The 113088-nt window shown below is 64.2% G+C and carries 105 protein-coding genes, 1 tRNA gene and 2 pseudogenes; 44 read left to right on the top strand and 64 right to left on the bottom strand.

Going from position 1 to position 113088, the window contains the following annotated elements; genetic code table 11:
- Positions 1–360: 360 nt before the first annotated feature.
- Positions 361–846: a DUF6163 family protein gene (locus tag XH84_RS29605; protein ID WP_128920635.1), complete on the bottom strand. Its 486-nt coding sequence runs from the start codon at positions 844–846 to the stop codon at positions 361–363.
- Between the two features lie 124 nt (positions 847–970).
- Between XH84_RS29605 and hemB the strand changes: the two genes are divergently transcribed.
- The 3 genes from hemB (at position 971) to XH84_RS29590 (ending at position 3703) form a co-directional block, all read left to right on the top strand.
- Positions 971–2032 carry a porphobilinogen synthase gene (hemB, locus tag XH84_RS29600; RefSeq protein ID WP_128920634.1) on the top strand — a complete coding sequence of 354 codons (1062 nt, stop codon included), beginning with the start codon at positions 971–973 and terminating at the stop codon, positions 2030–2032.
- Positions 2033–2265: 233 nt separating this feature from the next.
- Complete coding sequence (locus tag XH84_RS29595; protein ID WP_164936403.1) at positions 2266–2808, top strand: RDD family protein; 543 nt, start codon at positions 2266–2268, stop codon at positions 2806–2808.
- A gap of 118 nt (positions 2809–2926) precedes the next feature.
- On the top strand, positions 2927–3703 hold the full coding sequence (locus XH84_RS29590; protein ID WP_128920632.1) for an arginyltransferase: 777 nt from the start codon (positions 2927–2929) through the stop codon (positions 3701–3703).
- A gap of 20 nt (positions 3704–3723) precedes the next feature.
- Here the strand turns inward: XH84_RS29590 and XH84_RS29585 are convergent, their stop codons facing one another.
- The 5 genes from XH84_RS29585 to XH84_RS29565 form a co-directional block, all read right to left on the bottom strand.
- Positions 3724–5160: a Dyp-type peroxidase gene (locus tag XH84_RS29585; protein ID WP_128920631.1), complete on the bottom strand. Its 1437-nt coding sequence runs from the start codon at positions 5158–5160 to the stop codon at positions 3724–3726.
- Positions 5157–6968: a hypothetical protein gene (locus XH84_RS29580; RefSeq protein WP_128920630.1), complete on the bottom strand. Its 1812-nt coding sequence runs from the start codon at positions 6966–6968 to the stop codon at positions 5157–5159. Before XH84_RS29580 ends, XH84_RS29585 begins: the two co-directional genes overlap by 4 nt.
- 19 nt (positions 6969–6987) lie before the next feature.
- Complete coding sequence (locus tag XH84_RS29575; protein ID WP_128920629.1) at positions 6988–8274, bottom strand: cytochrome P450 family protein; 1287 nt, start codon at positions 8272–8274, stop codon at positions 6988–6990.
- Positions 8271–11291, bottom strand: a complete 3021-nt coding sequence (locus tag XH84_RS29570; RefSeq protein WP_245471889.1) for an ATP-binding protein — start codon at positions 11289–11291, stop codon at positions 8271–8273. Before XH84_RS29570 ends, XH84_RS29575 begins: the two co-directional genes overlap by 4 nt.
- A gap of 657 nt (positions 11292–11948) precedes the next feature.
- Entirely contained in the window at positions 11949–13301 is a 1353-nt protein-coding gene (locus XH84_RS29565; RefSeq protein ID WP_128920627.1) for an Nramp family divalent metal transporter, read from the bottom strand.
- Positions 13302–13468: 167 nt separating this feature from the next.
- Between XH84_RS29565 and XH84_RS29560 the strand changes: the two genes are divergently transcribed.
- Positions 13469–14713, top strand: coding sequence for an MFS transporter (locus XH84_RS29560; protein WP_128920626.1), 1245 nt, complete (start codon positions 13469–13471; stop codon positions 14711–14713).
- Between the two features lie 111 nt (positions 14714–14824).
- Here the strand turns inward: XH84_RS29560 and XH84_RS29555 are convergent, their stop codons facing one another.
- Entirely contained in the window at positions 14825–16084 is a 1260-nt protein-coding gene (locus tag XH84_RS29555; protein WP_128920625.1) for an adenylate/guanylate cyclase domain-containing protein, read from the bottom strand.
- A 162-nt stretch (positions 16085–16246) separates the two neighbouring features.
- Between XH84_RS29555 and XH84_RS29550 the strand changes: the two genes are divergently transcribed.
- Entirely contained in the window at positions 16247–17404 is a 1158-nt protein-coding gene (locus XH84_RS29550; protein WP_128920731.1) for an MFS transporter, read from the top strand.
- Positions 17405–17435: 31 nt separating this feature from the next.
- Positions 17436–17627: a hypothetical protein gene (locus XH84_RS29545; RefSeq protein ID WP_128920624.1), complete on the top strand. Its 192-nt coding sequence runs from the start codon at positions 17436–17438 to the stop codon at positions 17625–17627.
- A 7-nt stretch (positions 17628–17634) separates the two neighbouring features.
- Here XH84_RS29545 and XH84_RS29540 read toward each other — a convergent pair whose 3' ends face one another.
- Both XH84_RS29540 and dmeF read right to left on the bottom strand, forming a co-directional pair.
- The gene (locus XH84_RS29540; protein WP_128920623.1) at positions 17635–18465 is read right to left on the bottom strand and encodes an N-acyl homoserine lactonase family protein; all 831 of its coding nucleotides are present in this window, start codon (positions 18463–18465) and stop codon (positions 17635–17637) included.
- Between the two features lie 79 nt (positions 18466–18544).
- Entirely contained in the window at positions 18545–19516 is a 972-nt protein-coding gene (gene dmeF, locus XH84_RS29535) for a CDF family Co(II)/Ni(II) efflux transporter DmeF (protein WP_128920622.1), read from the bottom strand.
- Positions 19517–19714: 198 nt separating this feature from the next.
- Between dmeF and XH84_RS29530 the strand changes: the two genes are divergently transcribed.
- From XH84_RS29530 to XH84_RS29520, 3 genes are all read left to right on the top strand, one after another.
- On the top strand, positions 19715–20533 hold the full coding sequence (locus tag XH84_RS29530) for a chromate resistance protein ChrB domain-containing protein (protein ID WP_141933377.1): 819 nt from the start codon (positions 19715–19717) through the stop codon (positions 20531–20533).
- Positions 20533–21918, top strand: coding sequence for a chromate efflux transporter (gene chrA / locus XH84_RS29525; protein ID WP_128920620.1), 1386 nt, complete (start codon positions 20533–20535; stop codon positions 21916–21918). Before XH84_RS29530 ends, chrA begins: the two co-directional genes overlap by 1 nt.
- Positions 21919–22178: 260 nt before the next feature.
- Positions 22179–22640 carry a cupin domain-containing protein gene (locus XH84_RS29520; protein ID WP_128920619.1) on the top strand — a complete coding sequence of 154 codons (462 nt, stop codon included), beginning with the start codon at positions 22179–22181 and terminating at the stop codon, positions 22638–22640.
- 122 nt (positions 22641–22762) lie between these two features.
- Here the strand turns inward: XH84_RS29520 and XH84_RS29515 are convergent, their stop codons facing one another.
- The 12 genes from XH84_RS29515 to rpoZ all read right to left on the bottom strand — a co-directional run bounded on the left by XH84_RS29515 (position 22763) and on the right by rpoZ (position 37215).
- Complete coding sequence (locus XH84_RS29515) at positions 22763–25168, bottom strand: GAF domain-containing protein (protein ID WP_245471888.1); 2406 nt, start codon at positions 25166–25168, stop codon at positions 22763–22765.
- Between the two features lie 1215 nt (positions 25169–26383).
- Entirely contained in the window at positions 26384–28642 is a 2259-nt protein-coding gene (parC, locus tag XH84_RS29505; RefSeq protein ID WP_128920616.1) for a DNA topoisomerase IV subunit A, read from the bottom strand.
- A 60-nt stretch (positions 28643–28702) separates the two neighbouring features.
- Positions 28703–28978, bottom strand: coding sequence for a hypothetical protein (locus XH84_RS29500; RefSeq protein WP_128920615.1), 276 nt, complete (start codon positions 28976–28978; stop codon positions 28703–28705).
- 102 nt (positions 28979–29080) lie between these two features.
- Positions 29081–29833, bottom strand: coding sequence for a DNA repair protein RecO (gene recO / locus XH84_RS29495; RefSeq protein ID WP_128920614.1), 753 nt, complete (start codon positions 29831–29833; stop codon positions 29081–29083).
- A 134-nt stretch (positions 29834–29967) separates the two neighbouring features.
- On the bottom strand, positions 29968–30348 hold the full coding sequence (locus XH84_RS29490) for a hypothetical protein (RefSeq protein WP_128920613.1): 381 nt from the start codon (positions 30346–30348) through the stop codon (positions 29968–29970).
- A gap of 21 nt (positions 30349–30369) precedes the next feature.
- On the bottom strand, positions 30370–31296 hold the full coding sequence (gene era, locus XH84_RS29485; protein ID WP_128920612.1) for a GTPase Era: 927 nt from the start codon (positions 31294–31296) through the stop codon (positions 30370–30372).
- Positions 31286–32107 (bottom strand): ribonuclease III, encoded by an 822-nt coding sequence (rnc, locus tag XH84_RS29480; protein ID WP_128920611.1) that lies wholly within the window; start codon positions 32105–32107, stop codon positions 31286–31288. The genes era and rnc overlap by 11 nt, the downstream gene beginning before the upstream one ends.
- Entirely contained in the window at positions 32104–32868 is a 765-nt protein-coding gene (gene lepB, locus XH84_RS29475; protein ID WP_128920610.1) for a signal peptidase I, read from the bottom strand. The genes rnc and lepB overlap by 4 nt, the downstream gene beginning before the upstream one ends.
- Before the next feature lie 250 nt (positions 32869–33118).
- Positions 33119–33538: a holo-ACP synthase gene (gene acpS / locus XH84_RS29470; RefSeq protein ID WP_128920609.1), complete on the bottom strand. Its 420-nt coding sequence runs from the start codon at positions 33536–33538 to the stop codon at positions 33119–33121.
- On the bottom strand, positions 33535–34287 hold the full coding sequence (locus XH84_RS29465; RefSeq protein WP_128920608.1) for a pyridoxine 5'-phosphate synthase: 753 nt from the start codon (positions 34285–34287) through the stop codon (positions 33535–33537). Before XH84_RS29465 ends, acpS begins: the two co-directional genes overlap by 4 nt.
- 45 nt (positions 34288–34332) lie before the next feature.
- Positions 34333–36618 carry a RelA/SpoT family protein gene (locus tag XH84_RS29460; protein ID WP_128920607.1) on the bottom strand — a complete coding sequence of 762 codons (2286 nt, stop codon included), beginning with the start codon at positions 36616–36618 and terminating at the stop codon, positions 34333–34335.
- A 204-nt stretch (positions 36619–36822) separates the two neighbouring features.
- A complete protein-coding gene (gene rpoZ / locus XH84_RS29455; RefSeq protein WP_008133017.1) occupies positions 36823–37215 on the bottom strand; it encodes a DNA-directed RNA polymerase subunit omega in 393 nt (130 codons plus the stop codon).
- Between the two features lie 332 nt (positions 37216–37547).
- On the opposite strand from rpoZ, the gene XH84_RS29450 reads away from it, so the two are divergent.
- The gene (locus XH84_RS29450) at positions 37548–38192 is read left to right on the top strand and encodes a LabA-like NYN domain-containing protein (RefSeq protein ID WP_028135957.1); all 645 of its coding nucleotides are present in this window, start codon (positions 37548–37550) and stop codon (positions 38190–38192) included.
- Positions 38173–38847, top strand: a complete 675-nt coding sequence (locus tag XH84_RS29445) for a uracil-DNA glycosylase (protein WP_128920606.1) — start codon at positions 38173–38175, stop codon at positions 38845–38847. The genes XH84_RS29450 and XH84_RS29445 overlap by 20 nt, the downstream gene beginning before the upstream one ends.
- Before the next feature lie 9 nt (positions 38848–38856).
- Here the strand turns inward: XH84_RS29445 and XH84_RS29440 are convergent, their stop codons facing one another.
- The 4 genes from XH84_RS29440 to dapA are packed head-to-tail and all read right to left on the bottom strand — an operon-like array spanning position 38857 to position 41333.
- A complete protein-coding gene (locus XH84_RS29440) occupies positions 38857–39438 on the bottom strand; it encodes a peroxiredoxin (protein WP_128920605.1) in 582 nt (193 codons plus the stop codon).
- Between the two features lie 4 nt (positions 39439–39442).
- The gene (smpB, locus tag XH84_RS29435) at positions 39443–39916 is read right to left on the bottom strand and encodes an SsrA-binding protein SmpB (RefSeq protein WP_027530006.1); all 474 of its coding nucleotides are present in this window, start codon (positions 39914–39916) and stop codon (positions 39443–39445) included.
- A 59-nt stretch (positions 39917–39975) separates the two neighbouring features.
- A complete protein-coding gene (gene mscL, locus XH84_RS29430; RefSeq protein WP_128920730.1) occupies positions 39976–40389 on the bottom strand; it encodes a large conductance mechanosensitive channel protein MscL in 414 nt (137 codons plus the stop codon).
- 53 nt (positions 40390–40442) lie between these two features.
- Complete coding sequence (gene dapA / locus XH84_RS29425) at positions 40443–41333, bottom strand: 4-hydroxy-tetrahydrodipicolinate synthase (RefSeq protein WP_128920604.1); 891 nt, start codon at positions 41331–41333, stop codon at positions 40443–40445.
- A gap of 279 nt (positions 41334–41612) precedes the next feature.
- Between dapA and XH84_RS29420 the strand changes: the two genes are divergently transcribed.
- A complete protein-coding gene (locus XH84_RS29420; RefSeq protein ID WP_164936416.1) occupies positions 41613–44057 on the top strand; it encodes a lytic transglycosylase domain-containing protein in 2445 nt (814 codons plus the stop codon).
- Positions 44058–44391: 334 nt separating this feature from the next.
- Here the strand turns inward: XH84_RS29420 and XH84_RS29415 are convergent, their stop codons facing one another.
- The 3 genes from XH84_RS29415 to XH84_RS29405 form a co-directional block, all read right to left on the bottom strand.
- Positions 44392–44727 carry a hypothetical protein gene (locus tag XH84_RS29415; RefSeq protein ID WP_128920602.1) on the bottom strand — a complete coding sequence of 112 codons (336 nt, stop codon included), beginning with the start codon at positions 44725–44727 and terminating at the stop codon, positions 44392–44394.
- Between the two features lie 21 nt (positions 44728–44748).
- On the bottom strand, positions 44749–45249 hold the full coding sequence (locus XH84_RS29410) for a MarR family winged helix-turn-helix transcriptional regulator (RefSeq protein ID WP_128920601.1): 501 nt from the start codon (positions 45247–45249) through the stop codon (positions 44749–44751).
- Between the two features lie 91 nt (positions 45250–45340).
- Positions 45341–46879 carry a porin gene (locus XH84_RS29405; protein ID WP_128920600.1) on the bottom strand — a complete coding sequence of 513 codons (1539 nt, stop codon included), beginning with the start codon at positions 46877–46879 and terminating at the stop codon, positions 45341–45343.
- Between the two features lie 653 nt (positions 46880–47532).
- Between XH84_RS29405 and XH84_RS29400 the strand changes: the two genes are divergently transcribed.
- A tRNA-Ser gene (locus tag XH84_RS29400) sits at positions 47533–47625 on the top strand.
- A 137-nt stretch (positions 47626–47762) separates the two neighbouring features.
- Here the strand turns inward: XH84_RS29400 and XH84_RS29395 are convergent.
- The 9 genes from XH84_RS29395 to XH84_RS29350 all read right to left on the bottom strand — a co-directional run bounded on the left by XH84_RS29395 (position 47763) and on the right by XH84_RS29350 (position 55852).
- Positions 47763–47972, bottom strand: coding sequence for a hypothetical protein (locus tag XH84_RS29395; RefSeq protein ID WP_128920599.1), 210 nt, complete (start codon positions 47970–47972; stop codon positions 47763–47765).
- Positions 47973–48067: 95 nt separating this feature from the next.
- Positions 48068–48334, bottom strand: a complete 267-nt coding sequence (locus XH84_RS29390) for a hypothetical protein (protein WP_128920598.1) — start codon at positions 48332–48334, stop codon at positions 48068–48070.
- Positions 48335–49906: 1572 nt separating this feature from the next.
- Positions 49907–51385 carry an Asp-tRNA(Asn)/Glu-tRNA(Gln) amidotransferase subunit GatB gene (gene gatB, locus XH84_RS29380; protein WP_128920597.1) on the bottom strand — a complete coding sequence of 493 codons (1479 nt, stop codon included), beginning with the start codon at positions 51383–51385 and terminating at the stop codon, positions 49907–49909.
- The gene (locus XH84_RS29375; RefSeq protein ID WP_128920596.1) at positions 51382–51684 is read right to left on the bottom strand and encodes a hypothetical protein; all 303 of its coding nucleotides are present in this window, start codon (positions 51682–51684) and stop codon (positions 51382–51384) included. The genes gatB and XH84_RS29375 overlap by 4 nt, the downstream gene beginning before the upstream one ends.
- A complete protein-coding gene (gene gatA / locus XH84_RS29370) occupies positions 51675–53150 on the bottom strand; it encodes an Asp-tRNA(Asn)/Glu-tRNA(Gln) amidotransferase subunit GatA (RefSeq protein ID WP_128920595.1) in 1476 nt (491 codons plus the stop codon). The genes XH84_RS29375 and gatA overlap by 10 nt, the downstream gene beginning before the upstream one ends.
- Positions 53147–53371: a hypothetical protein gene (locus XH84_RS29365; protein WP_128920594.1), complete on the bottom strand. Its 225-nt coding sequence runs from the start codon at positions 53369–53371 to the stop codon at positions 53147–53149. The genes gatA and XH84_RS29365 overlap by 4 nt, the downstream gene beginning before the upstream one ends.
- A gap of 15 nt (positions 53372–53386) precedes the next feature.
- The gene (gene gatC / locus XH84_RS29360) at positions 53387–53674 is read right to left on the bottom strand and encodes an Asp-tRNA(Asn)/Glu-tRNA(Gln) amidotransferase subunit GatC (RefSeq protein ID WP_028143922.1); all 288 of its coding nucleotides are present in this window, start codon (positions 53672–53674) and stop codon (positions 53387–53389) included.
- Positions 53675–53750: 76 nt separating this feature from the next.
- Positions 53751–54827: an NAD(P)H-dependent flavin oxidoreductase gene (locus XH84_RS29355; RefSeq protein ID WP_128920593.1), complete on the bottom strand. Its 1077-nt coding sequence runs from the start codon at positions 54825–54827 to the stop codon at positions 53751–53753.
- Between the two features lie 17 nt (positions 54828–54844).
- A complete protein-coding gene (locus XH84_RS29350; RefSeq protein ID WP_128920592.1) occupies positions 54845–55852 on the bottom strand; it encodes an NAD(P)H-dependent flavin oxidoreductase in 1008 nt (335 codons plus the stop codon).
- A 95-nt stretch (positions 55853–55947) separates the two neighbouring features.
- Here XH84_RS29350 and XH84_RS29345 point away from each other — a divergent pair, with 95 nt between their 5' ends.
- Positions 55948–56838, top strand: coding sequence for a LysR family transcriptional regulator (locus XH84_RS29345; RefSeq protein WP_128920591.1), 891 nt, complete (start codon positions 55948–55950; stop codon positions 56836–56838).
- Here XH84_RS29345 and XH84_RS29340 read toward each other — a convergent pair.
- Positions 56825–57040: a hypothetical protein gene (locus tag XH84_RS29340; RefSeq protein WP_128920590.1), complete on the bottom strand. Its 216-nt coding sequence runs from the start codon at positions 57038–57040 to the stop codon at positions 56825–56827. The two genes, XH84_RS29345 and XH84_RS29340, sit on opposite strands and share 14 nt — an antisense overlap.
- Positions 57041–57086: 46 nt before the next feature.
- Between XH84_RS29340 and ruvX the strand changes: the two genes are divergently transcribed.
- Complete coding sequence (gene ruvX / locus XH84_RS29335; RefSeq protein WP_128920589.1) at positions 57087–57578, top strand: Holliday junction resolvase RuvX; 492 nt, start codon at positions 57087–57089, stop codon at positions 57576–57578.
- Between the two features lie 3 nt (positions 57579–57581).
- Positions 57582–58505 (top strand): AEC family transporter, encoded by a 924-nt coding sequence (locus tag XH84_RS29330; protein ID WP_128920588.1) that lies wholly within the window; start codon positions 57582–57584, stop codon positions 58503–58505.
- Here the strand turns inward: XH84_RS29330 and XH84_RS29325 are convergent.
- The 3 genes from XH84_RS29325 to XH84_RS29315 are packed head-to-tail and all read right to left on the bottom strand — an operon-like array spanning position 58502 to position 61703.
- On the bottom strand, positions 58502–59266 hold the full coding sequence (locus tag XH84_RS29325; protein WP_128920587.1) for a CPBP family intramembrane glutamic endopeptidase: 765 nt from the start codon (positions 59264–59266) through the stop codon (positions 58502–58504). The two genes, XH84_RS29330 and XH84_RS29325, sit on opposite strands and share 4 nt — an antisense overlap.
- 23 nt (positions 59267–59289) lie before the next feature.
- Positions 59290–60933: an isovaleryl-CoA dehydrogenase gene (locus tag XH84_RS29320; RefSeq protein WP_128920586.1), complete on the bottom strand. Its 1644-nt coding sequence runs from the start codon at positions 60931–60933 to the stop codon at positions 59290–59292.
- 20 nt (positions 60934–60953) lie between these two features.
- Positions 60954–61703 carry a M15 family metallopeptidase gene (locus XH84_RS29315; protein ID WP_245471887.1) on the bottom strand — a complete coding sequence of 250 codons (750 nt, stop codon included), beginning with the start codon at positions 61701–61703 and terminating at the stop codon, positions 60954–60956.
- Positions 61704–61914: 211 nt separating this feature from the next.
- Between XH84_RS29315 and XH84_RS29310 the strand changes: the two genes are divergently transcribed.
- From XH84_RS29310 to XH84_RS29295, 4 genes are all read left to right on the top strand, one after another.
- Positions 61915–62862, top strand: coding sequence for an aspartate carbamoyltransferase catalytic subunit (locus XH84_RS29310; RefSeq protein ID WP_028135931.1), 948 nt, complete (start codon positions 61915–61917; stop codon positions 62860–62862).
- A gap of 5 nt (positions 62863–62867) precedes the next feature.
- A complete protein-coding gene (locus tag XH84_RS29305) occupies positions 62868–64169 on the top strand; it encodes a dihydroorotase (protein ID WP_128920727.1) in 1302 nt (433 codons plus the stop codon).
- 62 nt (positions 64170–64231) lie between these two features.
- Positions 64232–64828 carry a glycerol-3-phosphate 1-O-acyltransferase PlsY gene (gene plsY, locus XH84_RS29300; RefSeq protein WP_128920585.1) on the top strand — a complete coding sequence of 199 codons (597 nt, stop codon included), beginning with the start codon at positions 64232–64234 and terminating at the stop codon, positions 64826–64828.
- A gap of 171 nt (positions 64829–64999) precedes the next feature.
- On the top strand, positions 65000–66199 hold the full coding sequence (locus tag XH84_RS29295) for a patatin-like phospholipase family protein (RefSeq protein WP_164936401.1): 1200 nt from the start codon (positions 65000–65002) through the stop codon (positions 66197–66199).
- On the opposite strand, the gene XH84_RS29290 is transcribed toward XH84_RS29295, so the two are convergent.
- The gene (locus XH84_RS29290) at positions 66191–67435 is read right to left on the bottom strand and encodes an amidase (protein WP_128920583.1); all 1245 of its coding nucleotides are present in this window, start codon (positions 67433–67435) and stop codon (positions 66191–66193) included. The genes XH84_RS29295 and XH84_RS29290 overlap by 9 nt on opposite strands.
- A 91-nt stretch (positions 67436–67526) precedes the next feature.
- On the opposite strand from XH84_RS29290, the gene dprA reads away from it, so the two are divergent.
- Complete coding sequence (gene dprA / locus XH84_RS29285; RefSeq protein WP_128920582.1) at positions 67527–68669, top strand: DNA-processing protein DprA; 1143 nt, start codon at positions 67527–67529, stop codon at positions 68667–68669.
- A 198-nt stretch (positions 68670–68867) separates the two neighbouring features.
- Here dprA and XH84_RS29280 read toward each other — a convergent pair whose 3' ends face one another.
- Complete coding sequence (locus XH84_RS29280; RefSeq protein WP_128920581.1) at positions 68868–69314, bottom strand: winged helix-turn-helix transcriptional regulator; 447 nt, start codon at positions 69312–69314, stop codon at positions 68868–68870.
- A gap of 83 nt (positions 69315–69397) precedes the next feature.
- Here XH84_RS29280 and XH84_RS29275 point away from each other — a divergent pair, with 83 nt between their 5' ends.
- On the top strand, positions 69398–70003 hold the full coding sequence (locus tag XH84_RS29275) for an FMN-dependent NADH-azoreductase (RefSeq protein ID WP_128920580.1): 606 nt from the start codon (positions 69398–69400) through the stop codon (positions 70001–70003).
- Positions 70004–70070: 67 nt separating this feature from the next.
- Here the strand turns inward: XH84_RS29275 and XH84_RS29270 are convergent, their stop codons facing one another.
- Together XH84_RS29270 and XH84_RS29265 are read right to left on the bottom strand one after the other, a co-directional pair.
- Positions 70071–70253: a hypothetical protein gene (locus XH84_RS29270; RefSeq protein ID WP_128920579.1), complete on the bottom strand. Its 183-nt coding sequence runs from the start codon at positions 70251–70253 to the stop codon at positions 70071–70073.
- A gap of 176 nt (positions 70254–70429) precedes the next feature.
- Positions 70430–71203 carry an SDR family oxidoreductase gene (locus tag XH84_RS29265; protein WP_164936400.1) on the bottom strand — a complete coding sequence of 258 codons (774 nt, stop codon included), beginning with the start codon at positions 71201–71203 and terminating at the stop codon, positions 70430–70432.
- A 121-nt stretch (positions 71204–71324) separates the two neighbouring features.
- On the opposite strand from XH84_RS29265, the gene XH84_RS29260 reads away from it, so the two are divergent.
- Positions 71325–71792 (top strand): winged helix-turn-helix transcriptional regulator, encoded by a 468-nt coding sequence (locus tag XH84_RS29260; protein ID WP_128920577.1) that lies wholly within the window; start codon positions 71325–71327, stop codon positions 71790–71792.
- Positions 71793–71872: 80 nt separating this feature from the next.
- A complete protein-coding gene (locus XH84_RS29255) occupies positions 71873–72427 on the top strand; it encodes a flavodoxin family protein (RefSeq protein ID WP_128920576.1) in 555 nt (184 codons plus the stop codon).
- 275 nt (positions 72428–72702) lie between these two features.
- On the opposite strand, the gene XH84_RS29250 is transcribed toward XH84_RS29255, so the two are convergent.
- On the bottom strand, positions 72703–72942 hold the full coding sequence (locus XH84_RS29250) for a hypothetical protein (RefSeq protein WP_141937581.1): 240 nt from the start codon (positions 72940–72942) through the stop codon (positions 72703–72705).
- A 225-nt stretch (positions 72943–73167) separates the two neighbouring features.
- Between XH84_RS29250 and topA the strand changes: the two genes are divergently transcribed.
- Genes topA through XH84_RS29230 form a run of 4 tightly spaced genes read left to right on the top strand, consistent with a single transcriptional unit; the run spans position 73168 to position 79502 of the window.
- Positions 73168–75912, top strand: coding sequence for a type I DNA topoisomerase (topA, locus tag XH84_RS29245; RefSeq protein WP_128920574.1), 2745 nt, complete (start codon positions 73168–73170; stop codon positions 75910–75912).
- Positions 75913–75932: 20 nt separating this feature from the next.
- Positions 75933–78284 carry a ribonuclease R gene (rnr, locus tag XH84_RS29240; protein WP_128920573.1) on the top strand — a complete coding sequence of 784 codons (2352 nt, stop codon included), beginning with the start codon at positions 75933–75935 and terminating at the stop codon, positions 78282–78284.
- On the top strand, positions 78278–78718 hold the full coding sequence (locus XH84_RS29235) for a DUF983 domain-containing protein (RefSeq protein WP_128920572.1): 441 nt from the start codon (positions 78278–78280) through the stop codon (positions 78716–78718). Before rnr ends, XH84_RS29235 begins: the two co-directional genes overlap by 7 nt.
- Positions 78719–78749: 31 nt before the next feature.
- A complete protein-coding gene (locus XH84_RS29230; protein WP_128920571.1) occupies positions 78750–79502 on the top strand; it encodes an NUDIX hydrolase in 753 nt (250 codons plus the stop codon).
- A gap of 9 nt (positions 79503–79511) precedes the next feature.
- Here the strand turns inward: XH84_RS29230 and XH84_RS29225 are convergent, their stop codons facing one another.
- Positions 79512–80051 (bottom strand): hypothetical protein, encoded by a 540-nt coding sequence (locus XH84_RS29225; protein ID WP_128920570.1) that lies wholly within the window; start codon positions 80049–80051, stop codon positions 79512–79514.
- A gap of 243 nt (positions 80052–80294) precedes the next feature.
- Here XH84_RS29225 and XH84_RS29220 point away from each other — a divergent pair, with 243 nt between their 5' ends.
- The 3 genes from XH84_RS29220 (at position 80295) to XH84_RS40090 (ending at position 83581) form a co-directional block, all read left to right on the top strand.
- Complete coding sequence (locus XH84_RS29220) at positions 80295–81620, top strand: LLM class flavin-dependent oxidoreductase (RefSeq protein WP_128920569.1); 1326 nt, start codon at positions 80295–80297, stop codon at positions 81618–81620.
- Between the two features lie 125 nt (positions 81621–81745).
- Positions 81746–81913, top strand: coding sequence for a 50S ribosomal protein L33 (rpmG, locus tag XH84_RS29215; protein ID WP_007603295.1), 168 nt, complete (start codon positions 81746–81748; stop codon positions 81911–81913).
- Between the two features lie 1326 nt (positions 81914–83239).
- Positions 83240–83581 (top strand): hypothetical protein, encoded by a 342-nt coding sequence (locus XH84_RS40090; protein WP_164936399.1) that lies wholly within the window; start codon positions 83240–83242, stop codon positions 83579–83581.
- Positions 83582–83668: 87 nt separating this feature from the next.
- Here XH84_RS40090 and XH84_RS29200 read toward each other — a convergent pair whose 3' ends face one another.
- The 6 genes and pseudogenes from XH84_RS29200 to XH84_RS29175 form a co-directional block, all read right to left on the bottom strand.
- Positions 83669–84949 (bottom strand): amidohydrolase family protein, encoded by a 1281-nt coding sequence (locus tag XH84_RS29200; protein ID WP_128920567.1) that lies wholly within the window; start codon positions 84947–84949, stop codon positions 83669–83671.
- A gap of 294 nt (positions 84950–85243) precedes the next feature.
- Positions 85244–85753, bottom strand: a complete 510-nt coding sequence (locus XH84_RS29195) for a DUF2867 domain-containing protein (RefSeq protein WP_128920566.1) — start codon at positions 85751–85753, stop codon at positions 85244–85246.
- 372 nt (positions 85754–86125) lie between these two features.
- Positions 86126–87217, bottom strand: coding sequence for a TRAP transporter substrate-binding protein (locus XH84_RS29190; RefSeq protein ID WP_128920565.1), 1092 nt, complete (start codon positions 87215–87217; stop codon positions 86126–86128).
- Between the two features lie 232 nt (positions 87218–87449).
- Positions 87450–87670: pseudogene (locus XH84_RS29185) on the bottom strand (response regulator transcription factor); the annotation flags it as partial.
- The gene (locus XH84_RS29180; RefSeq protein WP_245471886.1) at positions 87667–90807 is read right to left on the bottom strand and encodes a GAF domain-containing protein; all 3141 of its coding nucleotides are present in this window, start codon (positions 90805–90807) and stop codon (positions 87667–87669) included. The gene XH84_RS29180 and the pseudogene XH84_RS29185, both read right to left, overlap by 4 nt.
- Positions 90808–90942: 135 nt before the next feature.
- Positions 90943–92445, bottom strand: a complete 1503-nt coding sequence (locus tag XH84_RS29175; RefSeq protein ID WP_164936398.1) for an MmgE/PrpD family protein — start codon at positions 92443–92445, stop codon at positions 90943–90945.
- Between the two features lie 235 nt (positions 92446–92680).
- Between XH84_RS29175 and XH84_RS29170 the strand changes: the two genes are divergently transcribed.
- Positions 92681–93343 carry a nucleoside/nucleotide kinase family protein gene (locus XH84_RS29170; RefSeq protein WP_245471885.1) on the top strand — a complete coding sequence of 221 codons (663 nt, stop codon included), beginning with the start codon at positions 92681–92683 and terminating at the stop codon, positions 93341–93343.
- A 108-nt stretch (positions 93344–93451) separates the two neighbouring features.
- On the opposite strand, the gene XH84_RS29165 is transcribed toward XH84_RS29170, so the two are convergent.
- Positions 93452–94690 (bottom strand): MFS transporter, encoded by a 1239-nt coding sequence (locus XH84_RS29165; RefSeq protein ID WP_128920561.1) that lies wholly within the window; start codon positions 94688–94690, stop codon positions 93452–93454.
- A 130-nt stretch (positions 94691–94820) separates the two neighbouring features.
- Here XH84_RS29165 and XH84_RS29160 point away from each other — a divergent pair, with 130 nt between their 5' ends.
- A complete protein-coding gene (locus tag XH84_RS29160) occupies positions 94821–95426 on the top strand; it encodes a TetR/AcrR family transcriptional regulator (RefSeq protein WP_128920560.1) in 606 nt (201 codons plus the stop codon).
- 297 nt (positions 95427–95723) lie between these two features.
- Here the strand turns inward: XH84_RS29160 and XH84_RS29155 are convergent, their stop codons facing one another.
- Complete coding sequence (locus XH84_RS29155) at positions 95724–97097, bottom strand: PleD family two-component system response regulator (RefSeq protein WP_128920559.1); 1374 nt, start codon at positions 97095–97097, stop codon at positions 95724–95726.
- Between the two features lie 14 nt (positions 97098–97111).
- Positions 97112–97477, bottom strand: coding sequence for a response regulator (locus XH84_RS29150; RefSeq protein ID WP_008130064.1), 366 nt, complete (start codon positions 97475–97477; stop codon positions 97112–97114).
- 238 nt (positions 97478–97715) lie between these two features.
- On the opposite strand from XH84_RS29150, the gene XH84_RS29145 reads away from it, so the two are divergent.
- The 3 genes from XH84_RS29145 to XH84_RS29135 are packed head-to-tail and all read left to right on the top strand — an operon-like array spanning position 97716 to position 99711.
- Positions 97716–98027: a DUF3572 domain-containing protein gene (locus tag XH84_RS29145; protein ID WP_128920558.1), complete on the top strand. Its 312-nt coding sequence runs from the start codon at positions 97716–97718 to the stop codon at positions 98025–98027.
- A complete protein-coding gene (locus XH84_RS29140; RefSeq protein ID WP_128920557.1) occupies positions 98024–99313 on the top strand; it encodes a DNA polymerase IV in 1290 nt (429 codons plus the stop codon). The genes XH84_RS29145 and XH84_RS29140 overlap by 4 nt, the downstream gene beginning before the upstream one ends.
- Positions 99313–99711 (top strand): ACT domain-containing protein, encoded by a 399-nt coding sequence (locus XH84_RS29135; protein WP_128920556.1) that lies wholly within the window; start codon positions 99313–99315, stop codon positions 99709–99711. The genes XH84_RS29140 and XH84_RS29135 overlap by 1 nt, the downstream gene beginning before the upstream one ends.
- A 39-nt stretch (positions 99712–99750) precedes the next feature.
- Here the strand turns inward: XH84_RS29135 and XH84_RS29130 are convergent, their stop codons facing one another.
- The gene (locus XH84_RS29130) at positions 99751–100152 is read right to left on the bottom strand and encodes a RidA family protein (RefSeq protein ID WP_128920555.1); all 402 of its coding nucleotides are present in this window, start codon (positions 100150–100152) and stop codon (positions 99751–99753) included.
- A 264-nt stretch (positions 100153–100416) separates the two neighbouring features.
- The gene (locus XH84_RS29120) at positions 100417–101262 is read right to left on the bottom strand and encodes a cell envelope integrity EipB family protein (RefSeq protein ID WP_128920554.1); all 846 of its coding nucleotides are present in this window, start codon (positions 101260–101262) and stop codon (positions 100417–100419) included.
- 245 nt (positions 101263–101507) lie between these two features.
- Between XH84_RS29120 and XH84_RS29115 the strand changes: the two genes are divergently transcribed.
- From XH84_RS29115 to XH84_RS29100, 4 genes are all read left to right on the top strand, one after another.
- A complete protein-coding gene (locus XH84_RS29115) occupies positions 101508–101975 on the top strand; it encodes a RidA family protein (protein ID WP_018321130.1) in 468 nt (155 codons plus the stop codon).
- A 6-nt stretch (positions 101976–101981) separates the two neighbouring features.
- A complete protein-coding gene (locus tag XH84_RS29110; protein ID WP_128920553.1) occupies positions 101982–102728 on the top strand; it encodes a glycerophosphodiester phosphodiesterase in 747 nt (248 codons plus the stop codon).
- A 218-nt stretch (positions 102729–102946) separates the two neighbouring features.
- The gene (locus XH84_RS29105) at positions 102947–104203 is read left to right on the top strand and encodes a GNAT family N-acetyltransferase (RefSeq protein WP_128920552.1); all 1257 of its coding nucleotides are present in this window, start codon (positions 102947–102949) and stop codon (positions 104201–104203) included.
- Positions 104204–104256: 53 nt separating this feature from the next.
- The gene (locus XH84_RS29100; RefSeq protein WP_128920551.1) at positions 104257–104685 is read left to right on the top strand and encodes an HIT family protein; all 429 of its coding nucleotides are present in this window, start codon (positions 104257–104259) and stop codon (positions 104683–104685) included.
- 123 nt (positions 104686–104808) lie between these two features.
- On the opposite strand, the gene tsaA is transcribed toward XH84_RS29100, so the two are convergent.
- From tsaA to XH84_RS29080, 4 genes are all read right to left on the bottom strand, one after another.
- Positions 104809–105300, bottom strand: coding sequence for a tRNA (N6-threonylcarbamoyladenosine(37)-N6)-methyltransferase TrmO (gene tsaA, locus XH84_RS29095; protein WP_128920550.1), 492 nt, complete (start codon positions 105298–105300; stop codon positions 104809–104811).
- Between the two features lie 32 nt (positions 105301–105332).
- Complete coding sequence (locus XH84_RS29090) at positions 105333–105683, bottom strand: AzlD domain-containing protein (protein ID WP_128920549.1); 351 nt, start codon at positions 105681–105683, stop codon at positions 105333–105335.
- Positions 105680–106420 (bottom strand): AzlC family ABC transporter permease, encoded by a 741-nt coding sequence (locus XH84_RS29085; protein WP_128920548.1) that lies wholly within the window; start codon positions 106418–106420, stop codon positions 105680–105682. Before XH84_RS29085 ends, XH84_RS29090 begins: the two co-directional genes overlap by 4 nt.
- A 112-nt stretch (positions 106421–106532) precedes the next feature.
- On the bottom strand, positions 106533–107462 hold the full coding sequence (locus XH84_RS29080) for a lytic transglycosylase domain-containing protein (RefSeq protein ID WP_164936414.1): 930 nt from the start codon (positions 107460–107462) through the stop codon (positions 106533–106535).
- A gap of 129 nt (positions 107463–107591) precedes the next feature.
- Between XH84_RS29080 and XH84_RS29075 the strand changes: the two genes are divergently transcribed.
- Both XH84_RS29075 and XH84_RS29070 read left to right on the top strand, forming a co-directional pair.
- The gene (locus tag XH84_RS29075; protein WP_164936397.1) at positions 107592–108629 is read left to right on the top strand and encodes a TRAP transporter substrate-binding protein; all 1038 of its coding nucleotides are present in this window, start codon (positions 107592–107594) and stop codon (positions 108627–108629) included.
- A 69-nt stretch (positions 108630–108698) separates the two neighbouring features.
- The gene (locus tag XH84_RS29070) at positions 108699–109337 is read left to right on the top strand and encodes an HAD family hydrolase (protein ID WP_128920546.1); all 639 of its coding nucleotides are present in this window, start codon (positions 108699–108701) and stop codon (positions 109335–109337) included.
- A gap of 97 nt (positions 109338–109434) precedes the next feature.
- Here the strand turns inward: XH84_RS29070 and XH84_RS29065 are convergent.
- Positions 109435–110475: pseudogene (locus XH84_RS29065) on the bottom strand (phenylacetaldoxime dehydratase family protein).
- A gap of 24 nt (positions 110476–110499) precedes the next feature.
- Complete coding sequence (locus XH84_RS29060; protein WP_128920545.1) at positions 110500–111516, bottom strand: carbon-nitrogen hydrolase family protein; 1017 nt, start codon at positions 111514–111516, stop codon at positions 110500–110502.
- 188 nt (positions 111517–111704) lie between these two features.
- On the opposite strand from XH84_RS29060, the gene XH84_RS29055 reads away from it, so the two are divergent.
- Together XH84_RS29055 and XH84_RS29050 are read left to right on the top strand one after the other, a co-directional pair.
- The gene (locus tag XH84_RS29055; RefSeq protein WP_128948518.1) at positions 111705–112661 is read left to right on the top strand and encodes an AraC-like ligand-binding domain-containing protein; all 957 of its coding nucleotides are present in this window, start codon (positions 111705–111707) and stop codon (positions 112659–112661) included.
- A 99-nt stretch (positions 112662–112760) separates the two neighbouring features.
- Complete coding sequence (locus XH84_RS29050) at positions 112761–112997, top strand: hypothetical protein (protein ID WP_128920543.1); 237 nt, start codon at positions 112761–112763, stop codon at positions 112995–112997.
- Positions 112998–113088: the final 91 nt, after the last annotated feature.

Genomic DNA, 113088 nt, shown 5'->3' with positions numbered 1-113088 from the left:
TTTCGAAAGCCTCTGTTGACCTTCGCAAGGTCTTGTTCACCCTCCGTCCGCCCCTGTTGTCGCATTCCAGAACAGGCCCGCTTCGTTTCGAAACGGGCGCGTAAGAGCTGTGGCGAAACCGGCTGGTCAACGAAAACTTACCGCAAATTTTAGGCAACCAGCGGTCAACCAAGACCAAACACTCTCGTGTCCCGGACCAGCGCCGCGAAGCGGAGCGCCGGGACCCAGATGTTTCAAAGCCAGATTTCGGAGACATGGGCCCCGGCTCGGCAGCGCACCGCAGCGGACAATGCTTCGCATCGCCGGCAGCGCTGCGCTGCGTCCGGGGGCCCGAGAATATCGTAGACCGCGACGTTGTCGCTACGGCGGCCGTTCGCGCGCGGCCATCCAGGCAAGCGCGAGATAGGCGGCGAGCATGAAGGCCTCGACGCCGACGACGATCAGGCTGCCGCCGTAGATGCCCGGGAACATCAGCTCGATCACCGCCATCGACACCACGGTCGTCAGCCACACCACTGCGCCCCACGGCGTTGCCAGCCACAGGCCAACCGCGGCGACGAGCTCGATCACGGCAAAGTAGACGGTCGCCGCCTGCCAGGCCATGGACTGGTTCTCGAACGCCTCGTCCTCGCCGCCGACAAAGCCCGTCACCTGCGCCCAGTGATAGAGACCTTTCAGTATCGAGAGCAGCGCCATCACCCGCAGGAACAGCACCAGGCGGCGCGTCCAGACATTGTCGTCGGACGCTTCCCGCTCCGACGAGATCGCGGCGACGGATATCGCACCGTCTCTGGCAGTGTCCCTGGCGCTGTCGCGGGCCGCATCGCGGGTGGAGATCTCGGACATGGGCCCCTTGTGGCTGCTTCGCCCTGCAAAATCAATCGGCTGCCCGTCCCTTGCGGCAGGTCAAGCCGCGGTGACGGGAACCGTGCGAGCTGGTATAAGAATAATTCCAGCCGGAGGAAGAGTGATGGCGATCAAATACGGACGTCCGATCGAATTGCGCGAGGTCTCGCGCCGCGAGGGCACCGCGGTGCCTCATACCCTCGATCTGACCGTCCGCCCGCGCCGCAACCGCAAGGCCGAATGGGCCCGGCGCATGGTGCGGGAGAACGTGCTCACCACCGACGATTTGATCTGGCCGCTGTTTCTGATCGACGGCAACAACAAGCGCGAGCAGGTCGCCTCGATGCCCGGCGTCGAGCGCCTCAGTGTCGACCAGGCCGTGCGCGAGGCCGAGCGCGCTATGAAGCTCACCATCCCCTGCATCGCGCTGTTTCCCTACACCGAGCCGTCCTTGCGCGACGAGGAAGGCTCTGAAGCGACCAACCCGAACAACCTGGTCTGCCAGGCCGTGCGCGCGATCAAGAAGGAGTTTCCGGAGATCGGCGTGCTCTGCGACGTCGCGCTCGATCCCTTCACCAGCCACGGCCATGACGGCCTGATCTCGGACGGCAAAATTCTGAACGACGAGACGGTGGCCGTGCTGGTGCGCCAGGCCCTGGTGCAGGCCGAAGCCGGCTGCGACATCATCGCGCCCTCCGACATGATGGACGGTCGCGTCGCCGCGATCCGCGAGGGGCTGGATCGCTCCGGCCTGCTCGACGTGCAAATCATGGCCTATGCGGCCAAATACGCCTCAGCCTTCTACGGCCCGTTCCGCGACGCCATCGGCTCGGCCAAGACACTCACCGGCGACAAGCGCACTTATCAGATGGACAGCGCCAACACCGACGAGGCGCTGCGCGAGGTCGAGCTCGACATCGCTGAGGGCGCCGACATGGTGATGGTGAAGCCCGGGATGCCCTATCTCGACGTGGTCCGCCGCGTGAAGGACACCTTCGCGATGCCGACCTTTGCCTACCAGGTCTCGGGCGAATACGCGATGATCGCGGCCGCCGCGAACAACGGCTGGCTCGACGGCGAGCGCGCGATGATGGAAAGCCTCCTGGCGTTCAAGCGCGCCGGCGCGGACGGCGTGTTGAGCTACTTTGCGCCGAAGGCGGCGGAGAAGCTGCGAAGCCAGGGGTAAGGTGCCGTAGGGTGGGCAAAGCGAAGCGTGCCCACCAATCCATCGTGCAGAACGGCGCGCAATGCTGGGCACGGCGCTACGCGCCTTTGCCCACCCTACGGCAGCTGCGTGAACGGCTGCCTCCGCCCCCGAATCGCCGGAATATTTCGGCTTGTTAATGCCGCGCGCCCTTGGCACGGGCCTGGCCTGTTCCCATGTCCTGCCACGGGGTTTTCCTCTTGGGAGGACGGACGATGTCGTACGATTCGGATAATTCAGGCGCCTGGCGCAATGACGGCGGGGTGCAGCCGCACGCCTACGACCCCTATCTGCATCCGGAGCTATTCCGGGGCGTTGCGACGCGGCGGGTGTTCGCCTTCCTGATCGACATGGTCGTGATCTCGGTGCCGGTCATCCTCGGCTACCTCTTCATCGCATTGTTCGGCGTGGTCACGCTCGGCCTCGGCTGGGCGCTATTCTGGCTGGCCTGGCCAGCCTCTGTCATCTGGGCCATCGTCTATTACGGCGCCTGCATCGGCGGCCCGTCTTCCGCGACCATCGGCATGCGGATCATGGATCTGGAGCTGCGCACCTGGTACGGCGCGCCTGGCTATTTCGTGCTTGGCGCCACCCATGCCGTGCTGTTCTGGGTGACGGTTTCGTTCCTGTCGCCCTTCGTGGTCCTGGTCGGCCTGTTCAACGGACGCCGGCGGCTGCTGCACGATTTCGTGCTGGGGACGGTCGTGATCAACAATTCCGTGCGCGCGCCGGTGCCGCAGGGCGCCAGAAGCTGGTGATCAAGGATTCTCAACCAGGACCGACTACGCTGGCTGATCTGACCCGCCCAGCAGACCGATTGACCAGGGGCCTCCGTAGCGCGATGCTGACATTCACTTCGGAGGCCCACGACGTCCCTTGACCCAGCACTCGCGCGACACCCCACAGTTTTACCTTACGGCGCCCTCCCCCTGCCCCTATCTGCCGGGCCGGCACGAGCGGAAGGTGTTCACGCATCTGGTCGGGGACCGGGCCGGCGACCTCAATGACCTCCTGACCCATGGCGGCTTCCGCCGCAGCCAGTCAATCGCCTACCGGCCGGCCTGCGACCAGTGCCGCGCCTGCGTCTCGGTCCGGGTCATCGCCAATGAGTTCCGCCCCTCCCGCAACTTCCGGAAGGTGATGGCGCGCAATGCCGACATCATCGGCGAGCAGCGCAGCGCGGTGCCGACCTCCGAGCAATATTCCGTATTCCGGGCCTATCTCGACGCCCGCCATCGCCACGGCGGCATGGCAGACATGACCGTGCTCGACTACGCCATGATGGTCGAGGACAGCCACGTCGAGACCCGCATCATCGAATACCGCAAGCGCGGCCCCGACAGCGGTCTCACCGGCCGCGGCGAGGAGCTGATCGCGGTGGCGCTGACCGATGTGCTCAGCGACGGCCTGTCGATGGTCTATTCGTTCTTCGAGCCGAGCCAGGTCAGCCGCTCGATGGGCACCTTCATGATCCTCGACCACATTGCCCGCGCCCGCCGGCAAGGGCTGCCTTACGTCTATCTCGGCTACTGGATCGAGGGCTCCAAGAAGATGGACTACAAGGCCCGCTTCCTGCCGCAGCAGCGCCTCGCGCCCTCGGGCTGGCTGCGCATCGACGCGCAGGGCGATGCAGCGTCCGAGCCGCAGGACTAAGACTTCCGGAATCGTGCCTTTCAGGAGGCGGCCGCCTCAAGGCGGTGCATTGGGCCGAGCTTCGCGCCGGCGCGACCTTCGGCGATGAATTTGAGCGCCGCGATCCCGGGCAGGAAGAAGTAGCCGCCTCCACGCGCGCCTGTAAACGAAGCCAGTGTGACCTCGCTGCCGCTCGGCGATCCCGGAACGGTGAAGGTCCTGCCGCTGGGCTGTGACCCCACGATCGGATCGTCCTGCTTGTCGAGAGCGCCGAAACGAGGGTTTTGCAGCCAGCGCTGGTGGATGAATTCGAACTGGCGCTCGAGATCGGCATTGCACGCGATGAAGAATATGCCTTCGCGATCTCCTGCCTCGGTCTTCTCGCGATAAGGCCGCCCGCGGCGGAGCAGCCTGTGCAGCTTCGATGATTTGATGCTCGATTGCACATCGATCCCCAAGGAGTCGCGCGGGTTGGATCGGCGGATATGCGCGCCCTTCGGACAGACGAAGCCATTTGCGTCCTCGACGCGATAACGGAAGGCGTCCGCCGCCGAATTCGACCCCAGAGGACCTTGCCATCCGAGCGGCATGCCGTCCTTCCGACGTCCCATCAGTCTTTCGCAGGTCTGTTGGTCATTTGCGGCTTCGAACTGCCTGAACGCATCGACATACTGCTCGATCTGCCGCACCGCCAAGTAGCTCCCGTTCAGCGTGAAGCGGTCTCCCGATTGCGGCCACTCATTCACGTTGGGGCAGTAGGTGAGTTCGTCATACTCGTTGCGATAGCCCAGAATGAATTCGCCGGGCTCGACGACACGATCCTCATAGAACTGACCGGCGTCTTTTCGCGCCTGACGCAGCGCGGCTCCCTCCTCTTCCCTGAGATCGCGGATCACGGGTTGCGCGAGGCCGTCGCGGAAGCCGAACGGCTCACGCAATCCGCCGTCCTTATCTGCAAACGAGCAGGGATTGTTCTCGACGGTCCTGACGACGAACACAGCCGGATCCGGCTCCTCCATTCGCGCGGTTGCGCCGAGCACCCACCATTGCGCAACGAGAATGTGAACAGTCTGGCGGCCGTCGGCGCCCTCGACATCCGACCAGCGCCATTCATCCCGCGGAGCGTCTCTCAACAGATCTTGGCGCAATGCGCTCCCCATGCCGCTGCTGAAAGCCGTCGGAAACGGATGCGTTTCGGCCTCGGTGCAGCCGAGTTTCTTGAGCCCTGCGAAGCTGAAAGCGACCGACACGGCTTCTTCGATCGACGCTTCCGGCTTGGTCTTGCCCTTCGCGATGCATTTGGCACTGACGACCAGCTTGCTGTCGACCAGACGCGAGAGCCAGGCTCGCGCCTGGTCCTCGCAGCCGTCGCGGATCGTCAGCAGCCAGAAACGGCTGGATTTGAGCCAGCCGAAGCCGCTCTTCAACATGCCCTGGACGTCGTGACTTTGCTCGGAGAGTCGCGGAGCGTGCTTCATGTCTCGATGGCCCTCATGATCAGATCGTCGTTCTTCTCGTTGCGCTCGCCGAACAAGGCGTCACGCAGCCCCGTGGCGAGGTTGATCTGGTCGACCGTCCGGTTGCAGGCGTCGAAACGGTAGAGATGCGGCAGCATGCTGTCGCGCGCATAGGATTTGAATCTCAGCTCGCACTTCACGCCGCGGAAGATGACAAAGCGCGTCGGCGGAAAACTACGGGCCTTTGCAATGCCGGGCTGTCCCTCCAGGGCCGGGGCGCGCGGATGAAGCTCGGTCCAGCGCCAGGCCAGCGTGGTGCCGACGGCCGCGCCGTTGATGAAGTCGTCGAGATAGCCGCCGAAATTGCCGTCATAGTTCGAGCAGAACAGAAAGCGGCGACCGTTGTCGATGATGTGCCAATGGCCGAAATGGATGCCCGGCGCATTGCCGAGCCAGCCTTGCGTGAAGAACACCCGTCCGGCAAAGGTCACGATGCGCAGCGCCTGTCGAATGCACCACGCGCTCCACCATTGCGGACCGCGCAGCTCGGTGAGGCTGAACATGTGCTGGGTGCCACCGACCAGGTCGGCCTCGCATCGTTCGACCGACGGATGAATCTGCTGGGCCCGCGGGACGTCCTCTTCGAGCGGATGAAAGAACTTTTTGCTCAGCCCCGTGAAATAGCGATTGAGCCAGTAGAACAGCGTGCCGATGCCAAGCACCGCGGCGATCGCGACGACCGCGATCCCCGTGATCTGCAATCCGGTCAGCTTTGGCAGCTTCGGTTCGATGACAGTGTGCATATAATCCGGAGCCAGCGCATAGGCCAATGGAGCGAAAGTGTAGGCGATCGCGCACGCGGCGATGGCCAGCAGCAGCGGCACGCCGATGATCCAGCCGCCCGCATAGGTGGCCAGCGACGAGAGCGTGTCCGTCGGCCGATCGAGCTCTTGCTGAACGCTGTTGAGCCAGCGCCTCCAGGACACGAATTGAGCGGGCAGCGGCACCAGGAACAGCCAGACAAGGAATGCAATGACCGCGAACGCCAGCAACCCGTGCCAGCTGATCGTCAGCAGGCATTCACTCGTCTTGGTGACGGCGTCTTCGATGGCCCGCCCCACGTGCCCCGGTTCGCCGAAGAACCAGTTATAGGCGCGCGGAAGTGTCCAGACGATCCCGAGTACGACGAACCACAGCACGATCGCCGCCACGGGATAAGCGAGCTTCGCACCGATGCTCGCCCCCTTCCCGCGCCAATAGGATCGCGGCGCAGGCGTGGCCGCCCATCCGAAGCGGGGATTGGTATAAGCCCAACGTGCCAGCGCCAGCGCGAAGGCGGTGCGGTCGTTGCCGTATTTCGGCTTCAGCTTCCGCGCTTCGATGCGCGTCTGCTCCAGCAGGTCGCTCTCCATCTTGATCTGCCGGACCGACCGGTCCCGGGCGCCGACGAAGCCGCCGTCGGCGATGCTGTGCCAGCTCATCAATTGGCTCAGCAATTGCTGCTTGTCCTTGGCCGTGGGCACGGCGACGCCCGGAGCGACCATGGAGCCGAACAGCGCCCACATCGCGCCGTCGTGATGGTAGACGAGGCGATACAACAGGTCGTAAGGGCGGAAGCCCTCCTCCACCGCGAGCTCGAGCACGAGCACCGGCTGCTGGTTCGGCGCACCAGCCAAGGCCGGGAGCAGCCCGATCGAGGCGAAGTGCACCATTGCGACGTCGTCCAGCAGGGCATCCAAGGCATCGTGAAGTTGCTTTGAAACCTCAGCGCCGCCGGTCCAGCCTGGCGCAACGATGCAGATCATCTGCTGCCGGACGATCTCGAGCATGGCCGTGTTCTCCGCTCGCTCAAGTGGTACGCATGCGCATGCACAGCATCAGCGGGCCGTCATACGCGATGGCCTTGCCTTCACCGCGCGCCAGTTGCAGCCGCGGCAAGGTAAGCAGGCCGATTAGGGCGCTTGTCAGGATCTCCACCGCGTAATCCCGCGCCGGACATTGGCGGTAGCCATATCCGAACATGAGATACCGCAAGGCATCTTCGTTGCCCCAATCGCGGTCCGGGCAATAGCGCCCGCTCTGTGGAACCACGCGGGAATCGAACAGAGCAGCGATCGACAGCAGCGAAACCTTGCCGCCGCCTGGACATCCGGCGTTTTGTCGCGCCCCGGTCGTCATTTCCGTGTCGCGCGGCACGTCGCGCGCCAGCAGCGGAAAGATCGGCCGGAAGCGCATCAGTTCGAGCACATGGTTGCGCACGATCTTGCGGAACTCGGGATCGGCCCAGACGGCGGGCTCGCCGAGTTTGTCGGCCAGCGACCACAATTCGTCATAGACCTTCTGTCGTCCCAACAGCTCCTGGACGACGAGGGCCCCCGACTGGACGGTGACCGGATGCGAGATCCAGGCAAGGCCGACAGCGTTCCGTTCAATGTCCGCCGAGGAGCTCTTGACACCCCACGCGGCGCCGATGGTGCCGGTTACACGATCGATCCGCGCCTGCAGCGCATCCCCGCAGGCCTCGGCTCGCCGGCGAAGATCGAGTGTCGCGAGGCTGCCGGCCAGGAGCTGCCCTGCGACATAGCGGATCTCGAGCATGTACTGTCGTTGCAAATCTTCGTCGACATCGCCCTTTGAAGCGTCGGTCACTGATCCCGCCACCACCGCCCCCGTTGCCGCGCCGAACAGCGGCCGCATGGCGCGGAATACGACCCACATCAGGTACTCGTCGATCAGATCGAATCCGGCCGCTCCGCGCCCGCGCAGAGCCTTGATGCGCCGCTGCGCCTCGACGTCGGAATCGGCGGGGACGTCCAGAGCCGCCAACCGCGCATGGACCAGATCCCGATCGGCTGAATAGGTCGGGCCCGGATCCATCCCGATGAGGTAGTCTCCCGAGACCATGTTGGCCGCATGCGCGGTATTGGAAAAGCTGCGCGTGCGCATCAGCACATCCTTCACCGCGCTGGCGCGTGCCACCAAGCCGAACCGACCGCCTATAGCGGGCCAGCGCCGAAGCAGCGCACCGAGCGCGCGCAACACCGTAACGTGACGGTTGAGCCAGCAGAACACACCGTAGGAGAGACTGCGCGCTCCCGGCGGCAACGCGTCGGGTTCATAGGTCGAGAGTTTCATGCTGCATACCCGTCCTTCCGCCAATCCGCGAGGGCCGCGGCGACCCGTCCTTGATAGTGAGGCATGCCCAGACGCTCCGCGGCCTCGGCCGCTCGCTTGAAATGCGCTTCGGCGCCTGCCAGATCGCCGGCACGCCGCAAGGTTTCCGCAAGCTCGTACAGGGCTTCGGTCTGGTGGCCGTATTCTTCGGCGGCGTCCTCGACGGCCTTGCGACCGACCGCGATAGCATCGTCGAGCCGATCGAGCTTGCGATAAGCGACGCCCAGGCTCACGCGCATGAACGTCCTGCCGTAGGGTCCGGCCGCCTCGTAGATGCGATCGGCGAATCCTTTCTCCAGCATCGCCGCCGCCTCGGCGGCCTTGCCGTTGTGCGTGAGCGCGCTGCCCAAAACGCCGGTGCAAACCGAAAGCATGGTCGGAACGTTGTGCGTCATGCATTGCTGCACGCCCGTGCGCATCAAGGTCTCGGCACGATCGAGCTCCCCGCTCTCGATCCAGATCTGCGACTGGACGGTGTCGATCAGCAGACGGGAATAAGGATGGTTGATGTTCGATAAGATCTGATAGGCCTTGGCACAGAACGCGTGTGCGGTTGCACCGTCGCCCAGCCGCCAGAGCGTGCTGGCATGAAACGCATAGAGATTGATGATGGGGATCGCGGCCCATCCGGGTTGCACGACATGCGCCGACAGCTCCGGTCCGTAGTCGGAGAGCAGAACCTGGCCTTCCACCGCGGCCTCTGCATATCGACCGAGCGCGTGGAGGTTCATCAGGCGGGTCTGATGCGCCGCCATCATCATGTGGCGGCGCTGCGCGAGGCAGGCCGCCTCGAGACCCCGTGAAGCATAACGCAGCCCTTGCTCGAAGCGTCCGCGCATCCACAGGAACACCGCCGTCTCGGTCGACACCGCCGCTCGTGCGCGCTGATCGTTCAGCTGCACCGCGATGGCTTCCGCACGCTCCATATTGCTGAAGATCTCGTCGATCTGCCCGAGAGCCAGCATCGCCCCGATGGCTTCCAGGCGAAGCGCAAGCTCCAAGGTCTGCGCGACCGAGGCGTCATCCACACGGCGGGCTGCCTGAAGACCCCTCTCGAACAGCTGCAGGGCTTCCTGGTTGGCCGAGCGCGAGATGGCCCGGGCCATCGACTTGACGGTGAATCTCGCCGCCTGCTCCCATTCCTCTCCCTTGAAAGCATGGTGCGCCAGCGCCGGCGCGACATCCGCCTCGACCGCCCCTGGCCGCGCATGCAGGGCCAGGAAGGCCTGTCGATGCAGCGCCTTGAGCCGTGCGCGCGTGAGCGCGCCGAGCACGACATCGCGCACCAATGCGTGGCGAAACGCGAACGTGTGCTGCTCGAGCGGACCGCGCGCCTGATCCGGCCCCGTCAACAATCCGGATGCAACGCACAGACCCAGCAATTCTTCCGCACGCCCAAGGTCCACGGCCTGCATCGCCGCGATCAGTTCGCGCGTGATGGGATCGCCGAGGATTGCCGCGGCCTCGAGCGCGGACTTGGCAGCTTCGGGCAGCCTGTCGACGCGCGCGCCGATCACCGCGGCGATCGAGCCCGGCACGCGCAGCTCTCCGAGCGGCCTCTGCAGGCGGTACGCACCCGGCGTTCCTTCGAGCGATCCCTCGTCGATCAGCGTAATGACCAGTTGCTCCAGGAAGAAGGGATTGCCGTCGGCGCGCGCGACCAATTCGCTCATGACGCCGAGCACGGACAGATCATCCCCCAGCAAGGCACGCGCGAGCCTGAGCATCTCGCCGTCGCGGAGAGGCTCGATCACACGCTCCGCAAACCAGGAGGCCTGGCGCCACTGATGGTCGAAATCGGGTCGATAGCTGACACAAACGAGGATCGGTAGTCCCTGAAGCTTTGGAAGCAGAGCCTCGAACAACCGCCGGCTCTCGCGGTCAGCCAGGAAAACGTCCTCTAGCACGAGCACGAACGGGCCCGCTTGGGCGCGCCTGCGCACGAGCCACAGCAATGCGTCGCCAATTCGGCGCCGCCGCTGGACCGGGTTGAGCTCCAGCCAAGCCTGGTCCGGCGCCGCCAGACCCAACAAGTCATTGATCGCCGCAAGATGCGCGGCGCCCTCGGCGGCCCATTCGGCGACCAGGGACTGCCTGACGGATTGCGCATCCGTCACGCTTGCTTGCGGCAACCCGGCCAGGCTTGCGATCAGGTCCGCGGCGGTGCTGTAGGCGCGCGCGCTCGCATAACCTCTCGCCTGCGAAAGGCAGACCTCCATGCCCTGACTTGCAAGCGCGGCGATCCAGTCGGCGATCAAGCGTGACTTCCCGATCCCGGCATCGCCGCACAGACCGATCGTCCGCATCGCACCGGTTCGAACGATGTCGAGATCCCCGGCCAGGATCCGCAAGGAATCTTCGCGGCCGACCAGGGGCGCCCAGCGTTGCTTGCGCGTCAGCGGCGCCGCAGCTGAACTTTCGGTGGCGACCATGACCTCATGGAGTTCGACCGGATCATCCAGCCCTCGTATCGATCGGGTCCCGACCGGCCGCGTGTCGATCTGCTGCGCGACGAGGCGCTGCGTCGCGGCACTGATCAGAATGCCGCCGGGCGGAGCCATCTTTTCGAGCCGCGATGCAAGGTGAATCGTCTTGCCGTCCGCACCGTAGTGCGACCAGCCGTATTGTCCGACGACGCCGACCAGGACTTCGCCCGAATTGATGCCGATGCGCAGCGTCGGGCTGGCCACGCCCTGAACCGCGTGGCCGGGAATGCTTGCTCGCTGCATCTTGAGAGCGGCAAGGCACGCCCGCAGGGCGTGATCCTCCTGCGCCACGGGCGCGCCGAACAAGGCGACGAGCCCGTCGCCGAGCAACTGGCTCACCGTGCCGCCATAGGTCCCGACCGCTTCGGCCAAGTGGTTCAGCGCCTTGCCGAGATAGTTGCGGGATTCCTCGGGGTCGGAGTGCTGGAGCAGTGATGTGGAGTCGCAGACGTCGACAAAGAGAACGCTGACCTGCTTGTTTTCGGTCAACATCTGTGACCGAACCGTCGCATGATCGTGCAGCGGAACAACCCGCGCCTCGCGGTCGATTGGGCTGGCAATCGATGAAGCGGAGAGCTGCTCCACGGCGTGATCGAGGCGCGCGCCGCACTGAGAGCAGAAGCGATGCTCGCGAGCAACACGGGCTGAACATGCGGGACACTTGGTCACGGCAGGACACGCTCATCAATGATTTCAACGCAGCAATCAACGCTTTCTGGCTTGATCATCGTCCCCTCCCGGACGTGAACCCGCGCAGTTCAAAATCAATCCATCAAGCCAACGGTCTCACCACTGGCTCCGCGCGCCGACGTCGCGCACAACTCATAGACGTATCCGGAGAAAATGCGATCGGCGCACTTAATCCGGCGCGGGACCGCCGATTATCCCGCCGGGAGAAAAACCAATCCTGAAAAACGCATTGTCATAACAGGGCCTATTTGCAATATGCGGCCTATCAGCAATTGAAGGTAGTATACCCTCTTCGCACCAATTGAAAAGCCGTAGTTCATGGGTTCCGACGAAAGCCGTCGCCCCGAATGGCGCGGATTTCCGAAAGGACCGAACAGGGTTCGCGCGAAACTTGTACGGCCGGGCTTGCGCAGGACCAATCGGTCGCAGGGTGCTCGGTACAGACAGAGCGGCAGCCGCTTATCCAAACAATGTATCGGACAACAGCTTCACGTTCAGGATCACGATCACGCCAGCGACGATCCACGCGATCGCGGCGACGTAGGCGGGAATCGCAAACTTTCCCATCTTGCGGCGGTCGGAGACGAAGCGGACCAGCGGGATGACGGCGAAGGGCAACTGCATCGACAGCACGACCTGGCTGAACACCAGCAAATCCGCCGTGCCGCGCTCGCCATAGATCGCGGTGACGACGATCACGGGGACGATGGCGATGCCGCGCGTGAGCAGGCGGCGCGCCCAGCTCGGCAGGCGCAGATCGAGAAAGCCCTCCATCACGATCTGGCCGGCGAGCGTCGCCGTCACCGTCGAGTTCAGGCCGGAGGCGAGCAGCGCCACCGCGAACAGCGTCGAGGCGATGCCGAGGCCCAGGAGCGGCGACAACAGCTCGAACGCTTGCCCGATCTCGGCGACATCCGAATGGCCGCTCTTGTGGAATGTCGCCGCGGCGACGACGAGGATCGCAGCGTTGATGAACAACGCCAGCATCAGCGCGATGGTCGAGTCAGTCGTCGCCCATTTGATTGCTTCGCGCCGGCCTTCATCGTTGCGCTCATAGGCGCGCGTCTGCACGATCGACGAGTGCAGATAGAGATTATGCGGCATCACGGTCGCGCCGATGATGCCGATCGCGATGTAGAGCATCTCGGGGTTGGTGAAGATCTCGGCCTTCGGCATGAAGCCGTGCACGACCTCCGCGACCGGCGGCGCGGCGGCCACGATCTGGACCGCAAAGCAGACCGCGATCACGGCCAGCAGCGCGATGACGAAGGCTTCGAGGAAACGGAAGCCGCGGTTCATCAGGAGCAGCAGCAGGAAGGCATCGAGCGCGGCGAGCAGCGCGCCTCCGATCAGGGGAATGCCGAACAGGAGTTTCAGTGCGATCGCGGTGCCAATGACTTCGGCGAGATCGCAGGCGATGATCGCCGCCTCGCAGGCGAGCCACAACAGGAAGTTCACCGCCGGCGAATAGGTGGCGCGGCAGGCCTGCGCGAGATCGCGGTCGGTGACGATGCCGAGCCGTGCCGCCAGCGATTGCAGCAGGATCGCCATCAAATTCGAGAGCAGGATGACCGAGAGCAGCGTGTAGCCGAACTTCGAACCGCCGGCGAGGTCGGTCGCCCAGTTGCCGGGGTCCATATAGCCGACGGAGACGAGATAGCCCGGGCCGACGAAAGCGAGCATCCGGCGCCACCAGCGGCCCGCGGCCGGAATGGCGACCGTGGCGTTGACCTCGGGGAGGCTCTTGGTGGCGGGCGCGTCAGTGCGCCAGCCAGCGGTGTCGGGGGTCAAATCAGGCGATCGGGCATCCATACGACGAGAATACCGATGTCGAGGCTTATTGCAACTCATTTGCAACTGCATCTAGTGGCATGGGTTCCCGCCCGGGCCGTTGTTCGCCGCCCTGTCGGGAAGCGGGTGGGTTTGGCGCCCCTCGGCGCCGAATATTGGCGCCAACCCGACTTTGCAGGAAATGCGCCATGTCAAACCCGCCTCGCCTTCCCGACACCTTTAGCCGCCTTGCCTGGTCCAACCTCGCAGCGCAGTCGGCCGAACAGATCGCATTGGCGGCGGCTCCCATCGTCGCGGTGCTCACCCTCGGGGTCGCGGAAGGCCAGACCGGCCTGTTGCAGACCGCACTGACCCTGCCCTTCGTGCTGTTCGCGATTCCGGCCGGCCTGCTCGCCGACCGCATCTCGCGCCGCTCGCTGATGGCAGGAGCCGAGGCGCTGCGGGCCGCGGCGCTCGCCGCCATCGTGCTACTGCTCGCGCTCGGCGCGCTCAACCTGCCGCTGCTGGCGCTGCTCGGCTTCGCTGCGGTGTGCGGCACCGTCGTCTACAGCGTGGCCGCGCCGGCCCTGGTGCCCTCGCTGGTGAGCGCGGAGCTGTTGCCGGCGGCGAATGCGCGGATCGAGCTTGCGCGCACCATCGCCTTTGCCAGCGGACCTGCGCTCGGCGGCGCGCTGGTGGGCTGGTGGGGCGCAAGCCCGGCCTTCGGCTTCGCCGCGGCGCTCTCGGCGATTGCGGTGGTGCTGCTGGCCGGCATCTTTGAACCCGCCCGCGCGCCAGCGCCCCGCCGCCATCCGTTGCAGGACATTCGCGAAGGCGCGGCTTTCGTGTTTCACCATCCGCTGCTGCGGCCGGTGTTCATCACCCAGTTCATCTTCAACACCGGCTGGTTCCTGCAGATCGCCGTGTTCGTGCCCTACGCCGTGCGCCATCTCGGCCTCACCGCCGCGGGCGTCGGCACGGTGCTGACGATGTACGGCGTCGGCATGGTGATCGGCGCGCTGCTCGCCACCCGCGTGATGCAGCGCATCAGCTTCGGCACGGTGGTCGGCCTCGGCCCGGTCACCGGCTTCATCGCCGCACTGGTCATGGCGCTGACGGTGCTGGTCCCCTCGCCGTGGCTCGCGGCCTTGAGTTTCTTCCTGCTCGGCGTCGGGCCGATCCTGTGGGTGATTTCGACCACGACGCTGCGCCAGTCGGTGACGCCGCCACGCCTGTTGGGACGCGTCTCCGCCATCAACATCATGAGCTACGGCGCGCGCCCGCTCGGCTCTGCGCTGGGCGCGGTGGTCGGCGGGCTCTGGAGCGCGGAAGCGTGCCTGTACCTGGCGACCGCCGTGTTCGGCGTGCAGGCCCTGGTGATCTGGCTGTCACCGGCCGTGGCGCTGGACCGGCAGCCGGACATGGTGGGGGACGAAGTGCCGGCGCGGTGCTAGCCACAACCATCCGTGTCCCGGCTCTGCAGTGCAGCGCTGAAGAGCGCTGCAGTGCGTCCGGGGCACGAGGAGAGAGTACGCACTGCTCCCACACCGTTGAAACAGCGGAAGCTAATTCGCCAGGTACCGCTCGTAGCTCCCCGTCACGGGCTCGCTCGCGTCGACATCAGGATCGAGCGTGTAGAGATCCTGCGCACGGCCGATGCCGCGCAGCGCGTAGCGGCCGGTGGAGACGAGATAACGGCGCCCGGTGGCATCGAGGCCCTTGTAGAACTCGGATGACGCCAGCAATTCGCGGTCGACCGAGCGGCTCATCGAGGCGATACGGCTGACCTCGTTCACGGTCGGACCGACCACGGTGAAGTCGAGCCGGTCCTCGCTGCCGATATTGCCGTAGAAAACCTGCCCGACATGCAGGCCGATATAGGCTGACGTCGTCGGCCGCCCCTCCGCCGCCCGGCGGGCATTCAGCGCCGCGATATTCTTGCGGAACAGGTGCTCGGCGCGTAGCGCCGCGCGCCGCGCATCCGCCATGTCCTCGCCCCAGAACATCGCAAGCACGCCGTCGCCGATCAGCTTGAGCACATCGCCGCCGGCCTCGTGAATCGCGTCGATCACGGCTTGCGCATAGTCATTGAGGAACGGGATGATCTCGTCGGGGCCGATGCTTTCGCTGATCCCGGTCGAGCCGCGCAGATCCGAGTACCAGAGCACGGCGTTGATGCGCTCGGTGACGCCGCGCGAGATCCGCCCGCGCAGCACCTGCTCGGAGGCGTCGCGGCCGAGATAGACGCGGCCGAGCGTGCGCACGATGTCGACCTGCTGGGCCGACTTGATCGCAAGACCCAGCACCGGCACGAGATCGCGCAGCGCGGCAAGTTCGGCTTCGGTAAAGCCATCGTCCCGCCGCGTCGTCCAATAGGAGTAGAGGCAGTCCATCTGCCCGAGCGCTCCGCTCTCGCCGAAGCGGTGCACGAAAGCCAGGAAATGCCGGTGGCCATGTTCGGCGAGGTCGCCGATCTGCGAGAAATCGAGCGACGGCGCATCGGCGAGATCGATCACCATCTCGTCGTGGCCATGCTCGAGCAAATGATAGAACACCGAGCGGCGCCAGTTCTTGGCCGCATCGCCCTCTGCCGTCGAGCCGTACTCGACGACGTCGCTCTCGTTGCTCGGCGTATCGCTCCAGCGGAACGCGCGGCCCTCATAGATCGGATGCAGCGTGTCGATGACGACGAGGCCGCGCGACAATGCGAGCCCCTCGGCGCGGCATCGCTCGCAGAAGCCGCGCAGCAGCTCGGGTTCGGGCAGGCCCGTAAGGCCCTGGCTGGCGAGCCAGTTCGTCAATGAAAGGCGCGAAGTTATTTGCATGCGCCATTATGGCGCGCATTCGTGACGAACGAAAGGCCGCGCGGACATGGCAACCAAGGCTCCCGCCCGCAGCAGATCGAATATGCCGCAGGCGCTGTTGACGCGCTCTCGCTGCAGGGGGCAAATGCAATCGATGATACAGACGACCAGAAATACGGTGATATGAGCCAGCGCCAGCTTCCGATCATCCTGGCACTCGGCACCACGCAGACGCTGGCCTGGGCTTCGAGCTATTATTTGCCGGCGCTGCTCGCCGATCCCATGGCGCGCGAGCTCGGCGTCTCCTCCAACTGGATTTTCGGCGCGTTCTCGGCCTCGCTGGTGATCTCGGCGATGCTCGGCCCGCGCATCGGGCGGCAGATCGACCTCGTCGGCGGCCGGCAGGTGCTGTCGGCCTCGAACCTGACCATTGCCGGCGGCCTTGCGCTGCTTGGCTTCGCACACTCCATCCCAGTGATGGTGCTCGCCTGGCTCGTGCTCGGCATCGGCATGGCGATGGGACTCTACGACGCCGCCTTCGCTGCGCTGGGGCGCATCTACGGCACCGAGGCGCGCAGACCCATCACCGGCATCACGCTGATGGCGGGCTTTGCCTCCACCGTCGGCTGGCCGCTCACCGCCTGGGGCCTCGCCCATATCGGCTGGCGCGAGACCTGCTTTGCCTGGGCGGCCGCCAATATCCTGATCGGCCTGCCTCTCAACTTCTTCATGCTGCCGGTGATCAAGGGCGCCAAGCAGGCGGCGGCCGCGGCCGAGAAGCCGCATCTCCCTCTTGACCGCACCATGCTGCTGCTCGCCTTCATCTTCGCGGCGGTCTGGACCGTCACCGGCGCAATGGCCGCCCATTTCCCGCGTATCCTGGAGACGACAGGCGCGACGCCTGCCGAAGCGATCGCGGCCGGCGCCCTGATCGGCCCGGCGCAAGTCGGCGCACGCATGCTCGAGGCCGGCTTCCTCAGCCGCTTCCATCCGCTGTGGTCGACGCGGCTTGCCTGCCTCACCCATCCGATCGGGGCGGTGATCGTGGCGATCTTCGGCGGCGCCGCGGCGAGCGCGTTCGCGCTGTTCCACGGCTCGGGCAACGGCATCCTGACGATCGCGCGCGGCACGCTGCCGCTGTCGATCTTCGGTCCGAAGGATTTCGGCTACCGTCTCGGCATCATCGGCGCCCCCGCACGCATGGCGCAGGCGGTGGCGCCGCTGGCCTTCGGGCTGCTGATCGACCTCATGGGCGCCAAGGTGCTGATCGTCTCCTCCGCGCTCAGCCTCTCGGCGCTGGCGGCGCTGTTCCTGATCCGCACCAAGCCGCGGCCGGATTGACCGCGCTGCCGCTTTCGCGCACAAGCGGGCCATGACCGACGACCACAGCCCGCCCCGCACCTTCAAAGGCCTGCTGCGCTGGGCGACCACGCCGCCACAGGCCTGGGGCGTCTATCTCCTCGCCGTCCTCTTGGTCTGGCTGCTCTCGTTCTATGCCGGCACGCTCAAGCCGAAGAAGACGCCGGAAGCGAGCCCGCCTGCCGCGAGCGCACCGAAAAGCTGATCCGCCTTCAGTCGTAAAACTCCGGCGCCAACTTCTGGCTGTCGCGCTGGGCCTTGTCGTGGTTGATCCAGAGCTGCGCCTTCTCCTTGGCGAGGATGTCGGCGATCTTCTGCATCGAGGCCGCGGTCTGGTCCTTGTCGACATTCATGCTGGGCACGCGGCGATGGTCCCAATTGTCTTTGAAGTGCACGGCATCGCCTGACAGCACCACCGCCCCGGTCTTCGGCAATTTCACCAGGAGCGACTGGTGCCCGGGCGTGTGGCCGGGTGTCGACAGGATGGTCATGCTGCCGTCGCCGAAAACATCCTTGTCGCCATTGAGCAGCTCGGCCGGATGCGAGGGCTTGAACCGCGGCGCGTTGTTGGCGCCGGGCCAGTCATATTCGGCCTTCTGCACATAGAGCACCGACTGCGGGAACAGTTCGACATTGCCGATATGGTCCGGATGCGTGTGCGAGACCGCCATCGCCTTGATGTCGTCGGGCTTGACGCCGAGCTGCTCGAGCTGGGCGGCCAGCGTCTTTGGCCGGCGCCAGGTGACCGCCTTGGGATCGGCGGGCGCGAGACCGTTCGGCATCGCCGCGACGGCATCGGGGATGCCGGTGTCCCACAGGAACCAGCCCTTGGCGTGCTTGATGAGATAGCAGGTGTCGACGAAATCCATCGTCTTGCCTTCGTTCACCCCGGGCGACCAGCGCGAGATGTCGCCCGCGGTGCCCTCCCCGCAATTGAGCACGTAGAGCTTTTCGACGCCGGTCTTGTCCGATTGCGCGTGCGCCGCAAAACCGGACAGAGCGAGTGCTGCGATGGCGAACGCGAGCGTGATCCTGGGCATCATGTTGTTCTCCCGTACAGCCATGCAGGCCGTGACCGAGGATCAACCCCGGCCCGTTCACAGAATTCCGCAAGGCCCCGCGTCAATGCGGGCAGGTCTCGACCTCCACCGTGACATGGCTGAGGCCCTTCAGTCCGGCGAGCCGCCGCTTGTAGACCGCCGGCTGCCTCGGCTTGTCCGACACCACCGAGAGCAGCACGGCACAATGGCCGGGGCCGACCTGCCACAGATGCAGATCAGTGACGCGGTCGTCGCCGACCTCCATGCGCGCCCGGATCACCCGCTCCAGCTTCTCGTCGGCACGCACGTCGAGCAGCACCGCGCCTGATGACTTGACCAGGCCGAACGCCCAGCTCGCGATCACCACGCTGCCGATCAGGCCGACCGCGGGATCGGCCCAGACCCATCCCGAATACATCGCCACCGCGAGCGCGGCGATCGCCAGCACCGAGGTCGCGGCATCGGTCATGACATGGACATAGGCCGCGCGCAGATTGTTGTCGTGATGATGGTGGTGATGGCCGGGGTGGTCGTGGTCATGATCGTCGTCATCATGCGCATGGCTGTGGCCGTGCTCATGGCCGTGATGGTGATCATGGCTGTCGCGCAGCAGCCACGCGCTGAGGAGGTTGACGCCGAGGCCGAGGACGGCGACCGCCATGGCTTCGCCATAGACGATCGACACCGGATTGATCAGCCGCAGCACGCTCTCATAGGCGATCTCGACCGCGATCAGGCCCAGGATGATCGCGCTGGCGAACGCCGCGAGATCGCCGAACTTGCCGGTGCCGAAGGTGAAATGCGCATTCCCCAGATGCCGGCGCGCGAAGCGGTAGGCGAAGGCGGCGATGCCGAGCGCGGCCGCATGGGTGCCCATGTGCCAGCCGTCGGCGAGCAGCGCCATCGAACCGAACAGCGAGCCGGCGACGATCTCACCGACCATCATGACCAGCGTCAGCACGACCACGAGCCAGGTGCGCCGCTCGTTCTCGTCGTGTTTCTCGCCCAGGAAGGCGTGGTCGTGGGTCCATTGTTCGATGGAATCGGAATGCATCGAATTCTCCAGGGGATTCAGGTCTGTCGGGGTTCAGTATAGCCCGGCCGGCTGCACTTTTCGAAGGCTCAATCGTCCCTTCGGATTGACAGTGCTTCTTAGTTTCGGTGTAATCTGAGCCATGGGGATTTGAGCGATCTCCCCACGAGGCGACAAGCCCAAGCATCGCGTCCCGTTCGGTTCTTGCGAGGACGCATCATGTCTACATTCACGACCATATCATCTGACAAATTGGCACGGCTGATCGGCACGGCGAACGGCCCAGTCCTGATCGACGTGCGCACCGAGGAGGATTTTGCTGCCGACCGGCGGCTGATCCCCGGCTCCATCAAGCTCAGCCACGAGAATGTGACGGAATGGGGCGGCGACTTCGCCGGCCGCCGGGCCGTCGTTTCGTGCTTCCGCGGTGAGAAGCTTGCCCAGGGCACCGCGGCCTGGCTCCGCCAGCTCGGCGTGGAGGCCGAAACGCTGGAGGGGGGCTTCGAGGGCTGGAAGGCGGCCAAGCTGCCGCTGGTCGACGCCCGCAAGCTGCCGCCGCGCGATGCCAAGGGCCGCACCGTCTGGGTCACGCGGGCGCGACCGAAGGTCGATCGCATCGCCTGCCCCTGGCTGATCCGCCGCTTCGTCGATCCCAAGGCGGTGTTCCTGTATGTAGCGCCGTCCGAGGTGGTCGCCGTCGGCGAGCGCTTTGGCGCCGCACCTTTCGACATCGAGAACGTGTTCTGGAGCCACCGCGGTGAGCTCTGCACCTTCGACGTCATGATCGAGGAGTTCGGCATTGCCACCCCGGCCCTGCTCCGGCTTGCGACGCTGGTGCGCGGTGCCGACACTGCGCGGCCGGATCTCGCGCCGGAGGCGCCAGGCCTGCTCGCGGCCTCGCTCGGGCTGTCGCGCATGTATGACGACGACCTCGAACAGCTCGAGGCCGGCATGTTGCTGTACGATGCCTTCTATCGTTGGTGTCGCGATGCCACGGCCGAGACCCACAACTGGCCGACCAACAAGGTGAAGGCGTAATGGATAGCCGTAACGTTCAAGCAGGAGCTGATGCCGGTCACGGCATCAGCTTCAACGAAGCCTTCCGCGTCTGGCTTCGCGTCGCCTGTCTGAGCTTCGGCGGGCCCGCGGGCCAGATCGCGGTGATGCACCGCATCCTGGTCGAGGAGAAGAAGTGGATCTCCGAAGGCCGCTTCCTGCATGCGCTGAACTATTGCATGCTGTTGCCGGGCCCGGAGGCGCAGCAGCTCGCCACCTATGTCGGCTGGCTGATGCACCGCACCGCCGGCGGGCTGATGGCGGGCGGCCTGTTCATCCTGCCCGGCATCATCGCCATCATGGCCCTCAGCTACGTCTACGCGGCTTTCGGCAATGTCAGCTTCGTCGAGGCGCTGTTCTTCGGCCTCAAGGCCGCGGTGCTCGCCATCGTGGTCGAGGCCGTGGTGCGCGTCGGCAAGCGCGCGCTGAAGAATCGCATCATGATCGCGCTCGCGGCCATCGCCTTCGTCGCGATCTTCTTCTTCGCGGTGCCCTTCCCGATCATCATCATCGCCGCCGGCCTCATTGGCTATGCCGGCGCACGCAGCGGCCGCGCCGAATTCGCCCCGACCGGTCACGGCCATGGCGGCAGCGGCGCCGCGATCGACAGCATGCTCGGCGAAGCCGTGCCCGAACACGTCAAACCCAACACCGCGCGCACGATCCGCGTCGGCGCGTTGTGGCTCGCGCTCTGGCTGGTGCCGGTGATCGTGTTGTTGCTCGCGCTTGGGCAAGACAACGTGTTCAGCCAGATCGCGCTGTTCTTCTCGAAAATGTCCCTCGTCACCTTCGGCGGCGCCTATGCGGTGCTGGCCTACGTTGCCCAACAGGCGGTCGAGCACTATCACTGGCTGAAGCCGCACGAAATGCTGGACGGTCTCGGCATGGCCGAGACAACGCCGGGCCCGCTGATCATGGTGCTGCAGTTCGTGGGCTTCATGGCGGCCTATCGCGACCCGAGTGGGCTGTCGCCGATGCTCGCAGCCACGCTCGGCGGATTGCTCGCGACCTGGGTCACCTTCACGCCCTGCTTCCTCTGGATCTTCGTCGGCGCCCCCTATATCGAGCGCCTGCGCGGCAACACCGGCCTTGCCGGCGCGCTCAGCGCGATCACCGCCGCCGTGGTCGGCGTGATCCTCAACCTCTCGATCTGGTTCGCCCTGCACACGCTGTTCCGAGAGACGGTGCCGGTGCATGCGTTTGCGCTGAACTTCGACATGCCGGTGCTGACCAGCGTAGACATCCCCGCGCTGGTGCTGTCGATCGCGGCGGCGACTGCGATCTTCCGGTTCAAGCTGGGGATGCTGACGGTGCTGGGGGCAAGCTGTGCCGCGGGCGTGGTGCTAAGGCTGGCGGGGGTGATTTAGGGCAGATCGTTCGCCACGTCCGGTTTGCCATTGAAGGCGGCGATGAAATTCAGGCGCTTCAGGGCAGCTTTGGGCCAAACAGCGACATCGTAATAAATGCCCACGGCCTCAGGCCATCACTATGAGCCGACGGTCAACAACGTTGACTGATAAAAATCAATGCGGATTAGACAATTCGTGTTTTTGCTCCGCGTCGTATGTCGATGGCCTATTGACGAAATGCAGCGTTACAGGAGCAGCCTATGAGGAAGCCTCTTCACATGTTTGTATCCTCGGTCTGCCTTCTGGCAATCGCGGGCATCAGCACACTTGCTGGAGCCCAAACTTCCGCTCCTGGAGTAATGGCGCTCGCGCCGTCCGAAATGAAATGGATGCCGCAAGGTGGCTTGGTACTTCCAGGAATGGAGCAAACAAACCTGGTGGGCGATCCAACCAAGCCCGGACCCTACACGGTCCGTTTAAAGTTTCCCGCCGGGTACAAGCTTGCCCCACATACGCACCCGGATTCCCGGGAAGTGACGATTCTGTCGGGGACTTGGTATACTGGTTACGGTGAAAAGTTCGATCCGGTATCGCTGAAAGAACTTCCCGCTGGAAGCTTTTACACCGAGCCCGCAAACGTCGCCCACTTCGTCGAAGTACGCGAGGCTGTGTTGATCCAAGTCAGTGGCACAGGACCGAGTGGACGCAAGTTCGTCAATCCGGCCGGCATTCCGAAATAGTCTTGGGCGGGCCGGCTTTGGTCGTAAGCGCCAGATCGATCCGCAGCCATGCGCTTCCGGTCTACCCAATGAGCCGACAGTCTGGGGCGCCCGCCCGGACTTCGTGTTCGGGCCATAAGCGATCATTCCGGCTTCTCGCCAATGACAGGGACGTTGCCGCGCGGCAGGGTAATGATGACCTCAGTAAATACCCCGGGTTCGGTCTCCACGTCGATCCTGCCGCCATGCTGCTTGACGATGATATCATGCGTCATCGAGAGGCCGAGGCCCGTCCCTTCCCCGCTCGGTTTGGTGGTAAAGAAGGGATTGAACATCTTTTCCTTCACTTCAGGCGGGATGCCGGTGCCGTTATCGCGAATCCGGATTTCGACAGCATCGCCGAGGTCCCTCGTGGCGGCACTGAGGAGAGGCTCAAAGCTGTCGTCGTTTAGTTCGATCTTTCGTCGCGCCGCCGCATAAAACCCATTCGAGATGAGGTTTAATAGCGCCCGGATGATTTCCTGCGGATACAGGTCGAGCGCGCCTGCGTTGAGATCGAGGTCGTGCCTGAGAGTTATTGTAAAGCCGGGCTTCTCGGCGCGTGCACCATGAAAGGCGAGGCTAAGACTCTCCTCGACCAGCCTGTTGATCTCGGCCGACCGACGTTCGCCAGAGCCCTCGCGCGAGTGAAGCAGCATATTCCTGACGATGGAGTCAGCGCGTTTGCCGTGCTGCACCACCTTGCCGAGATTGTCCTTCAACAGGCCGGTGATCTCGTCAACGTCGGCACGAAGCGTCTGGTCCAGCGCGGCAGGCTCGAGTGCACCCTTCAGTTCATCCGTCAGCTCGACCGAAAGGGCGGCAAAATTATTGACGAAGTTGAGCGGGTTCTTGATCTCGTGCGCGATGCCCGCGGTGAGCTGGCCGAGCGAGGCAAGCTTTTCGGTCTGCACCAGGCGGTCCTGTGCGGTGCGGAGGTCGTCGAGGGATTGCGAGAGATCGTCGGTTCGCTGCCGCAGCTCCTTGAGCAATCGTGTGTTTTCGATGGCGATCACCGCTTGTGCCGCAAAATTTTCCAGCAACTCGACCTGCTTGTCGCTGAACTCTTGCACTTCCTTGCGGTAGACAGCAAAGCCACCGACAAGCTCGCTCTCCTTGAGCATCGGCACAATCAGAATGGTGCGGGCTCCGGCGACCTTGTAGATCAGATCGTCGGGATGCTCTGTGGCGATATCGGCAATGTGAACCAGCGCCTTGGTCTCGACGAGGCGCCCCAGCGAAGGCGCCCCATCAAACGGCGCGATGAAGTGTGGCGGCGTTTCCTGGTCGGGCGCGTACAATTGCGGCACGTTTTGCGCGGCCATTCGCGCCACCCGCCGCAACCTGTCGCCCTCGTATAGGAGCAGCGTCCCAAAACTGGCACGGCAGATGCGCACTGCATTTTCCAGCATGGCCTCGAACACCGGCCCAAGTCCGCCAGGCGAACTGGATATGACTTGTAGCACTTCCGACGTCGCGGTTTGCCGCTCCAGCGCTTCCCTCGTTTCATTGAACAGCCGCGCGTTCTCGATGGCGATCACCGCCTGGTCTGCAAAAGTCTCGACTAACTCGATTTGTTTCGCGGTGAAGGAGCTTCGCCCAAGCAGACTTAATACTCCAAAAACCCGACCTTCTCGTATGAGAGGAACACCGAGCGCCGCCCGGAAGCCCATCAGCCTTTGCGCTGCCAACCGGGTAAATTCAGGATCAACAAGGACGTCAGGGATATGGACAGTACGCCCTTCGACAATCGTTCGCCCAAAAATCGTGCCTCGGTCCGGTTTGGGCGATTGGCGCGCTAAATGGTCGCGCCACTCAGGAGTACAGCCATAGTCCGCGGCAAGACGGTAGGTTGAGCCATCTTGATATCGGACAGTTCCGATATCGGCTTCGCATAAGCGACATGCCGACGAGAGCAACGTGTTAAGCACGGGTTGCAAGTCAAACGTCGAGCGGCTGATCACCTTCAGCACATCGGCGGTCGCGGTCTGCTGTTGCAAGGACGTCTCCAGGTCGCGGGTTCTGGCCTGCACCTCGTCGAAAAGCCGCGCATTCTCGATCGCGATCACGGCCTGGTCGGCGAATGTTTGCAAGAGTCGAATTTGCTGCTCTGAAAATGCCGTCGGCTCCGCTTTGCCGACCGTTATGGCCCCGACAGATTTTCCCTCGTGAAGCAGAGGAACCGCGAGCACCGCCCGCCATCCTCCGGCCAGCGCGAACTCCCGCGAATACTCGGGATCCGCAAGCACGTCGGGGATCTGGACGATCGCACGGTCGAGGATGGCGCGCCCGCCGACGAAGGAACGATTGATCTGCCTGAGGTCCTGACGCTCCTTAATTTGATTTAAGGCCGTGGCGGAAAAATTCTTCGTAGCGGCGAAGCGAAGACGATCGTTGTCGTGTAAATATACAACGCTGAATATGGCACCGCAGAGACGCGCAGCGCTCTCAACGATCGCCTCGAATACAGGTTGGGCATCCACCGGCGACTTGCGAATGATGCTCAGCACTTCGCTGGTGGCAGCCTGTTGCTGAAGTGCCTCGTTGAGTTCTCTGGTCCTTTGGCGAAGTCGATAATTTAGAGCGTCGTTAGATAGGACCGACGCAGGCAACTTGCCAGCCTTGCTTCTCTGCTGACGTCGCCCCTTCCCAGGTCGAACCTTGTCACCGCGTTGCCGCATGGTCGCACTCTACCGTTCCACCGATATTCAATTCTAGGCGAAAAGCTGGCTTTCACGCCATGGGGGCATCGTCCGCTTTGGGCTCACAAGCGGCCATCCCACCGCTGTCGGATCCTGGCTCGGTCACCGCCCGTAAGCCGACATTCAGGCGCTTGAGATAAAGGGCAATTCTGGGCCCGGATCAGCTAATTCAGAGAGGCCGTTGCCCGTCGGGCAAAATAGCCCGGTCAGTTTGACCACACCGCCTGTCAAGCCCAGTCCGACAAAATATTCCACTTTACCGAAATTCGGATTTATCGTACACACGAAACACCCTGGCCCGTCACAAGGGGCGGATCGCGATCGTCACGAACCGCGGGCTGGGCAGCGATGGACGCGACGGCGCCGGCGCGACAGGCATTGCAGGGCGGGACGCCGTGAGCAATGGCTTTCGCGTGAACGACACGGCGCTGACAGCGTCTTCGCATGGTTTCGGGGGCGAGCACACGCCACCCCCCGGATTCCCAGCGAGGACGCGCGCGGACGGAGAAGTCGTGTGGTCCCGACGCCCGGGGTTCTGGCGTCAAGCCTTTGCGGTGATGCGGCGGCCAACCGGTGCGCGCATCAACCCGCCGCAAGGCGACGGGGGCAATAGTGCAACGCTCCCCGAGGAGAGCACGAAGGACACCGTTAAAACCATTCGCGCAGGGAAGGCCGGGCGACCGGCATCACCTGTGGTCCACCCCGTGTGCATCTTTCACAGCGCACGGATCTCGGGTGCCGCCGGCGCCCGGCCTTCCCTGCGCCCTCGTCATTTTCGAGGGCGAACGAGAAGCAAAACTCGGGCGAGCCGCGCCGCGAGAAGGCGATGCTGTGTCTGCTGTTTGAGATGTGTATCGGAGCTACGACCCGTCCAGCCTCACTCTCGGTGTCATCGCCCGGCTTGACCGGGCGATCCAGTACTCCGAGACGGTCGTGATTGAAAAGAGAGGCCGCGGCGTACTGGATGCCCCGGTCAAGCCGGGGCATGACACCACCGTTATGGTAACAGCGCGTCCAGCTGCCCTACCCGATCACCCTGCCGAACTTGTTCGACTTCGGGAAACCCTTCGGCGGCAAGCGGCCGGCGTCGGCGCGGGTGCCTTGCCATTCGCTGAGCTCCTTAATGGTCGCGGAGAATTCGCGGCCCGCGGAGTCCTTCCAGGTCAGGCCGGCCTTGGCCTCGAACACGGCGACGTCCGAGAGGCCGCCGTCCTTGTACTTCTGCAAGCGCACGCCGCGGCCACGGGCCATCTCCGGCACCTGGTCGAGCGGGAAGACCAGCATTTTGCGGTTCTCGCCGATGACGGCGACGGTATCGCCCATCACCTCGGTGATCGCGCGCGCCTCGTTCGGCATGTCGACATTGAGGACCTGCTTGCCCTTCTTGGTGGTGCCGACGCAATCGTCCTCGTTGACGACGAAACCCTGGCCCTCATGGCTCGCGACCAGGAATTTGCGTCCGCCCTTGTTGACGAACAGCGCGACGGGCGCCGCCTCCTGCTCGAGGTCGATGAACAGGCGGATCGGCTCGCCATGTCCGCGCCCGCCCGGGAGCTTGGCGACATCCAGCGTGTAGAACTTGCCGTTGGTGGCGAACAGCAGGAGCTTCGAGGTCGTCTCGGCGAAGAAGGCGAAGCCGAGCTTGTCGTCCTGCTTGAAGGCGAGCCCCGAGAGGTCCTCGACATGGCCCTTCATGGTGCGAATCCAGCCCTTGTCGGACACGACGACCGTCACCGGCTCGCGCTCGACGAGGGCTTCCTCCATCGCGGCGAGATCGTGCTCGGGCGCGTCGGCGAAGGTGGTGCGGCGCTTGCCGAGCGGCGTCTTCGGCCCGAACATGTCGCGGACCTTGCCGACCTGCTCGCCGACCTTCTTCCACTGCTCGGCTTCGGAGGCGAGCACGCCCTCGATGCCCTTCAGCTCCTTGCGCAGATCCCTGTCTTCATTCCGGATCTCCATTTCCTCGAGCCTGCGCAGATTGCGCAAACGCATGTTGAGGATGGCTTCGGCCTGGACCTCGGTGAGCTTGAATGCCTTGATCAAGGCCGGCTTCGGCTCGTCCTCGGTGCGGATGATCTTGATCACCTTGTCGAGGTTCAGATAGGCGACCAGATGGCCGCCGAGCACTTCCAGCCGGTGCTCGATCTGCGCCTTGCGGTAATTGCTGCGGCGGATCAGGACGTCGCGCAGATGGTCGAGCCATTCGCGCAGGCACTCCGCGAGCCCCACCACCTTGGGGACACGGCCCTTGATCAGGACGTTGAGGTTCAGCGGAATCTTGTTCTCGAGCTCGGTGAGCCTGAACAGCGATTCCATCATCAGCGCGGGATCGACGTTCTTCGATTTCGGCTCGATCACGATGCGGACGTCTTCGGCCGACTCGTCCCTGATGTCGCCGACCAGCGGCAGCTTCTTCTGGTCCAGCAGCTCGGCGACCTTCTCGATCAGCCGCGACTTCTGCACCAGGAACGGGATCTCGGTGACGACGACGACCCAGGTGCCGCGCGCGCCCTCCTCCTGCGTCCACCGCGCACGGACGCGGAACGAGCCGCGGCCGGTGGTGTAGGCTTCAGCGATGGCCTGCTTGGAATCCACGCAGATGCCGCCGGTCGGGAAGTCCGGCCCCTTCACCCATTTCAGCAGGGCCTTGGATTTCGCGTCGGGCTTCTCGATCAGGTGCAGCGCCGCGTCGCAAAGCTCGGCGGCGTTGTGCGGCGGGATCGAGGTCGCCATGCCGACGGCGATGCCCTGTGCGCCGTTGGCGAGCAGGTTCGGGAAGCCGCCGGGCAGCACGACCGGCTCCTTCGACTGGCCGTCGTAATTGGCGCGAAATTCGACGCCATCCTCATCGATGCCGTCGAGCAGAAGCCGCGCGACGTCGGTCATGCGCGCTTCGGTGTAGCGGTAGGCGGCGGGGTTATCGCCGTCGATATTGCCAAAATTGCCCTGGCCGTCGACCAGCGGGTAGCGCGAGGAGAAATCCTGCGCCAGGCGCACCATGGCGTCGTAGATCGCCTGGTCGCCGTGCGGATGGAACGAGCCCATCACGTCGCCGACGATCTTGGCGGACTTTTTGAAAGCGGTGCCGGGGTCGAGCCTGAGCAGGCGCATGCCGTAGAGGATGCGGCGGTGGACCGGCTTCAGGCCGTCGCGCGCGTCGGGCAGCGCGCGGTGCATGATGGTGGAGAGCGCATAGGCGAGATAGCGCTCTTCCAGCGCTTCCTGCAGCCGGACCTCGTGAATTTCAGCCGGTTCTTCCGGCGGAACGATTCGTTTTCCCATGCCGCCCGGTTAAACCGTGGAAGGGAATCGGGCAAGGATGGATTGGTTCCCTGTGGGCGGCTACTGCCCTGCCCAGCCGGCGGTCACGGTCGGAGTGGTGGCCTGGGCCGGCGCCGGCACATTGGTCAGGCACCGCCGGGCAGCCTCGATTTCGGCCTCCGTCGCACCCTTCGACCGCGCCCATGTCTCTGCAGCCGCAGCGGAATATTTGGCTACGTAGTACCGGACGACGGTGCAGGAGGCGCGCCGAAACACGCCCGGCTGCGGCTCGCCGGCCATGGCATCGGGCGCGAACGCGAGCAGCGCCGCGGACAAGGCGAATCCCCTGATCAACATTTAGGCTGTCCCCCGTTGTGGAACCCAGCGAGGCCAATTCAACCGCCCCGATTTCGTTCCCGGGAACTCCATGTCGGAGGACAAGGCAGAGTCCCGTTTCGCTCATGGCGCGGGAATCGCGGCCCTCGCCTGTTGCCGGATCAGGGCGTTGATGAAGCCCGCGCGTGCGTCGGAATGGCCCTGCCCGCGCGGCTCCAGCACGTGACGCAGCAGGAACAGGCCGGTGAGCCGAAAGCCATCCTGAAGGTCCTGTTCGGAAAGTTCGCTGGCGGCTTCGCCGTGTCGCAGAAACGGCGGCAGCCGCAGCAGCCGGTCGCGCCACGGCTCGCCAGCATTGCGCGACACCGCCCCGCCGGACTTCGGCGAGACGTAGATCAGGTCGGTGGTCTCGCCGGTGACGGCGCAATTCTCCAGCGCCAGCCCGAAGCCGAGCTCGGCCAGCATCGCCAGCTCGAAATGGATGAGGTGCACGGCGGCGCTGCCGATGTCGTCGAAATCGTCGAGCGAATGCTCGAGCCGCGCAAAGATATCCTCGTGCGGATCACGCTCCGGCAGCAGCCGCGCAATCGAGGCGAGATGAGTGACCCCGTAAACGCCGTGGGACGATCCCAGCAAGGTGGCCGCGCGCAGCTTCAGCCCCTCGATCGCATAGGTGCCGAGATGCTCGTCGAGCCTTGCCCGCCACACCGCGCTGACGCTGTTGCCAGGCTGCAGCAGCGGCCGCATCCGCGAGCCGGCTCCACCGCGGACAAGGCCGAGATGCCGGCCGTGCGCGCGCGTCAGGAGCTCGACAATGGCGCTGGATTCGCCATGCCGCCGCACGCCCAAGACGATGCCTTCGTCGGTCCATTCCATGGGGTGAAGTGTAGCCCATTTCGCGCTGTCGTAGGGTGGGCAAAGCGAAGCGTGCCCACGGATTTGATCGACGTGGTGGGCACACGGCGCGCAAGGTGCGCGCCTTTGCCCACCCTACGGCACCGTGCAAGACGCTACGCGTTGAACCAACCCTGCGCGTCGCCGGTGAAGGAGAAGTACAGGCCCATTGTCGTCAGCACGCAGGAGACGATCTCGATGGCGCTGTCGAGCTCCAGGCCCTTCTCGCCGATGATCTGGCCGAGCGAGATCACTGACAGCACGAGCGCCGCCGCCAGCACCCAACGCGGCCAATTCTTGCGATGATGTGCGGCCAGCCTAACGAAATAAACGAGGAGCAGGATCATGCCGCCGGCGAGCAAGGTCCCCGCCATGATCATCTGTTCGGTCGTCTCGGCGCTCGGCGTGCGGTCCTGTACGGCAACGGACAAGGCGTCCAGCATCAACGATGCATAGAGCAGCGCTTCGAAGCGCCGGACGTTACTGGGCACGCTCATCGGATACCGATCGTTTCTTGGTTATTCCCTGGGGAAGTCCAGACCCATCTCGCGATAGCGATCGGGATCGTCGCCCCAGTTTTCGCGCACCTTGACGAACAGGAACAGATGCACCGGCACGTCCAGGATCTGCATCAGTTCTTTCCGCGAGTCCGCGCCGATCGACTTGATGGTGGCGCCGCCCTTGCCGAGCACGATCTTGCGCTGGCTTTCGCGCTCGACGAAGATCGTCTGCTCGATCCGCACCGACTTGTCCTTGCGCTCCTCCCACTTGTCGGTCTCGACAGTGGACTGGTAGGGCAGCTCCTGGTGCAGCTTCTGATAGATCTTCTCGCGCGTGATCTCGGCCGCCAGCTGCCGCATCGGCGCGTCCGACATCTGATCCTCAGGGTAGAGGTACGGGCCCGGCGGCACCATTTCCGCAAGCGTCCTGCGGATGTCGTCGACGCCGTCGCCGGAGATCGCCGAGATCATGAAGGTCCGCGCGAACTTCATGCGCTCGTTGGCAGCCTGCGCCAGGGCGAGCAGCTTCTCGCGCTGGACCAGGTCGACCTTGTTGATGACGAGGATCTTGTCGTGATTGACGCTGGCAGCCTTGGTGAGGATTGCCTCGGCTTCCTCGTCGATCCCGGTCTTGGCGTCGAGCAGCACGCAGACGAGATCGGCGTCATGCGCCCCGCTCCAGGCGGTCGAGACCATGGCACGGTCGAGCCGCCGCTTCGGCAGGAAGATGCCGGGCGTGTCGACCAGGATGATCTGCGCGTTATTCTCGATCACGATGCCGCGGATCAGCGCACGCGTGGTCTGCACCTTGCGCGAGACGATCGTGACCTTGGCCCCGACCAGCGCATTGACCAGCGTGGACTTGCCGACATTCGGCGCGCCGATCAGCGCAACGAAGCCGCAACGCGTCGCGGTAGGCATCTCGCCACTTGCTTCAGCCGTCATTGCCGCCGCCGACGCCTTCGCGTTCGATCATCACCGATGCTGCTACCTTCTCTGCCGCGCGCTTGCTGCCGCCGATGCCCTCGGCCGGCGCCAGCCCCGGCAGGTCGACGGCGACGCGGAACTGCGGATCGTGATGCGGGCCGGTGCGCTCGACCTCGCGGTAAACCGGCGTCGGCAGCCCCTTTCCTTGCGCCCATTCCTGCAGCACGGTCTTGGGATCGCGCAAGGGACGGCGCGGCTTGTGCATGCGCTCGGTCCAGTTACGTTTGACGAATTCGGACGCCGCTGCGTAGCCGCCGTCGAGGAAGACGGCGCCGATCACGGCCTCGCAGATGTCGCCGAGGATGGACTTGCGCAGGCGGGCATCGGCGCTGGAGCCGACCGAGCCGAGCTTGATGTCGTCGAGCAGGCCGAGCGACTTGGCGACGTCGGCGCAGCTTTCCTTGCGCACGAGCTCGGCAAGACGCTTGGAGAGCTCGCCCTCATCGGCGTTGGGGAAGGCGTGATAGAGCATATCGGAGACGACGAGCCCGAGCACGTGGTCGCCGAGGAATTCCAGCCGCTGATAGCTGTCGCCCCGCTTGCGCCCGGACTTCAGCGCCGAGACATGCGTGATCGCCTGCATCAGCATATTTGGGTCGGCGAAGCTGTGGCCGATGCGCGCCTCGAGCGCCGCGTTGGCATCGGTGCCCTTGGCCTTGCTGCTCCGCGCCCGCTTCTTCTTGGCAGGCGTCTTCGGTGCAGCTTCGCTCTCAGGAGCGGCTTGCGCCTCGTTCGGTTGGATCGCGATGTCCTTGGCTTCGTCTTTCATCGGACGATTTTGAAGAAGCGATTCCAGCGCACCGCCCACGGCCAGCGCCAGAACATCCAGGCATGCTCGCCTTCGGCGATGGAGAAGAAGATCATCTGGGCGCGGCCGATCAGATTCTCCTTCGGCACGTAGCCGACCTGGCCGAGAAAGCGGCTATCGGTGGAGTTGTCGCGGTTGTCGCCCATCATGAAGAAATGGCCTGATGGGACGGTGTAGACGTTGGTGTTGTCGACGTAGCCGTTGTCGGCGCAGTCGAGCGTCTCATAGGAGACGCCGTTCGGCAGTGTCTCCTTCCAGCGCTTCACCCGGGAGATGCCGCCGCCTTCCGAGCCGCAGGGCTCCTCGCCGACATATTCGCTCATCCGCTGCCGCTCGACCGGCGTGTCGTTGATGTAGAGCAGCCCATCCCGCATCTGGATGCGGTCGCCGGGAAGGCCGATCACGCGCTTGATGTAGTCGGTGGAATCGTCCTTCGGCAGGCGAAACACGACGATGTCGCCGCGGGCCGGGTCCGAGCCCCAGATCCGCCCGGAGAACAGCGGCGGCGAGAACGGGATCGAATAGTGGCTGTAGCCGTAAGAATATTTCGAGACAAACAGATAGTCGCCGACCAGCAGCGTCGCCTTCATCGAGCCGGACGGGATATTGAAGGGCTGGAACAGGAATGTGCGGATCACCAGCGCGATCAGGAGAGCGTGGATCACAACCCGGATCGTTTCGCCGACGCCGCTCTCAGTTTTCGTTCCCGAAGTCACGCTCATTGCTCTCTCAATTCCGGCCGGCGGTCACAGAGCGCCCTCCTCCCGCGAAGAGCCCACCGGTTCGCGGCGCAAGGAGATTGTCCTGATTCTGATAGTGAGGGCCAATTCCGGCGTAAAGCCGAATTCGCCCAGGCTGATTTGCGCCCGCGGACTTTTAGACGGTTGTCGGAGGCCACGCAATCAAGGATCGCACCCAAACTGAGTAAGACGTTGATTTTAAATAAGAATTATAAAGCGATCACGGTAAGGATCAGGACTTGGCCAGCGGGACGGCGGAAATGATGACGAAGGCCTGCGCCAGCGGCCAGTCATCGGTGATCGACACGTCGATCCGGGCCTCGAATCCTTCCGGCGTCAGGGCCTGAAGCCGGGCCAGGGCGCCGCCGGTCAGCTGCATGGTCGGCCGGCCGCCCGGAAGATTGACCACCCCCATATCGCGCCACCACACGCCGCGCCGGATCCCGGTGCCGAGCGCCTTGGAGCAGGCCTCCTTGGCGGCGAAGCGCTTGGCGTAGGTCGCCACCACCATCTTCTCGTTCTTGGCGCGGCGCTCCGCCTTGGCCCGCTCCGCCACGGTGAAGATGCGGTCGAGGAAGCGCTCGCCATGGCGCTCGATCACCTTGGCGACGCGGGTGATGTCGATGAGGTCGGAGCCAATGCCGATGATCACGCCCGGCTCCGGCCGCGGTCCATCGCCGCGCGCATGCTGCGCACCGTCTCGGCAAGACCGACGAACAGCGCTTCGCCGATCATGTAGTAGCCGATGTTGAGCTCCATGATGTCAGGCAGAGCCGCGATCGTCTCCGCCGTCGTATAGTCAAGCCCGTGCCCGGCATGGACCTCCAGCCCGGCGGCCGTGGCCAGCTTCACGCCCGCAACGATCCGCTGCCATTCGGTCTCGGCCTTGGCGGTGTGGCCGTCGACCACGGCGTCGCACCAGGCGCCGGTGTGGATCTCGATCACGGGCGCGTGCAGCCGCGCCGCCATCTCGATCTGGGCGGGATCGGCGGCGATGAACAGGGAGACCCGAATGCCGGCGTCGGTCAGCCGCGCGATATAGGGCGCGAGCGCGTTATGCTGGCCGACCACGTCCAGCCCGCCTTCGGTGGTCACCTCCTGCCGGCGCTCCGGCACCAGGCACACCGCGTGCGGCTTGGTGGCGAGCGAGATCCGCATCATGTCGTCGGTCGCCGCCATCTCGAAATTGAGCGGCTTGGAGATCTCGGCCTTCAGCCTCGCCATGTCCTCGTCGCGGATGTGGCGGCGATCCTCGCGCAAATGGGCGGTGATGCCGTCGGCGCCCGCCTCAATCGCCAGCAGCGCCGCCCGCACCGGATCCGGATGGCGGCCGCCGCGCGCGTTACGCACGGTTGCGACGTGATCGATATTGACGCCGAGGCGGAGCTTCGAAGCGGGCATTTCAGGACTCGCAGAATCAGAGGGACCGGCGCATGCGAGATGCACCTATCCATTAACACGTTCGACTTTGGCGACGACCGCCTTCGCGCGCAGCTGGGCCAGAATCGCGCTCAAATGCTTCAGATCGTAGACTTCGAGATCGATCGTCGTTTCCGTGAAGTCCGGTGAGCGGCGCTGCATGCTGATGTTGTCGATGTTGCCGTCATGCTCGGCGATCACGGTCGCGATCTGTGCCAGCGCGCCGGGCTCGTTGACGTTCTCGACCTTGATGCGGGCCGGGAAGCGCTGCGGTGCGGAGTCCTCGATGTCCCAGCGGACGTCGAGCCAGCGCTCGGGCTCCTCCTCGAAATCCTTCAGGGCCGGCGCCTGGATCGGGTAGATCGTAATGCCCTCGCCCGGCGTGACGATGCCGACGATGCGATCGCCCGGCACGGCGCCGCCGTTCGGCGCGAACTTGATCGGCAGGTCGGAATTGATGCCGCGGATCGGAATCGCGACCGGGCTGCGCGGCTGCTCCGACGACTTTTCCTTGAGCTTGGCAGCAAGCCCTTTCTTGACGCCGTAGCGCGCGATGCGCTCCTCTTTGTAGTCGGGGTACATCGCACGTGCGACGTGGGAGGCCTTGATCTCGCCGCGCCCCACGGCTGCCATCACGTCGTCGATCGAGGTCCGTGCGAGTCGCGGCAGCGCGCCCTTGAGCTTGTCGTCGGCATATTCGATCTTGGCGCGCTCGAACAGGCGCTCCACGATGCGCCGGCCGAGACCGGCATATTGATCGCGCACCGCGGTTCGCGTGGCGCGGCGGATCGCGGCGCGTGCCTTGCCGGTGACCGCAAGCGTTTCCCAGGCCGAGGGCGGCGCCGATTGCGCTTCCGAGGTCAGCACCTCGACCTCGTCGCCGTTCTGGAGCTCCGAGGACAGCGGCGCGAACTGGCCGTTGATCTTGCAGCCGACCGCGCTGTTACCGACGTCGGTGTGCACGGCATAGGCGAAGTCGATCACGTTGGCATGGCGCGGCAGCGCGATCAGCTTGCCCTTCGGGGTGAAGCAGAACACCTGGTCGTGGAACAGTTCGAGCTTGGTGTGCTCGAGGAATTCCTCCGGATTGGCGCTCTCCGAGAGGATGCCAATGGTGTGGCGCAGCCAGGCGAACGCAGTCGACTCGCGCTTGAGGAATTCGGTCGGCGAGCCGACGTCTTCCTTGTAGAAGACGTGCGCGGCGATACCCCGCTCGGCGATCTGGTCCATCGCCTCGGTGCGGATCTGCAGCTCGACGCGCTGGTTGCCTGGGCCGATCACCGTGGTGTGGATCGAGCGGTAGTCGTTCTGCTTCGGCGTCGAGATGTAGTCCTTGAAGCGCCCCGGCACGACCGGCCAGGTGGTGTGGACGATGCCGAGCGCGCGATAGCAGGCCTCGATGTCGTTGACGACGAGCCGGAAGCCGAAGATGTCGGACAATTGCTCGAAGCCGACCGACTTGCGCTCCATCTTGGTCCAGATCGAGAACGGCTTCTTGCGGCGGCCATAGACCCGCGCCCCCAAGCCCCTGTGACGCAAATTATTGGACAGTTGGTCCTCGATCTCGCCGATCAGATTGCGGTTGCGTTCGGCGAGCGCGTCCAGGCGCTGCATCACCACCGAATAGGCTTCGGGATCGAGGGTGCGGAAGGACAAATCCTCCAGCTCCTCGCGCATTTCCTGCATGCCCATGCGCCCCGCGAGCGGCGCATAGATGTCGAGCGTCTCCTCCGCGATGCGCCTGCGCGATTCCGTCGGCACGAAGTCCAGCGTACGCATGTTGTGCAGACGGTCGGCGAGCTTGACCAGAAGCACGCGGACATCGTCGGCAATGGCCAGCAACAATTTGCGCAGGTTCTCGGCCTGCTTGGCCTCCCGCGACACCAGTTCCAGCCGCTTCAGCTTGGTCAGGCCCTCGACCAGCGCGCCGATCTCCGGCCCGAAAATCTGATCGATCTCGGCCCGCGTCGCCTCGGTGTCCTCGATCGTGTCGTGGAGCAGCGCGGCCACGATGGTGGCGTCGTCGAGCTTCAGGTCGGTGAGAATCGCCGCCACTTCGAGCGGGTGCGAGAAATACGGATCGCCCGAGGCGCGGGTCTGCGAGCCATGCGCCTTCATGGCGTAGACATAGGCGCGGTTCAGCAGGTCTTCGTTGGTGTTGGGATTGTAGGACCTGACGCGCTCGACGAGGTCATATTGACGCATCATGCGCGCGCGCGGCTTGGCCGGGCGCGCGACCGGCGCAGTCGGGGCCACGGCAACCGATTCGGTTGCGGCCTGCATCTGCGTGGATCTGCGGCGCCGATATACCATCCGTCCTGCCTTCAAACGAGCCTGGGCCTGCCCGTTGTATACATCTTAGCTCCGATCGCGCTTGTGTCCGATCAATTCAGTGACAGGACGCATCGCCAACCACAACGCTATGGTAACCACGAAAACGTCAGCAAAAGCAAAGGCCCGAACAACGGTTCGGGCCTTTGATAAGATCACAAGAAGTCGACGATCGCGACGGACGATTTACTCGTCTTCCTCGGGCTGCTCCTCGGGCGGCGCGAGGCCTTCGAGACCCTTCAGGAGCTCCTCTTCGGTCATGCGCTCGACGGCGACCTCGGTATCGTCCGCATCGACGCTCGCGCCCGCGGAACCGATCAGCGGCACCGTATCCGGCTCGGGCTCGTCGACCTCGACGAACTTCTGGAGCGAGTGCACCAGCTCCTCGCGGAGGTCCTCCGGCGAAATCGTCGTGTCGGCAATTTCGCGCAACGACACAACAGGGTTCTTGTCGTTATCGCGGTCAACCGTTAGTTGTGAACCGGACGAAATCATGCGGGCTCGGTGGGCGGCCAGCAGGACCAAGTCAAACCGGTTGTCGACCTTGTCGATACAATCTTCTACGGTGACGCGAGCCATGGACTGTCGCTCCGTTGTGGGTGGGACGAAATATGTGGATGATTGGGGCTAGTTATAGGGACGGGGCCGGTTTCGCAAGGCCAATTTGTGATTTGGCCTCGCCAAACGGCTCTGCTACCCCCACATTGGGGCTGGGATGGGTGGTTTCCCGGGCTGCCATCGAGGGCAGCGCCGGATCTTTGCAAGTCGGCCATAACTATACCTTGATTGCCCCGACTTCTCCGGATTTGCGGTTTCGACGGGTCTCAGCGGCACTCTAGAGAAATGCGCGGCCAGCTGCCGCCGCGCCAACAATAAAACGATCAATCACGAACACTACGCGAGCAAACTGAATGTCACCTTCTCCTACCAACAAGATCGCGCTCTTCATCGATGGGGCCAATCTCTACGCGACGGCGAAAACTCTGGGCTTCGACATCGATTACAAGCGCCTGCTGAAGGAGTTTCAGGGCCGCGGGACGCTGCTCCGGGCGTTCTACTACACCGCCATCATCGAGGATCAGGAATACTCCTCGATCCGCCCGCTGATCGACTGGCTGGACTACAATGGCTACACCGTCGTCACCAAGGCGACCAAGGAGTTCATCGACGCCTCCGGCCGCCGCAAGGTCAAGGGCAACATGGACATCGAGCTCGCCGTGGACGCGATGGAGCTCGCCGAGCACATCGACCAGATGGTGCTGTTCTCCGGCGACGGCGACTTCCGCTCCCTGGTCGAGGCCGTGCAGCGCCGCGGCGTGCGGGTCACGGTGATCTCCACCATCGCCAGCCAGCCGCCCATGATCGCCGACGAGTTGCGCCGCCAGGCCGACGTCTTCACCGACCTCGTCGAGCTGCAGTCCAAGCTTGGCCGTGATCCGTCCGAACGCCCCGCCCCGCGCGACCGCGGCGAGCGCGAGGCCCGCCACCACGCCCCGCAATTCCTCCAGCGCGCAACCACGATGGCGCCGAGGGGCGATGACGACTTCGAGGAGTGAGGCGGTTCGGTCCAGCCGCCAGCTCCCCACCGTCGTTCCCGACCGCGATTGTCCGCTCTGTCCGCGCCTGGTGGCCTTTCGCGAGGCTAACCGCGCACGCGAGCCCCTGTGGCACAATGCCCCGGTCGCGCCCTTCGGCGACATCAAGGCGCGCCTTTTGATCGTCGGCCTCGCGCCGGGGATGCAGGGCGCCAACCGCACGGGACGGCCGTTCACCGGCGATTATGCCGGCGATCTGCTCTACGCCACGCTGCTCGAATACGGATTTGCCAAAGGCACCTATCAGGCGCGTCCCGATGATGGCCTGAAGCTGATCGACTGCCGGATCGCCAATGCCGTGCATTGCGTGCCGCCGCAGAACAAGCCGCTACCGGTCGAGATCAACACCTGCCGGCGGTTTCTGGTCGCGAATCTCGAGACGATGCCGAAGCTGCGCGCGATCATCGCGCTCGGGCGAATTGCGCACGACAGCGTGCTCAAGCCGCTGAAGCTGAAGGCCTCTCAGGCCCCCTTCGGCCATGGCGCCGTGCATCAGGCCGGCGCGTTCAAGCTCTACGACAGCTACCACTGCTCGCGCTACAACACGAACACCGGCGTGCTGACGCCGGACATGTTCCGGTCGGTGTTCGCGAAGGTGAAGGCGGACCTCGATTAGCGCTCTGGTTCAGGCCTTGGCCGGATTGGCCTTCAGCCAGTCCAGGACGTCGCCGGCGTTCCGGTCGGGCGGAAACACCGGATAGAACACATGCGTGATGCTGGCGTCGTCGATGATCAGCGCGAGGCGCTTGATCAGCGTCAGGCCCGCGACCGCCATGGTCGGCAGCTTCAACGCGTGCGTCAGCGCCAGCTTGTCGTCCGACAGCACCGGGAACGGCAGATGCAGCCGTGAGGCCATCTCGGTCTGGTAGTCGTTGCTCTGGGTCGAGAGGCCGAACACGTGGGCGGCGCCGGCGGCCTTCAGCTCGGCGAACAGATCGCGATACGCACATGTCTGCGGCGTGCAACCCCGCGCGCCCGGGATCATGTCCCAATCGTCCACCAGCGAGATCTTGCCGGGCTCGCCCGTGCGCGGATAGGCGAACACCACGGTCCGGCCGCGCAGCGCCGACAGCGTCACCGAGGTGTCGTTGGTCGCGAGCAGGCCGATCGGGGGCAGCTTCATGCCCGTCAGATGCGCCGCACCGCCATCATCGGCGGGCGCCGGAATCTGGCTCCAGTCGACCTCGAGCAGGTTCTTCTGAGACATCGCGCTATCCCCTCGCCCGCATCAGGCGGCCCTTCTCGCGACTCCAGTCGCGCTTCTTCTCGGTCTCGCGCTTGTCGTGCAGCTTCTTGCCCTTTGCAACCGCCAGCTGCAATTTGGCTCGACCGCGCTCGTTGAAATAGAGCTTGAGCGGGATCAGCGTCATCCCCTCGCGATCGACGGCGCCCATCAGCTTGTTGATCTGCCGGCGATGGAGCAGCAGTTTCCGCGGCCGCTTGGGCTCGTGATTGAAGCGATTGCCCTGGAGATATTCGGGAATGGTGGCGTTGATCAGCCAGATCTCGCCGTCCTTGGAATCGGCGTAGGATTCCGCGATCGTGCTCTTGCCGTTACGGATCGACTTGACCTCGGTGCCGGTCAGCGCGATGCCCGCCTCGATCGTGTCCTCGATCGCATAGTTGAAGCGGGCCTTGCGATTCTCTGCCATGACCTTGATTGGACGTTCGTTTTTATCGGCCATGAGAAGCAAACCCGATCGAGATGCGCAGCAAAGCTAACAGTTCGGATGAAGCGCGCGCGTCACTTCTTGAGGAGGTCGCGAATTTCGGTCAGCAGCTCGACCTCGGCCGATGGCTTCGGCGGCGCGACAGGTGCCGCCTCCTCCTTGCGCTTCAGCGCATTCATGGCGCGGATCACCAGGAACAGCACGAAGGCGACGATGACGAAGTTGATCGTCAGCGTCAGGAAGCTGCCGTAAGCAAGGACGGCGCCTTGCTTTTTCGCATCCGCTAAGTTGGTGGCGGTAACCGCCTTCGACAAGGGGATGAAGTGGTTCGAGAAGTCGAGACCACCGGTGACGGCGCCGATGATCGGCATGATGACGTCGCCGACCAGCGACGTGACGATGGCGCCGAAAGCCGCACCGATGATGACGCCGACCGCGAGATCGACGACATTGCCCTTCATGGCGAACTCACGGAACTCCCTGAGCATCAGTCTACCCTTGTCGTCGACGCTCATGAACGGACTCCCGATAAGCTGGCGCCTCAGTTGATCAGGCCAGCGTGGACCATGGCGCTGCGCACCGCAACGCGGGTCGGCTCGGAAACCGGCACCATCGGCAGCCGCAGCGTCTCGTCCAGCTTGCCGAGCAGCGACATCGCATACTTGATCGGCGCCGGATTGCTCTCGATGAAGAGGTTGTTGTGCAGCGGCATCAGCTTGTCGTGCAGCTTCAAGGCGGTGGCGTGGTCGCCCTTCTGCCAGGCGATGTGGAACTCCGAGCACAGACGCGGCGCGACGTTCGAGGTGACGGAGATGCAGCCGTGGCCGCCATGAGCCATGTAGCCGAGAATGGTGGCGTCCTCACCGGAGAGCTGATTGAACTCCTCGCCCATCGCTGCGCGCTGCTGCGACACGCGCACCATGCTGGCGGTGGCGTCCTTGACGCCGGCGATGTTCTTCAGCTCCCACAGCCGCTTCATGGTATCGACCGACATGTCGATCACCGAGCGCGGCGGGATGTTGTAGATGATGATCGGAATCCCGATCGCGTCGTTGATCGCCTTGAAGTGCTGGTACATGCCTTCCTGGGTCGGCTTGTTGTAATAGGGCGTCACCACCAGCACGGCATCAGCGCCCGCCTTCTCGGCGTGCTGGGAGAGCTCGATCGCCTCCTTGGTCGAGTTGGAGCCGGCCCCCGCGATAACAGGCACGCGGCCCTTGGCTTCAGCGATGCACCATTCGACCACCTTCTTGTGCTCGTCATGGCTCAGCGTCGGGCTCTCGCCGGTGGTGCCGACCGGGACAAGGCCGTTGGTGCCCTCGGAAATCTGCCAGTTGACCAGCGAGCGGAAGGCGGCCTCGTCCAGCGAGCCGTTCTTGAACGGCGTGACCAAGGCGGTGAACGACCCCCGGAATTTCGTCTTGGCTGCCATGGACTTCCTCCGTGCGCGGCTATCTCTTGAGCAAGCGCCATTCATATCGGGTCTATCCCGCCGGTAAAAGACCCGCAGCCCGGTGACACACCGTTTAGGCCGCGATTTTGCCGTGGTGATGGTGCAAATGGGCCCGAAGTAAGCGGCTGTTGGTATTTTGTCCGCATATTCAATCAAATACAGCTAGATCTTGAGCCACTTGACTGATTCGGGGCGACGAAACCCGTGACCTCAATCCCTCGCACCGTTTGGCGATCCTCCGGCCTGGTCCTGTGCCTGATGGCAGGGCTGTCGGTCGGCAGCGCCACCCTGGCCAAGTCCAATGAGACGCCTGCGGAAACCGCCAAGGACACGGCGAAGGACACCGCAAAGCCGGCGGCCAGGGATGCAGCGAAGGCCTCATCCAAGGGAACCGGCAAAGGACCTGGCAAGGACACCGCGAAGGATACAGCCAAGGAGACAGCCAAGGGCGCGAGCAAGGGCGCAGCTGCCGCCCCGGCCAAGGACGCTGCGAAGAAGCCGGCCAAGGATATTGGCAAGGACACTGGCAGGAACGCTGGCAAGAGCATCGACAAGAGCGCCGGCAAAGACGCCGCGAAGGACAAGCCCAAGCCTGCCGCAGCGGCGCCAGCGCCGAAATCACATCCGGCGGCCAGCGGTTCGCCTCCGAAAGCGGCCCCCGCGCCGGCCGTGACGGCCACCGTCAAACCTTCCGCCCCTCCCCCGCGCGCTGCCGCAGCTCCCGTGCTGGCGCCGGCGACCCGCCAGCATGCCGCGCCGCGCAAGCCGGTCGTGCCGGCCGCGGTCGCAGCGACGTCGTCGACCTCGCAGGGCGACAAGGAGACCCTGGAGAGCGTCATCGAGCTGGTGCGGAAGCGCAAGGCGGGTGACGCCACCAATGCCGCGGCCGGCATCTCGGATCCGGTCGCGCGAAAACTCGCGGAATGGATCATCCTGCGCAGCGAGGACAACGGCGCGAGCGTGGAGCGCTACCGCGCCTTCCTTTCCGCCAATCCGAGCTGGCCGTCGCAGACTTTCCTGCGCCGGCGTCTCGAAGCTGCAATGTGGGACGACAGGCGCGACGATTCCGTGGCGTGGTCGTGGTTCGAGAACGAATCTCCGATCTCCGCCAAGGGCCGCTTCACGCTCGCCAAGGCGATGCTGGCGCGCGGCGACCGCGCCAACGCCGAGCGGCTGGTGCGCGAAGCCTGGCGCAGCGATCCGATGTCCGAGGAGACCGAGAACAACGCGCTCGACCAGTTCGGCGCCCTGCTGACGCCGGGCGATCAGAAGGCGCGGATGGACACCCTGCTCTACGGCAGCGAGAACGAGGCCGCGCTGCGCGCCGCAAGGCGCCTCGGCGCCGGCTATGTCGCACTCGCCAGGGCCCGCATCGCCGCCGTCAAGAAAGCGCCGAACGCGCGCGCGCTGCTCGATGCGGTGCCGCACGAGCTGCACAGTGATCCCGGCTTCATCTTCAGCAAGATCCAGCTGTTGCGCCGCGAGGAGAAATTTGCCGAGGCGGCCCAGCTCATGCTGTCGGCGCCGAAGGACCCGGGCCGGCTCCACAATCTCGATGAATGGTGGATCGAGCGGCGTCTGCTGGCGCGCAAGATGATCGACACCGAGGAGTTCCGCAGCGCCTATCTGATCGCGCGCGACGCCGCGCTGCCCTCGCGTGACATCTACAAGACCGAGCAGGAATTCACCGCCGGGTGGATCGCGCTCCGCTTCCTCAACGATCCCGCCACGGCCGCGCAGCATTTTGCCCGCATCGGGGTCGGCAGCGTCAATCCGACCACGCTGGCGCGTGCCGGCTATTGGCAGGGCCGCGCTGCGGAGGCGATGGGCCGCCAGCAGGAGGCGCGCAATGCCTATGCGCGCGCGGCCGAGCAATCGACCAGCTATTATGGCCAGCTCGCCCGCGCCAAGCTCGGCCTGCCGCAGATCGAGCTCAATAGCCAGCCGCGCGGGCGTGGCGCCGAACGGCTGGAGATCGTGCGCGCTGCGCACCTGCTCTACGAGCTCGACGAGCACGAGATGGCCGTGCCTGTTCTCGCCGACATGGGCGAGAACGGCGATCCCGAGGCGCTTGCCGGCCTCGGCGAGCTCGCCCAGCGCTACAACGATGCCCGCGGCATGCTGCTGGTCGGCAAGGCCGCGCTCAATCGCGGCTTGCCGTTCGACTTCTACGCCTACCCCGTCAACGGCATTCCGCAATTCGCGCCGATCGGTCCCGAGGTCGAGCGCAGCATCGTCTACGCCATCGCGCGGCAGGAAAGCGCGTTCAACCCCCGTGTGGTTTCCCCGGCGCAGGCCTACGGGCTGATGCAGGTGACGCCGGACGCCGCGCGCTATGTCTGCAAGCGGCACGGCGCGACTTACGATCTGGGCCGGCTGAAGAACGATTCGGTCTACAACGCCACGCTGGGCTCAGCCGAGCTCGGCGGACTGCTCGAGGATTACCGCGGCTCCTACATCATGACCTTTGCCGCCTACAATGCCGGCCGCGGCAGCGTGAAGAAGTGGATCGACCGCTACGGCGATCCGCGCGACCCGAAGGTGGATGCGGTCGATTGGGTCGAGCTGATTCCGTTCTCCGAAACGCGCAATTACGTGCAGCGGATCATGGAGAACCTTCAGGTCTACCGCGCCCGCTTCGGCGGCGGCACCCGCTTGCAGATCGAGGCCGATCTGCGCCGCGGCACCGCAGTCCCGAACTAGCGGCGTTTATGCTGGCTGTATCCCCACGAATGCTCGTATCAGGCGACGCACTGAAGTCGAGCGCACGATCAAAGATAGTACTTTCGATTTCTCAAGCCAGAAAATGTCTGACGACCCCGGCATCGTGCGGTTTCGTAAGAAGGCGGGCGCGGGTGGACCTTGGACGGTCGAGGTGTTTGGTGAGGTCAAGAAGTTATGACTGTTTGGCTCGTGCCAGCTTGTTGAGTGGTAGCAATGCCGAGGCAGTCAGCTGATTTGTCGTTGTTTTTCAGCGCTTTCACGAAGTACCCTTCGTCTCCGCTAGGGAGCGGCCCCCTCACCTATACCAAACCAGTCAGTGCAATCTTCCGCTGATGTCCAACAGTTCAGCGTGACCTGCGAGCGCAGTGTCGTATTCAGCGTATTGACGATGCCGGGTGACCTCGCCCTCAGAGCAAAACATAGTTTCGAACAGAAGCGGCGCCTGATGCATGGCAGCGGACCAGCCGGTATCATCGAAGCCTCGAAACCTGGTGAGCAGCTGGGCTCCACCAATCATGTCCGAGCGCAAATGACCGCTATTGTTCGCGTCCAGCCATGTCATCATGGCCTCGCGCGCTTCTAAGTCGTTGCCCAAGTGGATGGGCCGCTTACCATTTAGCAGATAGAACCCATAGGGAAAGATGATCATGGAAATCGTCAGAGCTGCTGTTTAGTCCGCGATCTGCAACCTAGCACGACAACGAGCCAAGGAGCGCTCAAGCTGCTGCAGCAGCTCTATCGTGTGCAACGTCGTCGCCTCGCCCATCTCCTTCTTTATTGCGGCGCACACCGAGTCCCTACTCTCTTGTAATCGAGCAAGCTCCTTGAGAGCCTTCGGCGTAGCGGAAAGATACACCACTCGTTTATCGGTGTTCGAGCTTTTCCTTCGGATCAGGCCGAGGTCTTCCAACGGTCTCGATTGTCTGACAATGAACGAGGCGTTTACTCGCAGGGTCTCAGCAACGGATTTGACTTGGAGACCGCTGCGTTCGTGGGCTTCTGCGATAATAACCAACATGTTCCATTGCGAAACAGTAAGCCCCATGGCGCTTGCCCATCCGGTTTGAACCTCCGAAATCAGAAAATCAACGGATCGTACCGCTCTGACTATTTGTTCGACCAGCTCGGGGGCCCTCGCCCACGCCTCATTGGAAGCCATGACGTCCACCATCACTCAAGCCATCCAGCATCACTCAAGCAAAGAGAAAACCCCCGGCAGTTTCCTGCCGAGGGCTCTTGAAGATCAGTTCGTTGAACCGAGCTTACCAGTTGCGCTGAGCGCGGAGGAGCAGTGTGATGCTGTCCTGATCCTTCAGCTCGTACACAGCGGTCGGCTTGGCCGTGGTAGCGGCCGGGCTGAGAACTGCAGTACCGGCATACTTCTGGTCCAGATGGGTCCAGTTCACGTCGGCCGAGAACGTCAGGTTCTTGACGGGGGTCCAGCGGGTGATCAGGCCGATCTGGGCGACCGCGAAGTCAGGGTTACAACCCGTGACGCCCGCCAGGCCACCGAACACGCCGCCGGTGCCAGTCGCGCCGCAGAGCGTGGTCTTGGCAAGCGTGCCAAACTGCGCCTGAGCGTAAGCACCGTACAGCGCGGAGTTCCAGTAGGGATCCCAGTTATGGGTGTAGGCACCACGGAAGCCCCAGGTCTTGACGCTTTCCTGACCGCCGGTCGTGAACACGGTGTCCGGAGCATTGGCGAAGCCGACGCTCTGGTAGGCAATGCCCGAGCTGCCGTACATCTGGTACGAGCTGCCCGCCAGGTTCTGGAAGTTGTAGCGGGTCGCGCCGTCGGTGTAGACGCCCTGGATGTTGATCGTGTCACCCGCACCAGTCGGGATGTTCTTGATCGACAGAGCGAGCTGAACAGCCCAACCCCACTTGTCGTCGGGGTGGCCGGTCGTCTCGGTGGCGCCGTAATAGGCAACGTGGTTGTCATGCGCAGCAATCGATGCCTGGAACAGACCCCAGGCCTGGTCGACGCGGACCATACCGACGAGGTTCGGCGAACGCGAACCGCCGATGGCGTTGGAGCCATACGAACCGCCAACCATGGTAGCGGCAGTGGCGCCGAGCAGGTTGAGGTTACCGGCCTGATAGTAGGCCGTCGCGTCCTCCGCCGAGAACGCCGCCGTCACGCCCTGACCGAAGTCAGCGGTGTAGGTGAACTGGTTAACACCGGTGACCGTGCCGGAACCGCCGACGAGGCTGTCGATGTTGTTGCCGGGATAGTTGGTCCAGGGCGCGTCGAACTGCGACACGGCCTTACCCATGGTGAAGCCAGCGAACTGGATGAAGGCGTAGTACACGCCGAGCGAACCGCCCGAGGTACCGCCGTCAGTTGGGTTGATGGTGGTGGTGCCAGCCGTCGTAGCGCTGTAACCAGTCGTACCCGTTCCAGAACCCGTGCCGACATAGCTGCCGGTGGTCCAGGAGAACGTCGCATCGAAGAACGTGCGGACGACGCCGTATTCGGTGGCCGTGCGCGTGTCGATGTTGAGGTCTTCACGAGCGCGAGCGGTGTAGTAGTTGCTCAGGCGATTGTGCGCACCGGCGGGAGCCCCGTTGGCAATACCGTAAACGCTGTTCGTGCCCAGCGCGACTTCAGCGCGCAGATAACCACCCAGCTTGATGCAGGTGTCAGTGCCCGGGATGTAGTAGAAACCCGCGCCGTAGAGCGAGCAGATCCGCACGTATTCGACCGCTTTGGCCTTTACGGGAAGATCAGCTGCCTGCGCTCCGCCCACGGCGATCAGACCCGCCGCTGAGCCGAGCAAAAGGCTCTTAACCAACTTCATGTTAAACCTCCAAGTTGCTCTTCAGGGAAGGTCACTGACCGGACGGCCAATTCCCCAACCCCCTCTAAATCACCGCTTTGGTCCCCTTCGCGCCTTCGGACACACCCGCATGAACGCGAGGGACTTAAGCGAATGACCTAAACGGGACGACCTCGGGATGCCCCCCTCCGTCGCTCAGTCACAATTACCGAACGTCCTTGCACACACAACAACAGAACGCTTCGAAACGGGCCCATGAAGCTTGTTTTCCGATGGGTGTTGCACAAATAACACGCAGATGTGATCGCGGTGCGCTCGCAACATATTGTTTTTGCTGGCCTTTTTGAATCGGTTCCGTTTGCCGCCAAAACTCCTCACCTGAGGCAGAGGGAACGGGCGCTCGCCGCCGCGGCGCTGAGGAGGCTCGAATCGTAGAATCAGACCGGGGCTTGAGGCGGGAGGTGCAAACAGCCCGGACGGACCGCCGATCCGCCTCTCAAACGGCTGCGGCAATCCGGCCGCGCCACGGCGGCGGCGCCTCTATATAGAGGGCCTGCTTGAGATGGCGCCCGGCAACAAACCGCCTGGTTTCGAAAATCGCTGGGAATATTCGAGCGAAAACACACGCTTCCAAATTGACCGGCCCGAGTAATTAGATGCATAAGGCTCGCACCGGAGAGGTGGCCGAGTGGCTGAAGGCAACGCTTTGCTAAAGCGTCATACGGTCTCAAGCTGTATCGAGGGTTCGAATCCCTCCCTCTCCGCCACCCAGCGGCAGAATCAATCAAGATCTGTGCGTTCGTTCGCCTGAAAGCGACGCTAAGGCCCGTGCGAGAGCCTGGCGCAAGGATCAGCGCGCCGCATTCAGCCGATTCGCCCTGACCTTATATGTGGGCGTCCGCGTCTAGCGGTGGAACCGCCAGATCCGCCAATGCGAGGGCGAAATCAGCACGGCCTCGTCGGCCCAGACGTTGAACCAGACGCCGGACCTGCGCCGGCACGGGAACGACCAGGGCAGAATTCCCGTCTTGTGCAGGCGGCCGAGTTCCAGGTCGCACTCATCGGGAGCGATCTGAATCGGCAGCCATCGTCCATTCGTGTCGGGATCGCTCATGCCGCTCGGGTCTTATGTGGCGGCACGACGAAGAAACTTGATTCAGCGCAACCAGGCCCACCCGTGCGAACACGGGTATGGATGCGATTCTCAGCTCAATGGGCGGAAACCCACGCCCGCGCCTCGCGCTGTGCGACCGAGATCTCGACATCCGACATCTGCCCGGCAACCTCCTGGCGCAGCGCCACGGCGTCCTTGCGGCCCTTCAGCGCGGCGAGATTGAACCATTTATGTGCGGCGACGAGATCGACGAGGCCGGAGCGGCCGCTCGCCCAATAGATGCCGCGCTCGAACAGCACGTCGGATAGCGCGCTCGCGTCGATCGGCGTAGCCGTCTCCATATCGAAAGTACCCTGAAACATAACGCATCCCCTTTGTTCTTATGCCGCCTCGTTCCCCCGAGCGCGGCTCCCGTCCAACTCTGATGTGCATGCCCCTTTTTCGGGATCGTGCACTGTTCAACTCATCCCCGAGTCTTCCTGCCGTTTGCCGGCTTGTTGGAGGCGATGATGGCGGGCAAATTTGAATGGCAGTTTAAGTATCGCGATGAAGCAGACGTAAACGCGCACGCGCGGTGGCGACGCGAAGAATTAGAAAAGTCCCTGATTTGCAGGCACTTCTGCGATTCACCAGATTCTGTTTACCCCGGGATTTTCGCAGAACGATAACCATCGCGCGCGGTGGGCGGCGCGCCTGGTGCTGCGGCGCTGCTCGTTGTCGTCACCCGCGCCCCGGCGACGCCAAGGCTACGCGGGGCATGCGGTCCGGGACCGCCGAAGCTTCAGCGAAGGCGGCAGACGGGCGACCCAATATTCCAGAGACGGCCATCATCTCCCCGAGACGCCGCGGCGTACTGGATCGCCCGGTCGGAGCCGGGCGATGACATCGCGAATGGAGAAGCGGCGCGCAAACAGGCCGCAGCCCTCGCCTGCCCCAAGGCAGAGCAACGAGGTCGGCGCGGCCACGTCGCGGTCAGATCAGCAATGTCGGGGATAAGGAATGCCGGCAATACCCCGGCCTCAGGAGAACGAGGGCGTCGGCGAACACGTCAGGACCAGATTCCACGATGGCCCGAAGGCCGCTTGTGAAATTGCGGAGCCCCTTTTCGGAGAACCGCACCGAACGAAGAAAACTCGTTTCTTCTGCCGGACCGTCAAAGCGAACGATCCGACCGTTGACCTGATGTCTCGCCGACACCCTCTATCGTCGATCAGAACCTTCAGGAGGCGCTGATGACGTGCCGGCTGCTGGAGCCGGCAACTTCAGAAGTCGAAGTTACTTCTTCTTCTTCGCGACCTTGCGGGTCTTCTTCGCAGTCTTCTTCACTGCGCTCTTCGCCTTCTTCGCCTTCTTCGCTTTCTTGGCCATGTTGCCCTCCGATGTGTGAGATGGCTTTAATCGCTGCGTGCAGTCGGGGATCGAATGCACTCATCCCGAATACACCAACACAACGAAAAAAACAGCGTCTCGCTTAAAGAAGTGTTGACGACGCAACACGCGTGCGCTTGGCGAGCGCGATGCAAGCGCACTGCATGACGCGCACGATCGAGTGCAGAGAGTGCCCGCAACCTCGCTGTTCGCGCCATATGCGATTGCAGAAAAACACTATGCAGCAAGTATTTTTCTGTACGCGCGCATTGCGCACGATGATCGCGGCGACGTGCATTGCCAATCCCGCGACCACCTCGCAAGGGCGCTTTGCGGACTCTGAGTCGCGACTTTTGGCAACGAAAATATTTTCATGCTTAACGGCGCAAGCGCTCCTCGAAGCGAGCGCGAGCCGCCGTTTTGCGCGAATCGCGTCACGGCGATTCGGCCGTCACATCGCAGGCGATCGGGATGAAGTGTGCCGCCGAGGATGCGTGCGAACGTCGTGTCGAGGAATGAAAGCGAGGTGACGAAACGTGTCCGTCACCTCGTTCGAACGCGTGAGGTCAGATACCGAGCTTGGACTTGAGCAGGTCGTTGACGCTCTGCGGGTTGGCCTTGCCGCCGGACGCCTTCATCACTTGGCCGACGAACCAGCCGAGCGACTGCGGCTTGTCCTTGACCTGCGCGGCCTTGTCGGGATTGGCCGCGATGATGTCGTCGACAACCTTTTCGATCGCCGAAAGGTCCGTGACCTGCTTCATGCCGCGGCTTTCGACCAGCGCGCGGGGATCGCCGCCTTCCTGCCAGACGATCTCGAACAGATCCTTGGCGATCTTGCCGGAGATCGTGCCCTCGCCGATCAGGTCGATGATCGCAGCCAACTGCTCGGCGGTGACGGGAGAGCCCGTAATATCCCGGCCTTCCTTGTTGAGACGGCCGAACAGCTCGTTGATCACCCAGTTTGCCGCCATCTTGCCGTCGCGCGCACGGTTGGCGAGCTTGTCGAGCACGGTCTCGTAAAACATTGCGCTCTCGCGCTCGGCAACCAGCACGCTCGCATCATAGGCCGACAGACCGAAGTCGGCGACGAAGCGCATCTTCTTCTGATCCGGCAGCTCGGGCAGCTTCGCCTTGAGCTCGTCGACGAATGCCTGATCGAACTCCAGCGGCAGCAGGTCGGGATCGGGGAAGTAGCGGTAGTCATGCGCCTCTTCCTTGGACCGCATCGAGCGCGTCTCGCCCTTGTTCGGATCGAACCGGCGCGTCTCCTGCTCGATCTGCCCGCCATCCTCCAGGATCTCGATCTGGCGCCGCGCTTCATACTCGATCGCCTGGCCGATGAAGGTGATCGAGTTCATGTTCTTGATTTCGCAGCGGGTGCCGAGCGGCCCGCCGGGCTTGCGCACGGACACATTGACGTCGGCGCGCAAGGACCCCTTCTCCATGTCGCCGTCGCAGGTGCCGAGGTAGCGCATGATCGAACGCAGCTTGGACACATAGGCCTTGGCCTGCTCGGCGTCGCGGATGTCCGGTTTCGAGACGATCTCCATCAGCGCCACGCCACAGCGGTTGAAATCAATGAAGGAGAGCGACGGCGACCGGTCGTGCAGCATCTTGCCGGGATCCTGCTCCAGATGCAGCCGCTCAATACCGATGTTGGCGGTCTTGCCGCCGTCGAGATCGACCACCACCTCGCCCTCACCCACGATCGGCGACGCGTACTGGCTGATCTGGTAGCCCTGCGGCAGGTCCGGATAGAAATAGTTCTTCCGGTCGAACACGGAACGCAGGTTGATCTTTGCGTTGAGGCCGAGCCCGGTCCGGACAGCCTGCCTGACACATTCCTCGTTGATGACGGGCAGCATGCCCGGCATCGCGACATCAACCAGCGACACGTGGCTGTTCGGCTCGCCGCCGAAGACGGTCGACGCGCCCGAGAACAATTTTGCGTTCGAGGTCACCTGGGCGTGGATCTCGATGCCGATGACCATCTCCCAGTCACCGGTTGAGCCCTTGAGAAGCTTGTGCGTGGCCGTGCTCATGTCTTGCTCCCGAGCAGCGTGGCAGCGATCCGCTCCCACTCCGCTTCCAATGAATCCTTTGCTGCTGGCCGGCCGGCCTGGCGATACCAGTAGCCGGCATTGCCGAGATCGCCTTCGACGCGGTGCAGATAAGCGTGCACCCAGGCAGCGTCGCGCCCTTGGTCGTCCTGAACGATCTTGTGCGCCTGGTCCCAGTCGCCCTTGGCGGCCCACCAGAGACCTCTGAGCGGCGCGCTCAGATCCGGCGCAGGCGCCGCGCCGTCGAGGCTCGCGATGAAATCAGCGACATTCACCACCACCTCGTCGGCGTGAAGCGGCCGGCGGCCTGCTCGATCACCTCGCCGAGCGAGAACAGCGTCTCCTCATCGAAGGGACGGCCGATCAGCTGCAGGCCGAGCGGCAGGCCTTGGCGGTCCTTGCCGGCGGGCACGGCGATGCCGGGCAGGCCCGCCATGTTCACGGTCACCGTGAAGATGTCGTTGAGATACATCTCGACCGGATCGGTGCCGCCCTTCTCGCCGATGCCGAAGGCGGCCGACGGCGTCGCGGGGGTGAGGATCGCGTCGACGCCCTTGGCGAAGCAATCCTCAAAATCCTTCTTGATCAGCGTGCGCACTTTCTGCGCGCGGAGATAATAGGCATCGTAATAGCCGGCCGAGAGCACGTAGGTGCCGATCATGACGCGGCGCCGCACTTCCGCGCCAAACCCTTCCGCGCGGGTGTTCTCGTAGAGCTCGATGATGTTCCTACCCTGCTCGCGCAGGCCGTAGCGGACGCCGTCATAGCGCGCGAGGTTGGAGGACGCCTCCGCCGGCGCCACGATGTAATAGGCCGGCAGCGCGTATTTGGTGTGCGGCAGCGAGACCTCGACGAGCTCGGCGCCGGCGGCCTTCAGCCAGGCCGCACCCTCGCTCCAGAGTTTCTCGATCTCGGCCGGCATGCCGTCGAGACGATATTCCTTGGGGATGCCGATCTTCATGCCCTTCACGGACTTGCCGATCGCAGCCTCGTAATCCGGCACCGCGATATCGACCGAGGTCGTGTCCTTCGGATCGTGTCCGGCCATCGAGCGCAGCAGCATCGCAGCATCGCGCACGCTGCGCGCGATCGGGCCGGCCTGGTCGAGTGAGGAGGCAAAGGCGACGATGCCCCAGCGCGAGCAGCGGCCGTAGGTCGGCTTGATGCCGACGGTCGCGGTGAACGCCGCGGGCTGCCGGATCGAGCCGCCGGTGTCGGTCGCGGTCGCGCCCATGCACAGCAGCGCCGCCACGGCCGAGGCCGAGCCGCCGGACGAGCCGCCCGGCACCAGCGTCGTGTTGCTGCCCTCGCGCCGCCACGGATTGCCGACGGGACCAAAGCACGAGGTCTCGTTCGCCGAGCCCATCGCGAACTCGTCATTGTTGAGCTTGCCGAGCATCACGGCGCCGTCGCGCCACAGCTGCGAGGTGACGGTCGACTCGTAGGTCGGAACGAAATTGCCGAGGATCTTCGAGCACGCCGTGGTCCGCACGCCCTTGGTCGCGAACAAATCCTTGATGCCGAGCGGGATGCCGGCGAGCGGGCCGACGTCGCCCTTGGCGATCTTCTCGTCTGCGGCCCTCGCCATGCTGCGCGCCTGGTCCGGCGTCTCCATCACGAAGGCGTTGAGCACGCGCGCGGCTTCGATCGCGTCAAGATGCGCGTCGGTCAGCTCGAGGGACGTGAAAGTCTTGTCGGCGAGACCCTTGCGGGCCTCGGCGAGCGTCAGCGATGTCAAATCGGTCATTTATTGATCGGGCTGCAGAAGAACGGAGACAGGGTCTTGTCGTTGGCCGGGTCGTCTTGCGTGACGTTCTTCTTGGCAGCGGCATTCGCGGCGGCCTCGAGCTCGTCGAGCACAGCATTGACGGCAACATTGGGATCGGCAGCCTTGCCCTGCCGCTCCATCTTGTCGAGGTAATTCATGTAGGCCTGATAGGCCTTCTCATCGTCGCAAAGCATGCACATCGGACGTCCCAAGAGTTATTCGACGACCTTCGGCACCAGGAAGAAGTGACCTTCGGTCGCGGGCGCGTTGGCAACGATATCGTCGGCGATCTCGCCGTCATCGACCACGTCCTGCCGCTTCTTCATCTGCATCGGGGTGACCGAGGTCATCGGCTCCACGCCCTCGACATTGACCTCCGAGAGCTGCTCGACAAAGGCGAGCATGGCATTGAGCTCGCCCTGAAGGTGCGGAACCTCGCCCTCGGAAACCGCAATGCGCGCCAGATGCGCGATGCGGCGGACGGTAGCGGCGTCGACGGACATTATATAAGGCCTCTCACGGCAAAACCCATGTGCCGTATAGCAGAGGCCGGTTTTGCGCCGCAACCGGCGCCGGGTGCTACCCTGCCAGCGCTTTCATGCGGGCCAGCGCCGATTTGGCCAGATCCCGGGTCAATTCTGCCGCGGGGACCTCGCGGCCGAGGGCAATGGCCTGGCCGGCCCAGAGATTGGTGAAATCCACCCTGCCCTGCTTTTCGGCAGCCGCCTTGAGCGGTCCCAGCGCCGTCGCGGCATGGGGAAAGGGAGGCGCATCCGGCGAGATCGGGCCTGCCTCGCGCATCAGGCGGTTCTGGACCCCGCGCGCCGGCCGGCCGGTCATGACATTGGTGATGACGGTGGAATCATCGCCCGCCTCGGCGAGCGCCTTGCGGCCGCCCGCGCTGACCTTGGATTCCGGACAGCGTAAGTAGGCGCTGCCGATCTGGACGCCGGAGGCACCGAGCGCGAAGGCCGCGGCGATGCCGCGCCCGTCGGCAATGCCGCCGCAGGCGATCACCGGCACCTTCACGGCATCGACGACCTGCGGCACCAATGCAAAGGTGCCGGGCTGTTCGGCGATCTTGTCGGTCAGGAACATGCCGCGATGACCGCCCGCCTCCGCGCCTTGCGCGATCACGGCATCGACGCCGCGCTGTTCGAGCCACACCGCCTCCTTCACCGTCGTCGCCGACGAGATCACGAGGCAGCCGGCGGCCTTCACCCGCTTGAGCAGCGCCTGCTCCGGCAGCCCGAAATGGAAGCTGACGACCTCCGGCTTCAGCTCCTCGACGACCTCGCAGAAGGCGACATCGAATGGTGCGCGGTTCGCCGCATTGATCGGCGCTGCGGGATCGAGGCCATGCTCGGTATAATAGCCCGTGAGCCGCTGCTTCCAGCGCGCTTCGGCCTCGCGCGTCAGCTCGACCGGCGTGTGGCAGAAGAAGTTCATGTTGACCGGCGCCTTGACGCGTTGGCGGATCAGGCCGACCTGCTCGCGCGCCTTCTCCGGCGAGATCATCGCACTCGGCAGCGAGCCGAGTGCGCCGCCCTGCGCCGCCGCAATCACCAGCTCCGCATCCATCACACCGGCCATCGGTGCCAGCACGATCGGAAATTCGGTCTTGAAGAGGTCGATCAGTCGACGGTCAGGCCACATGGTTGTTCTCTCTGTTTTTACCCTCCCCTGGAGGGGGAGGGTGAAGAATTTCGCGCCGTTGTCACCGAATTGCGTCTTCCTTCCAGCAACTGCTCCGCCTCCGTCGCAATCCGCTCGACGATCTGCGCGGCGGACGGAATGTCATGGATCAGCCCGGCCGCCTCGCCGGCGAAAACCGCGGCGACCTCGAAATTGCCCGCGGCCTTCGCCGCAGCATATTCCTTGGCGACCTCGCCCGCGCGCTGCATCAGTTCGATCTCACGGCCGCTCCACCGACTGATGTGATCGTTGACCAGCGTTCGTGCCGTGAACGGAGCCGGCCAGAACAGGCTTCGCGACCAGTCAGCGACAACGCCGCGCACCGTGTCGTTGCTGCTCGCCATGCGAATGCGCTGCTTCGCTTCGTCCGCCCCGTTGGCCTCAACGCTCGCATAGAAGCGCGTGCCGATCAGCACGCCGGATGCGCCCAGCATCATCATCGCGGCGAGGCCCCTTCCGTCGGCGATCCCGCCGGCCGCGACGACCGGCACACGTCCGGCCGCAAGATCCACGATCGCAGGCACGATGTCGACCGTGGTGCGCGATGCGCCATGGCCGCCGGCTTCGGTGCCCTGCGCGATCAGGATCTCCGCGCCGGCATCGAGCGCCTGCTTGGCCATGTCCTCGCTCTGCACCTGGCAGATCAGTCGCGCACCGCTCGCCCCAATGCGCGGTGCGAACGGCGCGGGGTCGCCGAATGACAGCATGATGGCCTCGGGGCCAGCGTCGAGCGCGATGTCGAGCAGTTCGGGCTGTTTTGCCAGGCTCCAGGTGATGAAGCCGATGCCGAACGGCGCAAAGCCCTTCAGCTCTGCGGCTTCCGTCTGAAGCCGGACAGGGTCACCGTATCCACCACCCAGGATGCCGAATCCGCCGGCCTCGCTGACAGCGCGGGTCAGGCGGCTGCCGGCGATCGTATCCATGGGAGCCGACAAGATCGGATGCCTGATCCCGAGGAGCTCCGTCAGCGGCGTGGCAATCGGCATGGGTCCTCCCACTCTGGACAGGAAGATTAGGCGCAAATAACATTCTTCAAAATTGAATTCTACAGAACGCTGCCATCTCAAAAGAGAAATGGACCATGGAACTCAGCGATCTCCAGACCTTTGCCACTGTGGCCCGCACCGGCGGCATCACCCGCGCTGCGGAGGAGCTCAATACCGTGCAATCCAACGTCACCCAGCGCGTGAAGGCGCTGGAGGCGGAGATCGGCACCCCGCTGTTCGAACGCCATAGCCGCGGCATGACGCTGACCGGCGCCGGCAAGCGCCTTTTGCCTTACGCGCAGCGGATGGCAGCACTCTCGCGCGAGGCCGTGCTTGCTGCGCGCGATGATGGCGAGCCGAAGGGACCACTTGCGATCGGCTCGATGGAAACGACCGCGGCGGTGCGGCTGCCGCCCCTGCTCGCCGATTTCCACCGCCGCTTTCCCGCCGTGCGGCTCTCCTTACGTACCGCAACCACGGCCGACCTCGTCGCCGCCGTGCTCGAAGGCGCGCTCGACGGCGCCTTCGTCGCGGGTCCGATCGCGCATGCCGACCTCACCGCCACGAGCGCGTTCCGCGAGGAGCTCGTGCTGGTCAGCGCGCGGCGCTGGACCTCACTTGGCGAGCTGCGCGCCGGCACGCCGGAATCCGGCCCGACCGCGCTGGTGTTCCGCACCGGCTGCACCTACCGTCAACGGCTCGAGCAGATCTTCGTCGACTTCGGCTGGCCTTCGGCCGCGCGCTTCGAGCTCGGCACGCTCGACGGCATGATCGGCTGCGTCGCCGCCGACATGGGCGTGACGCTGCTGCCGCGTGCGGTCATCGAACGCAGCGCCATGAATGGCACCGTCTCGATCCACGCCTTGAGCCCGTCGCATGCGCGCGTCGAGACACTCTTCATCCAGCGCCGCGCCGGACATCAATATAGCGCGCTCAGCGGCTTTGCTGCTTGTCTGAAGACCGACGAGGACGTCATCGCGGCCTGAGCTGCCACCGCCGCAGCGCCACGACAGCCCAGATCGCCTCGACCAGGCCGAACGGCCAGGCGCCCTGGAGAAAACCGTAGGCCGAGCCGAGCACGCAGGACGCGGCGAACAGCAGCACGAACCAATTGCTGCGATCTTCCAGAGCGTAAGTGACCAGCATCGCCGTGACGGCGAACAGGCCGAATAATGTCAGCGCATCCATTGTTATGGGTTCACTCCGCGGCGCGACGCGTGATATGCGCTACGCCATGCCGGCTCTTATCCTGCCTCTCGTCGGTGCTGCAACCCACTGGCCCGCGCGCGGCGCGCTGGTCGGGCTCGACCTCGGCACCAAGACCATCGGCGTTGCCGTGTCCGACCCGGACCGCCGGCTTGCGACCGGCGTCGAGACGATCCAGCGCAAGGCGTTCAAGCAGGACGCCGCCCGGCTGCTCGCGATTGCGGCCGAGCGCAAGGCGACCGGATTCGTGCTCGGCCTGCCCATCAACATGGACGGCAGCGAGGGCCCGCGCGCGCAATCCACCCGCGCTTTCGCCCGCAATCTCGCCGGTCTGACCGCCCTCCCCATCGGCCTGTGGGACGAGCGCCTCTCGACCGCGGCGGTCGAGCGCGAGCTGATCGGCATGGACGTCAGCCGCGCCAAGCGCGCCGAGGTGATCGACGAGCACGCCGCGATCTTCATCCTGCAAGGCGCGCTCGACCGCCTCGCCAATCTCCGCGCCGCCTCGGGGACTGAGTGATCCATGGCGGTCGTGATCGCGGCGCTGCTGCCGGTCTTCATCCTCATTGTGCTCGGCGTCGTGCTGAAGCGCAGCCTGATGCGGCTCGACACGCAATGGCACGGGCTGGAGCGGCTGACCTATTTCGTGCTGTTCCCGATGCTGCTGATCCAGACGCTGGTGAAGGCCGACCTCTCCAACGTGCCGGTCGCCGGCGTCGGCGGCGCGCTGCTGCTGTCGGCGCTGGCGATGTCGCTGGTTTGCCTCGCGCTCCGCCCTGCCCTGGCGCGGCTTGGCATCGACGGCCCCGGCTTCACCTCGATCTTCCAGGGTGCGACGCGCTGGCAGACCTATGTGGCGCTGTCGGTGTCCGCCAACCTTTATGGCGATGTCGGGTTGGCGCTGGCGTCGGTGGCGATGGTCGCGATCATTCCGCTGGTCAACGTGTTCAGCGTCGCGGTGCTCGCACATTATGCCGCGCCCGAGAAGCAGTCTGCGCGCGCCATCGTCATGACATTGATCCGCAATCCCCTGATCTGGGCCTGCGTCATCGGCCTCGCCGTCAACCTCGTCCATATGCCATTACCGAAACTGTGGCACGAGGTGGCCGATGCACTCGGCCGCTCCTCACTCGCGATCGGCCTGCTCGTCACCGGCGCGGGCCTGCAACTCAAGGGGCTGCTCCGCCCCAGCCTGGGCGCGACGCTCGGCGTGGCATTCAAGCTGGTGCTGATGCCAATGCTTGCGCTGGCGCTTGCCGTGCGGTTTGGCCTGTCCGGCAACAATCTTGCGATCGTCGCGATCTGCGCGGCGGTCCCAACCTCCCCCAGCGCCTATGTCCTCGCCCGCCAGATGAACGGCGACGCGCCGCTGCTGGCGCAGATCATCACGCTGCAGACGATTCTGGCCGCGATCACGATGCCGATCGCGATCGCGCTGGTCGCCTAGCTCCCCAGCCACATCGTCAGCACCACGGCGGTCAGATTGTTCAGCGCATGGAGCACGATCGTGACCCAGAGTGAATTGGCGCGATAGCGCATGTAGCCGAACCACAGGCCGATGGTGAAGACTTCGGCGAGGAAGTACATGTCGTATTGCAGGTGCACGATTGTCCAGACCAGCGACGACAACAGGATCGCGCCCGGCACCCGCAGGAAGCTCGCCGACCAGCCGCGATAGAGGAAGCCGCGCGCCAAAACCTCTTCCGACATCGGCGCGGCCACGCTGAAGGCGAACAGAAGCAGCAGCGCCGCGCCCTTGTCGCGACCGGATTTCAACAGATCGGTCATGAAGCCCGGCGTCGCCTCGCGGCCGAGCGCGCGCGACATCGTCTCCCAGACCAGCACCAGCAGGATGAGGCCGACCGCACCGAACAGGAGCTGCTTCCAGGACGGCCAGTGCAACGCGAGATAGTCGATGAAGGAAGCCTTCTTGATGGCTATGGCGAGCCACACCGCCAGAAGCGTCGCCGGCAGGCCCATGATGACGGAGAGCGCGAGCGCCTGAGGCTCATGGCCGACGAGCTGGATCGAGGCGAGGTCCATGGGCAGACCACGCTGCGCCGCCAGCAGGACGACGGCGCCGATCTGCCCGACGAACATCGCGACGAAGATGAAGAGGCCCCACAGCGCCGTGCCCCAGAACTTCCAGACGCGCAGCCTCGCCGGCATCATGGTCAGCGGCGGATGGTCGGGATTGAGGGAGTCCATCAAGAGGCTTTCGTTTGGGAAACTCACGGCAGCGCGCGATCCAGCAGTGCGCGCACATCGCCGCTGTCCAGCTCCACGGCGCCGTACATGCTGGCATGATTGGCCGCAAGACGCGTATTTGCGAACAATTCGGCATTGCGCGGCGAGACGCCGTTCAGCGCCGCGGCGGCAGCCAGCAGCGCCAGCTTCTCCACGGCAAGCCGCGCGACGCGCTCGCCGTCGGCACGCCGAAAAGTCTTGCCGATGAACGCGACCGCCTCTCCTGCGCCAGGCAAGCCCTTCGTCTCGGCCGCGAGCGATTGCAGCACGGCCATCGCGGCCTCCGGCTCGCGCGAGAGCGCGCGGAGCACGTCGAGGCACATCACGTTGCCGGAGCCTTCCCAGATCGCGTTGACCGGCGACTCCCGATAGTGCCGCGCCAGAATGCCGTCCTCGACATAGCCGTTGCCGCCGAGGCACTCCATGGCTTCATAGAGGAACGGCGGCGCACTCTTGCAGGTCCAGTATTTGATCGCAGGCGTCAGCAGCCGCATATAGGCAGCCTCCGCCGCGTCGTGCGGCGTGCGGTCGAAGGCGCGGCAGAGCCGCATCACCAGCGCCGCGCTGGCCTCCACATGCAGCGCCATGTCCGACAGCACGGCCTGCATCAGGGGCTGATCGGCCAGATGCTTCTGGAACACGCTGCGGTGACGGGCGTGATGCAGCGCGTGCGCCAGCCCCGAGCGCATCAGGCCAACCGAGGCAATTGCGCAATCCTGCCGCGTCAGCTGCACCATCTGGATGATGGTGCGGATGCCCTTGCCCTCCTCACCGACCGCTTGCGCATAGGCGCCGACGAATTCGACCTCGGACGAGGCATTGGAGCGATTGCCGAGTTTGTCCTTCAGCCGCTGGAACTGGATCGCGTTGACCGATCCATCCGGCGCGAAGCGCGGCATGAAGAAGCAGGTCAGACCCTGCTCGGCCTGCGCCAGCACGAGGAACGCATCGCACATCGGCGCCGACATGAACCATTTATGGCCGGTGATGCGATAGGCCTCGTCGTCGCGCACCGCGCGCGTCATGTTGGAGCGCACGTCGGTGCCGCCCTGCTTCTCGGTCATGCCCATGCCGAGCGTCATGCCGCGCTTCTCCCACCACGGCGCAAAGCTGGGATCGTAGCTCTTGGTCGACAGCACCGGCATCACGCGCGCCAGCAGGTCCGGCTGCATCGCCAGCGCACCGACGGAGGCGCGCGTCATCGTGATCGGACAGAGGTGACCGGTCTCGACTTGCGCCGCCATGTAGAACTTTGCCGCACGAATGACCTCGGCAGCATCGCCCGCCGGTTTGCCGTCCGCCGTCCACGTCGAATTGTGCACGCCGCCATGCGCACTGTGCGCCATCAGCTCGTGATACGCGGGGTGAAACTCGACCTGGTCGCGGCGATTGCCCTTAGCATCGAAGCTGCGCAGCTTCGGCGTGTTCTCGTTCGCGAGGCGCCCGCGATCGGCCATCGCGGCCGAGCCCCATTGCTTGCCGAACGCCGACAGCTCGCGTTCCGCCGCGGCGCCGCCATTGGCCTTCACCGCCTCGACCAGCGGCCGGTCCACCGCGAACAGGTCGATATCCTCGAACGGCGGCGATTGGTTGAAGACCTCGTGGGTCGCAAAGCTCGGCTGGGTCATCAGGTTTCCTCGGCGCGGAATCAGTTCCGTCGCGGCTGGATCGGGAAATCATAGGCCGCCCCACCGGCCCCAGGCAGGGAAAAATGCCACCACTCCTTTGAATAGTTCACAAAGCCTTGCCTGGCCATTGCCGCCAGCAGCCGCTTGCGCCAGGCGCGCTGCTCCGGCGTGATCGACGGTGCCGCAGTATGGCCCTTCGTGTCGGTACAGTCGTAGCCGGTCCCCATATCGACGCTGCCTTCGGGTGCACGCGCTTCGACCGGCGCCGTGCAATCGGCATAGGTTCTTGACCGGTCGTATTTGGCGGAATTGTCAGCCTTCAGATCGACCAGCGTGAGATCGAGTGCCGCGCCGGTGGAATGCTGCGAGCGACTGGCGATGTAGCCGAGGCGGAACAGTTCGGTCTTGGGGATTTTGGGATTGTAGCGCCGCTCGGCCGCGGTCTCGTGACCGTTCTGCGACCACTTGACCATGTCGAGCGAGGCCCGCGCCGGCCGGTAGCAGTCGAACATCTTGAGCGAGAGATTTTGCGCGGCGAGCTCCTGCTGCACCGCCTTGAGCCGCAGCCCGACCTCGCGCTTCACCACGCATTCACCGGCATTGTAGCCGGCCAGCGGCCGGCCGACGAAATTGTTCGAGGTGGCGTAGCGGATGTCCTGGATGATGCTGGGGTCGATGTCGCGCAGGTAAACGAAATCGCCGGGGAGCGATTGGGCGTGGGCTGCTGAGATTGTTGCTGCAACCAAGAGCACAGTCAGAATTTTCTTCACGAATGCCCCACATCGTCATGGCCGGGTTTATCCCGGCCATCCACGTTCGTTTGCATCCAATGCGATAGAAGAACGTGGATGGCCGGGACAAGCCCGGGCATGACGGAGGGGATGGCGTGGCGCCGCCCGCGCAGACAGATCGGGGGATAACTCACTTCCCGCGGTTTGACCCTTGCCCACCCCGCCGTCCCCGCCTATAGCTCTCGTTTTAATGACATCGAAATCGACCTTCGTCCTCGGCCACCGGCATTTGCTGGGCATCGAGGGCCTTTCCGCGGCCGACATCACCGGCCTGCTCGACCTGTCCGAAGAATATGTCGAGCTCAACCGCCAGGTTGACAAGAAGCGCACCGTCCTGCGGGGACGGACGCAGGTGAACCTCTTCTTCGAGGCCTCCACCCGGACCCAATCCTCGTTCGAGCTCGCGGGAAAGCGGCTCGGCGCGGACGTCATGAACATGTCGGTCTCCTCCTCGTCGATGAAGAAGGGCGAGACCCTGATCGACACCGCGATGACGCTGAACGCGATGCATCCGGACATCCTGGTGATGCGCCATCACGCCTCCGGCGCGGTGGAACTGCTGGCGCGCAAGGTTGACGGTTCCGTGATCAATGCCGGCGACGGCGCGCATGAGCACCCGACCCAGGCCTTGCTCGACGCGCTCACCATCCGCCGCAACAAGGGCCGGATCGAAGGGCTGGTGGTCGCGATCTGCGGCGACGTGCTGCATTCGCGTGTCGCCCGCTCCAACATCATCCTGCTTAACACGATGGGCGCCCGCGTCCGCGTGGTCGGCCCCACCACGCTGCTGCCGCCCGGCATCGAGCGGATGGGCGTCGAGGTCGCGCGCGACATGCGCGAGGGATTGAACGGCGCTGATATCGTCATGATGCTGCGGCTGCAGCGCGAGCGCATGAACGGCTCCTTCGTGCCGTCGTCGTCCGAATATTTCCACTATTTCGGGCTTGACCAGAAGAAGCTCGCCTACGCCAAGCCGGACGCGCTCGTGATGCATCCCGGCCCCATGAACCGCGGCGTCGAGATCGACTCGATCGTGGCCGACGGCGCACAATCCCTGATCCGCGAACAGGTGGAGATGGGGGTGGCCGTGCGCATGGCGGTGCTGGAAGCGCTCGCCCGTAACCTGCCGAACGCGTGATGCCGATGTTGACCGATCGCCGCCCCATCCTGCTCGCCAACGCCCGCGTCGTCGATCCCTCCAGGGATTACGACGGTGTCGGCGACGTCCTGATCGCCGACGGCACCATCCGCGAGACCCGCCGCGGCATTGGCGCAGCCGGCGTCCCCGAGGGCACCGACATCGTCAACTGTTCCGGCAAGATCGTCGCGCCCGGCCTGGTCGACATGCGCGCCTTCGTCGGCGAGCCCGGCCTCAGCCATCGCGAGACCTTTGCCACCGCGAGCCAGGCGGCCGCGACCGGCGGCATCACCACCATCATCTGCCAGCCCGACACCTTGCCGGTGATCGACAATTCGGCGACCGTCGACTTCGTGATGCGCCGCGCCCGCGACACCGCGATCGTCAACATCCAGCCGATGGCGGCGCTCACCAAGGGCATGCACGGCGAGGAGATGACCGAGTTCGGCCTGCTCAAGGCCGCTGGCGCCATCGCCTTCAGCGACGGCGCCAGAAGCGTGACCAATGCGCAGGTGATGCGCCGTGCGCTGACCTATGCGCGCGATTTCGACGCGCTGATCGTGCACTTCACCGAGGACCCCAATCTCGTCGGCGAAGGCGTGATGAACGAAGGCGAGTTCGCTTCGCGCCTCGGCCTGATGGGCATCCCGAGTGCAGCCGAGGCCGTCATGCTCGAACGCGACATGCGCCTCGTCGCGCTGACCGGCGGCCGCTATCACGCGGCCTCGCTCAGCTGCATCGATTCCCTCGACATCCTCCAGCGCGCCCGCGATGCCGGACTTTCCGTCAGCGCCTCGGTCTCGATCAACCATCTGGCGCTGAACGAGAACGACATCGGCCCCTACCGGTCGTTCCTGAAGCTGTCGCCCCCGCTGCGCAGCGAGGACGATCGCAGGGCGCTGGTGGCCGCGGTGGCCTCCGGCCTGCTCGACGTCATCATGTCCGACCACAATCCGCAGGACGTCGAGGTCAAGCGCCTGCCGTTCGCCGAAGCGGCACCCGGCGCCGTCGGGCTCGAGACCATGCTGCCGGCGGGCCTGCGCCTCGTGCACAATGGCGAGCTGGACCTGAAGACGCTGATCCGGGCGATGTCGACCCGCCCGGCCGAGTTGCTCGGCCTGGCTGGCGGAACTTTGCGCGCCGGCAGCCCGGCCGACGTCATCGTGATCGACCCCGACGTGCCCTGGGTGGTCGATCCCGCCGACCTCAAATCCCCCTGCAAGAACACCCCGTTCGACGAGGCGCGCTTTACAGGCCGCGTGGTGCGCACCATTGTCGGCGGCCGCACGGTGTACGAGCATGTCTGACGTGCGCAATCGTGCGACATTGAGATCCAGTCTTTGGAGATCCAGCCTTTGGAGAGGCCGCCATGGGGCTTGAAGCATTTTTGCCGGTAGCCTTCGTCATCGGCTACCTACTCGGCTCGATTCCATTCGGCCTGGTCCTGACCAAGCTCGCCGGCACGCAGGATATCCGCTCGATCGGCTCCGGCAGCATCGGCGCCACCAATGTGCTGCGCACCGGACGCAAGAGTCTTGCCGCGGCCACCCTGCTGTTCGACGCGCTCAAGGGCACCGTGGCCGTATTGATCGCCGGCTACATCGCAGGTCCCAATGCCGCGATGGTCGCTGGGCTCGGCGCCTTCCTCGGCCATCTCTTCCCGGTCTGGCTCAAGTTTCGGGGCGGCAAAGGCGTCGCCGTCTATATCGGCGTCCTGCTCGGCCTGTTCTGGCCTGGCATGGTGGTGTTCTGCCTGCTCTGGCTGGCGACCGCCTTCACCACCCGCTACTCATCGCTGTCGGCGCTGGTAGCCGCGTTCATCACACCGATCTTCCTGTGGTGGTTCGGGCATCTCGCGCTCGCAGCATTGTTTGCCGTGCTGACTTTGCTCCTGTTCTACGCGCATCGCGAGAACATCAAGCGATTGCAAGCGGGCAAGGAAAGCCGGATCGGCGAGAAAGCGTAGTGGCGTCAAGGCAAGCTTCTAAAGCCATGGCATCTACGGATACCGAAGCTACCCTTCTGCATTATATGCCAAATCCTGTTCGCAACTCGTCGCTGCTCGCGGCCGGCAGTAGCGAACAAGTTCCACGCCTGTCATCCTGACAGTCGAGATGGCGTTACGCGGTTGCTCAGAATGAGCGAGATGAAGGACAGCACGCATGGCGAAGCCGGCTCGCAGGCCACTGCGGCAAGCCGCCTGCTGTCGACGACCAGCATCTGGTCCGATGCGCCCGCGCCGCCTCCTGCGCCAAAGTCCACAGCCGTTTCGCCGCCAGCGCCCGCACCTGCCGCCGTCGCAGCAGCTCCTGTCGCGGTCGAGGTCCGACCTGCGGCGCCCTCATCTGCGTCAGCGCAGCCTCGCTCCACGCCATGGCCGCCGCGACAATTGTCGCTGGCGCTGCAGGGCGGCGGCACCTTTGCCGCCTTCACATGGGGCGTGCTGGAACGGCTCTTGGAAGAGCCGATCGAGATCGACACCATCAGCGGCGCCAGTGCCGGCGCCGTCAATGCGCTTCTGCTCGCCTCCGGCCTCGCGGAGGGCGGCCGCGAAGCCGCGCGCAGCCGGCTGAGCCGGTTCTGGCTCCGCCTGATGCACGAGGGCTCGTTCCGCTCGCTGATGCTGGTCGGCGGATTCTCGCCGGCGGGAAGCTCGGTCGCATTCGGTCCGACGCTGCGCTCCGGCCAGTTCGATCCGTTCGATCTCGATCCGCTGCGGCAGGCGCTGCTGCGCGACATCGATTTTTCCGCGTTGCGCGGCGCGCAGTGCCCGAAGCTGCTGATCGCGGCGACGCGGATCCGCGACGGGCAGCAGCAGATCTTCCGCAACGACGCGGTCACCGCCGACGTCGCGCTGGCCTCGACCTGCCCACCCCTGGTTCACTGCGCCGTCGAGATCGACGGCGAGGCCTATTGGGACGGCGGCTTCGGCGGCAACCCGCCGCTGCTGCGGCTGGTGCAGGAGACGACAACCCCCGATGTCCTGCTCGTGCAGGTCACGCCGGCGCGCGACGGCTATGTGCCGATCACGCTCGCCGCGATCGACCGCCGTCTCGACCAGATCGCGGCTAACGCCGCGCTCAATGCCGAGATCGCTGCGATCGCATGGGCGCAGCCGCACGCAGCATCTTCGCTGCGGCTCACCAGGATCGCGGCCGAAGACTCCGTTGACGGCCTGGCGCAGCGCTCATCGACCGATCTCGGCCGCGGCTTCATCCGGCTGCTGCACCGGAGCGGTCGCGCCGCCGCCGAGCGCTGGCTTGGGCAAGACGCAAAGGCCGGCGCGCCTTCCGCGTCCGCACAGGTTCTCGCGGCTTCCGAACCGGCGCTAACCTGACTTCGCCAGCGCCTGCTCCAGGAACCACGCCGTTGCGAGCGCGCGCGCATCGTTGCCGAAGCGTGCGATCACCTGCACGCCGGTCGGCAGGCCACCCACCTTCAGCACCGGCACGTTGACGCAAGGATTGCCCATCAAGGTCCAGAGCCGGTTGTAGCGGGGATCGCCGGTCGTCGCGAGCTCCTTGGCCGGCGCGGTGCCCGGCGCCGAATAGGTCAAGAGCACGTCGACGCCCTCGAACAATTCGCCGAGCTCGCGGCGGCCGCGCCGGCTGATCCGGCGCGCTTCGTCATATTCTTTCGGCGTCAGGTGGGCCGTCGCATCGAGGCTTGCCCGCAGCATCGGCGCGATCTCGTCGTGACGCTCCGAAAACTCCCAGGCCAGCGCGCGATGCGCCTCGAAATCCTGGACGATGGGGTGGATGCGCCAGGCCTCCTGCACCGCCTCGGGCAGATCGATGGCCTGCACGCTGGCACCGGCGCGCTCCGCCGCCTTGATCGCGGCCTGCAGGCCTTCCTCGGCCGCCGGCTCGACGCTGCCTGCGAACTCCTGCCTGACCACGCCGATGCGTGGCGCCTTCGCCGGAACGATGCCGGAAAACTCGGTGCGGCCCGTCATCGCCAGGAGCCCGCGCGCGAGATCTTCTGCGCGGGCACCGAACAGGCCGACCGTGTCGAGTGCCCACGAATAGCACTTCACGCCGACCGTCGGCAGCATGCGGAACGAGGGCTTGATCGCGGCGGTCCCGCAATAGGCCGCGGGCCGGATCACCGAGCCGCCGGTCTGGGTGCCCAGCGCCAGCGGGATCATGCCGGCGCCGACCGCTGCCGCCGAGCCCGAGGAGGAGCCGCCCGGCGAATGACCGAGATTGTGCGGATTGAGCGTCGGGGTGGGATCGCGCGAGGCGAACGCCGTGGTCGTGGTCTTGCCGATGATGGTGGCCCCCGCCCGCTTCAGCATCATCACCACAGGCGCATCGGCGCGCGGCTGCCAGTCGCGATAGATCTCCGAGCCCATCTCGGTCGGCATGTTGGCAGTGTCGATGATGTCCTTGATGCCGACCGCGATGCCGCGCAGCGGGCCGGCGCTTTGTGCCTTTGCGGCCTTGTCGTGACGGACGAAGGCGCGGACGTCCTTCTCCTTTGCCTCGATTGCCGCATGCGACTGGGCGATGGCGGCATCGGGCGACAACTCGCCGGCTTCGATGCGGCGCTGGAGGTCGGCGAGTGAGATCATGGCAAAACCCTTCTTATTGGCACCGCTTTTAGCATTGCGATGAGGCCGCGCAAGCGCACGTCGCTGTTGCGCAACGCCCTCAGGTTGTTCCATGCTGCGCCTACAAGGAGACGCCGTGGACGCCATCAATCCGAGCGTGGAGCTGACCGAGGCTGAACGGATCGACCGCCTGCGGCTGATCCGTTCCGACAATGTGGGCCCGCGCACCTTCCGCTCGCTGGTCGATCATTTCGGCACCGCGCGCGCCGCGCTGGAGCGGCTGCCTGATCTCGCGCGCCGCGGCGGTGCACAGCGATCGGGCCGCATCTATAGCGCCGATGAAGCCAAGGCCGAGCTCGCCGCGAGCCGCAAGTTCGGCATCACCTGGCTTGCACCCGGCGAGGACGGCTATCCGGCGCGGCTGGCGATGATCGACGATGCGCCGCCGCTGCTCGCCGTGCGCGGCGATACCAAGACCTTGATGCGGTCGATGATCGCGATCGTCGGCTCGCGCAATGCCTCCGGCGCCGGGCTGAAGTTCGCAGGCCTGCTGGCGCGCGAGCTCGGCGAAGCCGGCTTCGTCGTCATCTCCGGGCTCGCGCGCGGCGTCGATCAGGCCGCGCATCGCGCCAGCGTCGAGAGCGGCACGATCGCCGTGCTCGCCGGCGGCCATGACTGCATCTATCCGCCCGAGCATGGCGATCTGCTCACGGCGATCCTCGATCACGAAGGCGCTGCGATCTCCGAGATGCCGCTCGGCCATGAGCCGCGCGCCCGCGACTTCCCTCGCCGCAACCGGCTGATCTCGGGCGCTTCGCTCGGCGTCGTCGTGGTGGAGGCGGCGCACCGCTCGGGCTCGCTGATCACCGCGCGCATGGCGGCCGAACAGGGCCGCGAGGTGTTCGCCGTCCCCGGCTCGCCGCTCGATCCGCGCGCCGCCGGCGCCAACGATCTGATCAAGCAGGGCGCGACCCTGGTCACCGAAGCTGCCGACATCATCAACGCGGTGCAGCCGATCATGGAGCGGCCGCTGATGAGTCCTGCGAGCGAGCCCGACAGCGAGCCGTTCGAGAGCGATCCGCAACGGCACGACCGCGACCAGATCACCGGCCTACTCGGCCCCGCGCCCATCTCCATCGACGATCTCGTGCGGATGTCCGGCGCCTCGCCCGCGATCGTGCGCACCGTGCTGCTGGAGCTCGAGCTGGCCGGAAAGCTCGAACGCCATGGCGGCGGGCTGGTGTCGCTGCTTTAGTTTCTCTGCGGCGCATCCTTCGAGACGCCCGCCCCTGGCGGGCCCTCAGGATGAGGGCGGAGTGCGTGGCGACATGTCAAGGCACCACGATGCCCATTCAGCCTCACCCTGAGGAGACCGCGCAGCGGTCGTCTCGAAGGGCGAGGCGTGCGCTCAACTGCCGCCAAATGTCATATGCAGGAGCTGAACGTCTCCGCCTTAGCCCTCGATGCGCGCATCGAACTTCGTCCGGGCGTCCTCGATCTGCGCCATATGGTCCATCGCCCACTCCCCAAGCGCCTTCACCGGCTGCGACAGCCCGCGGCCGAGATCGGTCAGCTCATAGTCCACACGCGGCGGAATGGTCGGAAAGATCGTGCGCGTCACGAGGCCGTCACGCTCCAGCCCACGCAGTGTCAGGGTCAGCATCCGCTGTGAGATGCCGTTGATCATGCGCTTCAGCTCGTTGAAACGCTTCGGCCCGTCGCCGAGCATCATGATCACCAACACGCTCCATTTGTCGCCGACACGGGACAGCACAGAGGCGACCCCGCGGCAGTCCGCGTGGTTCGGATCGGGCACGGGATCGGGCCTCCCAGTTGACCCTGGTTCTTGCCTCGGCAAGGCAGGCAAAGCGGTGTGCGCAGGTTTCAAAGATGTGTCCATGGCCCAAAAAAGTGCGTTCTTGCGGGGGTTTCGATAGTCACTCATGTAGTCCTGGTTACAAACTTATACCAGGGTGACCCCAAATGAAACTTCTCCATCTCGACTCCAGCGTCCTCGGCCCCCACTCCGTCTCCCGGCAGGTCTCCGCCGCCATCGTCAATCGGCTGCGCCAGGCAACGCCCTCGCTCGAAGTGACCTATCGCGACCTGACCCAGACCCCGCTTGCCCACCTCTCCGGCTCGCATCTCGCCGCCGCGCAAGGCGCGCCCGTGCCGGCGGAACTCGGACCCGACCTTGCCGCTAGCGCGGCCGCGCTCGACGAGTTTCTTTCTGCCGACATCGTCGTGATCGGCGCCCCCATGTACAATTTTACGATTCCCAGCCAGCTCAAGGCGTGGATCGACCGCATCGCCGTGAGGGGCAAGACGTTCAGCTACGGCCCTAACGGACCGCAGGGCCTCGCCGGCGGCAAACGTGTGATCATCGCGATCTCGCGCGGTGGCTATTACGGCGCGGGCTCACCCGCCGCGGCGCTGGAGCACCTGGAAACGTACTTGCGCAGCGTGTTCGGGTTCATTGGGATCAATCCCGAATTCATCACCGCCGACGGCATCCAGGTCGGGCCGGAGCATCGCGAGAAGGCGTTGGCCGACGCACTCCACGCCGCCGCAAGCCTGCGCGCCGCCTGAGGTCGCACCAAATTCAGCCGCCGCCGGATTGCGCGGCGGCTGAGGCGTGCGAGCGCATGCTGCAGAGCTAGAACCAGACGCCCTGCATGCCCAGGATCACGGCGACGAGCGAGACGAACAGGCCGATGCCGGCAAACAATGCGACGGCGACGAGTTCCGACTTGTCCGAGCGTTTGGCCGGGATGGCCGATTCTTCAGTGAAAATACGCGGTGCTGAAATCGACGAAAAAATGCGGGCTGCTTTCGGCATAACGGACTCCCTTGAAAATGAGTCTTCTGACCCCTGCCCGTAAAAATGTCTTCGCAGCCCGCGCCAAGGTTCAACGCTTCACGCAAAGGTTTGGCCAACACGTCTCGAAAGACGCAGGATTCGGCCGGCGCAACCTCGGGCGCGGCGCCGGCCGATTCAGATTGTGGCCGATTTGCTCAGCCGCGATAGATCGGCGCGCCGCTCGGGGAAGCCACCGCGCCGCCGTCGACGAAGATCTCCTGGCCCTGCACGTGCGAGGAATCATCGGAGGCGAGGAATAGCACCGTCTTCGCAACGTGGTCAGTCTCACCGAGGCGGCCGAGCGGCGTCATCATTCCGATCCGCTTCTCGAACGCCTTCTCGGCTTCCGGCGTCGCGGTCGCGGGCCCCCAGATCGGCGTCCGGATCGCACCCGGCGCCACGACATTGACGCGGATGCCGCGCGGAGAGAGCTCCGAGGCCATGATCCGCGCCATTGCGCGCACCCCGGCCTTCGCGGCGCCGTAAGCCGAGTAACCGGGAATGCCGAGCACCGAGATCACCGAGCCGTTGAGGATGACCGAGGCGTTGTCGTTGAGATAAGGCAGCGCCGACTGCACCGTGAAGAACACGCCGGTCAGGTTGGTGCTGATGACCTTCTCGAAGACGTCAAGCGTAGCCGAACCCAGTGGCGTGCCGCCCGCGATGCCGGCATTGGCGAACACGATGTCGAACTTGCCGAACTTTTCGGCGCCGTGCTTGATCGCAGCTTCGGTCGCGGCGATGTCGGTGGCATCAGCAGGCAGTGCGAGCGCATTCGGCCCGAGCTCCTTGGCGGCCGCCGCCAGCGTTTCCTTGTTGCGACCGGTGATCACCGCCTTGGCGCCTTCGGCCACGAACAGTTTTGCGGTCGCAAGGCCGATGCCGCTGTTGCCGCCGGTGATCAGGGCCGTCGTGTTCGTCAGTCTCACGCTCGCCTCCAGTGGTTGCATCATAAAACTAGATTGCCATCTAAGGCAGATGGTTTTATAATGCAACCACACAAGCGCGTGATCGGCGATCGGATCGTGCGAACGCGACAGGACCGGAACGATGGTGAAACGAACGAGCTTCGAGGGCGATTCCTGCCCGATCGCGCGCTCATTGGAGGCGATCGGCGATTGGTGGTCGCTGCTGATCATCCGCGAGGCGCTGTTTGGCCTCCGCCGCTTCGGCGAATTCCAGAACAAGCTCGGCATGGCCAAGAACATTTTGTCGGTGCGGCTGCGTTCACTCGTGGACCACGGCATCCTGACAACCGCCCCTGCTTCCGACGGCAGCGCCTACCAGGAATATGTGCTGACGCCGAAAGGCCGCGGCACCTTCCCGATCCTGGTGGCGCTACGGCAATGGAGCGAGGAGTTCGACGACCATCCCGAGGAGATCGCGACGGTGCTGGTCGATCGCGAGAAAGGCCGCCCAGTGAAGAAGCTCGAAATGCGTGCAGAAGATGGACGGCTGCTCAGCCCTGCCGAGACCATGCTGAAGCCGCGGCCGGCGCCGCGCCGGCGCTCGGCGTGATCGTCGCAATGCCGCACGGAGGACTTGTGGAAAATATGGACGCCGTCAAAAATGGCTAAGTCCCCGAAAATGGCTCCGCCATGGCCCTGCTCGCCATCGTCTATTTCTCCATCTCAGGCACCACTGAAAAGCTGGCGCATGCGGTGGCGCGCGGAGCGGATAGCATAGTGGACGTCGCGTGTTGTCGCATCACTGGCAACGACATCATGTCGGGCCGCTTCCAGAACGAGAGCGTATTGGAAACGGTCGACCGCGCCAGTGCGGTCGCGTTCGGCAGCCCGACCTACATGGGCGGAGCGGCGGCGCAATTCAAAGCCTTCGCGGACGCTTCAAGTGAGCGGTGGAGCCGGCAGCGCTGGGCCAACAAGATCGCAGCCGGATTCACCACCGGCGCCTGCCCAAGCGGCGATCAGCTTCACACGCTGACCTACTTTACGATCCTGGCTGCTCAGCACGGCATGCTCTGGTGCGGACTCGACATTCCAGGAGGCGAGGATGTGAGCGGCCGTAATCGGCTGGGCAGCCAGCTCGGCCTGGCAACCCACTTGGTGGACGGCGCGTTGCCGCAGAGCGACATCGACACAGCCGAATATCTCGGCCAGCGCTTGGCCAAATTGACAATGCGCAACGGCTAACCAACGTCATTGCGAGGGAGCCCTTGCGACGAAGCAATCCAGACTGCCGCCGCGGAAAAGCTCTGGATTGCATCGCTGCGCTCGCAATGACGGGGATAGAGCAGCGCTCTCAACTCTCTCACCGTCACCCTGAGCGGCCGCTTCTTCAGCGGCCCTCGAAGGGCGACGGCCCGGCTGCATCAGCGAGGACCGTGCATCCTTCGAGGCTCCTGGCGCGACGCCTTGCATCGCGCCACGCGCCTCAGGATGACGGGGTTAGATAGCGACAACGCCCCTCACGACAGCTTGCGCTTGCTCCGCAGCCTCAAATGCTCGTCGGCCTCCAGCTTGGTCATGCCCAACAGATAATGCAGCACGTCGAGCTTGTGACGCTCGGCGAGCTTGCGCAATGCGCCGACCTGCTCGGCGATGAAGGCGACGGCTTCGTCTACGCCGCCCTCCCCCGGTTCCTCGTGACGCGAGCCTCCCGGCGCGCCTGATCCGGCGCGCGCCCGTTTCTTCCCCGGCTTAGTCACCAGACCCCACCCGAATCCATGCCACGGAAACATTACGCCGACATCGGCCGCAACTCCAAGGTGGTATTTTGCAACTTTCTCGATATGAAACTTTTCCCATTCCTTGGGCTTTCAAAACCCCTCGATTTGACAGCGGAGGCCTCACCACCCATGTTCGGGGCGAAACGGCCGACCCGAGTCCTTTCGTTCTCGGCCTCCAATTTTCCCGTAAGTTACTGGAACTACATGAATATCGTCATTGTGGAGTCGCCGGCGAAAGCCAAGACGATCAACAAATATTTGGGCTCGTCCTATGAGGTTCTGGCCTCATTCGGCCATGTCCGCGACCTGCCCGCGAAGAACGGCTCCGTCGATCCCGACGCCGATTTCAAGATGATCTGGGAGGTCGACCCCAAGGCGGCCGGCCGGCTCAACGACATCGCCAGGTCCCTGAAGGGCGCCGACCGCCTGATTCTCGCCACCGACCCTGATCGCGAGGGTGAGGCCATCTCCTGGCACGTGCTGGAGGTCCTGAAGGAAAAGCGCGCCCTGAAGGATCAGAAGATCGAGCGGGTGGTGTTCAACGCCATCACCAAGCAGGCTGTCTCGGACGCGATGAAGCATCCGCGCCAGATCGACGGCGCGCTGGTCGACGCCTATATGGCGCGCCGTGCCCTCGACTACCTCGTCGGCTTCACCCTTTCCCCCGTGCTGTGGCGCAAGCTGCCGGGCGCCCGCTCTGCCGGCCGCGTGCAATCGGTGGCGCTGCGCCTCGTCTGCGACCGCGACCTCGAGATCGAGAAGTTCGTCGCGCGTGAATATTGGTCGCTGATCGCGACCCTGCTCACCCCGCGCGGCGATGCCTTCGAGGCCCGCCTCGTCGGCGCCGACGGCAAGAAGATCCAGCGCCTCGACATCGGCACCGGCGCGGAAGCCGAAGACTTCAAGAAGGCGCTGGAAGCCGCCAGCTACGCCGTCACCGCGGTCGACGCAAAACCGGCCCGGCGCAATCCGCAGGCGCCCTTCACCACCTCGACGTTGCAGCAGGAAGCCAGCCGCAAATACGGCTTTGCGCCGGCGCACACCATGCGCATCGCCCAGCGCCTCTATGAAGGCATCGACATCGGCGGCGAGACCACCGGACTCATTACTTATATGCGTACCGACGGCGTGCAGATCGCGCCCGAGGCGATCACCCAGGCCCGCAAGGTGATCGGCGAGGATTACGGCAACGCCTATGTCCCGGACGCCCCCCGCCAGTACCAGGCCAAGGCCAAGAACGCCCAGGAAGCCCACGAGGCGATCCGCCCGACCGACATGTCCCGCCGCCCCGCGAGCATGAGCCGCAGGCTCGATCCCGATCAGGCGAAACTCTATGAGCTGATCTGGAAGCGCACCATCGCGAGCCAGATGGAATCGGCCGAGCTCGAGCGCACCACCGTCGACATCACGGCGAAGGCAGGCTCCCGCACGCTGGAGCTGCGCGCCACCGGTCAGGTCGTCAAGTTCGACGGCTTCCTCGCGCTCTATCAGGAAGGCCGCGACGACGAGGAGGACGAGGATTCGCGCCGCCTGCCCGCGATGAGCCAGGGCGAGGCGGTGAAACGGCAGAGCCTGTCCGTCACCCAGCACTTCACCGAGCCGCCGCCGCGTTTCTCCGAGGCCTCGCTGGTCAAGCGCATGGAGGAGCTCGGCATCGGCCGTCCCTCGACCTATGCCTCGATCCTGCAGGTTCTGAAGGACCGCGGCTACGTCAAGCTGGAGAAGAAGCGCCTGCACGGCGAGGACAAGGGCCGCGTCGTCGTCGCCTTCCTCGAAAGCTTCTTTGCCCGCTACGTCGAATACGATTTCACCGCCAGCCTCGAAGAGCAGCTCGACCGCATCTCCAACAACGAAATCTCCTGGCAGCAGGTGCTGAAGGATTTCTGGACCGGCTTCATCGGCGCCGTCGACGACATCAAGGATCTGCGCGTCGCGCAGGTGCTCGACGTGCTCGACGAGATGCTCGGGCCGCACATCTATCCGCCTCGCGCCGATGGCGGCGACATCAGGCAGTGCCCGAATTGCGGCACCGGCCGGCTGAATCTCAAGGCCGGCAAGTTCGGCGCCTTCGTCGGCTGCTCGAACTATCCGGAATGCCGCTACACCCGCCAGCTCGCAGCCGACAGCGAGACCAGCGCCGACCGTTCACTCGGCCAGGATCCCGAGACGGGGCGCGATGTCTGGGTGAAGGCCGGCCGGTTCGGACCCTACATCCAGCTCGGCGAGCAGAAGGATTATGAGGAGGGCGAGAAGCCGAAGCGCGCCGGCATCCCGAAGGGCACCTCGCCCAGCGATGTCGATCTCGAGCTTGCGCTGAAGCTGCTGTCGCTGCCGCGCGAGATCGGCAAGCATCCGGAGACCGGCCAGCCCATCACCGCTGGGCTCGGCCGCTTCGGACCGTTCGTGAAGCACGAGAAGACCTACGCCAGCCTGGAAGCCGGCGACGAGGTGTTCGACATCGGCCTCAACCGCGCGGTGACGCTGATCGCGGAGAAGGTCGCCAAGGGCCCGAGCCGGCGCTTCGGCGCCGATCCTGGCAAGGCGCTCGGCGATCATCCCACCCTCGGCACCGTCACCGTGAAGAGCGGCCGTTACGGCGCCTATGTCACCGCCGGCGGCGTCAACGCGACGATCCCTGCCGAGTTCGAAAAGGACAATGTCACGCTGCCGCAGGCGATCGCGCTGATCGACGAGCGCGCGGCCAAGGGCGGCGGCAAAGCCAAAGCGAAGAAGGCGGCAAATCCCGCCAAAGCCAAGAAAACTGCAGCGAAGGCCGCGGACGGCGAGGACACCGCGCCGAAGAAGAAACCGGCCGCGAAGAAGGCGGCCAAATCGAAAACCGAATCCACCAGCAAGGCGCGCGCTGCCGTGTCGTCGACTGCAAAAACGTCGCCGACCAAGGCCGCCGCCACCAAGGCTCCGGCCAAGAAGAGTGCCGGCAAGACTTGAGATCAAGAATTAGAGGTTAAGTGAAACGCAAGAATGACCATGGCTTTCCCGACAGGCAAGCCATCGTCGCCTTCATCAAGGCAAATCAAGGAAAGGCCGGAACCCGCGAAATTGCACGCGAGTTCGGCCTGAAGAATGCCGATCGCGTCGAGCTCAAGCGCATGCTGCGCGAGCTTGCCGACGACGGCACCATCAAGAAGAAGCGCCATACGGTGTCCGAACCGGACAGCCTGCCGCCGACGCTGGTCGCCGACATTACGGGGCGCGACTCCGACGGTGAGCTGATCGCCTCCCCGACCGAATGGGATGAGGTCGAGAGCGGCGAGCCTCCTAAAATCCGTATCCAGATGCCGCGCCGGCCAAAGCCCGGCACCGTCGCCGGCGTTCGCGATCGCGTGCTGTTGCGCGTCGAGCGCTCGGACGAGACCGAAGGCCCGGCCTATCTCGGCCACATCATCAAGGTCTTCGACAAGACCAAGACCCGTATCCTCGGCGTCTTCCGCAGCCTTCCCGATGGCGGCGGACGCCTCGTGCCCGTCGACAAGAAGTCCGCCGACCGGGAGCTGAACATCGCTCCAGCCGATACGCACGGCGCACAGGATGGCGACCTCGTCAGCGTCGACATCGTGCGCACCCGCAGCTTTGGCCTGGCGTCAGGCCGGGTCAAGGAGAAGCTCGGCTCGGTCAAGTCGGAGAAGGCGATCAGTCTGATCGCGATCTACGCCCATGACATTCCGCTGCAATTCTCCTCCACTGCGGAGCGCGAGGCGGAAGCCGCAGAGCCCGCCAACCTTAGGGGACGCGAGGACTGGCGCGACGTGCCGCTCGTCACCATCGATCCCCCGGATGCGAAGGATCATGACGACGCGGTGCATGCGCAGGCCGACGACGATCCCAACAACAAAGGCGGCTTCATCGTCGATGTCGCCATTGCCGATGTCAGCTTCTACGTGCGGCCGGGCTCGGCGCTCGACCGCGACGCGCTCGATCGCGGCAACTCGGTCTATTTCCCCGACCGCGTCGTTCCGATGCTGCCCGAGCGGATCTCAAACAATCTCTGCTCGCTAGTGCCGGGCGAGCCGCGCGGCGCGCTCGCGGTGCGCATGGTGCTCGGCCCCGATGGCCGCAAGCGCTCGCATACGTTCCACCGCATCCTGATGCGCTCGGCGGCGAAGCTCGCTTACGCGCAGGCACAGGCTGCGATCGACGGTCGGCCGGACGATGTCACGGGCCCCCTGCTCGATCCGATATTGCGGCCGCTCTATGCCGCCTATGCCTGCGCCAAGCGCGCGCGCGACGAGCGCGATCCGCTCAATCTCGATCTGCCCGAGCGCAAGATCCTACTGAAGAGCGACGGCACGGTCGACCGCGTCGTGGTGCCGGAGCGTCTCGATGCGCACAAGCTGATCGAGGAGTTCATGATCCTCGCCAACGTCGCCGCTGCGGAGACGCTGGAGAAGAAATCACTGCCGCTGATCTACCGCGTGCATGACGAGCCGACGCTGGAAAAGGTCCACGCGCTCTCTGAGTTCCTGGAGACGCTCGACGTCCCCTTCGCCAAATCAGGTGCGCTGCGACCGACGCTGTTCAACCGCGTGCTGGCCCAGCTCGAAGGTCACGACTATTACCCGCTGGTGAGCGAGGTGGTGCTGCGCGCCCAGGCGCAGGCGGAATACTCCTCGGAGAATTACGGGCACTTCGGCTTGAATTTGCGGCGCTACGCGCATTTCACTTCGCCGATCCGCCGCTATGCCGACCTCGTCGTGCACCGCGCCCTGGTCCGCGCACTGGGCTTGGGCGAAGGCGCCCTGCCCGACAGCGAGACGCCGGAAACCTTAAGCGAGGTCGCAGCTCATATTTCGCTGACCGAGCGGCGCGCCATGAAGGCGGAGCGCGAGACCGTCGATCGCCTGATCGCCCATCACCTCGCCGACCGCATCGGCGCCAGCTTCCAGGGCCGCGTCTCCGGGGTCACCCGCGCCGGCCTGTTCGTCAAGCTGAGCGAGACCGGCGCCGACGGATTGATCCCGATCCGATCCCTCGGCACGGAATATTTCAACTATGACGAGAGCCGCCATGCGCTGATCGGCACGCGCAGCGGCACCATGTATCAGCTCGGTGACGTCGTCGATGTCCGCCTGATTGAAGCGGCCCCCATCGCCGGCGCACTGCGCTTCGAGCTGCTGTCATCCTCCAGCGAGACCGCGCCGCGCGACCGCAGGCGACCTGGACCACAACGCCGTCCCTCGTTCAAGGCACATCCTGGGCGCAGCCCGGACAAAAAACGCAAGCCGGCCAAGCCAAAATCCGGCAAGGCTGGGAAGGGCAAAGGAAAGAACAAGGGCAAAGGCAAGAAGGGCAAGGCATGGTGACGATGAGCACGGCCCCAAAGATCTGGACGCGCGAGACGGGGCTCGTCGAGAAGCGCGATCTGTGGACGGCGATGAGGCGCGGCTTTCGCGGCCACTGCCCGCGCTGCGGCGAGGGAAAGCTGTTCCGCGCTTTCCTGAAGACGGCCGACAATTGCGCCAAATGCGACCTCGATTTCACCCCGCACCGCGCCGACGATCTGCCCGCCTATCTCGTCATCGTCATCGTCGGCCACATCGTCGTGCCGGGTGTTTTGTGGATCGAGACCAATTACACCACGCCGGTCTGGATCAGCTTCGCCGCCTATCTGCCCTTCACCTTCGTCGCCTCGCTCGCCCTGCTGCAGCCGGTGAAGGGAGCTGTGGTCGGCTTGCAATGGGCTCTGCGCATGCACGGGTTTGACGAGACCCCTCCCGATGGTATTCCGCCGGTGTAAGCAAATAAGCAAGAACGATCTGGGTGAGGACATGACGGATATTGCGCCGGTTGCGGAGAAGACAAAGGTCCACGAAGAAAAGGAAGCCGATCATCATCCCTATTTCCGTCCGAAGGATGCGGCGACGCTGATCCTCGTCGATCGCAGCGGCGCCATTCCGAAAGTTCTGGTCGGCAAGCGCCACGACAAGGTGGTGTTCATGCCCGGCAAGTTCGTCTTCCCGGGCGGGCGCGTCGACAAAGCCGACTACCGCGTGCCGTGTGCTGCGCCCATCACGGCCGAACTGGAAGCCAATCTTGCCAAGGGTAGTCCGAAGACCCCCGCCTCACGCGCGAAATCGCTCGCCGTTGCCGCGATCCGCGAGGCCTGCGAAGAGACCGGTCTCTGCCTCGGCCGCAAGACCGAGGCCAAGCTGACGAAGCTCGATGGTCCGTGGAAGCCGTTCGCGGATGCAGGTCTCCTGCCCGATCCGTCCAGCCTGTTCCTGATCGCGCGCGCGATCACCCCGCCCGGCCGCGTCAAGCGGTTCGACACGCGCTTCTTCACCGCGGATGCCTCCGCGATCACTCACCGCATCGACGGCGTGATCCATGCCGATGCCGAACTGGTCGAACTGGTCTGGGTGGAGCTCGGCTCGAAGCCGCTCGCCGATCTGCATCCGATGACGCGCAACGTGCTCAACGAGCTCGACAGCCGCCTTGCCACCGGCCCGCTCCGCCACGACGCGCCGGTGCCGTTCTTCCATTTCTACGGCGGCAAGATGCAGAAGGATTTTTTGGGCTAGTCGTGCGGATCAGTCCGCGTCCGGCTCGGTGCCGACATAGTCGCGCGCCGGCAGTTTCAGGAGGCGGCCGATCTCGCTCGCGAGCTCGTCCGCCTCATCCCGCCTGGTGAAGCTCTGAAGCGTGATCGGCTCGGTGCCCTTGTTGCCACAGAGATTGACGTCGTAGGTCGTCGCTTGCGGATCGTAGTCGTCGGTGATGCTGACGAAATGGTAGTCGGCGAGATCGCGCGAGGAGCGGATATTCAGCGGACCGAACTGCCTGGTGATGACGATCTGGCGCAGCGTCTCGTTGAGCACGACGAAATAGCGGAACGTGAGCAGGATGATTCCGGGGATCCCGACGAGGAGGCCGAGCCCGGCGAACACCAGCACCGGCACGAGATCATCGGCGAGCCTTCCGAAGCCGAAAAAATCCTGGCGCAGGCCGAGCGCAACGTTCCACAGCAGATAACCACTTGCCGCCAGCAGCGGCAGCGACAGCAGCCGGCCGACCCAGGGCATGGGACGGTCGATGCGGATTGTGCCGTCTACTGTCATTGCGCCGGCCACTGAAGCGTCTCCTCGGAAGCGAAGGTTGAGGCTTGGTCGGGCCGAACGGCGGATCGGTTCGATTCGGAACGACCCGCCCTCCGCTGTCATTCCGGGGCGCGCGCCAAGTGGCGACCCGCAATGACGCGATTGTGCTGAGCGTGTCGCGAAAAACAAAAAATTCTTCCTGCCTCCCCCAATGGCGGAGTTCCCCGGCATGCCTATGTCTTCCCCCAACGACACCCAGAACGGACTTCGCGCGCGATGGCACAACGGCAACTCAAGCTTGGCGCGTTCATGCGCCCGATCAGCATCCACACCGGCGCCTGGCGCTATCCCGGGGCCTGGCCCGATGCCAATTTCAACTTCGGTCACGTCAAGCAGCTGATCCGGAAGCTCGAGGCCGGCAAGTTCGATGCCTTCTTCATGGCCGATCACCTCGCCGTGCTGAACATGCCGGTCAACGCCCTCAAGCGCAGCCACACCGTGACGTCGTTCGAGCCGTTCACGCTGCTGTCGGCGCTCTCGGCGGTCACCGAGCGCATCGGCCTGATCGCGACGGGCTCGACCACGTTCGACGAGCCCTATCACGTCGCGCGCCGCTTCGCCTCGCTCGACCATCTCAGCGGCGGCCGTGCCGGCTGGAACATCGTCACCACCTCGAACCCGGACGCGGCGCTGAATTTCGGCCTCGACGACCACATGGAGCATGCCGAGCGCTACAAGCGCGCCCGCGAGTTCTACGACGTGGTCACCGGCTTGTGGGATTCCTTCGCCGACGACGCCTTCGTGCGCGATGTCGAGAGCGGGTTGTTCTTCGATCCCGCGAAGATGCACACGCTCGACCACAACGGCAAATATCTGAAGGTACGCGGCCCCCTCAACATCGCAAGGCCCGTGCAGGGCTGGCCCGTGATCGTGCAGGCCGGCGCCTCGGAAGACGGCAAGCAGCTCGCGGCCGAGACCGCGGAAGCCGTGTTCACCGGCGGCGGCAATCTCGCCGACGGGCAGAAGCTCTATGCCGACATCAAGGGCCGCATGGAGAAGGTCGGCCGCGACCCCGAGCACCTCAAGATCCTGCCCGGCGCTTTCGTCGTGGTCGGCGACAGCGTCGATGAGGCCAAGGAGAAGCGCGCTTTGCTCGACAGCCGCGTGCATTACGACAGCGCCATCGCCTCGCTCTCCGTCATTCTCGGCACCGATGCCTCGGGCTTCGATCCCGATGGGCAACTGCCGGAGATCCCGGAGACCAACGCCAGCAAGAGCGGCCGGCAGCGCATGGTCGACCTTGCCAAGCGCGACAAGCTCACCGTGCGCCAGCTCGCCCAGCGCGTCGGCGGCTATGGCGGGCTGTCCTTCGTCGGCACGGCCAAGACCATCGCCGACCAGATGGAGGAATGGCTGGTCGGGCGCGGCTCGGACGGCTTCAACATCATGTTCCCGTTCCTGCCCGCCGGCCTCGACGATTTCGTCGACAAGGTCGTCCCGGAGCTGCAGCGGCGCGGGATTTTCCGGAAAGAGTACGAAGGAGCCACTTTGCGGGAGAATCTGGGCCTGCCTCGGCCGAAAAACCGGTTCTTCGAGGCCTGATCGGGCCGATTTGGGTGGTTTTCAGAGTGTAAAACCTTGACATCAGGCGGTTTCTGGCTAGGTTGCCGGCCAACGCGGGCCGTTTGGCCGGCTCCAGATTCCCCTGATATTCTGAGGTTCAGAACATGGCCAAAGCGGTCACCATCAAGGTCAAGCTCGTGTCCTCGGCCGACACCGGCTTCTACTACGTCGCCAAGAAGAATTCGCGCACCATGACCGACAAGCTGGTCAAGAAGAAGTACGATCCGGTCGCGCGCAAGCACGTCGAATTCCGCGAAGCCAAGATCAAGTAAGATCGCGGATCAGCACTGCTGAGTTTCACGGGGCCCCTTCGGGCCCCGTTTTCGTTTTTGAGCCGCGTGTCCCGGACGCGCTGCAGAGTGCAACGTTGCTGCGCTGCCTCCGGGACCCAGAAAGCAACACAGCCCGCTGCGGAGACATGGGCCCGGCTCTGCCACCGCACCGGACGATGCTTCGCATCGCCAGGAGCGCCGCGTCCGGGCACGAGAACGAATTGACGTGCTCCACCTCGCCTGACCACCATGGTCAACGATTGGTCACACGGCTCCTCAACCTTCGATTGATCAACCTCAAATGTATGTTACCGTGCAATTACCGGCACGGCATTTCCGTGCCGGCATTGGAAGGACATGGTCATGAGATTGTCATCGAGCCTTATCGTGCCTTCAACCATCGCAGCCCTGTCAACCGTCTTGCTGTGCGCCCCGGCAGCATCGCAAATCCCAACCGGCTCCGCCACCTCGCTTCCTCCCATCACGGTCGACGCGCCGAAACAGGTGGCAAAGCCGCATGTGTCGGAGCGGGGAGCAAACACAACGGCGCCGCGTCGGACTGCGTCAACAGCTCGAACGTCAATCGCGCGCACAACTTCGTATGCACCGGGCTCGCCAATGGCGCGGATTGCCGGCTTGGAGAAAGTCGCAAGCAGCTGCAACGGTGGCTGTGCAACAAGCTTCCGACAGGGCAATGAGCCGTGGATTGGATGCAGCGAGTCGGGCGGCGGTCTGAACTATGGGCCTTTCTCGCCAACGTGCCGAGACACCATCACCCATAAATCCTACGAGGCTTGCGTCGAGACCAAGGTGTTCCTCGGCGAGTTTCGAAACAGAGCCCATTGGTTCTGCAGCAGCCTCGCCGCCGGCAACAGGTTCAAGGTCGCCGATCTTAAGCGGTCAGGACGCGCGCGCTAGTTCTTTCTCTCCAAAGATCTTGTGCTGCGGTTGAGCGCGAGCTCTCTCGTATCCCGAACACGGTGCAGCGCCATCAGCACGTTCACGCGCGTCTTCGACACGCTATGGCGCTGCTCCTGAGAGCCGTGACCCAGAAAGCAACACGGCGCACTGCTGAGGCATGGGCCCCGGCTCTGCAGCGCATCGCACCGGACGATGCTTCGCATCGCGGCGTCTTAGCTGCACGTGTCCGGCTACTTCAGAGCCAGGCTGCTGCAGTACCATGGAATGTCGTTAGGTCTCCACCCCATCAGCATCGACGTCGCCCGGCACTCTTCGTAGGTCTTGAAATTACCGACGTTTCTGCACGTCGGCGACAGAGCCGGATAGGAAGATATCGAGCAGCCGTGCCAGGGAGCGGTTCCGGATTTGAAGCTGGTGGAGCAACCGCCGACGCAGCTGCCCGTGATGCTCGCGTACCTTGCGAGCTTTGCCGAATCCGAGATCGGCGCCGCCAAGATCGTTCCAACGGTCGTCGTCGTGGGGCTGTTGACAGTGTGTCGCGCAACTACGTGCTGCTTCGCCTTTGACCTGAGCGTTGGAGCCTCGACGGTGACGTCGGGAAGCGTCGTTGTTGGCTGCGACAGGGCCGGACTGCCTGATCCGAGGATCATCAAGGCAATGCAAGACAGCGGGGCCGACACACGCGGCGAGAAGCTCATGGCTACGTCTCCCTATGCATCCCAACCCGAAGATACTACCTTTCGTTGAATGCGACAAGATTGTCGCGGACGTAGTCCCGCAACTTTGATGGACCTCGATCACGCGCGTCGCACACGTTCAGCGTCGGCCGGCTCGCTATCTGACTGCGAACGGCGCCTGATAAGGCCGGCCGAAGGGCACCCCGTTGATGACGGTCTGAATCGGCTTGAGATAGGCCTTGCCGTCCCTCTTGTTGTTGCGGGTGTCGACGAAGCTCACCGGCCCTTCCACCAGCTCCATGATGGCGACGTCGCCGGGCGCACCGACTTGCAGCGTGCCGATCTTCGGCGCGCGGTCGATGATCTTCGCCGGGGCAGTGGTGGCCATCGCAACCACCTGCTCCAGCGTGAAGCCGAGGATCATGAACTTGCTCATCACGTTGGGCAGGAACGGAATGCCTGGCGAATTGCCGGAGAAGACATGAATGTCGGAGGAGATCGTGTCCGGCGTGCATCCGCCGGGGATCGCGACTTCCGCCACGGTGAAATCGAAGCTGCCGCCGCCGTGACCGACGTCGAAGATGACCCCACGCTGCTTGGCGGCGAGAGCCGCAGGCAGCAGCTTGCCGTCTTGAACGATGTTGGTGAAGACGTTGGACATGTTCGGAGCGCCTGAATAGGCGTGCGTCAGCACGTCGCCCGGGCGGAGCAGGTCGAGGATCTGCGACATCAGCTCCTTGGTCTCGACGCCGCCGATATGCACCATCATCTTGGCCGGCCAGCCGCACATCTCGCAAGCCTGGATGCCCCGCTTCAGCGGCTCGAGCCCGTGCTTGTAAATCACGTTCTCCGACATCCGCACTTTGACGCCGAGCAGGAAGTCGCGGTTCTCGGCGAGCGCCATCGCGCAGGCTTCGGTCTGTGCGACGTCGATATTGTACAGCTCGGCGGCCGGGAACGCCGACAGGCCGTTATTGGCGATATGGACGAAGGCGTACATCCGCGCCCGCGTTTGGGCCACGATGAACCGGCGCAGCGCCGCCAGATTGTTGACCCCGGCATCGCCTGCCGAGACGACGGTCGTCGTGGCCTGGAATTGCACCAGCTCGTCGGCGGGAATACCGATGGCCGAGCCGTAAGGGTAGACGTGACAATGCAGATCGATCAGACCGGGCATCACGAGCTTGCCTGACGCGTCGATGCTCTTCAGCGCGCGCTCGACGGGGATCGTCTCCTGGACCGTCTCGATCATGCCCCAGCGGATGCCGATATCGCGTCTGGCGCGCAGCGACTGGCTGGGATCGAGCACCTCGCCGCCGCGGATCACCAGATCGTACTTGTCGTTCGGCCCCATCGCGGCCCGCACTGGTGCGGCGAGGCCGACGGCTGCGGCGGATGTCGAAAGTGCCAGGAAATCGCGGCGTGACAACGCGGTCATGAGGTCCCCCCTGTGCTTTTTTGTTCGCGGCTTTGACGAGCAGCTCCGCCTCGCGCGGCAACGCAGGAATTCAGAATGAATCGATTGGAGCCGGAGACACGTCGCCCTGCGAGACCAATCCTATGACTGCAAACGAGCGCTGAGGAGCGGCAAAATTTTCGAGAACCGCATGAACCTTCTCGGACAAACGACGACTAAGCGACCGCATCCGCGGACATCGACGTCAAGATCCGCCAGGGCGCCAGAAACAGACTCGTTCGTCGACCGCAACAGGTCGCAACCGCTAAAGCATGCTTAACTCTTCATCGCTCTTGCCGCCTGTTCTAAACTGGCCGGCACAATCACGCGATGAAACGGTACTATCGTCGTAAGATAGATACGCCCCAATCGGTTATGGCAATGCACCACAGTGCCCGCGACCAGCTCGCGCCCATTTGCTGCATCGGGGCGAAGTTGAATGGTGACGCGGAAGTCGAGATGCCGGTCATCCGCGCCCACGACCAGCTCCGTCGCGCTCTTTGACAGCACCGGGAAGAAGCCGATAACCGGCCCGCGCGCCGCTGCGGCAAGACCGACGGCGCGCGACGATTTGACGCCGACCGTCGCCATCACGATATCGCGGACACGTGTGAGGGCACGAATCCACCACGCCTGTCGCTCGAGCGCGGCGCGAGCCAGCACCTCTACATCATCACTGGCGCCCGCCGGCAGTCGAATTGCAAAGGCATCCAAGAGATCCGCGCCCGCGTAAAGCGGCGTAAGCACACTGTTGCTCGGCATCGGCACGGCGCGCGCTTTGGTCATGGGATCAGGTACCGGATGCTTTGGAGGAGCGCAGTGCGGTTGGCGTTGCGGACGATCTTGCCACCGTAGTCCTTTTTATACCCACGCGCTCTGCATCGCAACAATCCTACGGCGCACATGTCCCAGTTGGGTCACAAGCTGTCGATCACGACCCTCCCATAGGCACTAGGAAACTGCCGAGCTGGTGGCTCATGAAAGGCGAGGCGTTGGAACGCAGTGCGTTGCGGCTAGGGGACGCGCCAGACGACTAGGCGCGTCCCAAGCAATGTCCGCTTTCGATGCAGAAGACGACGCTGAATGCGGACAGTTGGATGTCAGCCTAGGGCCAAATCCGGATATTCCGGTAAGTCAGATTTCAAACGCGCGGCTCGTTCAGCCCTTCGAACGCGTGCGGATCATGAATGTTTCATATGAATACTCCGCGATCTGCCACCAGAGATTCTCGTCGTTTCGAAAATCCATTTGCGAATCGTAGATCTTCTTGAAATCAGGGTTGGACGCGGAGGTTTCCGCATTGACCTCGTTCGAAGCCTTTAGGCACGCCTCCATCACCGCCTGGCTGAACGGACGCAGAAGGGTCCCGTTGGCGACCAGCCGTTTGATGGCCGCCGGATTGCGCGCATCGTAGCGCGCCTGAACATCCATGTTGGCATAGCCGCAGGCCAGAGTGAGGAGCGACTTGTAAGCCTTTGGCAGGGCGTTCCACTTGTCCAGGTTGATGAAGAAATGCAGCGCCGTGCCGCCTTCCCACCAGCCCGGATAATAGTAGTACCTCGCGACCTTGTAGAAGCCGAGCTTCTCGTCGTCATAGGGACCGACCCATTCGGTTGCGTCGATCGTGCCTTTTTCCAACGCGGGATAGATGTCGCCGCCTGCGATCTGCTGCGGGACCACGCCGAGCTTTGAAAGGGTCTTGCCCGCCCAACCGCCGATCCGCATCTTCAATCCGCTGAGATCTTCGACGTTATTGATCTCCTTGCGGAACCAGCCGCCCATCTGAGTGCCGGTATTGCCGCCCGCAATGCCATATATGTTGTACTTCTTGCCGAACTCGTTGAGCATGTCCTGACCGCCGTGATCTTGAAACCATGCGTTCTGCTGGCGCGAGTTCAGGCCGAACGGTACCGAGCAATAGAGTGCGAAGGTCGGATCCTTGCCGATGAAATAATAGGCGGCGGTGTGGCACATTTCGACCGTTGAGTTGCTTACCGCATCGACCGCCTGCAAGGCAGGCACGATCTCGCCGCCTGCGAAGGGCTGAATCTGAAACTTGTTGTCGGTAGCTTCTGCAACATATTTTGCGATCGTCTCTGATGCACTGAAAGGCACGTCCAGTGACTTCGGCCAACTCGTGGTGCAGCGCCACTTCAGTTCAGGCATCGACTGAGCGATGGCTGGCGCAACAACGGCGGCGGACGCGGCGAGACCAGCGCCTGCCGTACTTAGAAATTGACGACGTTTCATGGCGTTCTCCCCTGTGGATGATTGCGCATTGAATAAAGCCGCGGCCCGCGGTCAGTTCGACGGCAGTGCCTCTCCGGGGATCAATTTTTTCCTGCGGGCCTTCTTGGATGAACCCGGCACATATCAATATACCAAACATTGGGATGCGCAGGAGATGCGGACAGCCGCCACCTGCAAGTCAAATAGGACCGGATGGATTGGGAAGCGGGCATGTTGCACTGCGGCAGTCTTGTGCCCTCACTTTCGGAAGCATCTCAGCCCTGTCATGCCTGGCATGTTGATGTCTGACAGGGTCAGAATCAGTGATGGGTCTGGGATCGCTCTCATCTGCCCCAGCGCGGACAAAGCAAACTGCATCACGAAGCGCCCCGATCGCAAGTCACGCCGAAAATGATGACGAAACATGCTTTCGACATCCGGCTCATCATCAACTACCATGATGTAGATGCTCACTTGGTCTCCCCAGGGGTTGCTTTGCGCTGACCCTTTCGTTGAAGTGTGAGAATGAACTCGGTGAACGCACCGGGTTCGCTCACGACCTCGATCATCCCGCCGTGTTGCTTCACGACGATGTCGTGGCTTATGGACAGGCCGAGCCCTGTGCCTTCCCCCGCTGGCTTAGTGGTGAAAAATGGGTTGAACATCTTCTCCTTCACCTCGGGCGGGATACCGGTGCCGTTGTCGCGGATCCGGATCTCGACATGATCGCTGGCCCCGCGCGTGCTGGCGGTGATCATCGGCTCGAATTCGCCGCTGCCGTTGTCGACTTTGCGCTGGCCCACTGCGTAGAAGCCGTTGGAAAGCAAGTTGAGCAGCACGCGGGTGATTTCCTGCGGGAATACCTCGACCATACCGGCTTCCGAATCAAAGTCGCGCTGCAGCGCGACGTTGAACTGCGGCTTTTCGGCGCGCGCGCCGTGGTAGGCTAAATTGAGGCTCTCTTCGACTAGGTTGTTCACGTCAGTCAGCCGGTGCTCGCCGCTGCCTTCGCGCGAATGCAGCAGCATGTTCTTGACGATGGAATCGGCGCGCTTGCCGTGCTGGATGACCTTCTGCAGATTGTCCTTCAAAAGGCCTGTCAATTCGTCGACTTCGTCGCGGATATTACTGGTGAGACTGGCGGAGTTCAGAATATTGTTGAGCTCGTCCGTCAGTTCCGACGACAGCAGGGCGAAGTTGTTGACGAAGTTGAGCGGGTTCTTGATCTCATGCGCAATGCCGGCGGTGAGCTGTCCGAGTGAGGCAAGCTTTTCGGTCTGGATCAGCCGGTCCTGCGCGGTACGGAGGTCGTCGAGTGAGGCTGCAAGTTCCCGGGTGCGGGACTGTACTTCATCAAAGAGGCGCACATTCTCGATCGCGATGACGGCCTGATCGGCGAAGCTCGTAACGAGCTCGATTTGCTTTTCGCTGAATGGCCGGACTTCGCGACGTGCAAGGACAATGGCGCCGACCGGATTGCCTTCGCGTAGCAAGGGCACGCCAAGAAAGCTGCGCGGATTGCCGCTTAATTCCTGGCCTTCGAAAAAGTAATCAGTGTCTTCAAGCACATCGGTAACATGGACTATCTTGTCGCCGAGCAAAGTCCGGCCCGTGATGGTGCGCTTGTCGGGCCGGACCGGGAGATCCCTTACATACTCGGCGAATTCGGCTGGAAAGCCGTAGGAACCCGCCCGGAAATAAGCATCGCCGGTCTTGCGGGTGATCGCCGCCATATCGGCTTCGCATAGTCGCGCCGCCGATTCGACCAACGTATTGAGCACGGCCTGCAAGTCGAAGGCCGAGCGACTAATCACCTTGAGCACGTCGGCGGTAGCCGTCTGCTGTTGCAGCGACTCGCTCAAATCCTCGGTTCGCTTGCGCAGTTCGCTGAGCAACCGCGTGTTCTCGATGGCAATGACCGCCTGGGCAGCAAATTGCTGCAGGAGCGCGATCTGCTTTTCGGAAAAGCGCCGGATTTCCTGCCGGAAGATCATGACGTTGCCTACCACTCGCTCGTCGTTGAGTAACGGCACCGCGAGCAGGCAGCGTGCACCGCCGAGGTCGACCAGCGCCCGCCGGTTGGAATCTCCGCTGCGATAGGCGTCCGACTCGAGCAGGTCGGTGATTTCGACGAATGCTTCACCCTTCAAGAGGCGCGCGGGCGCTGTGGCAGGACCATATTGGAGAGGCTGCTTACGTCGAGCCTCATCGTATGCGAGGGGCAGACCATAAGTGGCCGCCGTGTAGAATTGCCTGCCATCGTAGGTGTTGAGCACGCCAAAACTAGCGCCGCAGAGCTGCATCGCCTTGCTCAGCATCGCGTCGAACACCGGTGCGAGATCGCCGGCCGATCGGCTGATAACGCTCAGCACTTCCGATGTTGCGGTCTGCTGCTCCAGCGATTCGGTCAACTCGTGCGTTCGCGCCTGCACCTCCTCGAAGAGGCGGACGTTGCCTATGGCGATTACCGCCTGATCGGCAAATGTTTGGAGCAAGGCAATCTGCTTGTCGCTGAACGGATTGACCTCCGACCGACGAAGCACGATCGCGCCGATGCTTTCGCCATCACGCAGCAGCGGCGTGCCAAGGAGTGTGCGGCAGCCATCGACACGTGACATTTCGCGCGCTATCGCGAAGTCCGTGCCTTCATCGGAAAGCACGTCGTGCACATGGACCGGGTGCCGGTCGGCCACGGCGCGGCCCGAGATCGAGGCCCGGTCGTTGGACCAGCGCTTCTGATTCATGGCAATCGGGCCATGATGGGCACCAAGGTGTAGTTCGTCGGCTCCCTGGAGCACGATGACGGCGTCATAGGCCCCACAGAGCGCGCAGGCACTTTCGACGATCGCGTTGAGAACCGGCCCGACATCGGTCGGGGACGAGGCGATAACGCGGAGGATGTCGGCACTGCCTGTCTGGAACTGCAGTGCTTCGCTGAGATCATTCGTGCGCTGGCGCAACTCCTTCAGCAGCCTTGCGTTCTCGATTGCAATGACAGCTTGGGCTGAGAAATTCCGGACCAGCTCGATCTGCTTGCTTCCAAAAGACCGGACCTCCCGGCGGTAGATGGCGAAGGCGCCGACCAGTTTGTCATCCTTAAGCATTGGCACAAGTAGAAGGGTACGCGCTCCGGCGATGTCGACAAGCTCGGAGAATCGTGGGTCGCGATCGATGTAGCTTTGTTCGTTTCTGACGTCCGCAATGTGAATAACCTCCTTCGTGCGAATGACGCGGTTTAAGGGAACATCCGGATGGGGGTGACGGACCACCCCGCCGTGACGTCGCGCCTCAGCATAGGCCGGGGGAGCGCCATGCAGCGCGGCCGTGGCGAACTCCTTGCCATCGTAGAGAAACAAATTTCCGAACTCGGCTTGACAAAGCCGGAGCGCATTTTCGACCATCGCATTGAATACCGGTTCCAAATCGCCGGCCGATGAATTGATGACCCGTAGCACTTCAGCGGTGGCTTTCTCCCGCTCGAGCGCCTCATCGCGCTCGCGTCTTAAGCGTCTTTGCTGCGCGGTCGTCGCCAAACGATCGCCGGGCATCGCTTTGGATTTACTTGGCGTCGCCGCCTTGTCGCCGGCCGATTTACCGGGTTTGTAGCCCATACTTAAGCGTCGCTTCATTGTCTTCTCTGAAGGTACTGAGCCGCTCAACATGCCGGAAGCGCTCATCCACAGTGCATCAAATTAGTCTACCCACTCCGTTCCTGACCAAATTCGAAGATCGACAGGCCCATCAGGTCACGACGGGTCTTGTTTTCCCATCCCTTTCAGCTCCTGGGTCAACTCCTGGACATTGCTTAGGTCCTCGATACCATCGACGAGCGACATGACGCGCTCTCCAGCAGCCTTACCAACGACTGGCACGGCAAAATTCATGAACTTTCGTTCGAGTGACGCTCGCGCGAGCGGGCGTAGTGCATCGCCTTCGGGAACCTCCACTGTCTCGCGCGCGGACTGACCATCTGCGAGGACAATCTCGACGCTTGCGCCGCGGCCCCTTGGCAGTTTTGCAATGAGAGATTCTCCGGGTTTTACGGAGGTCTTGTCCACCAAGGCCATCACGTCCAGGTCCCGCCAGCGGTCGTGCTCGAATTGTGAGACTGTCACATCACCGTCGACAAGAGCCATGGCGAGGCACACGGGAAGACTGTGATCAGCGGTACCCTTGGTCTGCGGCCGGAATTTCGGAGGATCTGCTACGCGCTCGATAATTCCGGGATAGGTCTCAACCGTGATCGCCCGTATATCTTGTGCTCGCCCTTTGATCCTTGCAGCAAGCAGCACACCGGCCTCTGCCACAGCCTGCAACTCGATCTGAACAGGGAAACGCTTGAATGCCACGCGGGGCAGCCGGTATCGCGCAAGTTCGAGGTCGACGGCAAACTCCTCCTTGGGAGGTTTCATTTTTGAGGCCAGCCATTCCAGCGTGCCAGATGGGCCGGTAAAGCCCTGCGCGGCCAGTCGCGTTGCGAAAACGCCATCGGCCGCGGTCGCCGCGAGCCCCATGGCCTTCATCATACTGATCGCGCCGCTATTGACGGCAAAACTTGTGAAACCACGTGCGCCAGATATTCCGACCGCGTTTGCGAGCGCCCGCTTTGGAAGCCCCCAGACCTTGCCCGCAATCAAAGGAATGCCGTACGAGGCTGCACACAACGGATGGAATCCTCGTTCGATGAAGGAGATGGCATCATTGACGCGCATACTGGCCTCATAGCCGACAACCATCGCCTCGATGAGATCGCGGCCACTTCGGCCTTGCTCTTCGCAGAGCGCAAGCGCTGCGGGAATCACCTCGCTTGGATGAAGCGGCTCGGTGCCGATGTAGGTGTCGTTCATGTCGAGTGAACGGACGAGGACTCCATTGACGAACAGTGCACCTTCTATGGTAGCGGGTCGCGGATAGCCGATCACTGTCGCTGTATTGCCATCTCCGAACGTCTTGCGAATGGTTGTCTCGGCTATATTTGCGGGCTCGGATCCTACCGATCCAAATGCGCATCCGAGTGTGTCAAGAAGGACGCGCTTGACCGACGTGATAACCTCAGCGGGCAAAACCTCATATCGTATCGCTAATGCAAAATCGGCAAATCTTTGCTCGAGTGTCGCCTTCTGGCCGTCGCCGTTGCCAGCAGCAAGCACTGAACCGACGAAATGATAACGGTCGGACCGGAAGCTTTCCAGAAGGAGAGTAGCGGAAACGGCAGTTGCGGTTCGCACCAAAAACTCACGACGTTCCATGAATGTCTCCATTATGAAATCGCAGCAATGGCAGTCAGATTAAAGCATGGTGCGCTGCTATCGGGCTAGGGGCAACGTCTGAGATGGGTCAAAAACGGCAGTCAGCCCATGAGTGGGACAACGTCCGGTTTCCCCGCGGACAATAGACATGGCAGTGGTTCTCGTGGTGTTCCCCTGAGGCCAATTGCAGACGTGACCAACTCCATCGTAGGTTCAAGTGACTTGATCCCGGCGCATGTCGATCCAGATGGACAAGAGAAGAAAGCTTCTATCCGGCTTGGCCGACCGCCTTGTCGCAATCTCGCCAGATCGGACGGTCCGGGTCGCTATCGATGGCGTTGACGGAGCCGGAAAGACCACATTCGCTGATGAACTCGGAAGCCTCGTCGCGGCTGCGGGGCGGCCTGTCATTCGAGCATCAGTCGACGGATTTCATCATCCCCGGGCGGTCAGATATCGGCGCGGGCGACATTCACCGGATGGTTTTTTCGAGGACTCTTACAACTACGCGGCATTGAAGCAATATTTGCTGGACCCGCTAAGCCCCGGTGGTTCTCGTCGCTATCGTCGAGCCTTCTTCGATCATCTGACCGACGACATTGTGCCTGCCGATGACCTGGAGGCACCGCCCACTTCCGTCTTGCTGATAGACGGCATCTTCCTGCACCGGCCTGAACTGCTCGCCTATTGGGACGCTTCCATCTTCCTCCGAACGGACTTCTCCGTGTCCGTTGCGCGCTGCGCTTCGCGCGATGGCTCATCACCCGACCCCGCCGCTCCATCGAACCGACGCTACGTTGACGGGCAGCGGCTCTATCTTCGGAGCTGCCAACCGGAAGCGAAGGCCACGATTGTCGTCGATTACAACGACCTCTCAACCCCGTCGATTGTGACGTGAACAATTCAAGCGGCAAGCCCGCTCGCGCGCACAGACTGTCGATCACGACGACGCAGCGCGTCGTCCGCTCCCAGCTCCGAAGCGAAAGCTCTGGAGCCGCCTCGCCGCCTACGCCGTCCGCAGCACCGGCGCCGGCGGTTGTGACGGCCTGACCAGCGCGAATGCCACCTGCACGATGCCACCGGCTAGCCCCAGCGCGACGCCGATGCGCCAAGCCATGGTGTAGGAGCCGAGCGCGTCGTAGATCACCCCTCCTCCGTAGGCCCCGAGGAAGCTGCCGATCTGGTGGCTCATGAAGGCGAGGCCCTGGATCATGGCCTGCCAGCGCAGGCCGAACATCTCGGCAACCGCGCCCGCGACCAGCGGGCCGACGCCCATCCAGAGGAATCCCATGATCGCGCCGAACAGCAGCGTCGAGAACGGGGTCGCCGGCAGCATGAAGTACCAGGCGAGCGCCAGCGAGCGCAGAATGTAGATGCCGCCCAAAAGCGCCAGCTTGTTCCAGCGCTGGCCGGCCCAGCCGAAGAACAGCGAGCCCAGCACGTTGAAGCCGCCGATCATGCCGAGCGTCTGTGCGCTCAGCATCGGGTCGAGGCCGCAGATCGCCAGATACGACGGCAGATGCGTGGTGAGGAACACGAGCTGCATGCCGCAGACGAGATAGGCGCAGGTCATCACCACGAAGGAGGCGTTGCCGAACGCCGCCTTCGTCACCGACGCCGCACTCGCATCGCCGATGTCGTCGGCGGCAGGCTTGGGCAGCGGGACCTGATCGACGCGGCCGGCATACCAGGCCGCGGGAATCATCAGCACCGACATGACGACGAAACCGGCGAGCCCGACGCGCCAGCCGAAACCCTCGTTGAGCATCTGCCCGATCGGTGCCGACAAGAGCGCGCCGAGCGAGCCTGCGCCGGAGACGATGCCGAGCACGGTGGAGCGCACCGTTGCGGGCACCGCGCGTGCCGCCACCGACATCGCGATCGCAGCCGCGGTGCAGGCCAGCGACGTCCCGATCAGGACGCCGGCGCCGATCATGATGCTGACCAGCCCGTTCGCGGTCGCCATCAGCGCAAGGCCTACAATATACATCAGCGAGCCCGCGATCATGATGGCACGGAAGCCGTAGCGCACCGTCATCGCGCCGGCGAGCGGCTGGAGAAAGCCCCAGGCGAGGTTCTGCACCGCCAGCGCCAGCGTGAAATCCGAGATCGAAATGTGGATGTCATGCGTCAGCGGCTGCATGAAGATGCCGAGGCTCTGCCGCAGCCCCATGCTCAGCGTCAGCATGATCGAGGCGCCGATCAGGATCGGCAAGGTCGGACGCAGGACCTGCAGCAGGGGCATTTTTCTTCTCCCTTTTGGGCACGGCGCAAAGGCCGCCGTCCGCTTTTGCCGTCGATTTTGATTACACAGACCTGTGTACTTAGGCTATGATTGGCAGGTGCTGTCAAGCCAACAGGAGCTTTTCTGCTGCATGGCTCCCCCGCCCGCCCCACAGACGATGAAAGAGCGGATCCTTCACACCGCCGACAAGCTGTTCTATCTGCAAGGCATTCGTGCGATCGGCGTCGACACCATCGCGGCCGAGATCGGCATCAGTAAGCGCACGCTCTACAACCACTTCCCCTCCAAGGACGCGCTGATTGTGGCCTATCTGGAGCGCCGCTTCGTGCACGCATCCCCTTCCGACAAGCCGCCGGCCGAGCAGATCCTCGCCACCTTCGATTCGCTGGAGCGGCGCTTTGCGGCCAAGGATTTTCGCGGCTGTCCGTTCGTGAACGCGGTCGCCGAGCTCGGTCCTACGGACCGCGCCGTGAAAAAGATCGCGATCGCCTTCAAGGAAAGCCGCCGCCTCTGGTTTCGCGATCGCCTGACCGAGCTCGGTGTGGCGAACCCGGACGCGCTCGCAACGCAGCTGGTGCTCTTGGTCGACGGCTCGATCGCCCAGGACCTCGTCCGCGACGACCCCGCGATGGCGCGCGCCGCGAAGGAAGCGGCGACGGTGCTGTTGCGGAATGCGGGGGTGGATGTGGGGGGCGATGCGAAGCCGGCGCAGGGTCGCAAGCGCCCGCCGCGATAAACGCCGGCGCCGCACTGCTCGGTGTCATCACCCGCGAAAGCGGGTGATCCAGTATTCCAGAGGCAGCTGTGATTGAACGGAGAGGCCGCGGCGTACTGGATTTCCCGCTTTCGCGGGGAATGACGGCGGAGTTCGGGAGACCGCCGCCACAGGATCAAAATGCTCCTGTTTTGCCCGACAAGTCAAAAGGCGCGACCGCTAGCGCAAGGCCCTTTGCAACCCGCGCGTAACCCATTGATCCGACGAGCGCCGGCTACTGTGCATGGGGTTGTTTTCGCACTTTTTGTGCGAGCGGCCTCACGCCGCCTGCGACACCACGCGGTTGCGGCCGTCGTGCTTGGCGCGGTAGAGCGCGGTGTCGGCGCGCTTGAGGACGTCGGCGACCGCCTCGCCCTTTCTCTCCAGCGTGGTCAGGCCGATCGAGATGGTGACCTCGATGCGCTTCGCCCCTTTGTGGATCGCGAACGGCTCGCCCGCGATCGAGCGGCGCAGGCGCTCGGCGACCATGCCGGCGACGTGCAGATCGGTCTCGGGCATCACGATGACGAATTCCTCGCCGCCGTAGCGGCAGGCGAGGTCAATGCCGCGGATCGACTTGCGCACCCGCACCGCGAACTCACGCAGCACGTCGTCGCCGGCGTCGTGGCCGTAATTGTCGTTGATCGACTTGAAGAAGTCGATGTCCAGGATCATCAGCGCCAGGGGCTTGCCGCGGGTCGCGGCCTGCTCGGCGAGCGTTGCCAGATGACTCTCCATGTAGCGGCGATTGTGCAGGCCGGTGAGCGCGTCGGTGATCGCCATCTCGATCGAGTTCTGCACGTTGTCGCGCAAGTGATCGGTGTAGCGGCGGCGGCGGATCTGGGTGCGGGCGCGCGCCAGGAGCTCGGTCTTGTCGATGGGACGCAGCAAATAGTCGTTGACGCCGATCTCGAGGCCGCGGAGCAGCCGGGTCGAGTTCTCGGGGTCCGCGATCGCCAGGATCGGCACGTGGCGTGTGCGCTCCAGCGAGCGCGCCTGGCTGCAGAGCCTGAGGCCGTCGAAATTGTTGAGGTCGAGCGAGACGATCAGCAGGTCGTAATTGCCCTCGGCGGCGTGGAACAGCGCCTCCGTCGGGTTCGGCTCGACGTCGATGGTGTGCTCGGCGGCGAGGATCGTCGCCAGCCGCTCGTAGGAGGACTGGCGGTCGTCGACCAGGAGGATGCGGCCGCCCTTGCCGGTGTCGGCGACGGCACTGCGCTCGGGCGCCTGCATGCCGATCTCGAGCGAGGTGATGGCGCGCATGCGCAGCTCATCGGTCATCATCTTCAGCCGCGTCAGCGAGCGCACGCGGGCGATCAGCACGACGTCGGAGACGGGCTTGGTCAGGAAATCATCGGCGCCGGCCTCGAGCCCGCGGTTGCGGTCGGAGGGACTGTCGAGGGCCGTCACCATGACGACGGGAATGTGATGCGTGGCCGGGTCGGACTTGATGCGGCGGCAGACTTCGTAACCGTCCATATCAGGCATCATCACGTCGAGCAGGATGATGTCGCATTCGGCGCGATGACAGATCGCCAGCGCCTCGGTGCCGTTCGAGGCGGTCATCACGTCGAAATATTCGGCGGAAAGGCGGGCCTCTAACAGCTTGACGTTGGCGGGGACGTCATCGACGACCAGGATACGCGCAGACACTGTGAACTCACTTCCTATCCGATAAAGCGCCGGACCGTCTCAATGAATTTGCCGACCGAGATCGGCTTGGACAAATAGGCCTCGCAGCCGCCCTCGCGGATGCGCTCTTCGTCGCCTTTCATCGCGAACGCCGTGACCGCGACGACGGGAATGGAACGCAGTTCCGGATCGTCCTTGATCCAGCGCGTCACCTCGAGGCCGGAGACCTGCGGCAATTGGATATCCATCAGCACGAGGTCGGGCCGCATCTTGCGAACGAGGTCGAGCGCTTCATAGCCGTTGCTGGTGCCGGAGGTCTGGTAGCCGTGCGCCTCCAACAGGTCGCGGAAGAGCTTCATGTTGAGCTCGTTGTCTTCCACGATCAGGACGGTCTTGGCCATCCCGCCCTCCTGATTGGTCCGAAGGACCGATACATGTGACGCCTCAGACGCCGCTCGCCGGCGTTTCGAAAACTGGATTCAAACTAGCCTCAGATTCGCTTGAGTTTCGTTAAACCCGAGGGTCGACTTTCTGCGATGTGGTTTCCAGTTGCTTGTCTGGGGTCGGGAGACTCAGAGGCGAGACTCGGGCATGATGCAAAGTAGACACTGAAAGTTAACGGAAAGGCAAACCGTCCCCTTGAAAAAGCCTGTTCACAACCCCCGCGAAGTCGCTGAAATCGTTGCGATTCAGGCCCTGTCCTTCGTCGCGAGCGAGCCCGAGCGGCTGGGCCTGTTCCTGGCCGAGACAGGGGTCGGTCCGGAGACCCTGCGCAATGCCGCCGCGGACCCCAATTTCCTGCTCAGCGTGCTCGATTTCGTGATGCGGGACGACGCCACCGTGAAGGCCTTTGCCAGCTCCGTCGAACTGCATCCGACCAACGTTGCCGCAGCGCGGCAGGTCCTCGGCGACTCGCTCGGCGCCCCCTCCTGGGAGCGCGACGTGCCGTGATCGTTCCCGTCCCGGCCGGGCCCCGCTGCTTCTGCCGGGATTGTCTGGCCGATCTGGATATGGCCGTGCGGCGCTGCTCGGCCTGCGGTTCCCCTCGCCTCGTCCGCCATCGGGCGCTTGGCTCGCTGACCATCGCTCATATCGACTGCGACGCCTTCTACGCGACGGTCGAGAAGCGCGATAACCCCGACATCGCCGACAAGCCCGTCATCATCGGCGGAGGAAAACGCGGCGTGGTATCAGCCGCCTGCTATATCGCGCGCACCTATGGCGTGCGCTCGGCGATGCCGATGTTTAGGGCGCTCGAAGCCTGCCCGCATGCGACCGTGATCCCGCCCGACATGGCGAAGTATGTCCGCGTCGGCCGCGAGGTGCGCCAGGCCACGCAGGCCCTGACGCCGCTGGTCGAGCCGCTGTCGATCGACGAGGCTTTCCTCGATCTCTCCGGCACCGAGCGGGTGCACGGCATGGCCCCGGCAAAGGTGCTGGCGCGCTTTGCCCGCGAGGTCGAGCGGGACATCGGCATCTCCGTCTCGGTCGGCCTGTCCTGCAACAAGTTCCTGGCCAAGATCGCCTCCGACCTCGACAAGCCGCGCGGCTTTGCCGCGCTCGATCAGGAGGAAGCGCGCGTGATGCTGGCGGACAAGCCGGTCGGCTTCATCTTCGGCGTCGGCCCCGCCACGCAGGAGCGCCTCGTGCAGCGCGGCTTCCGCATCATCGCCGATTTGCAGAAGGCCGACGAGATCGAGATGATGCGGCAGTTTCCGAGCGACGGCCGCAGGCTGTGGCGGCTCGCGCGCGGCATCGACGACCGCCGCGTCGAGCCTGACCGGGGCGCCAAGACCATTTCCAGTGAGACCACCTTCGAGACCGATATCCGCGATTTCGCGACGCTGGAGAAGATCCTGTGGCGGCTATGCGAGAAGACGTCGTCGCGGCTGAAGAGCAGCGAGCTCGCCGGCACGACCGTCACGCTGAAGCTGAAGACCGCCGATTTCCGGCAGCGCACCCGCTCGCAGTCGATCGCCGCGCCGACCCAGCTCGCCGCAAAGATCTTTGCGATCTGCCGCGAGATGCTGGCGAAAGAGATCGACGGCACCGCCTTCCGCCTGATGGGCGCCGGCGTCAGCGCGCTGCGCAACGGCTCGGCCGCCGACGACACCGACATGCTCGACCGCCGCGCCGCCCACGCCGAGCGCGCGGTGGACAGTTTGCGCAAGAAATTCGGCAGCGCTGCGGTGATCCGCGGCATCGCCTATGACGGCCCGGAGAAGGCGCCGGAGTGATGACGGGAGAACGCGACATCCGGGTGTTGCTGCGAGACATGAGGCCGGAGCTGCGGCCGGGCATCTTCGTGTTCTGCACGATCCCGGCAAATGAGAGCATTCCGGCGATTATCAACCCAGTGCTGACGTTTCGCGAGCAGGAAGGCACAACGCTGGTGATCCCGCGCGAAGAAGCAGAAGCCGCGGGACTGCACTATGCGTTTGCCTCGCGGCTGATCACCCTGACGGTTCACTCGGCGCTCGACGCGGTCGGCTTCCTGGCGGCGATCACGGCGCGCCTCGCCGAAGCCGGCATCGGCGTGAATGCCGTTTCGGCCTTCCATCATGACCATCTCTTCGTGCCCGTTGACCGGCTGGACGAAGCGATGGCGTCTCTACAAGAGCTGTCAGCAGAGTAGGATGGGTAGAGCGCAGCGAAACCCGATCCTACAGTCAGATCAATCCGCGACCGCAATCGCTTCGATCTCGATCAGCCATTCCGGCGCGGCAAGCGCGGTGACGCCGAGAAGCGTGGACGCCGGCGGCTCCATGCCTTCGAAGAAGGCCGAGCGGGCCTTGCCGATGATCGGGCGCAGCTCCGGCTTGTAGTTCACGACAAAGGTCGTGATCTTGACGATGTTGGAATAACTCGCGCCGGCCGCTTTCAGCGCGTGACCGAGATTCTGCATCACCTGTGTGGTCTGTGCGGCGATATCGCCTTCGCCGACGATCCGTCCCTCCTCGTCCACCGAGACCTGTCCCGAGATGTAGATGGTCCGCGCGCCTGAGGCGGTGACGACGTGGGAGTAAGCGGGATTGTGATGCAGGCCGCTGGGACGGAGATGGTCGAGCTTGGGCATGGGCTGGCTCCCTGAGGTTTTTCGTTGGAAGGAAGCGTAGCTGGAGATCATGACAAGAGCTAGATGCGACAAGCAACCCTCGTGCACCGTCATCCTGAGGTGTGAGCTGCGCGGTGCAAAGCTCCGCGCGGCGAGCCTCGAAGGATGCACGGCCCCGCAGCTGCAGCCGGGCCGTCGCCCTTCGAGGGCCGCTGAAGAAGCGGCCGCCTCAGGGTGACGGTGATGGAGTGAAGTACGCGGCACGCGGCCCTGGCAAGTGCCCCCTCAATTGCAGGGCTTGCTGTCCTTGACGTCGAACTTACCCATCGCGCCGGAGATGACGAAGTCGTTGTAATCGAGCACGAGCTGGCGCGAGACGCCGTTCTCGTAGAGCTCGAAGGACATCGCATAGACTGGCGTCTGCTCACCTTCCTTCTGCTGGGCGTCGCGGTCGAAATAACTGACGGTGACCGGCCAGCGCTTAAGCGATTTCATGTGCTCGTCCGATGTGGTCGGATCGGACGCGGTGTCACGGTCGGATGGGATCGGCTGGCCGATCACGGTCAGCGTGTTGTAGACTTTCTGGCCGTCGTCGGAGCCGTCATAGACGGAGAGCTCGAGCAGCGATTTGCCTTCTTTCGCAGCGGCGATGATGCGCTGGATCTGCTCGGTCGGGAACACGATCTTGCCGTCGAGGGTGAAGCTCTTCGGCGCCGGAAGCTTCAGCTTGACGTTGATGTGGTCGCCGTCGCGCTCGGCCGAGCCGTCGACCCGGCCGGCATCCGCTTCGTTCATGCGCGTCTCGATCTTGAAGCGGTAGCTCTTGCCAGCGGCGTCCTCCCAGGAATTGGAACGGAGGTCGCTGAGCGTGACCTTGCCCTCGCCGCTGTCGAGTTCAGAGACCTGGCGGAATTCGGAGGTGTAGCCCTCGCACGAGCTTCCGGTGAAGTTGTAGAGGATGCGGCCACGCGCACTGTTGACCGAGTTGGAGCGCGATTTCACCAGGCTGAGGTCATAGAGCGCCTGATGCGGCAGGAACGGACCGTTGGCGGCCTTTGCGCCCTCGCCAAGGCCGAAACTGGCCGCGACGAGCGCCATCACACCGAGCGAAGTCCGGAAAAGGTGCACCATGTCTATTCCTTGAGGACGCATCCTTGGGGAAGCGCAGATTCGACATTTTAATGACCGTTCCATTGCGTCGCAACTGAGGCCGTTTCACGTAAAGTTGCGGCCCCAGCGCTGAACCTGCTGCCTCGCCGCGGGCAAAAGCATCTTCTTGCGGGTTGCTTGCATGTGGCGGCCCGATGGGCGAAACAGGGCGCGCCCGGCCTTGCGGACGCGCCGGGGCGAATGATTTTTGGACAACGAGGTCGGACATGGCAGGTACGGTCGAGCAGAAGCTGGCGGAACAGGGTATCAAGCTGCATGAGGCCCCTACTCCCGTCGCCAATTACGTCCCGTTCGTGCGCACCGGCAATCTGCTGTTCGTCTCCGGCCAGGTCTGTTTCGATCCCGCCGGCAAGCTGATTGCCAAGGGCAAGCTGGGTGCCGGCGTCTCGATCGAGGACGGCGCTGCGGCCGCTCGCGGCTGCGCGGTGAACCTGCTGGCTCAGGTCAAGGCGGCACTGGGCGATCTCGACAAGGTGGTGCGCGTGGTGCGCCTCGGCGGCTTCATCAATTCGGCGCCGGACTTCCTGGACGGGCCAAAGGTGCTCAACGGCGCCTCCGACCTGATGGTCGCGGCCTTCGGTGACAAGGGCCGCCATGCCCGCACCACCGTCGGCGTCGCCTCGCTGCCCGCGGATGCGGCAGTCGAGGTCGACGGCGTGTTCGAGGTCGCCTGACGGAAAATGCGCGCTCCTGATTGGCTGACGGCCCGGCCGGTCGCCCATCGCGGCCTGCATGACATCTCCCGTGGCATCGTCGAGAACATGCCGGGCGCGGTGCAAGCCGCGATCGCAGGAAATTTCTCGATCGAGGTCGACATCCAGCCCTCCGCCGACGGCGAGGCCATGGTGCATCACGACCATGCCCTCGGCCGCCTCACCGAGGCCACCGGCGAGGTGATCTCGAAGACTGCGGCCGAGCTGAAGGCAATCAGGTTCAAGGACACGGGCGAGCGGATGATGTCGCTGTCCGACCTCTGCGCCCTCGTCGCCGGCCGCGTGCCGCTGGTGATCGAGGTGAAGAGCCATTTTGGCGGCGACCGCAAGCTGGTGAAGCGGATGGCCGAGGTGCTGGCGTCCTATGACGGGCCAGCCGTCGGCATGTCCTTCGATCCCGACCAGGTGCTGGCGCTGCGCGAGCTGTTGCCCAACCGCCCGCGCGGCATCGTCGCGCAGCGCGCCTATGAGGACGATTACTGGGCCAAGCTCACGCGGGAGCAGCGCGACAGCATGCTCTATCTGCGCCACGGCTTTCGGACCCAGCCCCACTTCGTGGCCTTTCGGGTCGACGACCTCCCGGCCCCCGCCCCCTGGATCGCCCGCAACGTCTTCGGTTGCGCCCTGCTCGGCTGGACCGTCCGCACGGGCGAGCAGCGGACGCGGGTCGGGCAATATGCGGACCAGATGATTTTTGAAGGGTTCGTGCCGTAGGTCTTGCCCGTGTCCCGGACAAGGTGCAACGCGTCAGCGTCACAGCGCAGAGCACCAGAAGGCGCCAGACTGTGCGGCCACATGGGCCCCGGCGCAGCAGCGCACCACGCCGGACGATGCTTCGCATCGCCTGCGTGCTGCGCTGCGTCCGGGGCACCGAGAGCGTGCCTTCCCCACCCCCTTGAAGTCGCTGCTGCAATGCACGATCTTGGGGGTCGATGGCATCATCCGAAATTACCCTCGAGGCTGTACCGTCCATTGGCGAGGTCTCGCCGGAGGATTGGGACGCTTGCGCCAATCCCGGCAAGGCCCTTAACGAGAAGGCCTGCAACGGGCATGGCCCGGGAACTTCATCCCCCCTTCCAGGCGATTCCCTCAGCCTCTCAAAACCTGCCTATAACCCGTTCGTTTCGCACGCATTTCTGTCTGCCGTTGAGAAATCGGGTTCGGCGACGATCCGCACTGGCTGGGACCCGCGGCATCTCGTGGCCAAGATCGATGGCCGCGTCGCCGGAATCGTGCCCTGCTATCTGAAATCGCATTCCCAAGGCGAGTACGTCTTCGACCGCGGCTGGGCGGACGCCTATGAGCGCGCCGGCGGGCGCTATTATCCGAAGCTCCAGGTCTCGGTTCCCTTCACCCCGGCGACCGGGCCGCGGCTGCTGGTCCGCGACGGCGTCGACCGCGAGCGCATCATGGACGCGCTGGCGAGTGGCCTCATAGCGCTGTGCGGCGTCAGCAAGGCCTCCTCCGTCCATGTCACCTTCGCGCGCGAGTCCGAGTGGAAGCTGCTCGCCAAGCACGGCTTCCTGCAGCGCACCGACCAGCAGTTCCACTGGCACAACGAGGGCTTTGCGAGCTTCGACGATTTCCTGGCGACGCTGAACGCGCGCCACCGCAAATCGATCAAGCGCGAGCGGCGCGATGCGCTGGCCGCAGGTATCTCCATCCACTGGCTGACGGGCAAAGACATCACCGAGGATGCCTGGGATGCCTTCTTCGAATTCTACATGGAGACCGGCTCGCGCAAATGGGGCCGGCCTTATCTGACGCGGGAATTCTTCTCGCTGATCGGCGAGACCATGAGCGAGGACGTGCTGCTGGTGATGGCCCGCCGCAACAATCGTTGGATCGCGGGCGCGATCAACTTCATCGGGTCGGATACGCTGTTCGGCCGCAACTGGGGCGCGGTCGAGCATCACCCGTTCCTGCATTTCGAGGTCTGCTATTACCAGGCGATCGACTTCGCCATCAAGCGTGGCCTCACGCATGTCGAGGCCGGCGCGCAAGGTGAGCACAAGATCGCGCGCGGCTACCTGCCCCGCACCACCCATTCCGCCCACTTCATCGCCGATCCCGGTCTGCGCCGCGCCATCGACGATTACCTCAAGCGCGAGCGCGCCTATGTTGCGGAGGCCGGACGCGAGCTTGCCGAGCTCGGCCCGTTCCGCAGAGACGCCGACGAGGCGCCTTGACGCCTCGCCGTGGCTGGTGACAGTAGGCGCAAATTGTTCGAGGAGCCGCCGCCATGACCGCCTACGACCCCAACAACATCTTCGCAAAAATCCTGCGCGGCGAATTCCCCTGCCACAAGGTCTACGAGGACGAGCACGTGCTTGCCTTCCTCGACATCATGCCGCGGGTATCAGGCCACACGCTGGTGGTCCCAAAAGCCTCTGCCCGCAACATTCTCGACATCAAGCCCGACGATTACGCCCATGTCGCCCGCGGCGCGCACAAGATCGCTGCCGCCGCAATGAAGGCCTTCAGCGCCGACGGCATCACCGTTCAGCAATTCAACGAGCCCGCCGGCGGCCAGGTGGTGTTCCACCTGCACATGCACGTGATGCCGCGCCACGACGGCGTGGCGATGCTGCCGCCCGCCAGCCGCAAGGAAGACACTAAGGTGCTGGAGGAGAACGCGGCGAAGCTGATCGCGGCGTTGAAGGCGGGATAGCGCCACACACTCCGTCATTGCGAGGAGCCCTTGCGCGACGAAGCAATCCAGACTGTCTCCGTAGAAACAGCCTGGATTGCTTCGCTGCGCTCGCAATGACGGGCGGTTGGAGCAGAGCGCCCCTCACTCCGTCTCGAAATCACCCTTCTGCGGCGCCGCCAGCGGGGTGAACTCGCACCGATCCGGTTTGATGTCGATCAGCGGCGTATTGTCGAGGCAGTCGAGCCCGCGCACCAGGATCGCATTGCCCTCGATACCGACCAGCTTCACGATCGACGTGCCGATCGGGTTCGGCCGCACCGGCGAGCGCAGCGAAAAGGTGCCGCGGGTTTTCTCGTTGTTCTTCGGGCTCTGCAGGATGATGTCGCGGCGCGACTGGTCGAGCCAGTAGAGCACTTCGAGATTGCTATAGAAATCGACGCCCTTGATGGCCGGCACGAACGGCTCGAAGATTTCGAGACGGCAGATCGGGCCATCCTGCCGGCCCTGCCGCGGCGTCTCCAGCCGCGACGTCCAGGGCGTGCGGATGCGGCCGATGAAGACAAGACCGGCATCCTTAGTCGGTGGCAGCTCGATGGCGACCTCGCCCTCGCGGAGCTCCTGTTCGCGAACCATATTTCCTGTTCCTTGGCTGTTCGCTGGGGGTTTTAGCCCAACCACCACTTGCCGGCCAGCATGAAGACTTCACCGGTCACGACGCCCGCGAAGATCGAGCGGCGGGCCAGCAGGAAGGCGACGAGGCCGGCGGCCGCCGCGCCATAGCGCAGGACATCAGGCACGCTCGCGAGCGCGCCTGGCGGCTCGACCACGATCTGGGCGATGACGCCGGCGAGGATGGCGGTGGCGACCGCCCGCACCCAGACCAGCAGTTCGGAGCCTTCGTCGATGCCGCCGCCGAACCACAGACCCAGCATGCGCCAGATCTGGTTAGGAACGACGCCGGCGACGAACAGCACGACGAGCGCCTGCCAGTCGCCGATCGCTTGCGCAAAGCTCATGCGCGCACCTCCCGCCACCAATGCACGCCATAGGCGATCGTGCCGGCCACCACCCCGCTGACCAGGATATCGACGCCGGAGCTCATCTTTGCGGCCAGCGGATACAGGAAGATCCCCAGCACGAGCGCGACGACGTCGGCGACCTCGCGGCTGTTGCGCGCGGTCGAGAAAAGGAAGGACAGCGGCGTCAGCAACAGGATCGCCGCGCCAAGCGTCTGCGTCAGGTTGGCGGCGAGGAAATAGCCGACGGTGTTGGCAACGAGGCACACCGAGACGAGGCCGCAGCCGAGCCCGTGAACGAAGGCGATGCGCCGCTCACGCGGCACAAGCGGCAGGAAGCGATGGCACTCCACCCACAGCGTCACCGCGGTGAGATGCGCGGCGAAGACCAGCTCGCGCCGCTTGGTCGTCGGCGTCCGCATCAGCGGCAGCACCGAGACCACCATTGGAAACAGGCGGATGGCGCTGACGGTGACTGCAATCGCCGACTGGATGATGGTGGCGCCGGAGCCGAGCGTGGTGATCAGGATGATCTGCGCCGGGCCCGCCCAGACGAACAGCGTCGAGCACAGCGCCCAGAGCAGGCTGAAATGGGTGTCATGGGCGAGCGCGCCGATGCCGAGATAGGTCACGAACAGCACGATGGTGAGGATCGTCTGCGTGATCGAACGCAGCCCCCAGCCGAAGGCAAGCCAGGGGCTATTCCATTGCGGTGAATCGAGCGGAGGCAGCGCCACGGGAGCTTTGGCTGGTGAGGAATCGTGCCTGCATAACGGGCGAGACGGCGGCTCGCGTCAAGGAAGCGCGCGGCGGGGCTGGCATGCGCAGCGTCGGCGCTGACGGGGCACCCTATCCGCTCACGCCCCTATTCTTCAGCACGAAACAGGCTCCGCCAGCCTTTCGTATCCGGTTGCACAGATCATCCGCCTCGCTGCGCGTGTCTGCACCGATGCGCACCTGGTAGAAGGCGCGCGTGCCGCGGCTGCGCATCACGGATGACAGCAGGCTCGGATCGCGGTCGCCAATCACGGCGCCGAGCCGCGTGACCGCGCGGGAATACATCGCCAGCGCCCTGTTGCGGTCGAAGCCGGCAGCGAGCTGGACGCCCCAGACCTTTGCGGCCGCAAGCTCCACATGCTGCTCGAGCTCGGCGACGAAGGCATTCGGCGCGCGCTTGAGCAGCGCCATCAGATCGCGGCAGCTCGTCGGCGGCGAGCTCGGCGGTCCCTTGCCGGTCGCGCCTGCCTTGACCCAGGCATCGAGGCTCGTGCCGGTGATGGCGAAGACGTAGCTGCGGGTCTGCTCCGGCATGCCGCCGGTGCCGGCGAGCCATTCCTGCACGCGCCGCGGACCTGCGTTGTAGGCAGCGGCGGCAAGGCCGAGATTGCCGAACTGGTTGCGCAGCTCGTTGAGAAACTCCGCCGACTTCGGCAATGCCTGCACCGGATTGAACGGATTGAGCAGCCCGCGCTCGCTCGCCGTGCCCGGCATGAACTGCGCGATCCCCTGTGCGTGCTCGCCGCTGCGCGTCATGGGGCCGACTGCATCGGCCTGGAAGCGGCTCTCCTGCCAGATCACCCGGGCGAAGAATTCGAGCGGCAGATTGGCGTCGCGCGCGGCGGCCTCGATGATCAGGCAGATCGACTCCCGCGTATCGTTCTCACGCGCATCGGACTTCTCCGGCGGCTTCGCGGGCTCCTCGGCGGCGGGAACGGCGGCATCGGTCTTGGCAGGCGGGCTGTCCGAGGCCGCAACCTGTGACGTCAGGACGAGCAGCATGGTGACGATGCCCGATGCAATCTGCACCCATCGCGGGCAGGCATGGCAGTGGCGCCCACCGGCGCGGCGTGCAACAAGATGATCTGCCATGCTGTGGCATCGTGCCATGTTTCGACGAGTTACCAATTGATGCTGCCTGACCTGCTTCTCCCAATGCGTTACCCCGCCAAACGGATCCGCACCATTCTCGCCTTCGCCGCCTGGATCGCGCTCACCTTGAGCGTCGCGCCGGCCATCGCTGAGGTGGCCGCCAAAGTCACCTGGCAAATGACCACGGAATACCCCGAGAATAACATCTCCGGGATCGGGCTCACGACCTTTGCCAGCCGCGTTTCCGAACGCACCCACGGCTTCGTGACCGTGGCCAACGCCTTCGACAACCGGCTCAAGATCAGTTCGGGCGAGATGCCGCGCGCCGCTCTCGATGGCCGGATCGCCGGCGGCGATGCTTTCGCAGGCGCGCTCTCCGGAGTCGACCCCGTGCTCGGGTTGTCCACCCTGCCCTTCCTCGTGCAATCGGTCGAGCTCGCCCGCGCCACAAATCTGCGGGCGCGTCCGCTTTACGAGAAGGCGCTAGCGGCGCGCGGCCTGAAGCTACTCTATCTGACGATCTGGCCCGCCACGGGATTGTGGTCTGAATATGCGCTCCAAGGTGCCGACGACCTGCCCAAGCTGAATTTGCGGACCTATGACGCCAATTCCAGCGCGGTCATGCGCGCGGCCGGCGCCGACGCACAATTCCTACCGATGGACGCGGCGCTCGCTGGACTCAAGGAGCATCGCCTGAATGCATTCCTCACCTCAGGCGACGGCGGCGCGGGACGCAAGCTCTGGGATTTCCTGCCGCACTTCACCGCCATCAACTACGCGATGCCGGTCTCGATCGCGTTCGTCCGCAGCGACGCCTTTGCCGAACTGTCCGAGCCGGTGCAGCGCGAGGTGCTGGCGGCGGCCGCCGAGACCGAGCAAAGCCAGTTCGCCCTCTTGGCCCATCGCACTGCCGAAAATTATGCGCGCATGCGTGACAACGGCGTGCGCATCGCCGAGGCGGCGCCGCAATCCCTCCTCGCCGCGCTCCGGAGGGCAGCAACGACGACGGTCGCCACCTGGGAAACGCAGGCCGGCGCGGACGCCGCCGCGATCGTCGAATGGGCCCGGCAGCAATGACGCATCTGGCTCTTGACTTGAAAGCCGATCCCACTAGCAACGGGGCGGTATCAACCGGACTGCGGCGGCATGGCGACAATCTTCTTCGATCTCGACGGCACACTCACGAACCCGAAGCCTGGGATCACGCGCTCGATCCAGTACGCGCTGGAGCGGCTGGACGTCGCGGTGCCGAGCGAGGACGAATTGACCTGGTGCATCGGGCCGCCGCTGCATGCCAGCCTGAAAAAGCTCACCGGAACCGACGAACTCGCCGACCGCGCATTGCTGCTCTATCGCGAGCGCTTCAGCGATATCGGCCTGTTCGAGAACGAGGCCTATGCCGGCATCGTGGACACGCTGACGACGCTCGCCGCGACAACGCCGCGCATGTTCGTCGCGACCAGCAAACCTGCGGTCTATGCCAGGCGCATCGTCGATCATTTCGGCCTGAAACCCTACTTCGAGCATGTGTTCGGCTCCGAGCTCGACGGCACGCGCGTCGACAAGCGCGACCTGCTGCGCTACGCGCTCGACCAGGCCAAGGTCGATGCGGGCAGCGCGATCATGATCGGCGACCGTAGTCACGATGTCATTGGCGCCCGCACCAACGGCATGACCGCGATCGGCGTGCTCTATGGCTATGGCAGCGAGGCCGAGCTGAAGGACGCCGGCGCCCATCACATCTGCGCCGCGCATCCCGAGCTGCTCGGCCATTGCGTGGCCTAAAGCGCGATGAGATTTGGAAGAATCGTCATCGCGCTTTAGGTCGTTGTTTGCGCATGATCCTTCCGGAAAACCGCTTCGCACTTTTCCGGATCATGCTTTAGGCGCTGACGGTCTCGACTGCCGCCAGCATACCGGTCTTCGGGTGACAGTTGCGGTACTCGAGGAACTGCTCGTCTGCGGCTGCCACCGTGACCTCGTGATAAAGCCGCAGCTTGGCTGATGGACCGAGTGTGGACAGATACTTCATCGCCGCGCCAAAAATCCTGACATGGGTCGGATGCGACTCCGCCCAGCGTTCGAGCGCCGCCAGACTCTTCCACCAGCTCTGCCCATAGGACTTCTCACTCACGCTGCCGTTGGCCGAGAGCACGCGCATGTAGCGGTTGGCATAGCAGCCGATCGCAAGTCCATCGTCGCGCAGGAAATCCATGCCCTCGCGCAGCACCGGCTCGACCTCGTCGAGATAGAGCTTTCGCTCCGATGCCTCGGTATCGCTCCAATCCTGTCCGGATCGGATCAGGCAGAGATTGTCGTGCGCCACGACCCGCAGCCGCGCGCCGTCGCGGACCAGTTCCGGCGCACCGTCCGGCGCCATCGCGTCGGTTTGCGAGAGCGGGATACGGTCGCGCATGCCGCCCCAATAGGCGTGCTCCTAGACCTCGCCGCTCATGCCGCCGGCGATGGCGGCGGCGCCCTCGGTGCGGTCGGGCGAGGAGAACAGCGTCTCGTGCCGTGCCACACTGGGACGCAGCACCTCGATGAAGGTGCCGATACCCTCGCGCCGCTGTCCGGTCCAGGCCTCGCGCGCCGGTTCGAACCAACCGTCGAAGCGCGCAACATCGTCCCAATAGGCCACCGAGACGACGTTCTCATGGCCGGCCTGATCGACATAGTGGGCGCGGTCCCAATGCGAAGGCCCGTCAGCCGCAGCGAACCGCGCCGCGATCTCGGCAAGCGCCGCCGTCGCGGCGGCCGGTGCCGCGCCGCGATACTGCACGCCAAAATAAGCCATCACGACACGGCTCACGGCAGGCTTGTAGCGCGCCACGAAGGACGGATATGGCGGCTGGTAATCATCCGGCACCCGCTTGTGGCGCGTGCGCTGGGTCTTGAGATGCGGAGGAATTGCGGATTCCATGATCATACCCCTCGATCGCAATGATCAGCTTGCCGCCGCGGCAATGTCCGTGGGCTCGACGGTATCCGCCGGCAACGCGAACTGCTCGACGCGCTGGTACCGTTTCTTGTTCAGAAGCAGCCGCGTCACGTCGGGGCGCGAATAATGGCCGGCCGGATCTGCCGCGTTCTTAGCGACGCCGATTGCGCCGAGATCGATCTCGGCGATCAGCAATCCCTCCTGGTCCGGCGCCAGCTTGTCGCCGATCTGGCTGCCGTCGGGGCCATAGATCGCGGCAAAGCCGCCGCCGGCATGCAGCAGCGCGTGCTTGTCGGGCCGGTCGCAGAGCTCGTCGATCATTCCTTGCGACACCGTCGCGCAAGGCGCGAGCACGAAACAGGACCCTTCGACCGCATAGACGCGCGAGGCGGCATTGTTGACCTCGGCGCCCAATGCCGGCGCAAAGGGATCGTAAAGCGAGAAGCTGGGCCAGGCCGCGACATGCACCTGCTCGTTCTGGGCATACATCGCGTATTTGGACAGCGGCTGCAGATGCTCCCAGCAGCACAGTGCGCCGACACGGCCGATGTCGGGCCGCGCATGGACGGCAAGATCGCTGCCGTCGCCCTCGCCATAGACGGTGCGCTCGGCATGGGTCGGCCGCAGCTTGCGGCGTTTGGCGATGGTCTCGCCGTCGGGCCCGATCAGCCATTGCGCCAGATAGAGGCTGCCGCCGTCGCGCTCGGACAGGCCAATCACGGCGGTGAGTTGCGCTTTCCGCACTTCGGCGCGCAGCCGCTCGGCCTGCGGGCTGTCATAGGACAGCGAATTGTCGAAATAGCGCTGCACGAAGCCGCGCCCGATCGCCCAGGCCGGTGAATCCATCCAGATGTGCCAGGGATAGCCTGGGATGAAGGCCTCCGGGAAGGCGATCAGCTTGGCCCCCTTCTCGGCGGCTTCCCTGATCAGCGCGACCGACTTGTCGATCGAGCCGTCGAGGTCGAGCCAGGCCGGTGCCGCCTGCACCACCGCCACCTTGTATTTCGGATGTTCGATGCCCATTGCCGCCTCCCTTGCCGGTTGATCGGAAGCCATCTCCGATGCAGTCTATTGGGCCAAAGCGGACCATCGGACGCTCGACCGCGGCGGAACAAAAACTCGACCGGACGGAATTCCTGCCGGTACGGGATTTGCCTCCGGGCAGGCTAGAGCCCCGCGATTTTGCTGGATGCGAAAGGGAGGCTGTCCAGATGCCAATCCAGTTCACGACGGACGGCAGCCCGGGCTATCGGCGGCTCGCGCTCTGGCAGGACATCGTCTGCGACGTCTTTGTCGGGCTTGACTGCAAGTCCGATCTCGGCAGCGCCTTTCGCGGTTCGGTGACGCAGGCTTCGCTCGGCAAGGCGGTGTGCTCGGAGGTCTGCTCCGATCGCCAGCATGTGTTTCGCACGCCCTCCCGCATTGCGCGCTCGGATCAGGATTTCGTCCTGATCGCGCTCGGCCACCGCGGCGACGGCGGCGTGGTGCAGGACGGTCGTGAAACCGTGATTCATCCCGGCGAGTTTGCACTCTACGACACCACGCGCCCTTATGAGCTGAAGTTCAACGACGCTTTCACCCAGACCATCTTCAAGGTGCCGCGCCAGATGCTGCAGCGCCGGCTCGGCGGCACCGAGACGCTGACCGCGCTGTCGTTCGGTACCGAGGCCCCGCTCGAGCGGCTCGCCTACGATTTCATCTTCCGGCTTTGCCAGAGCGCTGACCGGCTCGCATCCGACAACGCCGCGGCGTTGTCGGAACAAGCCGTCGATCTGCTCGCGATGGCGCTGAGCGAGCGCCTCGGCAAGACGTCGCTGCCGTCCTCGACCCACCGCTCGGCGCTGCTCTACCGGCTCAAGGCGCACATCCGCGCCCATCTCGCCGATCCCGACCTTTCGCTCGCTGAGACCGCGGCCGCGCTCGGCATCTCGCCGCGCTACGTGAACGACCTGCTCGCCGACGAAGAGACCTCGTTCCAACGGTTCGTCCTCGCCGAACGCCTCGCCCACTGCCGGCGCGATCTCGTCTCGCCCCTGCTCGTCCATCGCCACATCAGCGAGATCGCCTTCGCCTGGGGCTTCAACGACCTCTCGCATTTCGGCCGCGTCTTCCGCGAGCATTTTGGCATGTCACCGCGCGACTTCAGGCAAAGCCAGTTGCGGCATTGAGATCCGGACAGCCATTGGCTGGAGCCTTCGCTCGGAGCGAAGGCAGTGCTCGTGAATTCCAGATTGTCAGACCCTGCCGGCTGCATCAGGCTGGCGCGCATGAGGACTGACGCTACCATGAGCGGAACGGAGGTGTTGCTGAGCGTCATCGCGATCCGGCTTGCGGTGCTGGTCGTGGTGGGGTGGGGTTTGACTCTCCTGCAGCCGCAGGCGCGCAATCGTGAGCTCGGCTGCGTTCCCTCATCCGTGGTAAGGGACGATGCGAAACTTCCGGCGCAGACCATCGGCCCGCGCCTCGTTGATGCCGCCTTCGACGATATGCTTCGTCACGATTAGGGCGTTCCCGAGCAAGGCCGCCATGTGAGCCTGTGATAGGACAAGCCGCTTGCTTGCGCTAACTTCGGCGCCAAGGCCGCAACGATCAATC

The sequence above is a fragment of the Bradyrhizobium nanningense genome (genome assembly GCF_004114535.1).
Lineage (GTDB): Bacteria > Pseudomonadota > Alphaproteobacteria > Rhizobiales > Xanthobacteraceae > Bradyrhizobium > Bradyrhizobium nanningense.
Note: the sequence above shows the minus strand (reverse complement) of the source record. Positions and strands in the feature narration are given on the sequence as shown.

Bases quoted from the DNA above. Each gene is read 5' to 3' on its own strand.
- XH84_RS29605 (WP_128920635.1), bottom strand. From the start codon at position 846: ATGTCCGAGATCTCCACCCGCGATGCGGCCCGCGACAGCGCCAGGGAC.
- hemB (WP_128920634.1), top strand. From the start codon at position 971: ATGGCGATCAAATACGGACGTCCGATCGAATTGCGCGAGGTCTCGCGC.
- XH84_RS29595 (WP_164936403.1), top strand. From the start codon at position 2,266: ATGTCGTACGATTCGGATAATTCAGGCGCCTGGCGCAATGACGGCGGG.
- XH84_RS29585 (WP_128920631.1), bottom strand. From the start codon at position 5,160: ATGAAGCACGCTCCGCGACTCTCCGAGCAAAGTCACGACGTCCAGGGC.
- XH84_RS29580 (WP_128920630.1), bottom strand. From the start codon at position 6,968: ATGCTCGAGATCGTCCGGCAGCAGATGATCTGCATCGTTGCGCCAGGC.
- XH84_RS29575 (WP_128920629.1), bottom strand. From the start codon at position 8,274: ATGAAACTCTCGACCTATGAACCCGACGCGTTGCCGCCGGGAGCGCGC.
- XH84_RS29570 (WP_245471889.1), bottom strand. From the start codon at position 11,291: ATGTTGACCGAAAACAAGCAGGTCAGCGTTCTCTTTGTCGACGTCTGC.
- XH84_RS29565 (WP_128920627.1), bottom strand. From the start codon at position 13,301: ATGGATGCCCGATCGCCTGATTTGACCCCCGACACCGCTGGCTGGCGC.
- XH84_RS29560 (WP_128920626.1), top strand. From the start codon at position 13,469: ATGTCAAACCCGCCTCGCCTTCCCGACACCTTTAGCCGCCTTGCCTGG.
- XH84_RS29555 (WP_128920625.1), bottom strand. From the start codon at position 16,084: ATGCAAATAACTTCGCGCCTTTCATTGACGAACTGGCTCGCCAGCCAG.
- XH84_RS29550 (WP_128920731.1), top strand. From the start codon at position 16,247: ATGAGCCAGCGCCAGCTTCCGATCATCCTGGCACTCGGCACCACGCAG.
- XH84_RS29545 (WP_128920624.1), top strand. From the start codon at position 17,436: ATGACCGACGACCACAGCCCGCCCCGCACCTTCAAAGGCCTGCTGCGC.
- XH84_RS29540 (WP_128920623.1), bottom strand. From the start codon at position 18,465: ATGATGCCCAGGATCACGCTCGCGTTCGCCATCGCAGCACTCGCTCTG.
- dmeF (WP_128920622.1), bottom strand. From the start codon at position 19,516: ATGCATTCCGATTCCATCGAACAATGGACCCACGACCACGCCTTCCTG.
- XH84_RS29530 (WP_141933377.1), top strand. From the start codon at position 19,715: ATGTCTACATTCACGACCATATCATCTGACAAATTGGCACGGCTGATC.
- chrA (WP_128920620.1), top strand. From the start codon at position 20,533: ATGGATAGCCGTAACGTTCAAGCAGGAGCTGATGCCGGTCACGGCATC.
- XH84_RS29520 (WP_128920619.1), top strand. From the start codon at position 22,179: ATGTTTGTATCCTCGGTCTGCCTTCTGGCAATCGCGGGCATCAGCACA.
- parC (WP_128920616.1), bottom strand. From the start codon at position 28,642: ATGGGAAAACGAATCGTTCCGCCGGAAGAACCGGCTGAAATTCACGAG.
- XH84_RS29500 (WP_128920615.1), bottom strand. From the start codon at position 28,978: ATGTTGATCAGGGGATTCGCCTTGTCCGCGGCGCTGCTCGCGTTCGCG.
- recO (WP_128920614.1), bottom strand. From the start codon at position 29,833: ATGGAATGGACCGACGAAGGCATCGTCTTGGGCGTGCGGCGGCATGGC.
- XH84_RS29490 (WP_128920613.1), bottom strand. From the start codon at position 30,348: ATGAGCGTGCCCAGTAACGTCCGGCGCTTCGAAGCGCTGCTCTATGCA.
- era (WP_128920612.1), bottom strand. From the start codon at position 31,296: ATGACGGCTGAAGCAAGTGGCGAGATGCCTACCGCGACGCGTTGCGGC.
- rnc (WP_128920611.1), bottom strand. From the start codon at position 32,107: ATGAAAGACGAAGCCAAGGACATCGCGATCCAACCGAACGAGGCGCAA.
- lepB (WP_128920610.1), bottom strand. From the start codon at position 32,868: ATGAGCGTGACTTCGGGAACGAAAACTGAGAGCGGCGTCGGCGAAACG.
- XH84_RS29465 (WP_128920608.1), bottom strand. From the start codon at position 34,287: ATGCCCGCTTCGAAGCTCCGCCTCGGCGTCAATATCGATCACGTCGCA.
- XH84_RS29460 (WP_128920607.1), bottom strand. From the start codon at position 36,618: ATGGTATATCGGCGCCGCAGATCCACGCAGATGCAGGCCGCAACCGAA.
- rpoZ (WP_008133017.1), bottom strand. From the start codon at position 37,215: ATGGCTCGCGTCACCGTAGAAGATTGTATCGACAAGGTCGACAACCGG.
- XH84_RS29450 (WP_028135957.1), top strand. From the start codon at position 37,548: ATGTCACCTTCTCCTACCAACAAGATCGCGCTCTTCATCGATGGGGCC.
- XH84_RS29445 (WP_128920606.1), top strand. From the start codon at position 38,173: ATGACGACTTCGAGGAGTGAGGCGGTTCGGTCCAGCCGCCAGCTCCCC.
- XH84_RS29440 (WP_128920605.1), bottom strand. From the start codon at position 39,438: ATGTCTCAGAAGAACCTGCTCGAGGTCGACTGGAGCCAGATTCCGGCG.
- smpB (WP_027530006.1), bottom strand. From the start codon at position 39,916: ATGGCCGATAAAAACGAACGTCCAATCAAGGTCATGGCAGAGAATCGC.
- mscL (WP_128920730.1), bottom strand. From the start codon at position 40,389: ATGCTCAGGGAGTTCCGTGAGTTCGCCATGAAGGGCAATGTCGTCGAT.
- dapA (WP_128920604.1), bottom strand. From the start codon at position 41,333: ATGGCAGCCAAGACGAAATTCCGGGGGTCGTTCACCGCCTTGGTCACG.
- XH84_RS29420 (WP_164936416.1), top strand. From the start codon at position 41,613: ATGGCAGGGCTGTCGGTCGGCAGCGCCACCCTGGCCAAGTCCAATGAG.
- XH84_RS29415 (WP_128920602.1), bottom strand. From the start codon at position 44,727: ATGATCATCTTTCCCTATGGGTTCTATCTGCTAAATGGTAAGCGGCCC.
- XH84_RS29410 (WP_128920601.1), bottom strand. From the start codon at position 45,249: ATGGTGGACGTCATGGCTTCCAATGAGGCGTGGGCGAGGGCCCCCGAG.
- XH84_RS29405 (WP_128920600.1), bottom strand. From the start codon at position 46,879: ATGAAGTTGGTTAAGAGCCTTTTGCTCGGCTCAGCGGCGGGTCTGATC.
- XH84_RS29395 (WP_128920599.1), bottom strand. From the start codon at position 47,972: ATGAGCGATCCCGACACGAATGGACGATGGCTGCCGATTCAGATCGCT.
- XH84_RS29390 (WP_128920598.1), bottom strand. From the start codon at position 48,334: ATGTTTCAGGGTACTTTCGATATGGAGACGGCTACGCCGATCGACGCG.
- gatB (WP_128920597.1), bottom strand. From the start codon at position 51,385: ATGAGCACGGCCACGCACAAGCTTCTCAAGGGCTCAACCGGTGACTGG.
- gatA (WP_128920595.1), bottom strand. From the start codon at position 53,150: ATGACCGATTTGACATCGCTGACGCTCGCCGAGGCCCGCAAGGGTCTC.
- XH84_RS29365 (WP_128920594.1), bottom strand. From the start codon at position 53,371: ATGTGCATGCTTTGCGACGATGAGAAGGCCTATCAGGCCTACATGAAT.
- gatC (WP_028143922.1), bottom strand. From the start codon at position 53,674: ATGTCCGTCGACGCCGCTACCGTCCGCCGCATCGCGCATCTGGCGCGC.
- XH84_RS29355 (WP_128920593.1), bottom strand. From the start codon at position 54,827: ATGTGGCCTGACCGTCGACTGATCGACCTCTTCAAGACCGAATTTCCG.
- XH84_RS29350 (WP_128920592.1), bottom strand. From the start codon at position 55,852: ATGCCGATTGCCACGCCGCTGACGGAGCTCCTCGGGATCAGGCATCCG.
- XH84_RS29345 (WP_128920591.1), top strand. From the start codon at position 55,948: ATGGAACTCAGCGATCTCCAGACCTTTGCCACTGTGGCCCGCACCGGC.
- XH84_RS29340 (WP_128920590.1), bottom strand. From the start codon at position 57,040: ATGGATGCGCTGACATTATTCGGCCTGTTCGCCGTCACGGCGATGCTG.
- ruvX (WP_128920589.1), top strand. From the start codon at position 57,087: ATGCCGGCTCTTATCCTGCCTCTCGTCGGTGCTGCAACCCACTGGCCC.
- XH84_RS29330 (WP_128920588.1), top strand. From the start codon at position 57,582: ATGGCGGTCGTGATCGCGGCGCTGCTGCCGGTCTTCATCCTCATTGTG.
- XH84_RS29325 (WP_128920587.1), bottom strand. From the start codon at position 59,266: ATGGACTCCCTCAATCCCGACCATCCGCCGCTGACCATGATGCCGGCG.
- XH84_RS29320 (WP_128920586.1), bottom strand. From the start codon at position 60,933: ATGACCCAGCCGAGCTTTGCGACCCACGAGGTCTTCAACCAATCGCCG.
- XH84_RS29310 (WP_028135931.1), top strand. From the start codon at position 61,915: ATGACATCGAAATCGACCTTCGTCCTCGGCCACCGGCATTTGCTGGGC.
- XH84_RS29305 (WP_128920727.1), top strand. From the start codon at position 62,868: ATGTTGACCGATCGCCGCCCCATCCTGCTCGCCAACGCCCGCGTCGTC.
- plsY (WP_128920585.1), top strand. From the start codon at position 64,232: ATGGGGCTTGAAGCATTTTTGCCGGTAGCCTTCGTCATCGGCTACCTA.
- XH84_RS29295 (WP_164936401.1), top strand. From the start codon at position 65,000: ATGAGCGAGATGAAGGACAGCACGCATGGCGAAGCCGGCTCGCAGGCC.
- XH84_RS29290 (WP_128920583.1), bottom strand. From the start codon at position 67,435: ATGATCTCACTCGCCGACCTCCAGCGCCGCATCGAAGCCGGCGAGTTG.
- dprA (WP_128920582.1), top strand. From the start codon at position 67,527: ATGCTGCGCCTACAAGGAGACGCCGTGGACGCCATCAATCCGAGCGTG.
- XH84_RS29280 (WP_128920581.1), bottom strand. From the start codon at position 69,314: ATGGACACATCTTTGAAACCTGCGCACACCGCTTTGCCTGCCTTGCCG.
- XH84_RS29275 (WP_128920580.1), top strand. From the start codon at position 69,398: ATGAAACTTCTCCATCTCGACTCCAGCGTCCTCGGCCCCCACTCCGTC.
- XH84_RS29270 (WP_128920579.1), bottom strand. From the start codon at position 70,253: ATGCCGAAAGCAGCCCGCATTTTTTCGTCGATTTCAGCACCGCGTATT.
- XH84_RS29260 (WP_128920577.1), top strand. From the start codon at position 71,325: ATGGTGAAACGAACGAGCTTCGAGGGCGATTCCTGCCCGATCGCGCGC.
- XH84_RS29255 (WP_128920576.1), top strand. From the start codon at position 71,873: ATGGCCCTGCTCGCCATCGTCTATTTCTCCATCTCAGGCACCACTGAA.
- topA (WP_128920574.1), top strand. From the start codon at position 73,168: ATGAATATCGTCATTGTGGAGTCGCCGGCGAAAGCCAAGACGATCAAC.
- XH84_RS29235 (WP_128920572.1), top strand. From the start codon at position 78,278: ATGGTGACGATGAGCACGGCCCCAAAGATCTGGACGCGCGAGACGGGG.
- XH84_RS29230 (WP_128920571.1), top strand. From the start codon at position 78,750: ATGACGGATATTGCGCCGGTTGCGGAGAAGACAAAGGTCCACGAAGAA.
- XH84_RS29220 (WP_128920569.1), top strand. From the start codon at position 80,295: ATGGCACAACGGCAACTCAAGCTTGGCGCGTTCATGCGCCCGATCAGC.
- rpmG (WP_007603295.1), top strand. From the start codon at position 81,746: ATGGCCAAAGCGGTCACCATCAAGGTCAAGCTCGTGTCCTCGGCCGAC.
- XH84_RS29200 (WP_128920567.1), bottom strand. From the start codon at position 84,949: ATGACCGCGTTGTCACGCCGCGATTTCCTGGCACTTTCGACATCCGCC.
- XH84_RS29195 (WP_128920566.1), bottom strand. From the start codon at position 85,753: ATGACCAAAGCGCGCGCCGTGCCGATGCCGAGCAACAGTGTGCTTACG.
- XH84_RS29190 (WP_128920565.1), bottom strand. From the start codon at position 87,217: ATGAAACGTCGTCAATTTCTAAGTACGGCAGGCGCTGGTCTCGCCGCG.
- XH84_RS29180 (WP_245471886.1), bottom strand. From the start codon at position 90,807: ATGGGCTACAAACCCGGTAAATCGGCCGGCGACAAGGCGGCGACGCCA.
- XH84_RS29175 (WP_164936398.1), bottom strand. From the start codon at position 92,445: ATGGAACGTCGTGAGTTTTTGGTGCGAACCGCAACTGCCGTTTCCGCT.
- XH84_RS29170 (WP_245471885.1), top strand. From the start codon at position 92,681: ATGTCGATCCAGATGGACAAGAGAAGAAAGCTTCTATCCGGCTTGGCC.
- XH84_RS29165 (WP_128920561.1), bottom strand. From the start codon at position 94,690: ATGCCCCTGCTGCAGGTCCTGCGTCCGACCTTGCCGATCCTGATCGGC.
- XH84_RS29160 (WP_128920560.1), top strand. From the start codon at position 94,821: ATGGCTCCCCCGCCCGCCCCACAGACGATGAAAGAGCGGATCCTTCAC.
- XH84_RS29150 (WP_008130064.1), bottom strand. From the start codon at position 97,477: ATGGCCAAGACCGTCCTGATCGTGGAAGACAACGAGCTCAACATGAAG.
- XH84_RS29135 (WP_128920556.1), top strand. From the start codon at position 99,313: ATGACGGGAGAACGCGACATCCGGGTGTTGCTGCGAGACATGAGGCCG.
- XH84_RS29130 (WP_128920555.1), bottom strand. From the start codon at position 100,152: ATGCCCAAGCTCGACCATCTCCGTCCCAGCGGCCTGCATCACAATCCC.
- XH84_RS29120 (WP_128920554.1), bottom strand. From the start codon at position 101,262: ATGGTGCACCTTTTCCGGACTTCGCTCGGTGTGATGGCGCTCGTCGCG.
- XH84_RS29115 (WP_018321130.1), top strand. From the start codon at position 101,508: ATGGCAGGTACGGTCGAGCAGAAGCTGGCGGAACAGGGTATCAAGCTG.
- XH84_RS29110 (WP_128920553.1), top strand. From the start codon at position 101,982: ATGCGCGCTCCTGATTGGCTGACGGCCCGGCCGGTCGCCCATCGCGGC.
- XH84_RS29105 (WP_128920552.1), top strand. From the start codon at position 102,947: ATGGCATCATCCGAAATTACCCTCGAGGCTGTACCGTCCATTGGCGAG.
- XH84_RS29100 (WP_128920551.1), top strand. From the start codon at position 104,257: ATGACCGCCTACGACCCCAACAACATCTTCGCAAAAATCCTGCGCGGC.
- tsaA (WP_128920550.1), bottom strand. From the start codon at position 105,300: ATGGTTCGCGAACAGGAGCTCCGCGAGGGCGAGGTCGCCATCGAGCTG.
- XH84_RS29090 (WP_128920549.1), bottom strand. From the start codon at position 105,683: ATGAGCTTTGCGCAAGCGATCGGCGACTGGCAGGCGCTCGTCGTGCTG.
- XH84_RS29080 (WP_164936414.1), bottom strand. From the start codon at position 107,462: ATGCTGCTCGTCCTGACGTCACAGGTTGCGGCCTCGGACAGCCCGCCT.
- XH84_RS29075 (WP_164936397.1), top strand. From the start codon at position 107,592: ATGCTGCCTGACCTGCTTCTCCCAATGCGTTACCCCGCCAAACGGATC.
- XH84_RS29070 (WP_128920546.1), top strand. From the start codon at position 108,699: ATGGCGACAATCTTCTTCGATCTCGACGGCACACTCACGAACCCGAAG.
- XH84_RS29060 (WP_128920545.1), bottom strand. From the start codon at position 111,516: ATGGGCATCGAACATCCGAAATACAAGGTGGCGGTGGTGCAGGCGGCA.
- XH84_RS29055 (WP_128948518.1), top strand. From the start codon at position 111,705: ATGCCAATCCAGTTCACGACGGACGGCAGCCCGGGCTATCGGCGGCTC.
- XH84_RS29050 (WP_128920543.1), top strand. From the start codon at position 112,761: ATGAGGACTGACGCTACCATGAGCGGAACGGAGGTGTTGCTGAGCGTC.